Here is a 115,343-nt window from a genome sequence, read left to right on the forward strand (position 1 = left end):
ATCAACGTGCTGTTCGCAATGCTCCGCGACGGCACCTTCTACGAACCCAGAACCCCACGCCTCACTTGACGAAAGACATAGAGGCACCCCCCCGCAGAACAGCCAGCGGATGAACTCGTACGTCGGCGCCACGCCCTCGATGGGCCCCAGGACATCGGGGTGGTGCGGGGAGCGCCCGTGACCTGGACGGTCGACCACGTACACGGCGTAACCGGCCTGGAGGAACCGGGTGGCCCAGCCAGGGCGCCCGTCCGGCGTCGACAGGTAGTCCGTGCCCTGGCCGCCGCCCCCGTGGACCATCACCACGGGCAGCGGATACCGGAGATCGGCCGGGATCTGGTACTGGACATACATCGCGGCCTCGGCGGCGGTCCCGGCCTCGGTCGGCTTGCACCCGACACCGACCCAGAACGCGTTGCAGAACAAGCAGTTGGTGCCGCCGGGCAAGGATCTCGATGTCTTTGTCCCGGTCGCTCATCGGCGGTAGGCGCAGGGGCGACACCAGGGTGTTGGTCGCAGCGAGGGAGGCCAGGCACAGCAGCACGGTAGATCATGATGCCGTCCGCGTCTGTCCACGTGAAGACATCGGAGCTGTTGGCGAGCGCGGCCTGAGTGGCCAGCCGATCAAGGCACCCACCTGGGAAGATGATGTATCGGCCCCCGCATGGTCACCGAGAATCGCGATCTTCACAGCGGCCCTGCGAGCGCGCCCGCGGGCGCGTCCCCATGAGAGTGTGGACAGGAATCAGCGGGCGGGGATCCGCTGTCGCGTCGGATCGAGGAGAAGCACCATGTCGAAGCCCCCGCTCACCCCCGAAGCTGTCGCCATGATGAAGAAGGCGAACCCGGCGGTCATCGCCACGCTCCGATCGGACGGTCAGCCGGTTTCCACCGCCACCTGGTATCTGTGGGAGGACGACGGCCGCATCCTGGTCAACATGGACGAGGGTCGCCGGCGCCTGGGGCACCTGCGCAACGATCCGCGGGTCACCCTCACGGTGCTGGACGAGGCCGACTGGTACAACCACATCAGCATCATCGGCCGAGTCGCCGAGATCCGAGAGGACAAGGATCTCACCGGCATCGACCGGCTCAGCAGGCAGTACACCGGTAAGCCCTACCCGCAACGGGACCGGGCGAGGTTCAGCGCCTGGATCGAGATCGAGCGCTGGCACGGCTGGGGCGCCCACAAGGACAGCAACCAGGCGGGGTGACGGAGGCGTCGCTCGCGCTGCGGTAGCGGCGGCTCCGGGCGGTCTCACGGCTCAGCCGACACGATGCACGGCGACATCCCCGCACCGGACTGAGCATTCAACTCCCGCTCCGGACACAGCAACCAGGGTCGATCCAGACCCGAGGGCGGGCACTTCAGCCAGCCGCCGCTGACGGTGTCGGGGGCCAGCGGCGGCGCCACGCCCGGCGCTGAGGACGCGATCAGCACGAACGGACGACCCCGGCAGCGGCTCCCTCACGCCGGACGACGCTGGACTGCCGTTCGCACGGTGAGGCCGCAGACGTTCCTCCACAGCACCCGGACGTCCCCCGGAGCGAACCGTCCCGGGCCGAGGGCGAGCGGGGCGACGACGCCCAGCCCCCGTGGACCCCCGTGGACCCCCGTGGACGACACCGTCGCCGGGGGCCGGGGGAGGGTGCACTTTTCCGGCGCTGTCACTTGTTCGCGGCCCGCCTGCCGTCCAGCATTCCGTGCAGGTGCGCGACGGCGTTCTCGATGTCCGGGTATTTCTGCTGTCCGGCGCGTACCTCGGCGGAGAGCACACCGCAGCGGTGGACGCGCTCGAAGTCGCCGTAGGGGAACTTGTACCGGCCCTTGGTCTCCTCTCCCATCTCGTCGTCGATGCCCAGGTACCACCTGGCGTACTCGTCGAACCCGTGCTCCTCGAGGTAGGCGTTCTCGTCCGCTGCCGAAGGCCGGTGCTCGCTCCACTCGTCCCGGTCGTCCAGGACGATGCGGTCCTCTTCGGTCAGTTTCTTTGCGTGGTCGAACGCCCTCGCGTTCAGTTTCACCGTCATGCCGTTCACCGCCTCATCGACAGTCGTGTTCAGATGTCGGCTGCCGCCGCCCGGACATCCTGTCGAGCCTGCTCCATCAGCTCGTTCAATTCGCCGACCTCGGGGCTGAGTTCCCGCGCGCGCGGCGCGATCTGCTGCAGCCATGCCGCAGTGGCCAGGGCCAGCTCGACCGCCTCCCGGGTCCGCTCCTCACCGAGCAGCTTCTCGACCTTGAAAGCAATGCTCGCGAGCGTGTCGTCATCGGTGGCAGGCACCAAGTAGGGTTCCAGGCCCGGCGGATACGGTGTCCGCTCCCGGTACTCACGCATCGCGGTCACGACCGCGGGCACCGCGCTGTACCTGTCGAGGAGGCCCATGAAGACGTACAGGCGGGCCACCAGCCGTGGCAGGCCGGGGTGCCGGTCCAGCCAGGACATCAGCTCACGCTGACCACCGACGTGGTCCATGATCTGCGACATCTCCTCCGCGACCCGGCTGGGCCAGGTCCAGTGGAAGGGCAGCAGCCGCGCCACCTGACGGGCGAGCGCCGCCTCGCCCTCCGCGCCCAGCGTGCCGGCGACGAATCCGGCGACCTGCCTGTGGTCCAGTCCGTAGTCGGCCGGTGCCGTCCAGTCCTGTGAGGTCTGTGACGAGTCGTGGCGCAGACGCAACAGCTCTTTTCCGGTCTTGCTCAGTGTCCGGTTCCGCATTGTTCCTCCCAGCTCGCGATGTGTTCTTCGGCGGCGCAGCGGGAAGCCGTAGCCGACACTGGACAGCGCGGCGTCCGGGACGCGCACGGCGCCTGAGCGCGATGTACCCGTCCCCGGGCGGTCCGGCCCGGGGACGGATGAGGATGGCGGCACTGGTCAGGAGGCCGGTGCGGTTCCGCCGCCGGCCTCGCTGGTCTTGACGCGGACCACCACGTCTGCCGCCTCTTCCAGGCTGTGGTCGAGGTTGTTGAGGAACCGCTCGTCGTCGGTGCGGATGCCCCGGAGTATGTCGGTGTCGAGGCTGTCGCCGATCTCATCGGCGAAACGCTCTGCCGCGCGGGCGGCCGCCGCCGCCTTGGCCGCGACGGCGAACTCCTCCTCGATGTCCTTCAGGAGGCGTTGCGGAGTGTGACCATCGTGCCCGCTTCGCACGGCTGACGGCAGCTCCGACACCTGCCGCCACAGCACGCGGCCGGTGCTCACGGCCTGACCACCCAGGGTGATGAAGGCTTTGGACAACGGTCCTCGGGTGCTCAGCTGCTCCAGTCGGCGATTGAGCTCGTGGATGTGGTCATCGACCTCCTGGATGTGGTCCTCCAGGGTCTGCCGGTGGTCCCTCGCGGGTTCGGCGGCCAGATCCGCCCGCAACTGGCCGATGACCGCCTCCTCGGCATCGCGGACGTCGCGCAGCAGCGGGATGACGGCCTCAACGGTGACTGCCATCAGAACTCCTCACGTGGCGGTGGACAAAGGTGGTCGGAGGGCCTGCCTGGGTGCCGCGGGGGCAGCGGGCCGGCGCCCGGCCTGGGGACCGGAGGCCAGTCCCCCTTCTTGATCTCCACATGCCGGGCCTTCGCCGGCTGGGCCTTGGGCCCGGATACCGAGACCACGCCGTCGGACAGTGCGGCGTTCCCTCGGCCCGCACGTCACCGGGCAGCACCACCCGGAACTCGAAGCGTCCGGTGCGCCGGGTCCGGTGCCGTATGAGGCCTTTGCGCTCGCGATCCTTGATGTCTCCGGAGATCGCCGGTTCCCGGTCGTTGATCTCCATGTCGATGTCCTCGCTCCTGACGCCGGGAAGTCGGGCGGCGACGAATGTGTTCGACTCGCTGTCCATGGGGCGTTCCGACGTCCGCATGCCGTGCGAGGCGGATCGCTTGGCCCTACTCAGTGTCTTGTGGCAAAAGGAGTCCCTGTTCTTGTGGAGGGAGCTGTACCCTCCCTCCTGCTTCGCCGCATCGGCGGAGGCGATGGCAGACTGGGAAAGCGACCTGGAATTCCAGTATCCGAGCCATGAGGCGACGATGCACTTCCAGCACCCGCCGGCCAAGCGCGGCGGGCTTCGGATGGGACGCGAGGTGTCCCGGCCGTCCGCCCTTTCCATGCTGCGGCAAGCCGCCACGACACCTGTGCGGCGGGTAGCGCGCGATGAGGCCGTCCAGGTAGGCGGGGCCGAACGCGCCAGGTCTTCACCGCAACAGTCGGTCGCGGTGGGGCACCGCGACCTGCTTCGCCGCCGCAACGCGAGGCCTCGCGCCCCGAACGTCCCGGGCGACCGCGCGCCATACGTTCCGTCAGTGGGTTCGGCATCCTTGGCATCACGGTCGCCGCATCCCCTGTGTGGAACATCCTCGAGGAGCACGGCATCGGCACCGCACCCGAGCACACCGGCACAACCGGCGCTGCATTCCTGCGCTGTCGAGCACAGGCCATCCGCGCCGTCGATTTCTTCGCGACCAAGACCCTGACCGGGGCGACCCCGTACGTCCTCGCGACGATCGAGCACGCCACCCGGCGTGTGCGGATCCCCGGTGCGACCGCGCACCCGACCGCGGCATGGGCCACCCGGCTCGCCCGAAACATGCTCACGGACCCTCAGGACACGGACGCCGGCGTGGCACCCTCGGTGAGCAGGGCAGGTCCCGTGCCGGCCTGCTGGTTGCCGGTCGTGCGACGCAGGACGCCCTCGTCGTCGAACTCCGGCCTCGCCAGCCGTAGCGTCACGTCGGCGCGGTCGGCCAGAGCCACGTCGACCTTCTTGCGCATCTCGTCGAGCGGTGTCCCGACTCACACGCCGGGACGGGCACATGGAAGCGAAGACAAGGACAACGGTTCGATCTCTGTGCCTGTCAGAGGCTGGACACCGGAGTCCTGGTGCGCGGTAACGTGCCCGCTCGGCCTGATCTTCGCACTGTCCAGGGACTGTTATGCCCGATCCTTTCACGCCGCCGGACGACCGGCCTGCGGTGCCCGTGACCGCCCGTGTGACGGCCGAGTCGCGAGCCGGGTCCTTGAGGCGGCGTCGGTTGCGGTGGTCCGTGCTGCCACCGGGCGTGGTCGCCGTGGTCGGTGCGGTGGCCACCGCGCTGGTGAGTGATGGCCACCTGGACCGGGCCGACCAGGTGGCGATGTCCGGCGGTGTGGTCCTCATCGGCGCCATGGCGGCAGGAATCGCGGGTGTAAGGGCTTCGGCGGAGGCACGAGCAGTCACCAAGCACTGGACGGAACTGTCCCGTGCGGCCGACCGGGACCGTGCCGAGGTGGCCGAGCTGATCCGTATCACAGCCGAGGGCAGAGCCGAACTGGAGTCGCTGTTCCATCGGCTGAGGGCCGGGGAGCCCCCTGTGCGGCGTCGGCCGGAACTGCCCCCGCAGACCGGTCCGGACGAACTCTCCCGCCTCGGATTCGAGATCGCTGCGGCCCGGCACGAGGCGGAGGCAGCCCTGCTGGAGACCGCCGCTGGCGCGCTCGGCGCGGAACACACTGCCCGGCTTGAGCAGTTCGAGGTGTTCGCCAACCTGGCGCGTCGACTCGAGTCACTGGTGCACCGCGAGATCGGACTGCTGGACAGCCTGGAGAACGAGGTCGAGGACCCCGACCTGCTCAAGGGGCTGTTCCGGGTGGACCATCTGTCCACCCGGATCCGCCGCTACGCCGAGAACCTTGCCGTGCTCGGCGGCGCGAACACCCACCGCCAGTGGACCCGTCCCGTCGGCCTGACCGACGTGCTGCGTTCCGCCGTCGCCGAGATCGACCAGTACGCCCGGGTCAAGCTGGTCCCGCCCATCGACGGAACGGTCAGCGGCCACGCCGTGGTCGACGTCGTCCATCTGCTGGCCGAGCTGCTGGAGAACGCGACGGTCTTCTCACCGCCCCAGACCACCGTGCACGTGCGGGTCGAGCCCGTCGCTGCCGGGGTGGCGATCGAGGTCGAGGACCGAGGCCTGGGCGTGTCGGCAGCCGAGCGCAACCAGATGAACACGGTGCTGGGCGCACCCGACAAGGTCGCCCTCGGCGAACTGCTGCAGGACGGCCGGATCGGCCTGTACGTGGTCTCGGTCCTGGCCCAGCGGCATGACATCGCCGTGCAGTTGCAGAGCAACGTCTACGGCGGCACTCAGGCCGTCATGGTGTTGCCCACGGCGCTGCTCGGCCCGCAGCCGGCAGCTCCCGCGCCCGAGCACCCCGTTGTCGCGACCCCTGACGCGGTGCCGCAAGACCCAGGGGAACCCGAGGCGACGGACCCCCCGGCGACAACGCTGACCGTCGTCGCGGATCCGCGCGTGTCCGATTCCGAACCCCAGCCCGCCCCGATGCCCTCCGACGGCAAGGACGACCGTCCGCGGCTGCCTCAGCGCCGCCGCCAGGACCACGCCGCCGAACAGCCGCACCCGGTCCCCGGCACCGGTGCCGCCGAGGACATCGCACACGACCCGGGCCTGATGGCCGCGTTCCAGACCGGACTGCGCAGAGCCGAGGAAGCGGAGACGCACTGACAGCCGAGCCGCCCTGAAGGCCCCGGGGCCCCGTCCAGCAAGCCGTTTCCTTCCGTCGAAGAGGAGTACACGATCGTGGCGAGCGAAGACCTTTCCTGGCTGTTGACGGGTCTGGTGAACCGGGTGCCACACACCCGCAGTGCCTTGTTGCTGTCCTCGGACGGACTGGTGAAGGCAGCGGAGGGACTCGACGGGGACGCCGCAGACCAGTTGGCCGCCCTTGCCAGTGGGCTGTACTCGTTGGCGCGCAGCGCGGGCCGGCACTTCGACGACGGCGGTGACGTGCGACAGATCGTGACGGAACTCAGCTCCTCGCTGCTGTTCGTCTCGGCCGCCGGGCACGGCGCGGTGCTGGCGGTGCTGGCCGGACGCGAGGCGGACGCAGCGGTGCTGGGCTACGAGATGGGGATGATGGTGAAGAGCGTGCGCCCGCACCTGGCCACACCACCCCGGCACCCGGTGGGATGACCGATGACGCCGGTCCTCCCAGACGGACCGCTGATCGACGAAGCGGTCGGGCGGCTGGTTCGTCCCTACACCGTGAGCGACGGCCGGACCAGGGCCACGTCCCACTTCACGCTCGTGACCGTGGTGCGGGCCACTGGCGCCCAGACGCAGGGCGCCTTCGGACTGGACCATGCGCAGGTGCTGGCGCTGTGCGAGCGGCCGGTGAGCGTCGCCGAGGTCGCGGCCCGGATGCAGGTGCCCGCCGCCGTGGTCAAGGTGCTGCTGTCAGATCTGGCCGAGGGCGGCGCGGTGGTCGCAGGTGATGCGCCCCCGTCCGCCCCGGGGCACTCCGCACGACCTGATCGAGACCTCCTGGAAGCGGTACGCGATGGCCTCCTCAAACGACTGTGATCCGCTGCCCGCCCATGTCCTGCCGGTGGGAATCAAGGTGCTCGTCGCCGGCGGGTTCGGCGTGGGAAAGACGACCTTCGTCAACGCGCTCAGCGAGATCGAGCCGCTGAGCACCGAGGAGATACTGACCGCCGTCAGTGCGGCCACGGACCGGCTGGACGGAGTGGAGAACAAGGCCACCACCACGGTGGCCCTGGACTTCGGCCGGATCACGCTCAGCCCGTCCCATGTCCTGTACTTGTTCGGCACGCCAGGACAGGAACGCTTCTGGTTCATGTGGGACGAGCTTTCGGAGGGAGCGCTCGGGGCGGTGGTCCTCGCCGACACCCGCAGGCTGGAGCACTCCTTCGCAGCGGTGGACTTCTTCGAGCGGCGCGGCATCCCCTTCGTCGTCGCCGTCAACGAGTTCGACGGCGCCCACCGCTACCGCGCGGAGGAGGTGCGGACCGCTCTCGACCTCAGACAGGAGGTGCCGGTGGTGCTGTGCGACGCCCGCGTCCAGAGCGCGGGCATCCGCGTGCTGCTCGAACTGATTCAGTATCTGCTCACGACAAGGAGTTCCCATGGCAGCGACACCGACCAACTCCTCCGGGCCTGAGTCCGGGATCGCCCTGCGACACCTGCTCCTCCCCCCGGAGGACCCACAGGTGCGTACCCGAACCGAGCGGCTGCGCGAGCTGGGCATCGAAGCCCGCCCGGATACGGAACTCGACGCCTTCGCGCGGAAGCTGGCACACCGTACCGGTGGCTGCTACGCCGGGGTCAACTTCTTCCTCGACGCCGACCGCCAGTACTTCGCAGGGTTGTACAGCGTCGCACAGGACACCACGGTCCATGTGGGACCGCCGCTGCTGGAGGACCCGGTGCCCGGCCGCGTCATGCCCCGCGACATCGACATGGGCATCTGCCCGCACGTGGTCAAGCGCCGCCGGGCGCTGGTGCTGGAAGACATCCGGGACTTCCCGCGGTTCGCCGGTAACCCCGTGGTCGACGCGATCGGCGTCCACTCCTACCTGGGCGCACCGCTGATAGACAGCACCGGCGTGGTGCTCGGCACGATCTGCGTGGTCGACCAGGACCCGCACCCATGGGGGCGTACGGGGCTGGAAACCATCAAGGCCATGGCAGCGGAACTGGTCGAACGGCTCGAGGAGTCGGCGCGCCGTCGCAGCTGACCAGCGCTGCCGGACTCGCACAACCCATCCATGGTCTGTGCGCTGCAGGTTCTGGGGAACGGCCGTCGACAAGCGGGCGTGCTGGTCGGACACCCTGTGCCGTTCGATGCCGAAGCGTCCCACGGCCCAGCCGTCGGCCAGTGAGCGGCTCCGACCGTCGGGAGGGCGCCGGGCGCGTGGACGGGCGAGCCGCCCCGGCGGAGCCGGCGGACAGCCAATTCCCTTTGGACACGCAGCGTTTACATGCGTTCGACCCGTCGACCGGCGGGACTTGTTATGGTGTTACTCATTGGTAGCAAGTTGCGTGGGGGGCGCGGGGAGACCTGCGGCCATTTCGCCGCCGGGCTGGTGGCGAGACGGATGACCTGGCAAGGGGGCCAGGTCAACGGCTTCTGCGCGTGCGCGTCACGCGCCCGTCGAGCTCCAGTTCCCTCACCCGCTGACCCGGACAGGTGGGACTCGACACATGGCTCGTTCCCTGGTCGAATTACTGACCGTACACACCCAGCAACAGCCCGACCGTACCGCCTACCGGTACCTCCTCACCGGCGACTGCGACGGGGAGACCCAGGAGATCTCCTACGGACAGCTGGCCCGCCGCTCCCGGGCCGTCGCCGCCTGGCTCCAGGACCGTGGCCTGGCCGGCGCGCGCGCCCTCCTGCTCCATCCGCCCGGCCTGGAGTTCGTCTCCGCCTTTCTGGGCTGCCTCGCCGCCGGCGTGGTCGCCGTGCCGGGGGTGCCCCCGCAGGGGCGGTCGCAGAACCACCGCGCTCTCGTCCGGATGAAGCGTCTGATGGCCGACTCCGACGCCAAGGTGATCCTCGGAAGCCGTGAAGTCGTCCGCGCCTTGCGCACCTGGACCGAGGACCTGCCCGACCTGGACGCGGTCACCTGCGTCGCCACCGAGGACATCCCCGACGCCGCCGCCGGTTCCTGGCACGCCCCCGACCTCACCGCCGACTCGGTGGCCTTCCTGCAGTACACCTCCGGCTCCACGTCCGCTCCGCGCGGTGTGGCGGTCACCCACGGCAACCTGCTGGACAATGAGCGGATCATCACCGAGCGGATGGGGCACACCCCGGACGCCCTCGCGGAGCACGGCGGGGAATTGATCCTCAGCTGGCTCCCCGTGTACCACGACATGGGTCTCATGGGCCCGGTGCTGAACACGCTGTACCTGGGCGCCACGGCCACGCTCTTCTCGCCTTTGCACTTCCTGCAGAGCCCCGATCGCTGGCTGACCGCGATCAGCCGCTACCGGCCGCACACCAGCGGCGGCCCGAACTTCGCCTACGAGCTGTGCCTGAAGCACGCCACCGCCGACCTGGTCGACAGCCTCGACCTGAGCGCGTGGAAGGTCGCCTTCAACGGTGCCGAACCGGTGCGCGCGGCCACACTGCGACGGTTCAGCGAGGCCTTCCGCGCGGCCGGCTTCCGCCATCAGGCGTTCTACCCCTGCTACGGCCTGGCCGAGGCCACCTTGATGGTCACCGGGGGTGCGGTGGACGCCCCGCCCACCCTGCTGGAGGCCGCCGAGACCGGCCCGCACGCCGGCGAGGCGGACGCGGCCGCCGTGGGCTGCGGCCGGCCCGGGGCCGGGATCACCGTGGTGATCGCCGACCCCGACCGGCAGGAGGAACTGCCCGAGGGCGAGGTCGGCGAGATCTGGGTCGCCGGCGCGAGTGTGGCCAAGGGTTACTGGCGCAACACCCTTGCCACCCGCGAGACCTTCCGCGCCACCCTGTCCGGCCGCGAGGGCCGCTTCCTGCGCACGGGCGACCTCGGCTTCCTGCGGGACGGCGAACTGTTCGTCACCGGCCGCCTGAAGGACCTCGTCGTCATCGACGGGCGTAACCACTACCCGCAGGACCTGGAGCTGTCCGCGGAGTTGTCCCACCCGGCACTGCGGCCCGGCTGCACCGCAGCGTTCTCCGTGGACGCCGGCGGCGTGGAGGGCGAACAGGTCGTCGTGGTGGCCGAGGTGGCGCCCGACGCGGCCGGCGAGGCCGAGAAGATCACCGACCTGGTGCGCAGCGCGATCGGTCAGGCCCATGGCCTGTCGGTGAGGGACGTGGTGCTGGTCCGCCCCGGCACCATCCCGAAGACGTCCAGCGGGAAGATCCAGCGCCACGCCTCCCGGGCGGCCTACCTCGACGGCACCCTCGCCCCGGTGGACGTGCCCGTCACGGGATGACCCCACCAGCCGCGGCGCGCCCGCCCGCGCCGGCCGCACGTCCGTCGACTTCGGCCGTACATCACCCGATCTCAGCCGTACGCCGCTGCCGCATGCGGTCGTGCGGAATCCGCCCGCGTCACCGCTGCCTGAGGACACCTGCCCAGATGCCTGCGAACGAGCCCCGGAAGCAGTCCACCAGCATGCCGCTCACCACTGCCGAGGACGTACGGGCCTGGCTGGGGTCGGCCGTCGCCGAGGTCGCCGGGCTCGACCCGCGAGCCGTCGACCCGGACCGGCCGATCGCGGAATTCGGGCTGGGGTCACGCCGGTTGGTGACGCTGGCCGCGGAACTCTCCGCACGGACCGGCCGACCACTGGAGCCATCGCTCGTCTTCGACCACCCCACGATCGCCGCGCTGGCCGACGCGGTCCTCGGCGGGCCGCCCGCTCCGACGGCCGGCCCGGTCTCCGCCGAGGCTCCGCCGCGGGCGGCGGACGGCGACATCGCCATCGTCTCCATGGCCTGCCGCTTCCCCGGTGGCGCCGACGATCCCGAGGGGCTGTGGCGGCTGCTCGCCGCCGCCGAGGACGCCATCTGTGAGGTACCGGCGAGCCGTTGGGACACCCAGAACCTCTACGACCCCGACCCCGAGGCCACCGGCAAGGCGTACACCCTGCGTGGCGGCTTCCTCGACGGCATCGACCGCTTCGACGCCGCCTTCTTCGGGATCTCGCCACGAGAGGCCGACGCCATGGACCCGCAGCAGCGGCTGCTGCTGCAGACCAGCTGGGAGGCGATCGAGCGGGCCGGGATCGTCCCCGAGACGCTGCACGGCAGCCTCACGGGCGTCTACATCGGCCTGTACGACAGCGGATACCTCGCCTCCGCCTCGCTGGCCCAGCTCGACGGGCACGTCGGCACGGGCTCGGCACCCAGCGTGGCCTCCGGGCGCATCGCCTACACCCTCGGTCTGCAGGGTCCGGCGGTCACCGTCGACACCGCCTGCTCCTCCTCCCTCGTCGCCCTGCACCTGGCGGCCCGCGCGCTGGCGGCAGGTGAGTGCGACCTCGCCCTGGCTGGCGGCGCGAGCCTGCTGGTGACCCCGCGGGGACACGTGGAGTTCAGCAGGCTGCGTGGGCTGTCGCCGTCCGGGCGGTGCAGCCCCTTCTCGGCCGACGCGGACGGCGTGGTGTGGGCGGAGGGCTGCGGTGTGGTGCTGCTCAAGCGGCTGGCCGACGCTCGCCGCGACGGCGACCGGGTGCTCGCCGTGGTCAAGGGCTCGGCCGTCAACCAGGACGGCCGCAGCCAGGGGCTGAGCGCCCCCAACGGCCCGGCGCAGGAACGGGTGCTGCGCGCCGCCCTCGACGCCGCCGGACTCGCACCGGACGACGTGGACCACGTCGAGGCGCACGGCACCGGCACCCGGCTCGGCGACCCCATCGAGGGTCGCGCACTGGCCGCCGTGTTCGGACCGGGCCGCCCCGCCGACCGGCCTCTCGGCCTCGGCTCGCTGAAGTCCAACATCGGTCACACCCAGGCCGCCGCGGGCATCGGCGGCGTGATCAAGACGGTGCTCGCGCTCGGGCACGAGCTCGTACCACCGTCCCTGCACGCCGAGACCCTCACGGAGCACGTCGACTGGGCCGGCAGCGGCCTGGCCGTGCACGGCAGCGCCCGGGCGTGGCCGCGCGACGGCGCCCGCGTGCGGCGGGCCGGGGTGAGCGCGTTCGGCATCAGCGGCACCAACGCGCACGTCGTGCTGGAGGAGGCACCACAGGACGTCGTCGCACCGGCCGGGGCGGAGGCGGAGTCGCGCGGCCCGACACTCTTCCCGCTCTCCGCCCGCACGCTCCCCGCGCTCCAGAGCCAGGCCGGTCGACTTCACGCACGTCTCGTCGCGCGGCCGGAGTTGCCGCTGCCCGCCGTGGCCGCGACGCTGGCCCACCACCGCACCCACTTCGAGTACCGTGCCGTCGTCCAGGCGGCCGGCCGGGACGAACTGCTGAGCGCGCTGCGGGCCCTCGCGGAGGGCCGGCCCGATCCCGACCTGACCGCCGGCCCCCGGCGGACGCTGCCCGCGGGCAAGGTGGCCTTCGTCTTCCCCGGTCAGGGCGCCCAGTGGGTTGGCATGGCACGTGACCTGCTCGAACGCGATCCCGTGTTCGCCGACGAACTCGACCGCTGCGACGCCGCCCTGCGACCGTTCACCGTCTGGTCCGCGGCTGCGGCTCTGCGCGGTGAAGCGGGAGCCCCGTCCCTGGACCGTGTGGATGTCGTCCAGCCGGTGCTCTTCGCGGTGATGGTGTCCCTGGCCGCGGTGTGGCGGGCCCGTGGCGTCCGGCCGGACGCCGTGATCGGGCACAGCCAGGGCGAAGTGGCCGCGGCCTGCGTCGCCGGCGCGCTCAGCCTCAACGACGCGGCCGTGGTGGTCGCCCTGCGCAGCCGGGCTCTGACCGAGCTGTCCGGCACCGGCGCCATGGCCGTCGTCAGCCTGCCGCACACCGAGGTGGTCACCCGCATCGCGGGTCTCGGTGACCGGGTCTCGGTCGCCGCCGTGAACAGCGGCCGGGCGACCGTGATCGCCGGTGACGTGGAGCCGCTGGAGGGCCTGCTCGCCGGCCTCGACGGGGAACAGGTCTTCGTCCGTCGCCTCGACGTCGACTACGCCTCCCACAGCGCCCGGGTCGAGCAGGTGCGCGCGACGATCCTCGACGAGCTCGACGGCGTGACCACGTACCCCACGTCGGTCGTCTGGTACTCCACCGTCACCGGTGAGCCGGTCACCGAGGAGCTGGAGGCCGACTACTGGTACACCAACCTGCGCGAACCCGTCCGCTTCGCGCACGCGGTGGAGCGCATGGCGGCGGACGGCTACCGCCACTTCGTCGAACTCAGCCCGCATCCGTCCCTGCTCACCGCGATGCACACGATCGGCGAGGACTCGGGCCACGAACTGGTCGTCGTCGGCTCCCTCCGCCGCGACGAGGACGGACCCGCCTGTCTGGACCGCGCCGCCGCCGAACTGCACGTCCACGGACGGCGGTCGGACTTGCGGCGCCTGGTCGCCGACACCGCGTGGGCGGACCTGCCGACCTACGCCTGGGACACCCGGCGCCACTGGATCGCACCCGAGTCCGCTTCGGGCGGTCCGGGCCTGTTCGACCGTGCCGCGCACCCGTTGCTCGGCGTCCAGTTGCAGTCGGCCGACGAGACCCGCTGGACCTTCCGCAACGAGTGGTCCCCGGCCACCGCCGACTGGCTGTCCGACCACACCGTGTTCGGCCGGACCGTGATGTCCGGCACGACCTTGCTGGAGTTGTGCCGGGCCGCCCTCGCCGTGGCCCGCCCGGACGAGCCGGCCGACGTGACCGACCTGCTGTTGCTCACACCCCTCGTGCTGCCCGCATCCGGCACGGTGGAGGTGTCCGTCGAGGTGGTCACCGCCGGCCCGGCACCCGAGCTCACCGTGCACAGCCGCCCGCGCGGCCAGGAGGCCACCTGGACCCGGCACGCCACCGCCTCGGCGGCCGGGACGACCCCGGTGGCGGGGCGGCCGCCGGTGTGGCCGCAGGCGGCGGAGCCCGCCTGGAGCCCGGACACGTACGAGCGGCTGACCGGGCTCGGCCTCGGCTACGGTCCGGCCTTCCAGGGCGTACGGGAGGCGGTGGTGACCGGCGCCGGCGAGCTGCTGGCCCGGCTGTCGCTGCCGTCCGTGGCCCACGACCTGGCCGACCCCTACCCGGTCCACCCCGCACTGCTGGATGCGGCGCTGCACGTGGCCGCGGCCCTCGAAGGAGGCGCCGCCCCCGACGGCCGGGTGCTCCTTCCGGTCGCGGTGGGCCGCGCAGCGCTGTCGCACCGCGGCGCCGACGACCTCACCGTGCTCGTGCGGCGCACCGGCGTCACCGAAACGGACCTCACGCTGGACGTGACGCTGTGGGACGCCGACGGCTTCCCCGTGGGCCGGCTGGAGGGGGTACGGCTGCGGGCCGCGAGCCCGGCGGATCTCGCCGGCGGCTCGGGCAACGGGCGGCACCTGTACGAGGTGGTCTGGACGGCCGCGCCCGAGCCGAGGGTCCCGCAACCGGCCGGTGACTGGACCGTCGTCGGCGATCCGTCCGACCCGGACGTCGTCGCGGCCCTGCGCGGCCTCCAGGCCGCGGGGATCCCATGTCGCGACACGGGTGGCGACGTGCTCGTACGGTTCTGGCCACCACCGGCCGAGGACGCCGAAACGGCCGCCGCCGCACGGCAGGTGACGGAAGCCGCGCTGGCCGAACTGCAGACACTCGCCGCACAGGAGAAGGCACCCACCCGGACCGTCTGGGTGACCCGCGGCGCGGTCGCGGCCGACGACCGGGACACCGTGCCGGGCCTCGCCCAGTCGGCACTGTGGGGCCTGGCCCGCAGCGCCCGTGCCGAGCATCCGGACCTCGGGCTGACGCTGCTCGACCTCCAGGACACCGATCCCGCGGCTGCCCTGCTCGCCGCCGTCGCGCACCGGGACGAGCCCGAACTCGCCGGGCGCGCGGGCACCTTGCTCGTGCCCCGGCTCGTGCGCGCCCGCGCCGCCGACACGGACCGTGCACGGACACCCGTCGACGGCACCGTACTGATCACCGGAGGCCTCGGCGCCGTCGGACGCCACATCGCCCGGCTCCTCGCCGAACGGGGCGTGCCCCGCCTGCTGCTGACGTCCCGGCGCGGAGCCGACGACCCGCGCGCCGCCGAGGTCGTCGCGGAACTGGCAGCGCTCGGCGCCGCGGTCGAGGTGGCGGCCTGCGACGTCGCCGATGCCGCGGCCTTGGCCGGCATCGTCGGTCCAGTCGCCGACGAACTCCGCGGCGTCGTGCACTGCGCCGGCGTCCTGGACGACGGGGTGGTCGCCGAGCTGACCCCCGAACGCCTCACGCGGGTGCTCAGCCCCAAGGTGGACGGCGCCACCCACCTGCACCGGCTCACCGCGGACGCGCAGCTCGACCTGTTCCTGCTGGTCTCCTCCGCAGCCGGTGTCGTCGGCAACGCGGGCCAGGCCAACTACGCCGCCGCCAACGCCTTCCTCGACCAACTCGCCCACCACCGGCGCGCCTCGGGGCTGCCCGCAGTGTCGGTCTCCTTCGGCGCCTGGACGGGCGAGGGTCTCGCCGCCGAACACGCCGACCTGGAGCGGATGGCCCGCCTCGGCTACCGCGCCCTGCCCCCGGAACAGGGCCGCGACCTCGTCGAACTCGCGCTGCGCCGGGGCGCCCCGCACCTGGTCGCCTGGGCGCTCGACCTGCCCCGCCTGCGTGAGACCACGGCCGGCGCGGGCGGCGGTGCGGCCGCGCTGTGGCGCTCCCTGCTGCCCGCGCCCCGCCCCGGGCAGGACGGCGCGGACGGCCTGACGGACCGGCTGGCCCGGCTGCCGGAGGCCGAGCGCGCCGACCGCGTCCTGGCCCTGGTCCGCGAGGAGGCCTCCCGCGCCCTCGGTCTGCGCTCGGCGGAGTCCGTCCGCGCCGACCAGCCGCTGCGCGATCTCGGCATGGACTCGGTGACGGCGGTGGAGCTCCGTAACCGCATCGGCGCCCGCCTCGGCTCCCGGCTCCCGGCCACCCTGCTGTTCGACCACCCCACCCCGGCCCGCCTCGCCGAACACCTGCTGGCCACCGTGATCGCGACGAGCGGCCCCACCGCCCGCCGCCCCGCCGCCGCGTCGCACCCCCGCACCGCGGCGCACGACGAGCCGGTCGCCCTGGTGGCCATGGCCTGCCGCCTGCCGGGCGGCGTGGGTGACCCGGAGGAGCTGTGGCAGCTGGTCGCCGAGGGCCGTGACGCGGTCGGCCCGTTCCCGGCCGGGCGCTGGGACGTCGAGTCGCTGTACGACCCCGACCCGGAGGCGCCGGGCAAGTCGTACGCCCGGGAGGGCGGCTTCCTGGACGACATCGAGTCCTTCGACGCGGGCTTCTTCGGCATCACCCCGAAGGAGGCGGCCGCCATGGACCCGCAGCAGCGGCTGTTGCTGGAGACCGCGTGGGAGGCGCTGGAGCGCGCCGGGATCGTGCCCGCCGAACTTGCGGGCAGCACCGCCGGCGTGTACGTCGGCATGTTCAGCAGCGACTATCTTTCGGGCTCGCGGCTCGACCAGCTGGACGGGTACGTCGGCACCGGGTCGGCGCTCAGCGTGGCGTCGGGCCGGCTGGCGTACGCGCTCGGGCTGCACGGCCCGGCGCTGACGGTGGACACGGCGTGCTCGTCGTCGCTCGTCGCGGTGCACCTGGCGGCGCAGGCGCTGCGGTCGGGCGACTGCGACCTGGCGCTGGCCGGCGGTGTGACGCTCATGGTGACCCCGCAGACCTTCGTGGAGTTCAGCCGGCTGCGGGGCCTGTCCCCGACCGGCCGCTGCCGCTCCTTCTCCGACGACGCCGACGGCGCCGTCTGGGCGGAGGGTGCCGGCATGCTCGTACTGAAGCGGCTGAGCGACGCGTGGCGGGACGGCGACGAGGTGCTTGCGGTGCTGCGCGGCACGGCCGTCAACCAGGACGGTCGCAGCCAGGGCCTGTCCGCGCCCAACGGCCCGGCGCAGGAACAGGTGATCCGGCGGGCCCTGGAGCTGTCCGGCCTCGAACCCGCCGACATCGACTACGTCGAGGCGCACGGCACGGGCACAACGCTGGGCGACCCGATCGAGGCGAACGCCTTGGCGCAGGTCTTCGGTGCCTCCCGCCCCCGGCACCGCCCGCTGTACCTGGGCTCGCTCAAGTCCAACCTCGGCCACACGCAGGCCGCCTCGGGCATCGCCGGACTGATCAAGGTGGTGCAGTCGCTGCGCCACGGGATGCTGCCGGCCACCCTGCACGCCGGCACACCGAGCCGGCACGTCGAGTGGGACGGCAGCGGCCTGCAGCTGCTGCAGGAAGCCGTGCCGTGGCCGGCGGCGAAGGCGCGCGTCCGGCGGGCCGGCGTCAGCGCCTTCGGGATCAGCGGGACCAACGGCCACGTGATCGTGGAGGAGGCCCCGTCGTCCGCGCCGGAGCCCGGTCTCGCGAGTGAACCACCGTCTGCCAAGCGGCTGTTCATCCTGTCCGGGCGGAGCGAGGCCGCGCTGCGCGGGCAGGCCGCACGGCTGGCCCGGCACCTGACCGGGGACACGCCGCTGCCGGACGTCGCCTACACCCTGGCCCGGCACCGCAGCCACTTCCCCTGGCGGGCGGCCGTCACGGCGGGCGACGTGGGCGAACTGAGCGCCGTGCTCGATGCGTTGGGCAGCGGACGGGCACAACCGGCCACGCCGCGGGAGGAGGCGACGGGCAGGGTGGCCTTCGTCTTCTCCGGGCACGGCGGCCAATGGCCGGGCATGGGAATGGAGTTGCTGGCCGGGTCGGCGGCGTTCCGCGAGGAGCTGACCCGGGTCGACGAGGCGGTGCAGCGGCACGTCGGCTGGTCGGTGCTCAACGCGCTGCGGGCACCTGAGGAGTTCTCCCCGCTGCATCGGACCGAGTGCCTGCAACCGGTGCTGTTCGCGGTCGACGCGGCGCTGGCCGCCGCGTGGCGGGCCCTCGGCGTGGTCCCGGACGCCGTGGTCGGGCACAGCCTGGGCGAGATCGCCGCCGCGTACAGCGCGGGCGCCCTCGGCCTGGACGACGCCGTGGCCGTGGTGACCGGTCGGGCCGAGGCCGTCGTCCCGCTGGTCGGGCAGGGTGGCATGGTCGCGGTGGAACTGCCGCGGGCGCGGGTCGAGGAACTGCTCGCCCCCTACGCGGGCCGGCTGTTCGTCGCCGCGGTTAACAGCGCGGGCTCCACGGCCGTCTCCGGCGCCGCCGACGCGCTGGCCGAGCTGCGCCGCGGGCTCGAGGAGCGTGGGATCGCCGTACGACGGCTGTCGACGCCGTTCGCCTCGCACACCCCGCTGATGGAACCCCTGTGCAAGGAGCTGCTCGACCGCTTCTCCGGCATCCGGGGCGCACGGGCGTCGACCCCGCTGTACTCGACGGTGCTGGCCGAACCCGTCTCCGGCGACCGGCTGGACGCCGAGTACTGGTACGCCAACCTCAGGCAGCCCGTCCGGTTCGCCGACACCGTCCGACGGATGCTGGACGACGGCTACCGCTACTTCGTCGAGCTCAGCCCGCACCCGTCGCTGCTGTCGTCCATCGAGGCGGTTGCGGCCGAAGCCGGCATCGACGTGGCCGGCGTGGGCTCGCTGCGCCGTCAGCAGGACGGACCCGGCATGCTGCTGCGCGGGGTCGGCGAGCTGTACGTCGCGGGCCACACGCCCGACTGGCCCGCGCTGTTCCCGCAAGGCCGTCGCGTCGATCTGCCGACGTACGCCTTCGCCCGCGAACGCCACTGGCTCACGCCCGCCCCGGCCACAACCACGGGCTCCTCACCGTTCCTCGGCACCCACCTCGAGTCCAGTGACGAGCCCGGCCGGCACCTGTTCCAGAGCGACATCGACCTGCGGGACAGCCGCTTCGCCTATCTGAGTGACCACCGGGTGGACGGCGAGGTCTGGCTGCCCGGCGCCGCCTTCCTCGACATGGTGCTGGAGGCGGCCTCCGCGGTGCAGGACGGGCGCCAAGTCCACCTGAGCGAGATCGAGTTCGTGCAGCCGTTGCGGATGGATCCCGAACGGCCCGTACGGGTGCAGCTGGTGCTGCGGCCCGCCCGGGACGGCTTCCGGTCCTTCACCGTCGCCTCCGCGGGGGCCGGCGAGCGGCGCCCGCGGTGGGTGCGGCACGTCGGCGGACGCGTCGCGGTGACCGGCGAACAGCCTCCGCCGGACGTACGGCTCGACGACTCGCGGCTCACCACTGTGCGTGAGCAGTGCACGCAGGACGCGGACCTGCCGGCGGTGTACGCCGGGCTGAGCGCCCTCGGCATCGACTACGGCCCCGCCTTCCGGGGTCTGGAGCAGGGCCGCCGCGGCCACTCGGCGGCCCTGGGCCGGCTGGCCGCCAGGCCCGCCGCGGGTCATCTGCTGCATCCCGCGGTCCTCGACTCCGCCCTCCACACGGCCGCCCTGCCTCAGGACGCGCCCGAGGGCCGGGCGTTCGTGCCCGCCGGGGCGGGGCGGCTGCGGTTCACCGGCCGGCGCACCACGCCTGCCTGGGCCGGCTGCGAACTGCGCTCCGTGTCCGGCGACACCGCCACCCTGGACATCAGGATCTGGGACGAGGACGAACAACTCGTCCTGGAGATCGAGGAGTTCCGGCTGGCCGCGCTCTCGCCGCCGGACAGCGCCCTCTTCGAGACCCGCTGGCACCCGCGCCCGGTGGCGCAGCAACCGCCGGTGAAGGGCAGTTGGCTGATCCTGGCCGACGGCACCGGGGTGGCGGATGCGCTCGGCGAGCGGTTCGGCTCCTCGGCGCCGCATGTCGTGGCCCGCCGGGGCAACGCCTTCGCCGTCGAGGGACCGGGACGCTACGTCCTCGATCCGGCCGACCCCGACCACCTGGCCCGGCTGCTGGAGGAGGCCTTCGCGGGCGGACAGCCCGAGCAGGTGGTGCAGCTGACCGCCCTCGACGCCCCGGCGATCGGCGACGCCGGATCGGCCGAGCAGGCGGCGCGACTGTGCTGCCTGAGCACCCTGCACCTGGTGCGCGCCCTCGTCGGCCGTCCGCAGGGCCGGCCTCCGCGCCTGTTCGTGGTCGTACGCGGCAGTCAGGCAGCCGGCGACAGCACCGGGGTGACCAACCCGCAGCAGGCGCTCGCCTGGGGCTTCGGGCTCACGGTGGCGCAGGAGTACCCGGAGCTGTCGGCCACGCTGATCGACCTGCCGCCCTCCGACGGCGTCGACGCCCTGTGGACCCAGCTCAGGCACGCCGACGACGAACGGCTCGTCGCGCTGCGCGGCACCGGCCGCCTGGTGCCGCGCCTGGCCCACACCCGCCCGGACGACGGCCATCACGGCGAGACCTCAGTGGACGGCGTGCACCTGATCACCGGCGGTCTGGGCGGCCTCGGCCGCGTCGTCGCCGAGCGGCTGGTCCGCCGCGGGGCCCGCCGACTGGCTCTCATGAGCCGGGGCAGGCCCGACGCGGAGGCCGGCAACTGGATCAAGGGTCTGGAAGAGCGAGGCGTCACCGTGCACCTGGCCCGCGCCGACGTCGCCGACCGGGAGAGTCTCACGGCCGCCCTGGACGCCGTACGGCACGCCTGCGGCCCGGTCGCCACGGTCGTGCACACCGCTGGTGTGCTCGACGACGCCACGGTGGCGAACCTGACCGACGAACGCGTCCTGCGCGTCCTCGCCCCGAAGGTTCTGGGCACCGCTCTCCTCACCGAGCTGATCCCGGAGGCCCGGAACCTGATCCTGTTCGCCTCCGCGGCAGGACTCCTCGGGTCGGCCGGGCAGAGCCCTTACTCGGCGGCGAACGCCTTCCTCGACGCCTGGGCACACCACCTTTCCCACGCCGACCGCCGGGCGCTGAGCCTGGACTGGGGCGCCTGGGCCGGTGTCGGCATGGTCGGCCAGTCCGGCACCCGGGCCGCCGAGACCAGCCGCTCGGGCCTGGTCGCCTTCTCGCCGCAGGAGGGCGGCGAGCTGTTCGAGCGGGTCCTGGCCACCGCCCGCCGCCAGCTCGCGCCGATCGCCCTGGACCGGGAGATGCTGACACTCGTGCCCGACGCCGTGCGCACCCGCCCGATCCTGGGCGACCTGGTCACCGTCCCGACGGGCACGGCCGCCTCGGACGACCTCGTCAAGAAGGTGTTCGCGGCGACGACCGACCAGGACCGCGCCACCTGGCTGGAGGCGTACGTCCGGGCCCGGGTCGGCGAGGTCTCCGGCGGAGCGGTCGACGCGTCGGCGACCACGGCCCTGAAGGAACTGGGCCTCGACTCCCTGATGCTGGTGCGGTTGCGCAACGCCTTCGTCCGCGAACTGGGCGTGGAGCCGTCGGCCGCGGACGTGTTCGCGGCGTCCGACATCCGCGGCCTCGCCCAGGCCCTGGCCGAGGGCCTCCCGGAGCGGGGCGCCGTGGCGCGGCAGGACTCCGGCGACCTCGCCCGGGAGGTCCCGGAGACCGAACTGCGGCCCGCGACGCGCGACGTCGTACGACTGCTGCGCAGCGCCCGGCCGGGCATGCCGGACGCGGCGCACGGCATCGGCCTCGCCGTACGGCTGATCGCGCCGACCGCACCGGAGACGCTCACCGGCATCCTCACCCGGCTCGTCGCGCGGCACGCGGCCCTGCGCACCGCGATCACCACCGGGGAGGAAGGCGTCCGGCAGCTGCGCGTGGACCGGGAGCCGGCGGAGCCGGTGCTGCGCTGTACGGCCGTCGAAGGCCCACTCGACGGCGCCGAGCGCCTGCGCGCCCTGATGGAGCCGCCGTTCGACCTGGCGACGACACCGCTGTGGCGGTTCGAGCTGGTGGACGGCGGCACACACGGCCAGATTCTGGTGTTCGGCGCCCACCACGCGGTCAGCGACCTGCAGTCGCTGCTGCTCGTGGCCGGGGAGATCGACGCGGAACTGTCCGGCACCCCCCTCGACGACGCCGTCACCAACCGCGACATCGCCCTGCTCATCGAGGCCCAGCAGGGCGGCGAGGGGGCGGGCGCCGAGTGGCGCGAGCACTTCCACGGCAGCGAGCGGCTCGACCTGGAGCTGGACCGGCCGACCCCGGCGAGCCGGTCGTACCGGGCCGGCAGCGTGACCGCGACGATTCCCGACGGGCTGATGGAACGGGTTGCGGCGGCCGCGAGCAGGCTGGCCGTCACTCCCGCCGCCTTCTGCCTCGGCACCCTGACGGTGCTGCTGGCCAGGAAGCGGGAACGGGAGCGGTTCGTGCTCGCCGTGCCCGTGGACACCCGCATCCACGCCGACGCGTACGACGCGGTGGGCTTCTTCGGCGTGCCGGTGCCGTTCCCGGCCGAGGCCCGCGCGGGCGAACAGGTGGCCGAGGTGCTGCGCCGCACCGACGCGCGCCTGCAGCGCCTCCTGGCCAAGGGCGCCATGTTCACCGACGTCCTGGCCACCCTGGCCCGGCAGGGCCTGCACCGGGAGAACGCGCCGCTCGTCGAGGTCTACTTCAACTACGTACAGTCCTCCCGCCACCTCACCCGGCTGGAGGTGTTGCCGGCCGGCACCGGCTACTCCGACCTCGACCTGATGATCACCATGACCCCGAACGCGGCCCGCATCCGGCTCGACCACAACGTGGACATCCTGGACGCCGCGACCACCGCCGAGCTGGGGGAGGAGTTCCTGCGGTTGCTGGGGGAGGCTGCTGAGGACCCGGCGGCACCGGCGCGCCCCGGCACCTCGGCTCCCGCGGGCACGGCGCCCGCACCTCGCCGGTCCCTGGCCCTCGCCGCCACCTTCGCCCTCGGCAACCTCCCGCTGATGTGCGAGGCAGCTGTCGAGAACGGGGCCGCCGGGGACGGCGGACCGGCGATCACCGAGGCGCCGTACCACCACGTGCTCGCGAGTCTCCAGGACCCCTCGGGTGTCTTCGCGGACCCCGCGACCGCGGTGGGTGCGGTGCTGCTGCGGGCGGTGGACCTGGAGCGCTTCGGCCCGGTCGACGACGCGCTGCTCGCCGAGCTGCGCACCGCCTACCCGACCGCGCTGAAGGCCCTGTCGGAACGCACCCGCAAGCCGCTGATCGTCGGCTTCCTGCCCGCCGCCCGTCAGGAGGACCGACTGACGCAGTGGGAGCGCGAGGTCGCCGCCGACCTGGCCGGGCTGCCCGGCATCGCGGTGCTCGGCCCCGACGACTGGACCCGGCACCACCCGGGCGGGGAGCGCTTCGACGAGCGGACCGAGCGGCTGGCCCACCTGCCCTTCACACCGCCCTTCCAGGCGGCCGTGGCGCTGCGGCTCGGCGAGGTCGTACGGGCGGTGCTGCGCCCCGCGCCCAAGGTGATCGCGGTGGACGGCGACGAGACCCTGTGGGGCGGGGTCGCCGGCGAGATCGGCCCCGAGGCCGTCGACCTGTCCGGCCCGCGTGCCCTGCTCGCCCGCAGGCTGCTGCAGTGGCGCGAGACGGGCGCGCTGCTGGCGCTCGTCAGCAACAACGACGAGGTCACGGTCCGCGCCGTCCTGGAGCGCCCGGACAGTTTGCTGAGGGCGGAGCACTTCAGCGTGCTGTCGGCCGGCTGGGGACCGAAGCCGGGCCGCCTGGCCGAGGCCGCACGCACGCTCGGTCTCGGCCTGGACAGCTTCCTGTTCCTGGACGACAACCCCGCCGAGATCGCCAAGGCGCGCTCCGCGCTGCCGCAGATGCTGTCGGTGACCTGCCCGTCCACGGACGAACTGGCGGAGTTCCTGGACCGGTTGTGGCCGCTGGTCCCGGCGGCGGCGACCGCCGAGGACGCGCTGCGGGCCCGGTTCTACGCGCAGGAGCGGGAGCGGGAGACCGTCCGCGAAGCGGCCGGGTTCGAGGAGTTCCTCGCGCAGCTGGAGCTGGAGGTCGACGTCCGGGCGCTGTCCGAGACCGACGTACAGCGGGCCGAGCAACTCGTCCGCCGCACCAACCAGTTCACGCTGCACTCCCGGTCGGCCGACGGCGGCGACGTCGCCCGGTGGCGGGAGCGGGGCGAGGTGTGGACGGCGGCGGCCCGGGACCGGTTCGGTGACTACGGGCAGATCGCCCTCCTCGCCCTGTGCGCGGAACGCGACCAACTCGAGGTCATGGGCTGGCTGATGAGCTGCCGAGCGCTCGGCCGAGGGGTCGAGGAACGCCTGTTGCAGTGGCTGGCCGACCGTGCCGGGGAACTGGGCTGCACGAAAGTCCGGCTGGCGGCGGAGCGCACGGAGCGCAACGTACCGGCACGGCGACTGCTGGCCGCTCTCGGCGGCGGTGACCAGGACGACGAGAGCCTGGAGGCCGTGGTCACACCGGACCACCTGAGGGCGTTCCGGTCCTGGGAGCAGCAGTGAGGACGTGCCGCAGCACGCAGGCGAGGACTTCCTCGGATGCCGGAAGCAAGGGACAAGGACGCGTACATCGTGAAGGGCTCTCATGCGTGACATGACCGAGGATTCCGGGCAGCGGGCCACCGCCGAGGCGATCGAGCGCGGTGGCGGCGGGCTCGGCGTGGACGACCTGCTGGCCAGGGTGATGCAGGCCGCCACCGGTGCGGACTCCGGTGCCGCCCCCACCTCGCTCCGGGACGTGGACGGCGTGGCCGCCGCCATCGCCGCCGCGGCGGGCCGCCATCTGCCCGCGGGACACCTGTCGCCCGACGCCGACTTCTTCGACGCGGGGGGCACGTCCGTGCACGCCGTGGAACTCGTCGCGGAGCTGGAGGGCGAGCTGGGCATCGAGTTCGACCTGGACGAGGTGTTCGCCGACGCCCGTCCGGTCAGTCTCGCCCGGCGCTGGCTGCGGGCGACCGGGGCCGCGGCGTCGAGCGAGGCCACCCCGCGGGCCGTGCACGCAGGCACCCCGGCACCCACCGCCGAGGGCACTCCGCCGGTTCCGGTCGCCGGTGCGCTGCCGGCTGCCGGCGCAGGTGCTGTCGCGGCTCCCGCACCTGGCACGCTGCCGCTCTCCGCAGCGGGCGCCCGTCCGGCTCTCGCCCCGCGCACCCTTCCGATGCCGACTCCGCGCACCTCACCGGCGCTTCGCCCCCGTGTCGGCAGTGGCGACGAGCGGTATACCAGGGCCCGTCGCGAGGACCTCGAGCAGATCCTCGCCGATCTGAGCCTCGCCGACCGCCTGCCGTTCGCCGACGTGCCCGAGCCGCTGCCGCCTCGCCGGATCCTGCTGACCGGCGCCACCGGCTTTCTCGGCAGTCACATGCTGCTCGACCTGCTCCGGCACAGTGACGCGCATGTCCATTGCCTGGTCCGTGCGGCCGACGAGGAGGCGGCCGTCGCCCGGCTCGGCGAGGCGCTGAAGAGTCACCGACTGCCCTGGTCGTCGGAGGTGCGGCGCCGGGTGACCGTGCTGCCCGGCGACATCCGGCGGCCGCGGCTCGGCCTGTCCGACGAACTGTGGCACACGCTCGCCCACGCACTGGACAGCGTCGTGGGCGTGGCCGCGGCCGTGGACTTCCTGCGCGGCTACCAGTCGCTGCGGGCGAGCAACGTCCTCGGCGCGCTCACCCTCGCCGAACTCGCGGCCACCGGGCGGCCCAAGCCGCTGCACCACATCTCCTCGATCGCCGTCTTCAACGAGGTCGGCATCACCTCCATGGGCGAGGACGACCCACTCGCCCACGTCGACCGGCTCGTCTCGGGCTACGACCAGTCGAAGTGGGCCGCCGAGGTCGCCCTGCGCCGTGCCCGCGACCACGGCCTGGTCGTCACCGCGCTGCGCCCCGGCGGCATCGGCGGCCACACGAAGACCGGCGCCTACAACCCGCAGGACCTCAGCAGCGGCCTGATCTCGGCCTTCGGCCGCTTCCGCACCGTACCCGCCTTCCGCTACCTGAACGCGGCCCCGGTGGACTGGGTGAGCCGGGTCGCCGTCGCCGCGATCTGCGAGCCCGACGCCTGGGGCTACGACTACAACCTCACCGGTGTGCCGAACACCCTCGACGACGTCGTCCGTGACATGGCGCTCGCAGGTATGCACGTGCGCGTCCAGGACTGGGACGAGTGGCGCACCGAAGCCCTGGCCCGCCTGGAGGCCGAACCGGTCCCCGAACTCGCCTTCCTCTCCAGGGTGTTGCACAGCCCCACCGCCCTCAAGCTGTGCGAGGCGACCCTGAAGGGCCCGGCGGCCCAAGGCGCACGCACCGCCGCGCTGGTCGCGGCGCTGGGGCTGCCGCCCGCGGCCCGCTACGACGCGCAGGCCCAGCTCAGCACCTTCGAGCGCCTCGCCCAGGACGGCCTCGCCAGGCTGCCGCACAAGGACGACCAGCCCTACCTGTGGTTCTCGGAGACGACGGAGGGCAGCGTGGGACCGGTCGGCGCCCCCGCCGACAACCCCTGCTCCATGGCGCTCACCCTCTCCATCGCCGGCATGTACCAGCTGGTGAAGGAGCGCCGGGTGGACGTGACCGGCGAGGTCGTCTGCACCGCCGTACACCCCGAGCCGCTGACCGTCGAAAGCGGCGACGTCTGGATCCGCCCCGAGGAGGGGATCCCGCAGCAGCACGGACTCAGGCACCAACTCCTGCGCTACCGGCTGCGGTTGCGCGACGCCGACGGCGGCCACTGGTGGCTGGAGGGTCACAAGTACGCCCGGGCCCGCCGCGACCTGTGGCGGCAGACCCGTGCGCTGACCGTGCGGATCGGCCGCGAGGGCGAGGCGGCGAGCCTGGCGGGCGACGTCGTCGTGCCCGCGGACTCCTACGTCCGCGACCAGATCGACGGAATCAAGGTCGACCCGCGTCTGACCAGCCAGGAGAAGCGGGCAGCCAAGCTGACCTGGCTCGCCTGGTTCGGCCTGGAGATGGGCCGCGGCCTGCTCGGCCCCTTCGCCCGCGCCGCCGCGGACCTGCTCGACCTGCGCCGCACCCCGACCCCCACGGAGCGCCACCGATGATCTTCAGGACGACCACCTCCCGCGCCGGCGGGTCGGCGCTGCCCCGGGTCAGGACCACCGCGGCCCTGCGCCCTCTCCACCACCGCCTCGACCCGGCCCGCGTCGAGGAGATCCCCTTCCGGGCGGACGACGGCGTCCGGCTCGGCCTGACCCGCATACACGCCGGCGCCGCGGACCGCCCCGCCGTGCTGCTCCTGCACGGACACACCGCGTCCGCCGACATGTTCCTGCTGCCCGAGACCCGCAATCTGGTCGACGTTCTCCTCGACGACGGCTACGAGCCCTGGCTGCTGGACTGGCGGGGCAGCTGCCGGTTGCCGTACAACGAGACCGGCCAGAGGTACACGTACGACGACGTGGCCCTGTACGACATCCCTGCGGCCGTCCATCACGTCCGCGAGCGCATGGGCGACCGCCCGGTGTTCGTGGTCGCCCACTGCATCGGCTCGCTCACGCTGTCCCTGAGCATGGCGGCGGGCCTGGTGCCGGGCCTCGCCGGCGTGGTGTCCCAGGGTGTGTTCCTGACGCCGAAGCTGGCCGGCCGGACATCGCTGCGGATGTCGCTGGCGGGGGAGCTGCTGAAGACGCGGATCGACCACATCCCGGTCGACTTCCGCAAGGTGGGCCTGTGGTCGAAGTACACCCCGTTGTTCGCTCTGGCTTCACGGAAGGCGAGCTGCCCGGACCCGACCTGCCAGATCCTGCACAATTCCGCCTGGGGCACGGGCGCCTCGCTCTTCGTGCACGAGAACCTGTCCGAGGCCACCCACGACCGCCTCGCCGACCTCCTCGGCCCCGCGCCGCTGTGGATCCTGCCCCACCTGCGCCGCATCGAGCTGGCCCGCAGCGTGGTCCGCTGGCACGAAACCGACCACCGCTACCGTCACCTGCCGCCCAATGCGCTGGACGCGGCCGGCCGGATCGACACCCCCGTGCTGCTGCTCGCCGGCAGCGACAACGGGCTGTGGCTGGACTCCCAGCGGCTTTGCCACGACGTACTCGCCGAGCGCCAGCCCCAGTTGGACGTGTCCTACACCGAGATCCCCGGTTACGGCCACCTGGACACATTCCTCGGCCGGGGCGCCGCCCTGGACGTCTTCGGTCACATCCTCGATTTTCTCGGCGGACGGCGGTGACGGCCGGCTGGCCGGCCGACCACCGAACCAGCTCGTGGCCGAACCACGTTCCAGGAGGCACCGCATGTCGCAACTCGCCGCCGACGGTGCGCAACGACATACGACGTGGCCCTCGACCCCATCCCGGTATCGCGGCGCGAGTCACATCGGCGGCGGACGGCGTGCGCTCGGTTCTCAATCAGGGGTTCGCTGAGACCCCGACGTCCCCAGGCATGCCCGCGGACACCAGGACGCCATGTTCATGGCTCTCACCTGCGGCGACGCCGAATAGCCGCACGACATCGACGGCTACGCCCCCCGCACCGCCGTCGACCGCACGTGACCGCTCACCGCGGATGCCCGCGCAACACCCTGATCCTGCAGAACCGCCGGGGCAGCCCCACCCCGTGGGAAAGCGGTCCCGGGCTGCACAAGGCCTCCGGTACGGCTGCGCCTTCGTCGGCGTCGACAACGGCGGGCACTACGTCTACAACGATGGCTTCGCCTGCATCGACGAGGCCACCCTCGGCTTCCTGGCCACCGGCCGCCTTCCGGACATAGAGGGTGAAAAGATGCGCAGCCCACTCCACTCCACCAGTGCGTTCACCAGGCCGGCGGTACAGTCGAAGTGCTGGTAGGGGTTGCCGAGATGCGCGCTCCGTCCGACACCTCACGTCACTGCCTGGGTGGACAGGGGCGGAGGCGCTCTAAGCTCTGCGGATCCTGACCGTTCTGGGGGAAATGGCTGACGCGGGCGCGGCGCGCATGTGAGATCAGGGCCGGCAGAAGTTGCGCCATCTCACTGATTGCCGGAGACGCGGTATGCCGCATAGGCGCCCCTGCGCGCGCTCGGCCGGTACTCGCCGCCATGACACGATGACGAGGACATGGTCTTTACCGGTGTTCTCCGGGCCCGGCCGACCGGCCGGTAGGCGTCAGGTAACCAGTCCACCTGCGGCAAGGCGGTCGCTCATGTCGCTCACCAGCCCCGTACCTGAACGCTCGGCTCTGGCGACGAGCGCCTCGAAGGCTCTGAGGCGACGAAACGTATCCGCGTACACCATCTGCTTCTCCAGGGGAAGCTGGAGCACCTGCAACCGCCGGATGTCGACTCGGGAGGAACTGGAAGCGTGGGTGCCTGCCTGGCGCCCGTTGGCCGGAGCGCGCAGACAGCCGGCGAGGAAGTGGGGATCGAGCCTCTCCGAGTCCACCCGCAGGGTGTAGAGCTGCGGGCCGAGAGCCATCGGTGCGCCCTCATGCACCCACGCCTTGAAGGCCCGGATCACTCCGGCGACCACTACATCGCCCTTTTCGGCAAGAGTGTGGGCCGATTGGGTGGCCAGCAGCCCGCTGGGCGCACCGTCGACCAGCAGGTCGGCGATGGTGAGGAACGGTACGGCGGTCCCGCTGACAGGTGCCGTCCTCTCCGGAGGCTGCTGACCGGCGCGCAGCGTCAGCGCACCGGCCTTGACCAGGTCTCCCACTGTCGTCGTGGTCTGCTGGGTGCCGGCCTCGACGTCGAGTGCGGACAGATGTTGTGCCTGATCGGCCAGTTCGGTCAGCAGCGTCCCGAACTCGCTCCACTTATTGGCAAGTTCTTTCGATGACGGTTCGGACGCCGACGCGGTGTAGCGTCCCGGGGTGACGTCCACCTCGTCGTCCAGAAGGTCGAGCAAGGGAACGCGCGCGGCGCTCTCCGGCGGCTCTTGATCGGAATGGTCGAGGTTCGCCAGCGCGGTGAGGACAAAGGAACCGAGAGCGTCCCAGTCGGGGCTCGGCTCGCGTGTTCCCGGTCGTGCGAAGCCTGTGGCGTCCACCAGGAGGGCGTCCTGGCTCGGAGGAGGGGCGGCAGGGCCGTCCAGGGCTGCGCGCAGGACCCACAACTGCAGTGACACGCTGTGGGGTTGTGCGCTGCCCGGAGGGAGGGACACCACCGCCCGAAGTGCTCCGGTGCGCAGCAGCGAGCCGCGAATACGCCGACCCGCCTTGCGTGATGCCACGGCGGGTGGGAGGACCACCACGGCGACTCCGCCGGGCTTCAGGTGGGTGAGGAGGTGCTGCACCCAGGCCAGTTCGGGCTCGGTCCGTGGGGGCAGCCCATGAGTCCAGCGCTGGTCGGTGGCGAGTTCCTCGTACCCCCACTCCCGTTCATTGAACGGCGGGTTGCACAGTGCGATGTCGGCCTTGGCCCCGGTGAAGGGGTCCTCCCGTAGCGCGTCGGCCGTAGAGACTTGTGTACGGACGTGACGGTCGTCCGCGACGAAGTCGAGCCGGGCGGACGCCAGCGCGGCCAGCGCCGGATCCCGCTCGCACGCGAGCAACTCGAGGCCCGGGCCGTCGTACTCCTGAGCGGCAGCTGCCGCCAGGTGGCCCGTGCCGCACGCCGGATCCAGGACGGTCAGTCCGCCGTCCTGCGGACCGAGACGGGTGGTGAGGGCGATCCGGGTCATCAGTGTGGCGAGTGGTGGCGGCGTGGTGCTGAGCTGTCGGACATGGGTTTCCAGCCACCGTTGCAGCAGGAACTCGAAGGTGTCGCGCGGCCCCTCCGCCCGCCCCAGCTTCGCCGCCGCGGCCACCAGCTCACGAGCCTGCGGAGAGAGCTCGGCATGGGAGATCCGTGCCCTGGACGACCGCATCCGGCGGGCGGCCTCGGCCACGGCCAGCCCCGACTCGTTCCGACTGCCGAGCAACTCGAAGCGTGGCCAGAGGAGTTCCTTGCCGCCGACGTCCCTCAGCTTCCCGTTGTCGCGCAGCCACTGCTCGACCTCGGCGAGCGAGAACTGCGGGCTGACGTCGGTGCCCCCGATCCGTGTGGGGAAGGAGTCGTGGCGTCGGCGCCAGTTGCTCACAGCGGCTCGCCCGACGCCGGCGATCCGGGCGATCTCGGCCAGGCTGACGGGTACGACGTCGGGGGTACTCATCGATCAGTCTCCGAGGTACTTGGTGGCTGGTGGGTGGTCGGCTCCCCAGCAACCGGTGACAAGAAGGCTACTACGCTCATTGACTCTGTTCACAGAGTTTACGTTCCGCCGTGATGTGCGGGAGATGTGGAGGTCGGGGAAGATGCCGGGTCTCGCGCCGGGAATGGTGCTTGGTGGCCGCTATCGGCTGGAGTCGGTGCTGGGCCGCGGTGTGATGGGACAGGTGTGGCGGGGGCGGGACCTGCCCCTCGACCGGCCGGTCGCGGTCAAGACCGTCGCCACGGAGCTGCTGGCCGTGGCGAGCAGCCGCGACGCGGCCCTGACCCGGTTCAGCCGGGAGACGCGGGCGGCCGCACGCCTGGACCATGCGAACGTCGCCACTGTCTTCGACGCATCGCTCACGGACGACACCTGCTGCCTGGTGATGGAACTGATCGAAGGCACCACCCTCGAGTACCTCTTCGACCAGCAGGAAGAGGGGCGGTTCGGCCTCGCCTCGGCTGTCGCCGTCGCGGCCCAGCTCTGCGCGGGACTGTCCGCGGTCCATGCGGCCGACCTCGTCCACCGGGACCTGAAGACGCAGAACATCATGATCCGGCGGGACGGTGTCGTGAAGATCCTGGACTTCGGGCTGGTAAAGCTGCTCAGTGACACGGATCCGCGGCTGACCACGACCGGCGAGGGAATCGGCAACCTCTTCTGCGCCTCACCCGAGCTGCTGGCGGGCCGGGACCAGCTCGACGGCCGCAGCGACCTGTACGCCGTGGGCTGCCTGCTGCACCACATGCTGACGGGCGAGACTCCCTTCCCCACTCATCAGCCCGCCCTCTTGTCCTCCCACCATCTCGCCTCGCCCCCGCCCGTCGTCGCCGACTCCGGGGTGGCCGTGCCCGGCGACCTGCAGAACCTGCTCACGGCCCTGCTCGCCAAACGGCCCGAGGACCGCCCGTCCTCCGCGGCTGAGGTCTACGCGGCTCTCGGGCCCCACCTGCCGCAGCCGCGACCCGAGTTGGCCGTCAGGCGCACCGTGCCCGAGGACCCCCGCCGGCCGTTCCTGGTTCCGCACGGCCCGATGCCGCTGTGAGGTGTGCCTTCCTGGCCGCTCCGGGTTGGTTGTAGAAATCATCTTTCTGGGTACCCATAGGCTGGAAGTGCCGTGAGCCGGTGTCACAATGATCGCGTCGGCCGGGTGCCGTGACGTCCCCGGCTGCCGAGAGGCGGCGGGCGCGGGGAGCGCCGGGACTGGGGACGGGGCGCGATGGGGCGAAGCCTTGGGCGGTACGAGCTCACGCACGAACTGGGCCGGGGCGGCATGGGCGTCGTCTGGGCGGCGCACGACCGGGACCATCACCGTGACGTGGCCGTCAAGCTCCTGGCCGACCGCGGCCGTGGTGCCGAACCCAGCACACTGGAACGCCGCTTCTTGCGCGAGATCCGCCTGACCAGCCGCATGCGCCACCCGGGTGTCCCCGCCGTCCACGACCACGGCAACCACGAAGGCGAGCTCTACCTGGTCATGGACCTCGTCCCCGGCCGAGCCCTGGACGCCGTCCTCAAGAACGACGGACCGTTCGGCATCGAGCGGGCGGCTGACGTCGCCCGTCGCGCCGCCGAAGTGCTCTCCTACGCCCACGGGCAGGGCGTCTTGCACCGCGACCTCAAACCATCGAACCTGATGGTCACCCCGGACGGAGACATCAAAGTCCTGGACTTCGGCGTGGCCGCGGCCCTGGAACCGCAGTCCGGCGAAACGCACTTCACCGCCTCCAACGCCACCCCAGGCACGGTCGTCTACATGGCGCCCGAACAGGCCGTGGGCCGCACGGTGCCCGCGAGCGACCTCTATTCGCTGGGCTGTGTCCTGTACGAGCTCCTGTCCGGCGCACCGCCGTTCACCGACGGCAGCCCCTTCATGCTGTACCACCGGCACGCCAACGAGCCCGTCCCGCCGCTCGCCGATCGCCGCCCCGACGTGCCCGACGGCCTGCGGACCCTGGTCGAGCGTCTGCTGGAGAAGAGGCCGGAGGACCGCCCCGGCTCGGCCGCCGAGGTGGCGGCCCTGCTCACCGCCTGGGCGCCCCGGCCGGCTTCCGTCGCCGAGCCGGCCCCTCATCCACGTCTGGCCGAGATCGAGGCCCTGCGCCGCGCCGGCCGTCCGGCTCATGCCCTCAAGGAGTACCGGGAACTGGTGGCCGTGCCCGGCCTCGACCGCGCGGGCACTCTCGCCGCGCGGTCTGGAGCCGCCCTGTGCGTGGGCGCGCTCGGCCGCACCCGGGAGGCCCTGGACGAGCTGAAGTCGGTCCTCGCCGAACAGCGCAGCCTGCTCGGACCGGGCCACTCCGCGGTGCTGGACACCCGCTACGAGATCGCCGTACTGCTGATCCGCACCGGAGAAAGACATGCCGCCGAGGAACTGCTGCGGCGCCTGACTGACGAGGAGGACGCGGTCCTGCCCGCTGCCGGCGCTGGGCAGGGGCGCAGCCGGGCGCTGCTGGAGCGGTTGCGGAGGATGGGTTGAAGCAGTGGCATTTCAGCCGCAACCCAACTGTGTGAGCTCTGTTCACAGTTGACGGACCATGTTACGCTCCGACGCGCCGTTCCGGTGGGGAGACAGGTCACGGTCTACGGACGGCGCAGGAGACACCGAGGGGAACAGCGCTCATGACGTCGGCAGTTCAGCGTGCGACCGGGCGGACGGGGGCCGAACGGCTCCCCGAGGAGGGAAATCTCGTTGAGGTCCGCGGACAGTCGTGGGTGGTGGCACGGGTCGAACCCTCCCCACGAGCCGGCGATGGCGACGAGGACCGCCGGGGCGCGACCCTCGTCCACCTCCAGTCCGTCGCCGACGGCCGCTTCGGCGACTCCCTCTCCGTCATCTGGGAGGTCGAGCCCGGCCGCCGGGTACTGCCCGCGGGCTCCCTCCCCGACGCCTCCACCGACACCTACGACTCCCCGAACCGCCTCGCCGCGTTCCTCGACGCCGTCCGCTGGTCCGCCGTCGCCTCCGCCGACGCCAAGACCCTCCAGGCGCCGTTCCGTTCCGGCGTCGCCGTGGAGCCGTACCAGCTTGAGCCGGTGTCCCGCGCGGTCGGCGAACCCCGCGTAAACCTCCTCCTAGCCGACGACGTCGGCCTCGGCAAGACCATCGAGGCCGGACTCGTCGTGCAGGAACTCCTGCTGCGCGGCCGGGCGCGCCGCGCCATGGTCGTCTGTCCGGCCGGCCTGACCCTCAAGTGGCGCGACGAGATGGCCGAGAAGTTCGGCCTGGAGTTCACTATCGTCGACTCCGAGCACTGCGCCCGCCTGCGCCGCACCCACGGCACGGCCGCGAACCCCTTCCGCGTCCACCCCCTCACCATCGTCTCCCTGCCCTGGCTGCGCGGCCAGAAGGCCCAGCGCCTCCTCGACGAGGTCATCGGCGCCCCCGAGGAAAGCGGCGACGGCGAGCACAAGCGGTTCTTCGACCTGCTCGTCCTCGACGAGGCCCACCACGTCGCGCCCGCCGCGCCCAAGCAGGTGTACGCCGTCGACTCCCAGCAGACCAAGCTGATCCGGCGCCTCGTCCCGCACTTCGAGCACCGACTCTTCCTCTCCGCCACCCCGCACAACGGCTACCCCGAGTCCTACACCGCCCTGCTCGAACTCATCGACGACCAGCGCTTCGCCCGCGGCGTCGACCCCGACAAGGAAGCCCTGAAGGACACCGTCGTACGACGCCTGAAGTCCACCGTCACCAACGCCGACGGCACACCCCGCTTCCGCACCCGCCGCACCCGCGAACTCCCCGTCGACTACACACCCCAAGAACGCGAGATCCACGGCCTGCTGGGTGAGTTCGCCGAGCAGCGCCGCAGGAAGCTCACGCCCAAGGCCCGGGGCGGGCGCCGCGCCGCCGACCTGGTGACCCTGCTGCTGAAGAAGCGCCTGTTCTCCTCTCCGGCCGCCTTCCTGCACACCGTCCAGGTCTACCTCTCCCACCTGGAGGACACCGGCCCCACGAAGGGACGCGCGGCCGCCGCCGAAGTCCCCGAGTGGCTGGAGGAGTTCGCCGACCTCGTCGCCGACCTGGACGACACCGGCCTCGTCGACGCCGAGGACGACGCCCTGACCCGGTCCACCTCGCTCACGCCCGCCGAGGACGGCCGGGAACTGGCCCTGCTGCAGGAGATGGAGCGCTGGGCCCTCACCCACGAGGCCGCCCCCGACTCCAAGGCGGAGGCGTTCATACGCGCGCTCAAGGCGATATGCCGGACGTCCGACGGCAAGCACTGGACGAACGAGCGGGTCGTCGTCTTCACCGAGTACCGCGACACCCAGGAATGGCTCCACGACCTCCTCCAGCAGGAGCAACTGACCGACGGCGGCCGTGTCGAACGCCTTCACGGCGGCCTGTCCGCCGAGGAGCGCGAGCGTATCCGCCTGGGCTTCCAGGCCGACCCCTCCCAGCCCGAGGGCAAGGTGCGCATCCTCCTGGCCACCGACGCCGCCGGCGAGGGCATCGACCTCCAGAACCACTGCCACCGCCTGATCAACTACGACATACCCTTCAACCCCAACAAGCTCGAACAGCGAATAGGCCGTATCGACCGCTGGGGACAGAAGCAGGACCCGGAGATCACCCACTTCATCGGCTCCGGCTGGCAGCAGGCCCAGGCCGGCTCCTACGAGGCCGACCTCGAGTTCCTCTCCCGCGTCGCCAAGAAGGTCGCGCGCATGGAGCACGACCTCGGCTCCGTCAACGCCGTGCTCGCCGACGCCGTACAGCGCCGCATGACCGGCGACACCGCCCCCGTCGACATCGAGAACGCCAGGCCGAAGCCGATCAAGGGCCGCCGCACCGGCGGCGAGGTCGCACCCGAGCAGAACGTCACCGCCCAGACCAAGCGGCTCGCCGACCAGTACGAGGGCACCGTCTCCGCCCTCGGCCTGACCCCGGCCAACGTCAAGCGCGTCGTGGACACGGCCCTCGCGCTCGACCACCAGCCGCCCCTCCTGCCCTCCACCTTCCGGGCGGAGCAGTTCGAGTCCGGCGACCTCTTCGAGGTGCAGCCCCTCTCCGGCAGCTGGGAGCGCGCCACCCGCGGCCTCGCCCACAAACTCCGCGAGGGCGAGCAGCGCCCGCTCACGTTCTCCCCGGTGGTGGCCGCGCAGGCCGGTGACGACGTGGTCCTCGCCCACCTCAAGCACCCCCTGGTCGCCCTGTCGACGCGTCTGCTCACCGCCGCCGTCTGGAACGCCGACTCGGTGGGCCTCAGCCGCGTCACCGCCGTCGTGACCGACGACCCGGCGGTGACGACCACCCTGGTCTCCGCCTACGCCCGCTACGTCCTCGTCGGCACCGACGGCACCCGCCTGCACGAGGAAGTCCTCTACGCGGGCGGCTGGTTCGGCGACACCGGCCGCTTCCGCCGCTGGGAGTCGGTGAACGAGCAGGGCCGGGTCCTCTCTCAGGCGCTCACCGAGGGCGCCGAGGCCGCCCCGCACCTGCGCAGGGAACTCACCGAGGCCTGGCCGGTGCTCCGCGACCCGCTCTACCGCTCCCTGGAGGCCCGCGCCGCCGAACTCGGCCGCCAGCTGGAGAGCCGGCTCGCCGACCGCCGGGCCGAGGAGGAGCGCCGCATCACTGCCACCCTCGACCGCTTCGAGGCCACCCTGCGCGCCAAGCTCAAGGAGGAGGGCGACGGCGACGGCGAACAGCTCGCCCTGCTCTCCACCCACGAGCTGACCGGGCACGAGCGCCGCCAGTTCGAGGACGACCGCCGCCGCTGGCGCGAACGCCTCGAAGGCCTCCCCGCCGAGCGCGAGCGCGAACTCGCCGCCATCGCCGCCCGCTACCGCGAGCCCCGCTCCCACCTCTTCCCCGCCGCCGTCGTCTTCGTCGTTCCCGCAAAGGAGGCCCGCCGATGAGCCCCCGCCGCCCCGCGAACTCCGGCATAGCCGCAGCCAAGGCCCAGGCCGCCGACGGCCGACGCCAGCACCAGGAGTGGCTGGACCTCACCGAGGTCTCCGGCCCCTTCCTCACCATGCCCGTCCTGCTGCGCGCCTGGCCCCAGCTCGACGCCCTGGAGAAGGACGAACGGGCCCGGCTGCGCGCCCGCCACGCCGACTGGCAGACGGACACGACCGCCGGCCGCGACGAATGGGTGGCGTACATCCTGAGCCGCCTCCTCGGCTGGAACGACGCGCTGACGCTCCGCGTCGGCGACTCGGAGCACCACGGACTGGCCCGCCTCACCCTGCGCGTCGCCGAGCACAACACCGAGGTCCGCCCCGACTTCGCCCTCGTCGACCCGGGCACCGACCTGGCGACCGAGCCCAGCACCGAGGCCGCCGCGAAGCGGGTACGGCTGCTCGGCATGACGGTCCCGGCGGGCACCGCGCCCACCGCGCGGGCGGGCGGAGGCGGCGACTGGGCGGCCGCCCCAGCCGACCGTCTGGCGCGGTTGTTGCGCCACCACGGCGTGCCGCTCGGCCTGGTGACGGACGGCCGCTGGTGGTGCCTGGTGTGGGCCCCGCTCGGCGGCGTCACGACCACGGCCGTCTTCGACGCCATCGGCTGGAACGAGGCGGCGGAACGCAACGTCGTCCGCGCCTTCGTCTCGCTGCTGCGTCGCCGCCGCTTCTTCGAGTACGACGAGCCCGAGACGCTGGTGGGCCTACTCAAGGAGAGCCTGGCGGCGGGCGAGGACGTCACCGAGGCGCTGGGCGTCCAGGTCCGCCAGGCGGTCGAACTGCTCGTGGACGCGATCGGCCGCGCGGACGTACGGGCGATGGAGGACGGCGCCCCCGGCCTGCACGCGTCGGGTGTCAGCGCCGGCGAGGTGTACCGCGCCTCGGTCGCCGTGATGATGCGCATAGTGTTCCTGCTCTTCGCCGAGGAGCGTGGCCTGCTCCCGGCGGACAACGAGGTGTACGCCCGGTCGTACTCCGCCCGCTTCCTCCGCGACGAGCTGAAGGCGCGCGCGGACGAGGAGGGCGAGGCGTCGCTGGAGCACACCAGGTCGGCCTGGCACCGCCTGATAGCCCTGTTCCACGCCGTGCACGGGGGAGTGGACCACCCGGGCTCCGGCCTCCACCTCCCGGCCTACGACGGCTCGATCTTCGACCCCGACGCTTACCCCTGGCTGGAGCGCACCACCCCGCTCCTCCCGATAGACGACCGCACGGTCCTGCACATGCTCCAGGCGGTGCAGGAGGTCCGCGTCGGCAAGGGCAAGGACCGCGAGGTCCGCACGCTCAGCTTCCGCGCGCTGGACGTCGAGCAGATCGGCTACGTCTACGAGGGCCTGCTGTCGTTCGACGGCCGCCGCGCCACGGAGCACATGGTGGGGCTGATCGGCCCGGAGGGCCTGGAGCACGAGGTGCCGCTGCGGGAGCTGGAATCCCTGGCGGCGAAGGCGGGCGGCTCGCTGAAGACGCTCGCAAAGTCCATCCACGAGAAGTGGAAGGACCCGAAGCCGCCCGCGACGGCGGGACAGCTGGAGAAGAAGCTCGCGCCGGTGGGGGCGGAGGCCGCGGCCGAGACGTGTCGCCGCCTGAACGCGGTGACGAAGGACCCGGCGCTGACGGAGCGGCTCCTGCCCTTTGCCGGCATCCTCCGCGACGACCTGCGGGGCCTGCCGACGGTCATCCCGAACGGCGCCCTGTACGTCACCGAGTCCTCCCTCCGGAAGAACACCGGCACGCACTACACGCCCCGCTTCCTCGCGGAGGAGGTCGTGCTGCATGCACTGGAGCCCCTGGTGTACGAGCCGGGCCCTCTCCAGACGGTGGACACGGGGGAGTGGCGGCTGAAGTCGTCCGAGCAGATCCTCGACCTGAAGGTCGCGGACATAGCGATGGGTTCGGCGGCGTTCCTGGTGGCGGCCTGCCGTTACATGGGCGACCGGCTGATTGAGGCCTGGGAGAACGAGGGCCGCGCGGACGCGATGGTCTACCGTGCGGGGCGCGCTGTCGAGGCGGTGACCGCTGCCGACGCGGAACAGGACCCGGTGGTCGTCGAGGCCCGCCGCCAGATCATCGAGCACTGCCTGTACGGGGTGGACATCAACCCGATGGCGGTGGAGATGGCCAAGCTGTCGCTGTGGCTGGTGTCGATGGACCCGGGGCGGCCCTTCACGTTCCTGGACGACCGGTTGGTGTGCGGGGACTCGCTGCTGGGCGTGCACAGCATGGAGCAGATCCAGGCTGTGCACATGAAGCCTGAGCAGCAGGCTGACATCTTGGCCGAGCAGGCGCGTGAGTTGGTGGATCAGCTGACGCGGGAGCGCCTGGCCATCACGGCGATCAAGGGCGTGGACCTGCCGGCGCTCCAGAGGAAGCGGGAGCGCCTGGAGGAGGTCAACCGTCACTCGCGGCGACTGCGGCTGGTGGGTGACCTGATCGCGGGGGCGGCGCTGGCCACTTGCGCCTCGGGACGGGTGCCGTGGTACGCGGAGGACGGTGGGGAGCGGGTCCGGGACCTGTTCCCGCAGGCGGCTTGGATCGTTCAGCGGATCATGGAGGACGGGGTCGGGGACGACTCCGAGGTGGTGCGTCAGGCGCGGGCCCGGGCGGAGGAGTGGCTGGGGGCTGAGCTGCCGGAGGGGGCGCTGGAGAGGCGGCCGGTGCATTGGCCGTTGGTGTTTCCGGAGGTGTTCACGCGGAGGGGTGGGTTCGATGCGATTGTTGGAAATCCGCCGTTCTTGGGCGGCAAGAAGATCACGAGCGCCCTCGGCGACTCATATCGCGAGTACCTGGTGGATAACCTGGCGGACGGGATGCGGGGCAGCGCCGACCTGGTCGCCTACTTCGAGCTCCGTATCCACGCATTGCTGAACGCCGGCGGTCAAAGCGGCGTGGTCGCTACCAACACCTTGGCGCAGGGAGACTCGCGAGAAGTCGGCCTAGACCGCATAGCCTCAGACGGTGTGACCACGCGTAGGGCCATCAAGAGTGCTCCATGGCCCTCCAAGTCGGCCGTGTTGGAATACTGCGCGGTGTGGACGACGCGGACGCCGCCCACTGCTGTGGCAACGTGCGTGCTGGACGGGCTCGCCGTGCCGCACGGAATCTCCACATCGCTTAACCCCATGACGCGGGAGAGCTCCTGGGCCGAACCGTTGGCTCGCAACACGGGCCAGTCGTACCAGGGCTCATTGGTGCTGGTGGTCGACGGCTTCAGCGTCACTCAGGCACAGGCCCAGAGCTGGATCAGGGAAGACGCTCGGTACAGCGATGTGCTGTCGCCCTTGCTGAACGGCCAGGATCTCAACAGCAGCCCGACGTTTCAGAGCGATCGATGGGTGATCAATTTCTACGAGTGGCCGGAGGAGAGGGCCAGACAATACCCCAAGGCGTTCGCAAAGATCCTGACGGACGTCCGCCCTGAGTGCGAGAAGAAGGACCCGAAGTCGTACGCGGGGCTCATGGATCGCTGGTGGCAGTACTGGCGCCCTCGCAGCGAGATGATGCGCGCCATTGGCAACCTTGAACGGTGCGTCGTCATCAGTCTGGTGAGCAAGGTCGTCATGCCAGTGATGGTCCCTACCGGCCAGGTCTTCAGCCATGCGCTCGGGGTCTTCGCTTCCGATGATGCTGCTCTGCTGGGTGTTCTCAGCAGCGCGCTGCATTACTGGTGGGCTCTTGATCGTTCCTCCACGATGAAGGGCGACCTTCGCTACACGCCAACCGATGTGTTCGAGACCCTGGTCCGTCCTCCGCTCACCGCTCGGCTCCGTGCGGTCGGAACCCGCCTTGACGCCTACCGCAGGGACTTGATGCGCGCCCGCGGCATGGGCCTGACCGATACGTACAACCTCGTCCATAGCCCCGACTGTCAGGACGAGGACATCGTCGAGCTCCGCCGCGTTCACGAGGAGATCGACAAGGCCACCGTCGAGGCGTACGGCTGGTACGACCTTCTTGACGACTCCGGCAAAAACCCGCCTACCGACCCGACCCACGAGTCGTTCCCGCTCGACCACGGCTTCCACGAGACCGACCAGGGCACCCGCTACACCATCGGTCACTTCGCCAGGACCGAGATCATCGACCGGCTGCGTCAGTTGAACCATCAGGCCTACGCCGATGAGGTTCACCTCGGCCTGCACAAGGGAGTGACGGAGAAGAAGGCGAGAGAGAAGCACCCCGACCTGCCGCCGCCCTCCCCGGAGGCCATCCGGAAGCGCAAGGAGCAGCTGGCCGCGCGAGGTGGTTCGGATTTCGGTGAGGGCGCCGAGGGCGCCCTGTTCTGAGCCGACGGCATGACAACGGGCTCGCTCGCTCACGTCACCCCAAGTGAATGAGCTAGCCCGTTGTTCCGTTCGGAAGGGCTGCTTGGCTCTACTTAGCAGCGAGCGCCAGGAAGGCAGCCCACTCGCCTTGGCCGACCCGCAGCACCGGTCCGCGCCCCGCGGCCTTCGAGTCCCGTACGTACACAGCGTCCAGGCTGGCGGCCACCTCCACACAGTCGCCGCCGCCCGACCCGCTGTAGCTGCTCTTAAACCAGCGCAGCTCGTTCACGTACTCGGATACCTGCTCCACGCTCACGTCTCCCCCACCAGCCATTCGATGAGCCGCCCAGACTCGACAGCGTTCAAAGCCTGCGATCGCAGCTTGCCATACCGCAACCCGAAGGCGCTGACCTCCGCCGGATCTTGCACGACGCACCCGACTTCCTGAGACTCGATGTAGCCGAGGTGCCGATGCTCCTTGGTCTCCAGCACCACGAACGGCCCGTTCAAGCCAGAGTGGAACCCGGGCCCGGCAGGCATGACCTGCACCTCGACGTTGCGCGACGCGCCAACCTCCAGCAGCCGTTGCCACTGCCCACGCATGACCTCCCTGTCGCCCGCCGGATTCCGTAGCGCCTCCTCACTGATGATGAAGGACAACTCCGCGAGCGGCACCCGCGTCAGCAGCTTCTGCCGACTCAGCCGCCCCTCCGTGTGCTGGTCGATGATCTCCTCGCTCAGCGGCGGGCAGTGCCCGGCGAACACCGCTCGCGCATACGCCTCCGTCTGCAGCAGCCCCGGCACCAGCAGCGGATCGTAGGAGAACCGGCTCACCACCTCCGCCTCGATCACCGCGAAGTTCCGGAAGAACCGAGGCAACTTCGCCCGGTCCACCTCATCCTGGAGCACCAGCAACACCCCACCGGCCCCCAGCACCCGCTCCGCCGCCGCGGTGAAGGCCGCCTTCGCCGGCCGCCGCCCCTGCTCGACCGAAGCCACTTGCTCCAGCGAGTACCCGATCGCGTCACCGAGCTGCTGCTGGCTCAACCCAGCACGCTTGCGCAGGTATCGCAACAACACCCCATAGGCCGCCCACACGCCCGGCAGATCGGGCTTTTCCTCCCTCGTCTTCACCGCCCGCCTGTTCCGCCCATCCCGTACCGTCGTCACGCTCCCACACCCTTCCGTCCCGCAGCAGACCCCGCCACCGTCCCCGGCCACGTGCGTCACCAGGCACGTCACTGGGGCCGTGCTCAACGGGGCCCGAAGAAACAGAGACACGGCCCCGGACCCGTACAACGGCCGTACAAGCCCCGTACAACCGACGCCACTCCACACCGCCCCCTCCGTACGACGCCCCCGACGTACGGCCGTCGTACCTGGTCACCGCCCCACCCGCCCTCCACGCTGACCACGTGACACAGCCCCACCTCGCCGACGAGGCACAGCCCCGCACGCCCACCCACCACCTCACCCTGCGCTTCAGCAGCACCAGACGCGGCGCCCGCCTGGCCCGCCAACTCGCCGTCCAGCAGCTGACCGAGTGGACCGGCCTGCCGTACGACTCCGACCCGGCGCAAACCGCCGCCCTCGTCACGGCCGAACTCGCGTCCAACGCGATCCGCCACGGCAGCCTCCCCGGCGGCGACTTCCGCCTCGTGCTGCTCCTCCTGCCGCACAGCCTCCGCATCGAGGTGACCGACACCCGCCCGGAACGCCGGCCGGCCCGCCCGTCGGCGCCGTCCTCCGACGAGACGTCGGGCCGGGGACTGCTCCTCGTCGAGGCCTACGCCGAACACTGGGGATGTGAGGTCCGCGACGCGTTCACGAAGACGGTCTGGGCGGAGGTGCGGATCCACCCCGCGGGCTGAAGAGGCGGGCTCAGCTCGCGGCGTAGTGCTCCGCGAGCTTCTCGATCTCCCGGGTCCACAGCACCACGTCGTCACCCTGCCGCCCGTAGGGCGCGCGACGGGCCAGCTTGAAGAAGCCCGTGGACGGCCAGCCGGTGTCCTTCAACACCACCAAGGCCGACAGCAGGGGCAGCGACCCGTCAGGGCTCTCCTGGACCGAGGCGTCCTCGAGGAGATAGGGCATGGAACCCTCGTGGGGCGGGACGTGATGCCCGCGGCGCGCCAGTTCCCTGCTCAGGTCGCCGTACGGAATCGGTCTCGCGCCCATGCGTGCCTGCTGGCGCAGGATCTCGATCACGGCCTCCAGGGCCTCCTCGTACTCCTGCGTGCTCTTCTGCATGCATCCTCCCCGGTCTCGGACACGGACGACCGCAGAACCTACGTCATGGGCGGCGCTCCTGGGGGTGAAGGTCCGAAGATGAGCTGAACCTCTTGTGAACTCAGTGCACGGACAACATACTGGTGGCCATCAAGCGCCACTCGCCCCTTCCGCGGCGGGACAGGCGTGCCTGGCCCGGGGTGGGGGACATTCGTGAGCGGTGCGGACGGCCGTCTGGTGCAGACGGCGGTGATCGGGGGCCCGAAGTCGGGACAGGCGATCATCTTGCCGACGGACGCGGACGAACTGGTCCTCTGGCGTCGGCGTCACCCCAATTACACGTACTGGTGCGGCACTCAGCTCGGCGGCTGCGGGAACGAGCTGTCGGACCGTCTGTACCGCGACAAGGTCTGCCACTTCGCGCACCGGCCCCACACCTCCTGCCACCGCGCGGCCACCGGTGCGGCCAGCGCGGACCACCTGTTCATCAGGGACGATCTCGCCGCGTGGGCCGACCGCCGGAAGCTGACGTGGCAGACCGTCGCCCGCAACCTCGGATCCGGTCCGGGCGACGCCGTCGACTTCAGTATCGGCACCGCCCGACGGCAGTATGTCCGTTTCCAGTTCAGCCGGCTCGAACACACCGACTGGCGGCGGGACAGACGGCGGCTGTCCCGCGAAGCGGCCACCCACGACTGGGTGTTCGGTCCGGGCGCGGCCCATCCGGAGACGACGCAGGAGCTGTACGACGAGTACGGCTATGTGCTCCGCTTCCGCTTCGAGACGCACGGCGCCGTACGGCACATCCGGCTCAGGGCGGAGGACCCTCGGCACAGCACCGAGTGGGTGCCTCTGGACGCCTGCACGGTGACGCCGGAAGGGTTGAGGCTGTCGGGTGTCGAGCCGCGCCGCCGAGAGAGCGCACGCCCGGCCGCCGGGGCAAGCGCCGGGCATGGGCCGGTACCGGGCGAGCGGTCTCGGGAGGAGCAGGCACGCGCGCTTGAAGAAGCACTGGTGAGCGCCGCCAGGCTCGGGACTCGGCCCACCTGGGAGGAGCTGGCCCGGACCGCTGGAAACGACCTGCTCGAGCTGCCCGTCCAGGATCGCGCCGACCTGCTGATCACCGTGGAGCGCGCCAGAGGCGGTGCGAGTCGTCCGTTGCTGTCGGCGCTAATCAGGACCGAGGAGGGCGATCCGCCGGAGTACGTGGCGGACGTGGTGGCCGCTGCCGGATGCGGTACTCCTGCGACGACGGCGGTTCTCAAGCGGTGGTGCAAGCGTGAGGCGTACCGGGCGTTCGCCGTGTACGGGGTGCCGTCCCGCGAGCCCCCGCACCGCCTGGTGCTCACCTCGGACGGCTGGCTCCCACCGCGGCAGGAGGAGGGCGATCAGCGCCTGACCTTCGTGCGTGCCCCAGATCGTCCCGTGCTGCCTCCGACGCCCCGACGAGCGCCGGGGTCATCGCTCTCCGGTGTGCTCCTCAAGGACGAGGACATCCATCGCGCCCTGCGCCGGGAGAGGCGGAGGAGCGAGCGCAGGCCCGAGCATGTCGCCGACCTCCTGCTGCTGGCAGCAGAGGCGCTGACCAGACTGCCGGAACGGCAACGCAGCCTGCTGATCGCCGAGATGGCTGTCACGCGACTCTGGCTGAAAGACCGACCTGACACGAAAACGGCCGAGGCGACTGCGGGGAAGCGGGGCAAGAAGCCGAAGAACTCCCTGCAGGGCGCACGTCCCCTGCCCGGATTCGGCGACACGGGAGCGAAGAAGAAGAGGACGACGTGAGTGCTCTTCCCCGGCGGAACCGCCGGCTCCGGGGCTCCGGAAACACACGCTGTCGCGCACAGACACTCTGACAACGGGGGGCGAGGACATGACTCTCTCTGACTACGAACTGCGCGAGTGGGACAAACTCCAGAAGCGCAAGGCGGCTTCCCTCGGCAAGGAGTCGAGGAAGCTCCTTCCGCAGCCGGCCCGCGACAAGCTCGCCTCGCTGGGCCAGAAGGTGAAGAAAGCGCCGGGTGCCGACAAAGTGGCGGCCGCCTACAGCGGAGCCGCACGAGGCCTCGGCAAGGCCGTGGGCGACACCGCGAACCGGACCGTGAGCATGAAGCGCGTCATCGAACAGTACCGGCGTGCGGGACACGACATCGCCGGGCTGGAGGACATCCGCAAGCTCGATCTCCAAGTCGTCGACGACGTCGTCCGGCACAACCTCCTCCGGTACGGTCACGCACTCTCAGGGGCGGCGACCGGCTTCGGCTCCGCCGCGGCGGTGACCGGCGGCGGTGTGCTCGCCGGGGCGGGAACCGTCGCCGGCGCGGGAGCGGGCGCCGCACCCGGGCTGGGAGCCGTGGCCGGGGCGATGGCCGCCGACACCGCGATGATGCTCGCCCTGTCCAGCCGTACGGCCGCCGCCACAGCCCTCTCCTACGGCTACGACCCGAGCGATCCCGAAGAGGAGATCTTCATCATGTCCGTGATCGCTCTCGGCATGTCCACCGGCACCTCCGCGAAGGGGGCCGCCTACGCCGAACTGTCCCACCTGACCCAGCTGCTGGTACGGAACGCGCCCTGGGCCAAACTCAACGAGAAGGTGTTGACCAGGATCGCCCAGTCCTTCGCGGCGAAGTTCGCGCAGCAGCTGACGAAGAAGAAGCTCGGTCAGGTGGTGCCCATCGCCGGCATGGCGGTCGGCGCGGGCATGAGCTATCTGCTCATCGACCGGATGGCCGTCGCGGCGCGGGACGCGTACCGCGAGCGTTTCCTGATCGAGAAGTCGGACGGCGACCTGACCGTGGACCTCGACCAGAGCGATCTCGACCTGACACCGGAGGACGAGGAGACGATCGACGTCATGGGACTGCTCCGGGAAGAGGGAGCGCTGAGCGCGTCCACGTCTTCCGAATCCGAAGAGCCCGAGGGCCGCGTGGACGGCTGAGGACAGCGCAGAGCAGGCGGCAGGGGGCGGCGAAACGGTCCAGGAACCGCGTACCGGCTTACCGGTGTCGGGGGCGCGCCGCGCGCCATACTGGGGTCATGCTCGTCCCCACCATCCAGCTGTCGCCGCTCCAGCACCACCTGTTGCGGGAAATGGATCTGTGCGACCTTCCGGCGCCCGACACGGCGCCGGAGTCCTACGCGGCCCGGGACCTCGACACGGACGAGGTCCGGGACGCCTTGCCGGGCCTGCTGTGGTCCGGGCTGGTCGAACAGCGCGGCGGCGACCACGGCACCCTCCGGCTCACGCCCCTCGGCGCGGCGACGCTGCGGGAGGCGGAGCGCGACGAACTGACGGCCCGCCTGAGCGCGGTGGCGTCCTTCGCCGACACCGTGTCCCGGGGCGCGCCGCCCCGACTGGCAGGTCACGCGCTGCGAAGGCTCGCGGAAGGAACCTGGACCTTGGAGCAGGCGGAGTCCTACGTCCGCACGGGATAGGCGGGCGGTGGGCACCGGCCCCCTCATGACTCGTCCGACTCGCCGAAGTCCAGGACGACGCGACGCCGAGCACGCCTCGCCGCGGGCTGGGGAGGAAGAACGCCCGCCGAGGCGAGGTCCGCGACAGTGACGACCGGCGAACTCACGATCTGCGCGGTGAGCGCCTGCTGCGCGGGCGCCAGGTCGACCAACCGCCGCAGGACGCTCAGCAGGTCGATCAGCTCCTCCGTCCACTGACTCGGCCAGGACGTGACGTGGATGTCGTCGAGCGGGCTGGTCCTCCGGCTGGTGGGGGACGCCTTCCGGTAGCCGAACCACTTCTTCACGACACGCATACCGCCGACCTCGTACGCCCACACAGCCGGCGGTACTCCAGTGAAGGCACCCGGGCCCACATGCAGAGTGCTCCGCTCCTCGTCGTACGACAGAGTGTCGGGTACATCGGTGCCTATCGCGGTCGTGTACCGCACCTGCCGTACATCTCCCCGGGCGAAACGGACGCCACTCTGGTCAGAGGGCCGCACCTCGCCCGGAATGGCATGCTCGCCGTACGTCGCCGCCCACAGGAACTCATGGCCGACGCGGACCGCCTCCCACCACAGATCCGGGTCACGGGTCAGAGGCAACCGCACTCCGGGGGTGAGCAGGTCCTCGGCGAAGTGCTCCGTGAAGGCGCTGTGCCCGGCGACGGCCACGGCGTAGGCCGCGAGGTCCTGCACGCGCACTACACCCACGTCGAGAACGCCTGCCAGGTACCGCAGCAGCCCGCTGGGCACGTTGGCGGTGCCGTCCGGATGGAGGACGGGGTGCACTCTGCCGCCACGGCCGTTGAAGTGGTGCGTGTCGGGCAGCAACGCGGTGGCGACCAGGGCGGGGCCGGCGCTGATCTCGTGGCTGCTCTGCTGGTTGAGGAACAACTGCCCGGGTTGCAGGGACTCCCACAGGTCGGGCCGTGGGAAGTCGAGCAGCCGGTTGTCGGCGATGAGCCAGTGGCGGTCGAAGCTGCGCTGGGCGATGCGGATCAACCGCGGCTGAGTGCCTGACTCTTCGAGCATGGCGCGGTCGGGGTGCGCGAACCCCGGTAAGCACGCCGCCCGGCCGGTGAGTCGGCGGTCTCGTGTCTCCTTGAACAGCGGCGCCTTCGCCTCGGGATCGGACTCACCGATGAGTCGCGCCCACCGGCGCCGCAGAACGGTGTCGGACGGTGAGGTCACCCACGACCTGTTGGTTGTCACTCCAAGGCTGCCCCACGGGAACAACTCGTCCAGCGCCGGATAGTCGTCCCACCCCGACAAGGTGGCCGGCGTAAAGGGCCGTACTCCCTGCGCGTGCGCGTCCCGCCAGCCCCCGTCGTCCAGGTGGACATCCCGAAGCTGGGCGAACTTCTCCGCGCGCCTGCCGTGCAGAGCCCGGTAGTGGATGCGTGCTGGGCGCTCGGTGTCGTGATCCGCGCGCCGTACGAAGACGCAGATTGACAGCGGCTGGGCGACGTGCGGGAACACCCGGGTGGCCACGTCCGGCCGCTGTCCCTCTGGAGACAGGTTGATGATCCACCCCTCGTCGCACGTCCTGCGCAGGTAGCCGCGCATGCCCCGTCCGGCGGGGCCGGTGGCGAACGCCGACGGGGTGATGAAGCAGACCACCCCGTGGCGGTCGTCCGCATGGGCGTCGAAGACCTTCCACGTGGCCCAGCGCCAGAAGTAGACGTACATGTTCTTCAGCGCGTGCTCGTAACGGCCGTTGCCCGGATGCCGGAAGTCGTCCAGGGGAGGGCGGCCTTGCCCCTTCACCCGCTTCTCGATCCAGCCGCCGCGGTTCTCGGCCTTGTCGTCGTATGGGGGATTGGAGATGACGACGGTGACGGGGACGTTGGCCTTCACGTGGTTGGCGCGGGCACGGGACACCGACAGGGCCGCGTACGTCGAGGCGAGCTGTTCCTCCTGGACGTACGGGTCGTCGAGCGTGTCCGTGACGTGGAGGTTGAGGCCGCCTGGCGGGAGCTGGGCCCCGTGCTTCTTCAGCAGGTCGGCCGCGCGCAGTTCCGCGACGGCGAACGGGCCCATCTGCAGCTCGAAGCCGTACAGGCGCTCGGCGAGGCGGCCGATCGCGTCGGGTGCCATGGCGTCGCCGTCCTGCTCGGCCGCCTGCCGGGCCACCCGCTCGATGATGGTGTGCAGGTAGGTGCCGGTGCCCATCGCCGGGTCGACGATGCGCACGCTCTCGTCGCCGTAGCCGCGTGCCTTGCCCAGGCGGGTGCGCAGCACTTCCTCGGTGAGCCGGACCATCTCCTCCACCACCTGGTGCGGGGTGTAGTAGGAGCCGCTTCGCTGGCGGAGGCCGTCGTCGTAGACGGAGAGGAACGACTCGTAGAGGTGGAGGTAGGCGTCGCGGTTGCCCTGGCGGATGATGTCCCACTCGACGGCCGCGACGGTGCGGGCGAGTAGATCCAGGGTCACCTCGAACCGTTCGTTGACGTTGTCGGTGAGGAGTTGGAGGGCCTTGCCCATCAGAGCGTGACCGGCGTTGAGGCGGCGGCCGATCTCGTGGAAGCTGGTGCCGGTCACCGGGATGTCCTCGGTATGAGCGAGGAGCAGCGCGAAGGTGATCGTCTGGGCGTAGCCGTCGGCGAAGGTCGCGTCGTCCGCGGTGGGGAATAGGTACCGGCGCCAGTCGCTCCGCAGGCCGGTGAAGGGACGTTCGGCGGAGTCGGCCGCGTCCAGCCCCGCCTCGGCCCGCAACTGCTCCCGTACCGCCTCGCGCAGCAGGCGGCACAACGGGGCGATGTGCTGGACGAATACCGAAACGCGGCGGATCTTCGGTGGTTCCCAGCAGAGTACGGCCTGGGCCAGCGCATCGAAGGCGGCCAGGTCGCCGGCGGTCAGCTTCCCTCCGGCGCTCTTCAACGTGCCCTGCAGTACGACTTCTTCACCGATCTGCACGCCATACTGGAAGAGACGCCAATGGGTGCCGTTGGTGTAGAGCAGGTTGGGGAGGTCCCGCAGGCGTTCCCACTGTCTTTTGTCGTGACCGGTAAAGGAGTCGGGGTCGATGCTCTTACCCGGCCGCTTCACCTCGATGTAGCCGGTGACGTTCGTGTTGACGCGCACGGCGTAATCGGGACGGACCCCGAGGTGGGGGATGCGGGTCTCCGGGTGCCAGCTGATCTCGGGCATGGCGTGGTGCGTGGCTATGCTGCGGAACAGCTGCTCCAAAGGGCTGCGGATGGCTGCCTCGCGGTCACCGGGGCCCGTCAGGTTCCGTTCGCATTCCGAGCCGAAGACGGAAATGACTTCCTGGAGCCAATGAAGACGTGCGTCAGCCATCGATCGCCCCCCAAACCCCCAGGCCCCGAACGTGGGGCCACCCCTCTCGCAGTATGGGGCAGGTACACGCAAAGAGGCAGAGGCGTGCAGGCATTCAGTTCCGATACACGCGCGCCCCGTAGCAGCAGCGTCGTGGTCAAATCAGTTGAGGTGCCCGGCCGATGATGCCTTGTGAACTCAGTGCACGGAGCGCATACTCCGACTGTCGCATCGAGACTGCATTCCTGGGCGCGAGGCCTTGAGGGGGGCGCACATGACCTACGCGGACAGCAGGCTGGTGCAGACCGCGGTGATCGGCAGCCGAGGGTCCGACCGCGCGATCATTCTGCCGACGGACGCTGATGAACTCGCCCGGTGGCGTCGTCATCACCCTGACTACAGCTACTGGTGCGGCACGCTCCTCGGCGGCTGCGGCAACGAACTCTCGGACCGTCTTTACCGGGACAAGGTCTGCCACTTCGCTCACCATCCCCACACCTCCTGCCACCGCACGGCCACCGGAGCGAGCAGTGCCGACCACCTCTTCGTCAAGGGAGACCTGACCGCTTGGGCCGGCCGGCGGCGGCTGAAGGCAAGCGCCTCGCTGCGCAATCTGGGCACCGGCCCGGGCGACGCCGTCGACTTCCGGGTTCGAGAGGCCCGCCAGCACGTGCGGTTCCAGTTCCGCAAACTCGCCCATGCGGAATGGACGGAGGCCAGCGGGCGCCTCATCCGGGAATCGGCCACTGTCGACTGGGTGTTCGGGCCGGGCGCCGCTCATCCGGCGACGATGGAGGAGCTGTACGACGTGCACGGCTACCTGCTCAGGTTCCGTTGCGAGACGCAGGGCGCCGCACGCCGTGTGCGCCTGCGCGCCGAGCATCCGCGGCGCAGCACCGACTGGGTGCCGCTGGACGCATGCCTGATGACGCCCGACGGCCTACGACTACCGGGCATGAGGGGACCTGGCCGCCACATCCGGCCTGCCGTCTCCGTGCCGGAGGCTCCCGCCCCCGCCCCTAAGCCCCAGTCTCGAGCGGAACGGGTGGCAGCCGTACGGCAGGCGCTCGTGAGCGCGGCGAGGCTGCGGACACGTCCTACTTGGGGATCTCTTTCCAGAGCCGCCGGCCTGGACCTGACGGCGATTACCGACGCGGAGCGGGTTCGGCTGCTCGTGGAGGTCGACGAGGGGGTGGGACGGGAAGGCAGGCCCCTGTTGTCGGCGTTGCTTCGAAGCGATGAGGGCGGCACACCGGTCTACCTCGGGCAGGTGAGCCGGGCTGTGGGCTGTGGATCACCGGCGACTGCCGCCGTCCTTAAACGCTGGTGCCAACGCGAGGTGGACCGTGCCTTCGCGGTGCACGGGATCCCGCCCCGGACGCCTCCTCCTCGGCTCGAGATCGACAGAGACGGTCACATCGCCGCTGACAGCGCCCCGCCGCACCAGCCCCGCGTCATCGTCCATAGTGCGGGCGGTGCACCCCAGGAATGGGACCGCTTGACCCGTGAACTGCACCGTGCGGAAGAGCTTCGCAGAGACCTCGTGATGGCCAGGAATGACAAGGCGGTCAGACTGGTGGCCGCTCTGCTGAAAGAAGGGGAGGAGGTACTTCCCCGTCTCGCTCGGGCACAAGGCTCCAAGCTGCGCTCCGAGATGGTCAGTGCCCGAAACTGGTTGCGGGGCCGGTTGGAGCGTGGGGAGACGAGGAGCACTGCGGGCAAGCGCGCTGCCGAGGCGCCGAAATCCGGCAAGAGGAAGCGCAGGAAAAGACGCAAAGGTTCGGCCAACGGCGCCCGTCCACTTCCCGGTAGCGGACAGTAGGAGAACCGAGCAGTCGTGGTGCCGGGGGTGCGCTCATATACTCCGTCAGCGTCCCTGACTGGCAGAGTTGAACCATCCCATGCTCCTTCTAGAGGCGTAAGCATGCCAACTTCGCGGCGCCGTCCTCATGGACGGACCGCGGCCCTCTGCAACGCCGAGCGCCGATCTCGGTTCGGCATCTTCGCTCAGTCAGGGCAGGCGGCCCGTGTGGTGGCGTTGCCCCAACGCATCATCAGGTAGTGGTTCCCGCCGATCTGCGCCACGGCGTAGCGCGAGTACGGCCACGCGCCACCCGCGCTCTCCCGCTGGGCCACGAGAGCCCGGCACGCCTCGCCGGCGGTCATGGCCGCCCAAGACTCGGCCTTGCCCTCGTTCCACGGTGCGTAGTCCGACCAGACGTACATCACCGAGTTGCCGGGGTCGAAGCCCACTTTGATCTCCGCGTTGCCGAGTACGCGGTCGGTGCCGAGGTCCTGGCGCATGGAGTTGCTCCGCTGGATGATCCTCCGGGTGAGGTGGTCGGCGACCCGGATCTCGTCGCCGTCGGTGCTGGGGATCATCGCCTGGCCTAGGCCGTCCTCGTCCGGTGTCCAGTCCTGCGCGTTGCCGTCCGGGTTCTGACCGGTGCCGTCGTCGGCCGCCACCTGGCAGTTGGAGTTGGTGACGAAGTCGTCCTGCCAGGTGACCTCGGGGTCCTGGCCCGGTTCCTCCTTCACCATCACGTAACGGCGGTACGGAAGATCCGGGTGCAGACGGAGTACGACATCCCGCGCCGTCAGACACATGTTCCTGGCGATCTCCGTCTCCGCGTACATCGCGCCCTGCTCGTCGGAGCTGAGCGTGTAGGAGAGGTAGACCTCCCGACGCGACTCGTGGAACCGGACGGCTTCCGGGGAGAAGCTGGCGCCGTCGCTCAGCTCCTGGGCGACGACACCCTCGTCGTGCAGGACCGCGCGCGCCACGTCGTGCTCGCCCGCGCCCTGAGCCCCCCGCGCCTGGCTCCAGCTCTCCGCGGTCGCCGAGTCGCCGCTCGCGGTCCGCTGATTCTCCGCCGCGCCGCCCTTCACCGTCTTCGCAGACGGTCGCGCGGATCCGGCCGAGGAGGACGACGAGGCCGAGGCCGACGACGATGCGTGCGTGTCGGTCCCCGTGTCCCGGGGCATCAGCGCAGCCACTCCTCCGGCCAGGCCGCCGATGACGCCCGCCGCGAGGACCAGGCCGCCGACCAGCCGCTTCTTCGGCTGCTTCCGGCCCGCGGTCAGGTGCCATGACGGATCATCCCCGGCCGGCACGTCCCACACCGCCGACACCATGTCCACGGCCGTCGCCGGTGCCGGGCCGATGCTCCCCACCTGGGTCGCCTCGGAGGCCAGCCGGACCGCGCACTCACGGGCGGCTTCGGCGGCCGACGGGCGGTCACCGGGTTCCTGGGACAGAGCCTTCTCCACGATCCCGCGCAGGGCGGTGGGGACGCCGTCCAGATCCGCCTCACCCGACATCACCCGAAAGGCCACCACGTCGGGTGCGCCCGCCCCGAACGGCAGCCGCCCGGTGGCCGCGTAGGCCACGAGCGCTCCCCAGGCGAACACGTCGCCGGCCGGACCAGCGGTGCCCTGACGGTACTGCTCGGGGCTGATCCAACCAGGGGTGCCGGTCATCACCCCGGTCCGGGTGACACTGGTTCCGTCGGCGGCGTGGGCGATGCCGAAGTCCAGCACACGGGTCCCGGAGGGCGTGAGGAGGACGTTCTGCGGCTTCACGTCGCGGTGCACCACTCCCGCGGCGTGAATGGCGGCCAGCGCCTGTGCCGTGGCGGCGGCGAAAGCGTACAGGCTTCCTTCGTAGAGGGGCCCGTGCGCGCTCACGTGCTGGTTCAGCGTCGGCCCGGGCACGTAGGCGGTGGCCAGCCACGGCGTCGGCGCGTCCGGATCTGCGGCGAGCAGCGGGACGAGGTGCGGCCCGGTGACCCGGGAGGACAGTTGCACCTCACGCCTGAACCGGGCCCGGAACTCGGGGTCCTGGGCGTGCTCGGGGTGGACCACCTTTACCGCCACCCGCATTCCGTCGGAGGTGACTCCGGCGTGGACGGTGCCCATGCCTCCGGCGCCGAGCCGGCCGACGATGCGGTACGGGCCTATGCGGGTGGGATCACCGGGGCGGGCGGGCTGGACTCTTCCGCCGGAGCCGTTCTCGCTCACGCATGCTTCCTTGAATTGTTCATCTGCCCCAGCAGGCACGCGTACTGATGGCAAGTCAGGGGAATTGGGAGGTCCGAAGACGCGGCGAGCACAGCGGGAGCAGTCTCACCGGCGCAACAGGTCGGCCACGGTGAGCAGGCAGGGCTGTAATGCTTCTGTGTGCTGACGCGGTGAGGCATCAACGGCGGGCGTGGTGCGCCGCGAGGGCCCTCAGCTCGTCGACCCAGAGCTCCACGTCGTCGCCAGTGCGTCGGTACGGAGCACGGCGGGCCAGTTTGAAGAAGCCGCCGGACGGCATGCGCGTCTCCTGCCGCACCACCAGCGCCGACAACATGGGCAACGAACCATCCGCATTCTCGCGAGCGCAGGCGTCTTCCAACAGGTGAGGCATCGGCTCCTCGTGGGCCGCCACCTGATGACCGAGCCGCTGGAGTTCGTTGCTCACTTGCCCGTACTGCAAGGGTTCCGCCCCCTGACGCGCTCGCTCCCGCAGAATCCCGACCGGAGCGTCCAGCGCCTGCTCGTATGCGTGGCTGCCCTTCCGCATGGGCGGTCCCCTCCCCGTCGGCCATGTGCTGCTGGGCGAGCCTATGCCTCCCGCGCGCCGACGGACAGCCTGAGTGTCGATTCAGGTGGAAAATCGTTGTGAACTCAGCGCACGACAGCCCATACTGATGGCCTTTGACAACGGTTGCCTCATGGGGGTGGCGGGCTACCCGATCATCGGGCGACCGATCAGGTCGTCCGCATCGGCAGAGTGGGAGGGCTTGGGCATGGGTGGGAACGACGCCGCCAGAGTGAGATTCCTCGAGTTGGGGTGCAGTCTTGAAGACGCAGACACCCTGGTTCGTGCGGGCATCGACCCGGACATCGTCGGAACCCGTGCCCGTGACGCCGTCCCCTTTGCCTCCGCTGCCGTCCATCACGGGCTGGCTGACCCCAACGGCTGGCTGGAGGCCGCGGGTGGCGATCCGGATGAGGCGTGGAAGGCCTGGGCGATGGACTCCGTGGAGGGTCCCATGGGCGCAGGGGATGACGATGGTGACGGAGAAGAGTACGACGAGAGCGACGGCGGCTGTCGCGTCTATGGCTGGGTGAGTGCCTACATCGGCAGCGTCGGCCCAGGTGAGTACACCATCGAGTTGTACGACGATCTGGGGCTGCCGGGCAACGCCACCTACGTGGACACTCTGACCTTCTCCCTGCCCGTACCGGCTGTGGCCGGTTCTCCGGCGGACCGGGACGCCTGCGTCATCAAGGCGGCGACCGAAGAACTCGCCGCCTACGGATGCATTCCGGGATCCGACTTCCTCGGCAGCGACGGCAGCTTCAGCGTCCAGGTGCAGGCCAGCGATCGCGCCCTGGAATGGCTCGAGGACCAGCGGTCGGTGGCGGAGAAACTTGACCTGCTGCTCGCCGGGCTGCACGCTCTGCTGGACGACCCGGCGGCTGTCCGCGCAGGCCGCGACCGGCCCGGCATCGAGGTCATCGCGGAGCTCCGCCCCGGCGGACCGGGCCGGGCTCCGGAAGGCGCTCGCACATCGATCGTCGACTGGAACGACCGCGAATTGTTCTTGCTGGAGGTCGCTGACCAGCGGCCTGACCAAGTCCTGATCGAGCGGTATCACGGCGGCTGGGCCAGGCGCCTTGACGGAGCACGCGACCTGAAGCATCCCGGTCTGCGCGGTCTGAAGCATGTGCGGGCGGAGGCGGCACGGCGCGATGACGAACTGAGCGGCTTCACCGCACTGTTCCGCTCTTGCCACCAGGTGCATCGTCACCAGATCCAGGCCGACTGGGCGGAGGAACTCGGTCGCCGGCTGAAGGCGTGGGAGCGGGACATCAGGGCCGTACGGGAAGAACAGGCCTGCTTTCCCCACCTCAAGCGGTGGGGGAAGGAGCTGCGCAAGGCCCTGCTGAACGACGAGCAGTACCTGGCGGCTCGGACGCCCGCGGCTCAGGATCGTCGGGGCAGGGACCTCGCCCGCAGCATGTTCGGCTCCGACTGCCCCGTGCAGTCCGTCTACATCCGGCGCGCCCTCACCAAGGCGCGGGCCAGGCGGGCCGAACTCGCTCTCGAGCAGCAACGGGTGCAATGGAGGGCCGCCGTTCCGGCCTGGGCGGAGCGGCTGGCCGGCTCGGCGGACTTTCTGCAAGGCACGACCGCGGAACGGGCCATGCTCGCCAGCAACCTCCTGTACGCGCACGACCCCGCGGCCGACACATCTGAACTCGTCCGCCTGCTGCGCACCGCGGCTGCCGCTCTCGTGCCCTCGGACGACCGGAGCGCCCTCGATAGGGCCGCTGGTCACCACCCGGGGTAGCGGTCCCACCAGTGCGGGTCCCAGCCGGCGGTGTACTCGCCGCCGCTGGGGGAGTCGGTGATCTGGGCGACAAGGTCGTGGGCCAGGGTGTCGAGGACCCAGGCCAGTTCATGGCGGCTGACCAGATCGACGGGCAGCGCCTCCGCGCCGTGCAGCGCTCCGAGCAGCGCCCCGGCCACGCAGGCGACCGAGTCGCCGTCCGGAGCTCCGGCGGCGAAGCGCAGCGCGGCGTTCAGCTCGCCTCGGTCGGGGAAGGAAGCGGCGGCATACAGACCGCCGAGCAGTGCCGAGGGTGCCGTGGCGTCCGGTGCGAGCCGCGCGAGCCGTCCCGGGTCCGCGGGGTGGTCATCCGCCTGCCTGAGTGCCGCTTCAAGCTGCTCGAGTTCAGCGGTGGTCGGAGCCTCGTCGGCGCGGGTGAGGGCGAGGAGGCCGTCCGTCAGTGCCTGCCGCACCTGTGGCCGCTCGCCGGCCGCGGTCAGGCAGTGGGCGGCCAGCACGGCCGCGTGGGCCGCCGCGGAGTGCGCGGCGGGGTCGCCATGGGTGAGGGCGGCGAACAGGCGGCCCTGTCCTGCCCAGTACGCTCGGTCGGTTCCCGCGATGGCCACGGCGACGGGCAGGGTACGGGTGAGGGCGTGGCAGCCGCGGCTGGCCGTGGGCCTCTCCACCATGCCGTGCTCCGTCTTGGCCAGGGCGGCCACCGTCGCCGGTGCCGAACCGCGCCGCTCGGCCAGCACAGGGACCTGGGCGAGCCAGCCGTCGGGCCTGTCGTCGCGCCAGGACCACCGCTTCGCCTTCAGCCCCTGCAAGGCCGCCCATCGGCAGTAGGCGTGCCACACCACCCCGACCGGAGCGCAGATGCCCTTGTGCTCGCCGCGCACGAAGGCACGGATCAAGCCCTCGGTGGTAAAGCAGGCCAACTGGGAGCTGACCCCGGACCGCAAGGGGCCATCGGCCGGCAGCTTGCCCTGAGCGGCGCCCAGCGTGTCCCCCAGCGCCAGACCGAGCAGCAACCCGCGCACCCTGGACAGCGCGCCCCTCTCCTTCAGGAACTCCCCGGGCCGGTCACCCTCGCCGACCGCGCCCTCCACTTCCTCGCGGCCGATGGTCCGGTCCTTCTCCCGGAACCGCGCAGGGCTGCCGCCCGAGCGGCTGCCTGCGGCCAGGTCGAGCACCGCGTCGTACAGCTCGGGGTGCGCCGACAGCTGCCAGCCGTGGACCAGCACTTCGCGCAGGTCCGACAGCGCGGTCTTGGGGTCGATGCCGGCGGCCAGGTGGCTGTAGAGCGCGGCGACGGCCGGGGTGCGGCTCTGCCCGGCGAGGCAGTGAAGCAGGACCCGCTTGCCCTCCTGACGCAACCGCAGCAGCTGACGGGCGGCCTGGTCCAGCACGTAGTGGAGGTTGGCGTTCTCTCCCTGGCTGTCCACCAGCCAGACCCGCAGGTGCTCGACGTCGGCGCCGGCCAGGATCGGGTCGGAACCGACGCGGCACAGGGAGACCACGGCGTCGACCGGCACCACCTCCGTACCTTGGGCCAGGGCCAGATTGCCCAGTACCACCCCTTCGTCGTGCGGATGTGGGACGGCGAAGCCGCGCGGGGTGGAGGGCGAGACAGGCATGCGCGCGGCGGAGGGCCAGCCTGTGGCGTCGCCGCTCCCGCCACCGGCGGTGAGCACCGCCAACCGGACCAGTTCGGCCCCGGTGAGGCCGGGCCAGCCGTGCACGTCCCGCTGCCACTCCAGCGGGACGGCGGAGCAGCCCCAGCGTGCGCCGAGCAGGGCACCGGCGATCGCCGCGACGGTGTCGGTGTCGTTCCCGGCCCGGACCGCAGCCTCCAGGGCGAGCCGCAGGTGTTGGGCGGGGAAGCCGCCCTTGGCGGGGTTCAGCTCGGGGACCGGGGTGCGAATGATCGCCGACCAGGCGGCCTGAAGCGCGTGGACGACCCAGCCGTTGGAGGAGAAGTGGTGCGGAGCGTGGGCCTCCGCCTCGTCCAGCCGCTCCGCCCACAGGCCCCGGCGCTCCGCGGGGAGCAGGTCCAGGCCGGCGCGTACGCCGTCCAACGTTCCCTCCAGCACGGCGGTACGGATGCCGGAGCACCACAGCACGCAGGCATCGGCGCAGTCGGGGTCCGGGTGGGTGAGCGAGCTGACCGCGATGACCGCCTCGGCCATCGCCTCCGCGTCTCCGAGATGGGCGAGGGCAACGATCCCGGTCCGCATCAACGAGCCGTTGCCGGCGCTTTGAGGGTGGCGGGCGGCGTAGTCGCGGGCCGCTCCCCGCATGACCGCGCCCGCAGCACCGGTCGCCCGCCCGGCGGCCGACAGGATGGCTCGGGTCTGATTGCCGACGTCGCTGGCACCCCCGGCCAGCCAGCGCCGGAAGTTCGCCGCGATCGCGTCGAGGGCCTCGGTACCGCGCAGATCGGCTCCGGTCGCCGCCACCTCGGCGATGCACACCTGCATCTGGGTGTCGTCGGAGTATTCGCCGGGCTCGTAGGGCCCCAGGCCGCCGCCGATCATCTGCGGCTGCTGGTCGGCGCGCAGCGTCGCCTGGAACTCGTACGGTACGCCCAGCGCGTCGCCCACGGCCGCGCCGAGCAGCACCCCGGCGGCACGATCGGTGCCCCGAGCGTCCAGGCTGGGGTTCGGTATGTGTGTGCTGGACATGGGACTCCATACGGTCGGAGGCACACGGCAGGCGCCCAGAAGGCAACCGGCCAGTGGAGTTGATGGGGCGTCAGCTTGGCACGACGACCCCCTTATCGTCAACCAGACGATAGCGGGAGGTCTCGGCCGGTCAGAGGTCGGCGAAGTCTGGTGCCCAGGCGAGCCGCAGACCGACACTTCCGGCCAGTGCGACCCAGCGGACCACGGACGGGGGTCTCTCGAGGACCAGGACCGGACGTAGGACGGCATGGGGGTGCCGGCTCCGCAATTGGTGGGCGTAGTCGAGGACTTGTCCGATGCCCAAGCGGATCTGCTGTTCCTCACGTGCCCCGGTCAGGCTCTTGACCTCGGCGACGAACACCTCTTCACCGCGAGACCATCCGGCGTCGAACTGGGGGGCGCCGGGAGCGTGGGCACGTGCCTCGACGCCCTGGCGCGACAGGTGTGCGATGAGGGCACCGACTGTCGCTTCGTGTGCGGTCGTCGCCTTGTCGAGACTGCTGAGGTCCAGCGTCAGATCACCGGACAGGCGTCGGCCCGTGTGCCGTACGCGCAGAGGGCCGCCGAGAATGCCGCCGCCCTCGGTCGTACCGGCTGCGACGGGGCGTATGTGTCCGGCACCCGCCTTTCTCAGCTCCAGACACGGCGCGGCACGTCCCTTGAGTAACTTTGAGAAGCCGTCCGCGTCCACGACACAGACGTGCCGGCCTCCGTTGCGCTCGGCTTCGGCGTCGACGAGCGTGCTGCTGTAGGCGCGACGGTCGTCCGTCACGACCTTGCTGGCCAGATCGCCGTAGACGACGAGGGTGACCTTCCGCGAGAAGTCGGTCTTGGGGACCGCGCCTCGCTGCCCGGCTCTCTCGGCGCAGGTGGCTCTGACCGTCCACACGTCGTCGACGAGAACCCGGCCCGTGAAGCAGACGGTGTGGCCCTTGAGTCCGTGCACCGTTCCCCTGCATGCCTCGTCCGGCACAGGTATCCCTCCCTCAGCCGTCGTCCGGCGACAGCCAGTCGATGTGCCGCAGTACGGGCACGATCTTGAAGTAGGTGAAGGCCACCACAGGTGTCTCGTCATCCGCTGCGGGAAAGAACAAGGCGTGCTGCAGTGGCTTCTCGTGCTGCGCATCGTCGAGGTCCACCAGAGGCAGATTCGGGCGGTCGAAGGCGGGCCCGAGGCTGACGCCCTTCCGGGCGGTCAGCTCGCGAAGCCGGGTCAGCCCCACCTGGTCGGCGAGATCCGCTGTCGTGAGGGATTTCTTGACTCGTGGTCTGTCCTGCCTGTCCACGTAGGTGGGGAACACCATGATGCGTAGCTCCCCCTGCCTCTCGGTGGTGCAGATCCCCGAGCGCAGTCTGTTGTGCAGGTTGGATAGGGCTGCGGGCATCTCCGGGACGACCGTGGGCTTGTAGAGCACGATGTCTCGCTCGCCATTCGCCCAATGGTTGTCATGCACGGTCAGCACCGGCTGTCCGGGGAGCCGCAGCTCCCATTCGATGGCGCTTGCCCGGGAGAGCACGCCCGAACAGGTTGTGCCTGTCTTGTCCTTGCCTGCCCCGTCATTACGGGCCAGCGCGAGGTCGTTCATCAACCGCACGAGCGATTACCCCCTACCGGTGTGCCCGACCACACTCAGTCCCGCCGCGCCAGATCCAGCGCCGCCACCCCCACGAACCAGTCCAGCACCTCGCAGATCTCGTCACCGTGCTCGGCGAAGACCGTCACCGGGAAGGACGGGCGCAGCTCCAGCTTCGCCTCGGGCAGGTCGACACCCGCGATCTTGTTCAGGCGGTGCAGAAGCTCCCGGCGCTGTTCGGTGTCGTCGAAGGGTGTGCGGGACTTCAGGTGCTGGAAGACCACCTCGACCGTGCCGCTCACCGGGTAGATAGCGACCGGCCAGAGCAGGTGGGGGCTGCGGCTCGTCCCTGCGTCCAGCATCGGGAAACAACTGGTCTCGTCATGACGGCCGTAGTTGACGTAACCACCCTGCCGGCGCCAGAAGTCGAGCGCCCCCATGACACCGGGGTGCGCGTCCGGCCAGTGCTCCTGCAACTGGGTGCGGAAGCGCTCGGCCGCCGCCGCGTCCTCCCCCTCGGGGAGCGCATCGTGCGCGGCGGGCTGAGTCACGTCCTTGCCCAGCAGCGTCGCCAGCTCCGCCGCGGTCAGGCGTTGCGAGCGGTTCGCCCGGCCCCAGGTGTCGAAGCGCACACCCTCGCTCGTCAGCAGCTCCTGCGGCGCCTGCCGGTCGTCACCGTCCGCCCAGCGGAAGGAAGGGGAGATCTTGCCTTCCGAGGTGAGCACTCGGTAGGCGCCGATCACCGTCGAGTTGCCGCCCAGGTACGCTCCGACGGCCACCGGGTGGCTGCCGATCAGCTCGGCGACGTCGCCGTACGTGGTCCACGTGCCGCTCGGCATCGCCACCAGCGCGGCCCGCAGCTCGGCCCAGCCCGGGGACTCCTCACCGACCGGCTTGACCCCGCCGATCGGCCCGGGCCACAGGTCCACCGCGCGCTCGGACAGGCCGTCGGCACGCGCCAGGATCTCCGCCTTGCCCCAGCGCTGCGCCGAGGCGATCTCGAGGTTCATGCGCAGGGCGCTGGAGTCGAGGATCTGCTGCTTGCGCTCGAAGGGGTGGTTGGACAGCTTGCCGTTGTCGCCGGTCAGCGTGAGGTTGCCGAGGGTGTGCACCAGCAGGTCGTGCAGTTCCTGCGGAGTCTGGTTCGGTTCCGTCTCCTTGGAGAGGAGGTCGAACCACGCCGGAGCGGGTCGCTGCGGCAGGACGTGCTCCACGCTGAGGGACGCCTTGGCGAAGTCCACCGGCTCGGACGGACGGTAGCTCTCCTCCAGACGGCGAAGGATGTAACTGCGCTGCGGAGGACGGCCGCTCCAGTAGAACGGCTTGGTGCGGATCGCCTCGCGCAGTTCCTCGTCGCTCGGCCAGCGACGGCGACGGCCGGAGAGGAACCGCCGTACCGCCTCGGCGGCGGGCCGGTCGGTCTCCAGCTCCTTCGGCGCCTCCATGAAGATCCGGTTGAGGCCGGTCGTCGGCGTTTGGCAGATCAGGCGTCGCACCAGGTAGGACTCGACGTAGCCGAGCGCCTGCGCCGCGTCGTCCGGAGTCGTCCGGCCGGCCGCGAGCAGGTCCAGCAGGTGCAGTGCGAGCGGGTAGTGCGTCTGGCCACCCCAGGAGGCCAGGCGCTCCAGGACCGCGCGCAGGGCGGGGGACTGCTCACGGGCGGGCTCGACGATGCGCAGGAACCTCCCGGCGCGCTCGGCCAGCTGCTCGATCTCGCGCTGCAGCGCGTCCTCGTCGCCGGCCAGCGGCTGGAGTCGTTTCTGCTGTTCCCGGTAGATCTCGCTCTGCTTGGTCTTGTAGTGGCCGCGCACCACCAGGTCGAGCCAGACGAGCAGTTCGAGGTTCTTCGGTCCCAGGCTCTGCTGCATGGGCAGCCACAGCTCCTGGTAGATCCGTTCGCCTCGCTTGGGCAGCAGCATGAAGACGTAGTTGCGCAGCAGGTCGCTCTGGCTGAGCCCGACACCCGTGTTGTTGATCGACTCGAAGATCCGGTAGACGTTGTCACCGGACTCGGCGGTGATCTCCACGATGGACAGCAGATCCTTGAGAGCCGTCTCGACCGTGGCGGTCCACCGCTCGTCGCCCGCCTCATGACCCTCGGCGAGCGCACCGCGGAAGAACCGGTAGGCGGCCCCGACGTTGTCGCTGCCGCCGGCCTCGGCCCGGGACTGGACGCAGGCGGTGTACGCCTCGCGGTCCGCCTGCGTGGGCAGCAGGCGGTAGTGGTCCGCACCCTCGTGGAACTCGTTGACCAGTATCTGGCGGTGCACCCGGTCCACGCCGCGCGCGTCCCCCGTCTCCTTCAGATGGTCACGCAGCGCTGTGAAGGCCAGCATCAGAGTGGTCAGCCGCTGCTGCCCGTCCACCACCAGCCATCTCTGCACCCCGCCCGCCTGGATCTGGCCCGGTGCGAGCACCACGGAACCCAGGAAGTGCGGCGCCGCCGCCTCACCGGCCAGGTGCTGTTCGACGAGTTCCCCCACGTCCTCCCACAGCCGCTGGAGCTGTTCCCTGCCCCAGCTGTACGTGCGCTGGTAGAGCGGGACCTGAAACTGCTTGTCACCTTGGACGAGCTTGAGGAAGGTGATCTCCTGGGCGCGCATGCGCCTCCTTTCCCATGTGTCCCTGTCGCGTGCCACAGGCCCGGCCCATCCATGTCCCGGTGTTTCTCGCGCCAGGGGCGGCTGTCCGCTGAATCTATGCCCCTTCAGGCGCTGTTGTCCGCCGATGTCAGGGCCGAGCGACTGGAGACGCGGGGCATGGTCTCGTTGGGGGAGCGGCGCAGCAGCTTGATGCTGCGGCCCTCCACCCACGCGTTCCACGCCTTGAGGTAGTAGAGCAGGTGCTCACGTGAGTCGTCGCGACGCCGGTGTGCGTTGCCCAGGGCCAGGTTGAGCATGGTGTTGCGCAGCGTGAGACGCGGGTCGCCCGGCTCCAGACGGGCGCCGGTGACGACCCCCTCCTCCCAGGCGGACTGGTCGATGTCGGGCCGGGCCTCGGTGGTGACGTACCAGCCGATCGTCGCGGCCGTGACGGTGATGCGGCATCCGCGGTTCATGGCGATGCCGTGCTGCAGGGCGTCACGGACACCGGGGTGCTTGCCGAGCACATCCAGGAGCTGGTCGTTGCTCGTGACCGACGATCCGCCGCTCCACGCGGAGTTTGGTGCGGTCCGGTAGAGGTGCAGTCCTCGCAGGGCGGCCGCCAGATGGGTCGCGTTGGCCTCACCCGCGAGGGCGAGCGCGTCGCGGCCGGTGCGCTTGCGGCCTGTGTCCATCACGGTGAACGCCGTGCGCGGCACGCCGCGCGCGACGGTCAGTTGCACGGTGACTCCCGCCTTGGCGATGGCCGCCAGACGGTGTTGCCCGTCGATCAGGACACCGTCCTCGTCGAAGGCGATGCCCTGGTGAGTCAACTGCCACTCACCACGCTGGATCTGGCCGGCCAGTTGCTGCACCGTGCCCTTGCTGAGCGGTCGGTTGTTGGTGTTGCGGGTCAACCACTGTGCCGCCAACTGGGGCGAGACGTCGACCACTTGCATGTCCATGGTGCGAATTGCCCTTCTCCGGGAGCGACGTCACGCACTATGCACGGGTGACGCTTTCGAGATCGTGCCTTGAGAGTGTGAACTTAGTCAATGCTCTTTTCGTCGTCGATTTCGACCTCTATCGTGACGCCGGGGCGCGCTGAAGTCGCTGCTTGATCGCTCGCCGACGAGCTTGCGGCCCGGCTTGGTCTAAGGGCGGCAATGCCGGCAGGAGTTGCTGATACGCTCCCTGCGTGTGCTCAGTTCACACTCAAGTTCGCGCGCCGGGGGGCGTTGTAGGTGGCTTGAGGAGCTGGGCGAGATGTCACTGAAGGGGTCATGAGCTGGCCCTCAGCACACAGTGGGGTGGGGCGTGTGAGTCAAGATGAGAGCGTGCCGGGTGACGGCCTGTGGCCGGTCGGTTCCGTCTACCAGTACGACGACGGGCTGTACGTACGGGTGGACGACGTCATGCCCTACGAACTGGCCGACGCCGACGACGGTCACGGGTATCGGCCGGGTGACGACTTGGTGCGCTGCACCCTGCACCTGAGCAACGGCACCGGGCGGCCCGTCGAAGTGGACGGGATCACCCTGCTGGTGCGCGGCGGCCCGTACGGCAAGACGGCCCGTCAGGTGCAGGACTACAGCGGTGAACTGCTCGACGACGAGCTGGAGGGCACCCTGCGCTCGGGACGCAGGCTCTCCGCCACGTGGGCCTACAGCATCCCCGTCGGAACCGCCGACGACCTGGACATCGAGGTCCGTTTCCGGGGGTCGCACGACCGGGAGAGTGTCACCTTCACCACGGCCGCGACCGCCGTGCCGGCCACCCTGGGCACCGGCGCCGCGTCCTTGTCCCGTGGCAGCGGCACACAGGCAGAGCCCGGCGACCCCGGCATCCGCACCGGCGGATTCGGGCAGCAGCACAGCGCCCGTGACACGCTCGACGCCATCCCCGCGCAGCCGGCCGGCCCGGGGCGCCAGATCACGCCGTCACCCGTGCCTCAACTCTCCGGCGACGAGCTCGACGCCGCACGCGTGCGGCAGATCTTCCGCTTCCTCGCCGAGGCGGAGGAGTCGAAGACGCGCCCCGTGCGCACGCTGGACGGCGCGGCCGGCACCGTGTGGTTCGACGAACTGCCCGACGACGACGGTGTCGCGGTGATGATCGACGGCATGCTCGGCACCGACGAGCCGGCCTGGCTGACCGTCACCCGCCCCGAGCGCGAGGACGCGCCGCACCCCAAGGCTCTGCTCGCCCCCTGGGTGGACGAGAACCGCATCCGCGACTTCAAGCAGACCCGCGCCCCACACCTGCGCCGGCGCATCGAACCGGAGTTTCCCGACTGGTCGCAGGGCATCCCGCTCGACAAGACCTACCACGAGCTGGACGAGCACCCCCAGCGGGAGAAGATCGAAAAGCTGTACGCCGCCTGGGCACAGGAATGGCTCGCGTGGGCGGAGCGGCGCCGCGCGATCGACCCCGTCGTCAGGCTGTACGACCGGCTGCACAAGATGCACGAGGACGCCGCCAACCTCGGCGAGGCCTACGAACTCGTGCTTGGGCTCGGCCGCCTGACCTGGCAGACGGCCGCGGGGCAGCGGGTGGAACGGCACCTCGTCACCCACCGGGCCACTCTCCGGCTCGATCCGTCCACCGGCACGCTCACTGCCGCCCCCGATCCGACCGGCGCCGGACTGGAACTCGAAGAGGGCATGCTCGAAGGGGCCCAGCACGTGCCGGGTCCCGTGCGGGAGAAGATCGTCGAGGTACTGGAAGGCGCCTCGGACGTAACGGACCCCGAACACCTCGACTCCGTGCACACCGCTCTGCGTAGCTGGGTCAATGCCGCGCACAGCGCCGGCAGCTACGCACCTACCGTGGAGCGCGCCAAGCCGCGCAGCCTCGACGTTCCGCAGGTGGGACTCACCCCCGCGCTCGTCCTGCGGGAACGCAGCCGCCGCTCGACCATGGACGCGCTCAAGGCCATCGCCCGGCAGATCGACGCGGGCACCCCGCCCACCGAACTGCTCAGCTACATCGCGGGCCGCGACGGCGCGCTCACCGCGGCGGACCTCGCGGCGGCGGAGGGCGAGACCGCGACCGACGGCGACGAGATGTACTTCGCCCTGCCCGCCAACGAGGAGCAGCGCACGATCGCCGAACGCCTGCGCGCCAACCGGCTCGTCGTCGTCCAGGGTCCGCCCGGCACCGGCAAGACGCACACCATCGCGAACCTGGTCACGGACCTGCTGGCCCAGGGCAAGCGAGTCCTCATCACCAGCCACACCCCGCGTGCCCTGCGCGTGCTGCGGGACAAGCTTCCGGAGTCCGTCCGCGACCTGTGCGTGAGCCGTACCGAGGACGGCGCGGCCGCCCAGCGTGAGCTGGAGGCGTCCGTGCACAAGATTCTCAGCGAGTACGCCGGCTACGACGAGAAGGCCTCCTGGAAGGCGGTCAAGGCGCTCCAGTCCCGACTCGCCAAGGCCCGCGCCGCTCAGCGGGCCATGCTGCGCGACCTCGCGGTGCTGCGCGAGCAGGAAACCCACCGCTTCAAGGCGGAGATCGGCGACTACAGCGGCAGCCTCCAGGAGATAGCCGAGCGGCTCACCGCGGAGACGGGACGATACGACTGGCTCGGCCCCGTCCCGCAGGAGCAGCCCGCCCTGACCGCCGACGAGGCCCTGCACCTGCTGCACGCCACCCGCGCGTACACCCCGGACCACCAGGCCCTGGCCGCCGAGGTGCCCGGACCCTCCGAGCTGCCGAGTCCCGGTGACTTCGAGGAGGCCGTGCGGGTCGTGCGGTCGGCTGAGGACACGCATGCCGCCGCGCGTCGGGATCCCCTGTGCGCGGAACACGACGCCGCGGTGCGGAGCCTGCGCGAGGTCGAACAGCAGCGGCTGTCCTCGGCGCTCGACGCCTTCTCCGCCGCCCGCGCTCGTGCCGCGTCGCTCGCCGCTCCGGCCGGCGACTGGGCCGCGGTGCTGCTGAAAGAGGTGACTGAGGGCCAGGACTGGCAGGCGCGCAGCCGGCGGGCCGCCGTCTCCGATGCCCTCTCAGCCGTCGACGCCTCGCTCGCCACGCTCGGCACGGCCATGGTCAGCGGCCTTGACCAGTACGACCCGGCCACGGCGCTCGCCCAGGCCACCGCTCTGCACGACGGGCTCGGTCAGGGCCAGAAGCTGCGTGGGCCCCTCGGCATGCGCTCCAAGCTGGGGAAGACGGTCGGCGCGTTCGTGGACGCCGTACGGGTAGACGGACGGATGCCGGAGGACGTCCCGACGGCGACTGTCGTCCTCGCCCGCATCCGGCTCGAACTGCGCCTGGCCCAGATGGAGTCAGAGTGGGGCACTCCCGCCACCGCCTGGCACGGACACGGGCCCCGTCTCGCACGGCTGCGTCAGGAGGCGGAGGTGCTCGACGCGCTGCTCGCTGTCGCCGCTGCGCGTACCGACGTCCTGACCGCCGCGGCCACCTCGCCGGCGCTCGCCGTCGCCACCTGGCACCACGCCTCCGTCGAGCACGCCGTGCGCACCTTGCTGCGCGCGGCGACCACGCTGCGCGCGGCCGAAGGGTCACGCAAGGTCATCGCGGACACCGAGGAACTGCTGCATGCCTGGAGCGACCGGCCCAGTGCCGCACCCGCGGTCGTGCGCGCCCTTGAAGCCGTACGCGACCGGGATCCCGACGGCTACCGCTCGTTCAGCGAAGAGATGGCCGAGGTGCGGGAAGCCGCGCGGCTCCGGGCCGAACAGGACACGGCCCTCACCTGTGTCCGCGAGGCGTTTCCGGCTCTGGCCGAGCGCATCACGGCCACCCACGAGGACACCGCCTGGGACACCCGGCTGCCCGCGCTTGCCAAGGCCTGGGCCTGGTCGGCTTGGCGTGAGCGGCTGGAGCGGCTGACCGACCCCGAGGCCGAACGTGCCCTGCGCAAGCGGCTGACGGAGGCGGACGACGAGGCCCGCATCATGCTCGCCCGGCTCGCCGCCGCCCGCGCCTGGCACCGCTGCCTCGGCCTGCTCACCGGCGACCAGTCCCGGGCGCTCAGCGCCTACCAGCAGGCCGCCCGGCGCATCAAGGGCAAGTACCAGCACCGCTACCGGCGCGACGCCCAGGCCGCCCTGCGCAAGGCACAGACGGCGGTGCCGGCCTGGATCATGCCCTTGCACCAGGTCGCCGAGACAGTGCCCATGGACCGGCCCGGCATGTTCGACGTCGTGATCGTCGACGAGGCCAGCCAGTCCGGCCTGGAGGCCATGCTGCTGAGCTGGCTCGCCGACCGGATGGTCGTCGTCGGCGACAGCAAGCAGGTCAGCCCGTCCAACGTCGGCCTCAAGCAGGACGAGTACTTCCATCTCAGGGACCGCTTGCTTACCGCGCTGGAACCGGACGTCCGCAGCCTGTTCGGCCCCGACTCCAGCTTCTTCGACCTCACCGAAGCCCTTTCGGCGGGCCGCGGCACGCTCATGCTCAAGGAGCACTTCCGGTGCATGCCGGAGATCATCTCCTTCTCCAACGACCTCTGTTACAACCACGATCTGCTGCCCCTACGGCAGTACGGTGCCGACCGGCTGCCCCCGGTCCGCACCGTGCACGTCGAACACGGTGAAGCCCTCGGCGCCAACTCCCGGCTGTGCAACCCCGCCGAGGCCGAGGCGCTCGTCGACGCCATCGTGCGGTCCTGCGCCGACCCGGCCTACGACGGGAAGACGATGGGGGTCATCAGTCTCCGCGCCAGCAAGGGCCACCTGGCGGAACTGGAAAACCTGCTGGCCGACCGCCTCGACTACGAGCAGCGAGAAGAGCGGCGCATCCGGGTCGGCGACGCCGAGGACTTCCAGGGCGACGAGCGGCATGTCATGTTCGTCTCCTGCGTCAACTCACCGTCCACGGACGCCGGATCCGTGCCGGGCGGCTTCAACGGCAAGACCTACGAGCAGCGGATCAATGTGGCCGCCTCGCGCGCTCAGGACCAGGTGTGGGTGTTCCACAGCGCGCGCGCCGAACAGTTCCACGAGAACGACCTGCGCCGACGGTGGCTCGACCACCTCACCCGGCCCGCGGAGGAGGACACCGCTGCCGTCCAGGGCGAGGTCCTGCCCGACGTCCGGCACGAAGCGTTCGACAGTCTGTTCCAGCAGAAGGTCTACCTGGAACTGGCCGCACGGGGCTATCGCGTCCGTCCGGGGTACAAGGTAGGGCGCCACACCCTCGATCTGGTGGTGGAGGGCGGGACGCGCCGGCTCGCGGTCGCCTGCGACGGTGACGCCTTCGCCGAAGGCGAGGACGCCTCCACGGCAGCGGCCAGGCAGCGAGACCTGGAACGCGTCGACTGGACGTTCGTCCGGATCCGGGGCAGCCGGTTCCACCTCGACCGCGAGCAGGCGCTGGCGCCCCTGTGGGCGGAGCTAGGACGGCTGGGCATCGAGCCGGTGCGGGGGGAGACGGAGCCATCGGGCACCGCAGCCGACTCCGTGCGCGCCGGGACGGAGCCGGACGACGAAAGCGCGACGACCGAGCGCGGGAGCGGACCGAGCGAGCGCTCGGGCGGTACAGGAACGGCGATCGCAGCCGCCGCCGTGGAGGCGGTACCGGCGCCCGTGGATCCGCGCGAGTCGATGCGCGGTCCGGCCCTGGAGGCAATGTCCGCTCCGGCGATGCCGTCCGTGCTGTCGTCGAAGAACCGCGCCGACACCGGCTCCTCCGCGGGCCCCGCCCGGCCGACAGAGCCCGGCGTTGCGCTGCCCGGCCCGGGCCCGGTGACGCGGAGCACGGTGCCGGTCCGGCAGATCCCCGCCGCGGCCTTCCAGCGGCTGGTACGCGAGGCGCAGCAGTTGCAGGCGGCCCTCGACGCTTCCGACGAGACACCCGAGGGGGCCGACGCGTCGCAGCTCGTCTTCCTCAGGAAGACGCGGGCCGACCAGCGTGACCGGCGCACGAAGCGCCTCGCATTCCTGCGGACGTTCCTCGACACCGTCGGCGTCGGACGGGAATTGACCGTCCCGGACGTGGTGATCCCGGGCGCGCTGCTGGTCCTGGAGTTCGACGGCGAACTCGAAGGGGACATCCTGTACACCGTCGCCGAACTACCCACCGAGGAGGCGGACATCGTCTCTCCGTCGTCCCCCCTCGGCCACGCGCTGATGTGGCAGCCCGTCGGACATGAGATCTCGTACGACGCGTCCCAGGGCAAGAGGCGCACGGTCGTCGTCCGGGAGATTAGGGCCTGAGCTCTTCGACCGTCGGCCCTGCCACACGTATCGCGCAAGTGACAGGGCCGCGCGTGTCTCAGCCGGCGACCGGGTCCAGCAGGCGGCTGCGCTGACCGCTCCAGGAGATGGCCAGTGCGTCACGCGCCCGCGTGCAGGCGACGAAGAGCAGGCAGTGCTCGGCCACCAGATCGGAACGGTGCTGAACGGCGTCCTCGTCGGCGGGCGTCACCTGCGGAGCGAAGGGGAGCACGCTCGACGTCACGCCCACGACGGCCACGCAGCGGAACTCCAGTCCCTTCATCGCGTGCATCGTCGCCACGCGCACACCCGACACGTCCGGGCCCGGGTCGTCCTTGACCGCGACCGCCGGAAGGCCCTCCCGGCGCAGACGCGTGATGACGGCGTCGACCAGCGTGTTGAACCGGGCGCACACCGCCACTTCGGACAACTTGACGCCGTCCTGGTCCACCCAGATCCGGATCTGCTCCACCAGCGCCCGCAGCTCGTCGTCCTGGCCGGCGTGACCGCGGGCCACCGGAACGCGGCCGTGCAGCTCGGACCGGTAGCCCCGCAGCGAGTCGGGGCCGCCCTCATCGTCGTCGTCCTCACCGAGCCGCCCCACCGGCTGACCGTCCAGGAGCGACGCCGACCAGCGCAGGATCTCCTCTGTGCTGCGGTAGTTGATGCGCAGCCGTGACGTGCGCCCCCGCACATGAATGCCCAGCGAGCGAAGCGAGACCCGGGAGTCGTAGATGCGCTGGTGGGGGTCGCCGACGAGGAACAGGTCGTCGTCCTGTTCGGCTACGCAGGCGCGCAGTACCCGCCACTGGGCCGGGTGCAGGTCCTGCGCCTCGTCCACCACTACGTGCCGGTAGCGCGGTCCCTTCTCGGCCAGGATCCGGGCGGCCTGGTCGCAGAGCATGGTGTATGTCGCAGAGTCGCGCGCGGTCAGGTCCGTCGTGAACCGTTCCATCACCCGCCACAGCCGCGCCCGCTGCACCCGTCCGACCTGCGTCCCGCGTCCCCTGCGCACGCAGCGCAGGTACTCCTCGGGCGTCCGCAGGCCCTGAGCCAGGACGACGCTCCGGAACTCCTGGGAAAGGAAGCGCTCGGACCAGGGTAGGTCCTCGCGGGCGGTGGCACGGGTCCAAGCGCTCTTCTCGGCTGCCGCCGACAACGGCTTCGGCGAACTGCCCCTCGCCTCACGTATGACCCGGGCGGCCAGCGAGTCCACCGTCGTGACGTCGACCCGGTCGAGCAGGTGGGCGTCGGCCTCGCCGAGCAGCAGGGCGAGGCTGTCCCGCAGGGCGGCCGCCATGGCGTTGGTGAAGGTGGTGAGGAGGATCCGGTCGTCCTTGTGCCCGGCGCGCAGTAGATGCCGGACTCGGTGCAGCGCGACGACGGTCTTGCCGGTGCCTGGGCCGCCCGTCACCTGAGCGGGTCCGTTGAATCCGGGATGGTAGGCGTACCGGCGCTGGGCGGGGTGCAGAAAGACGCGCCAGCGGGTGAAATCCTCGGTGAGGATGCGCTCCAGCTCACCGGGGCCGGTGACTTCCACGATGCGGTTGGGCGTGTTGAGGATCGCCTCGCTGAGCGTGACGGCCGGCCGGTCCTCGGCCGTGCGAACCGTCTGCCCGCGCGGAGCGATCAGCTGCTCCCAGACGTCCTCGGGCGAGTAACCTGCCGCCAGGTACTCCAGCACCTCGTACTGGTCGGAGGGCATCATGGGCGGCGCCATGACGGTCAGGTCGTCCGCCGTGACGCACACCCGCGCCAGCCGCAGCACCTGATCGTCGACGCCCAGATCGCGCAGCACGGTGTCGGAGTGCCTGGCGAACAGACGTGCCGGCGTCTCGACCGCCTTCGTCTCGAAGTAGGTCTCCATCTGTTCGAGCGCCTCGACATTGCGGACCTCCAGTCCGCCGGTGGCCCCGTTGACCGAGTAGGCGCGCTTGCAGGCCCAGTTGATCGCCTCGTCGTGCGGTGCGACCCGCAGCAGCGTGTACAGCCCGCTCCCGTCGTCCGGGGCGAGGAGCACCCCCCGGTAGAACCGGGTGATCCGGATCGTGCGGATCCGGGGGTCGCGCGCTCCTTCGAGCTTCTCCAGGTGCATTCCCTTGCTGGCGTGCAGTTGAGGCACGGTCAGGCCCCGGAACATCTGAATCGCGTCGTTGACGTCCTTCTGAACCGGTCGCTGCAACGAGATCAGATCGGCGACGAAGTCGTCGGAGAGGGCGAGTCGGGGCATGGGCGTCCTCGGGTCACGGGCGGGCGGCGGGCGGGCACCAGACTAGAGACTGATCGGGATGCCGGGCGACGGAGCGTCCGGGAGTCATTGTGTGAACTCAGTCAACAATCTATATTTCTGATGCCGTCACACCATCGGCGCACGCCCGAATCCCAACGGACCTGTCCGAAAGGACCCACCGTATGCCGGCCCAGCCTGCCCAGGCCGCTGTCCCACATCCGCTCGACGAAGTTCCCCAGACGTTCCGGGCGGGGGACTCCTACGCGGTCCGGGACGTACTCGTGACCTACATCCGCCGGGACCTGCTGGGCCCCTGGGACGGCGCGACGGAGACCCTTCCGAGTGCCTCATCCGGGCCGCGTGACCGTTACCTGGTCGGCATGCTCGGTCCCCGCCCCCAGGCCGTCACCACGGAACGGATCGCCCGGGCGGCGGCACAGAGCGCGGACGGCGAGTCGGGCGACGAGCAGGAAGGTGACGACAGCGACCTGCAGGACCGGCTGAGCCCGCAGGCCGCCGGGCACATCTGGGCGTCATCCATGGGGCTGTCCTTCACCGTCCCAGCCTCCGTCGGCACGCTCAGTGCCGTCGTCCGCTGGGGACGGTACACGCAGTCGGAGGAGGCCACCGAGCGGGGGACGACCCGCAGGGTCTGGTCGCGTGAGCCGGTGGAGCACCTGGTGGACATCGACCTGACGGGATGGAGCGACCGGGTCGTCGAACTCGACGGCGAAGCCGTCGTCCTCGACGTGCAGGTACGCCGGCACACTGGCCGCACGGACGCCGAAAACCTGCGCATAGTCGAGCTGGCCCTGGTGAACAGGCAGCCGGACAGCCGGGACGCACGCGACGCCCACTGGCTCTTTCAGACGGAGATCGACGTCACCGCCTTCCCTGACGACCAGGCCGCGGTCTTCCTGCCGGTTGACGATCCACTCGACACGACCGGCCACGGCAAGGCGCCCCAGGACCCCGAGGAACGGCGGCTGCGTCTCCTCTACCGTGACAGTCTCAGCCACGCAAAGGGCCGCAACGTGGCCGTGCACGCGCACGTCCGTGACGGCGAACGCAACGCCCATCGCCTGACCACCGTCTGGCTTCCCGAGTACGACGTGAGGGCCACGACCGCCCCGGCGCTCGAGGAGCAGGACCTGCTTCGCGGGCTGGAGTTGGGCATGGACGAACTGGCCGCGCTCGCCGTCCCAGACCGCCGGACCGAACTCGGCGCGGCCCTGGCACCGCTGGCCGACGGGTACGGCGCCTGGCTGGAACAGCAGCGCCGGGCAGCCCACTCACTCCCCGGCGACCTGCGCGCATCGGCGGAGGTCGCGATCGAGCAGGCACTCGAGGTCTGTGACCGCATCACCCTCGGCATCGACCGGCTCCTGGCCGACGAAACGGCCCTGGCGGCCTTCCGGTTCGCCAACCAGGCCATGGCCCTGCAGCGGCGCAACACCGCCGTCGCGGCCGCCCGCGCCGGCCGCGAGAACGACCCCCTCTCCTATCGGGAGGCCCAGGAGGAGGTCCACGCCAAGGGCAAGGCGGCAGCCACCTGGCGCCCGTTCCAGCTCGCCTTCGTGCTGTTGAACATCGCCTCCCTCACCCAGCCCGGACATCCGCACCGAGGCACCGGCCGCGCAGCCCTCGTCGATCTGCTCTTCTTCCCGACCGGCGGCGGCAAGACCGAGGCGTATCTGGGCCTGGCCGCCTACACCTTCGCGCTCAGACGCCTGCAGGGGACGGTCGGCTCGGGAACCGAAGCCCGCAGCGGCGAGGCAGGAGTGGGCGTGCTCATGCGCTACACCCTGCGGCTGCTGACCGCCCAGCAGTTCCAGCGCGCCGCCGCCCTGGTGAGCGCCTGTGAGGTGCTGCGCCGCGCGGAGTTCGCACGGGACCGGCGCTGGGGCTCCACACCCTTCCGCATCGGGCTCTGGGTGGGCACTTCCGTCTCGCCGAACTGGTTCGACGAGGCGAAGGAACAGATCGCGGAGGCCAAGGAGAGCGCCAGCGACAAGCACGCCCGCGTCCTTCAGGTCCTCACCTGCCCCTGGTGCGGCAGCGGACTGACGGCCCGCTCGAACATGGAGTACGACGAAGGCCGCCGTCGCATCCTGCTGTACTGTCCGCGCGGGGAGGGAGAGGACTGCTGCCCCTTCTCCCGTCGCGAATCGGTCGGGGAGGGTATTCCGGTCCTCACCGTCGACGAGGAGATCTACCGGCTGGCGCCCTCGCTGCTGATCGCCACGGTCGACAAGTTCGCCCAGCTCCCGTGGAACGGCTACGCGGGCCTGCTGTTCGGCAGGGTCACCGAGCTCTGCCCCCGCCACGGGTACCGGCACGACGACCTGGACGCCAAGACCGGCTGCGGCGGCCGGCACAACACCCGGGGCGCCCTGCCCGGCGTCACCGCCCAGCCCGTCACCCGCCTGCGACCCCCGGACCTGATCATCCAGGACGAGCTGCACCTGATATCCGGGGCACTCGGCACCACCGTGGGCCTCTTCGAAGGCGCCGTCGACCAGTTGTGCACGTGGAGCTTCACCGACGCCCACGGACGACGTCAGGAGACCGGTCCCAAGATCGTCGCGTCCACCGCGACCACCAAGCGGGCCGCCGACCAGGTGCGCGGTGTCTTCGGCCGCGAGGTCGCCGTCTTCCCGCCCCAGGTGCTGGACGTCGGCGACACCTTCTTCTCCCGGCAGGTGGAACTGAGCCGGGAGAACCCGGGCCGTCGCTACCTCGGAGTGTGCGCGCACGGCACGCGACTGAAAGCCGCCGAGATCCGCGTCGCGGAGATCCTGCTGCTCGCCGGACAGCAGCTCTTCGACGACTACGGCAGCCCGGCGGACCCGTACCTGACGCTCGTCGGGTACTTCAACGCGACCCGCGAACTCGCCGGCATGCGAAGGTACATGGACGACGACATCACCACCCGGGTGCGTGCCAACGGCAGCCGGAAGGGTCAGGACACGCTCTCGGACCGCATCGTGAGCAAAGCGGGGATGCTCAGCATCCAGGAGCTGACCTCCCGTATCTCGTCGGCGGACATCGGAGCCGCTCTGAAGCGGCTGGAGATCGAATTCGACCCCGAGCGGGACACCTCGGTGCGGCGGCGCGCCCTCATCCGCGAGTACGCGGTCGCCATGAAAGAAAAGCGAGAGCCCCGCGCGTCCATGACACCGACCGTCCGGCAGGCCGTCGACGTGGTCCTCGCCACCTCGATGCTGCAGGTCGGTGTCGACGTCTCCCGCTTCGGCCTCATGCTGGTCGTCGGCCAGCCCAAGAACACCGCCGAGTACATCCAGGCGTCCTCCCGCGTCGGCCGTGACGCCAGACGCCCAGGACTGGTGGTGACCCTCTACAATTGGTCGCGGCCCCGCGACCTCGCGCACTACGAGGACTTCGAGCACTACCACGCGACGTTCTACCGTCAGGTAGAGGCCCTCTCCGTCACCCCGTACACCCGCCGCGCACTCGACCGGGGCGTCGCCGCCACCTACGTCGCCGCCCTACGGCACGCGGCCTACGACACCTCCCGCAACCTCGACGCCCACCAGGTCGACCTGGACGGGCCGCTCGCGCAGGACGTCGAACGGCGGCTTCTGGAACGCGCGGAACGGGTGGGCGGCGATCGGCCGCGCCAGTACCTGAGCGAACGGCTGGACCGGCTGAAGGACGAATGGCGCCGCAAGCGTGACGAAAGCAGCTCAGCGCTCGGCTACCGCAAGGAGAAGCACAAGACGACCGTCGTGAACGGACTGCTCAGGCGGGCCGACGGATCCCGGTGGACCGAGCTGACCGTCGGCATGTCGATGCGTGAGACGGAGAACGAGATCAACCTGCTCCTGCCCGGCGGCGGAGCGTTCCTGGAAGAAGCCTCGGGCGGCGGACCCGACTGGACGTTCGGCACGCCCGCGACCGACTCCGACGGCGACCCCGACACGGTGACCACCGTGGACAGTGACGAGTACGGGCCGCTCACGGCTGACACGGCCAGGAAGGCGCAGCGATGAGCACCCATGCCGGAAACCGCAGGGTCGGTGCCGTACGGCCCAGCCACCTCATGTTCACCGCCGGTGTCGGCTCCCTCGTCGACCTGCCGAACTTCTCGGTCCTCATCCGGGGTCTCGATTCCTGGAGCCATTCCGGGATCACCGACTACGACATCGACGAGCCCCGCCTCCGCGCCGCGGTCAACCGATCCCTCCAGCGCTACGGCCGCGGACAGGTCGAGCAGTTGCGGGCCGCTCCCTGGCTCGAAGGCGCCGACACGGATCCGAAGGGCTGGGCGGCCCAGGGAGTCGGCGTGCCCGTCACGCCCTTCCCGCAGTGGCTGCGCTGCACCGCGTGCAACGTGCTGGCTGCCGTCGACTCCGCAGAGTTCGCGTTCTTCAACCCCAACCCACGGACACCGCACGAGGCTAAGTTCGTCCACGACTGCAAGCGGGGCAAGCCACTCGCTGTGGCCGCCCGCTTCACCCTGGTTTGCACCGCTGGGCATCTCGACGAGTTCCCGTACACTGCGTACGTCCACCACGGCCAGGCCTGCGGCAAGACACCGCGACCGAAGCTGCGCATGAAGGACCACGGCGGCAACCAGGCCGCCAACGTCACCATCGAATGCGTCGCCTGCGGAGTCAAGCGCAACATCCGGGAGGCCATGGGGGAGCGAGGCCGCCGCAACCTGCCTTCATGCCGCGGGCGGCACCCGCACCTGGGTACCTTCGAGTCGAACGGCTGCACGCAGGAGCCCGTCCTGATGGTGGCAGGCGCCTCCAACCAGTGGTTCCCGCTGACTCTCAGCGCGCTGGCCCTGCCCAAGGTCCAGGGCGGAGACATCGACAAGCTTCTCGACGACCACTGGCCTGACCTCGAACTCATCGACGACCGGGACCAGTTCGACTTCATGGCCCGCATGCCGAAGTTCGCCTTCCTGAAGGACTTCGACGCCGACGCAGCGGTCGCGGCCATCGCAGCGCGCAAACAGGGGACGGCCGGACCGGCTCCCTCCGCGCCCGACGTTCAGGCCGACCTCTTCGGGCCGGAATGGGACGCGCTCTCCGGACCCGTCCCTGCTCCCAGTGACGACTTCGCACTGCGGCAGGTCCCGGTGCCGGCCCCTCTGAGCGAGTTGTTCGCCGACATCAGGCAGGTCGAGCGGCTGCGCGAGGCACGGGCGCTGATCGGTTTCACCCGGCTCGACGCGCCTGACCCGGAATCCCCGGAGATCGCCACGCGAGTCGAACTGTCCCGCGGAGTCCGCAACTGGGTGCCGGCGAGCGAGGTCCGCGGCGAGGGTATCTTCCTGCGCGTACGGGACGGTCTGATGGCGGAGTGGATCGTCCGCATGGAGAAGTCCGCGCAGATGGAAGCACACAAAGAGGCCTACGCACGATTCCGGGCCAACCGGAAGTCGGACCGCAAGACGAGTGACTTCGACCCCTACTACGGCTGGCCCGGAGCGCGGTACATCGCCCTGCACACCCTGTCCCACCTGCTGATCCGCACTATCGCCCTGGAATGCGGGTACAACTCCGCCTCGCTCGCCGAGCGGATATACGCGGGAGACGAGCAGAACCCGAGGACGGGCATCCTCATATACACCGCGGTTCCCGACTCCGAGGGCACCTTGGGTGGTTTGGTCTCCCTCGCCGAGGAGCGCGAGTTCGACCGGATCGTGCGCCGAGCCCTGACCGACGCCGGTCACTGCTCGGCCGATCCGCTTTGCGCCGAGCGCCTGCCACACGATCCGGCCGACTTCCTCCACGGAGCCGCGTGCCACGTCTGCCTCTTCGTCTCGGAGACGACGTGCGAACGCGGCAACCGGTTCCTGGACCGTCGTTTCCTCGTCCCGTTGTCCGGGGACAAGGAACCGGTGCTGACGCCCGTCGGTCTCCTGCCGTGAGCCGACCTGGGTTCGAGGCCGCTGCCGAGGCCGCCGTGGCGGCCCTCGGGCTCTCCCGCACCAAGGATCTGGTCGGGCTGCTCGCTCAGGCACGCTCCCGGGAACGGATCCTGACCGCACTGGCCACGCCGGCGGCCGGCGAGGCCGTGGCGCGACTGTACGACGCCATCGAGTCGGAGTCGGTGCCGCCGGCCGAGGCGGCTGCCTATCTGCGCGGATACGTCGCCGCCCGGCAGAAGGCCCGGGACACCGTCCGGGTCCGCACGGTGTGGAGTGGTCCCTCCACACCTGCCGTACCCGTCCGTGCCACCGCCCAGGTGCTCATCGAGGTCATCAACGCGGCCGAGCAAGAACTGCTGGCCATGACGTACGCGGCTCGTCCCTACCCCGCCCTGGTACGTGCCCTGACAGGGGCCGTGGACAGGGGCGTGCAGACGCACGTCGTGGTCGAGACCCTGGCCGGCGCCGGCGGACTTCTCTCGGGGAAGGAGCCTGCCGACGCGTTCGCATCGGCGCCCGGGGTGAAGCTATGGACCTGGGCCCGGAACCCGGCCCAGCAGACCCGCTCCCGTCAGCACGCCAAGCTCGCCGTCGCCGATCGTCACACACTCTTCTTGGGCAGCGCCAACCTGACCGAGTCCGCCGCAAGGCGCAACATCGAAGCCGGTGTGCTGGTCACCGGTGGGGAAGCGCCCCGACGTGCAGCCGAACACATTGTGGAGTTGCAACGCCTGGGCGTATTGGAGCCTCTTCAACACTGAACAGCCGAGAACGTCTGGCTCAGTTCTTTGGGCATTCAGAAGAAGCCAAGATTCTTCGGCGAGTACGAGACGAGGAGGTTCCTCCCCTGCTGGCGGTACGTCTGCCCGCCCTGGTGACACGACGTTGGCCGCGGCGACGAAGCATCACACCTCGTCAGAGGTGGACACTCCCTTGCGCCACGACCGTATCGTCAGCCGTCAACTCCCCCCTCGGACACAGAGTGACTCGCTATGGCGACAAGCGGATGAGGGCCTCGACCAAACGGTCGTGGCCCTATCTGCGTGCTCGCAGGCCCGGGTCATCTTGACGGGCCGGTCTCGTGGCATGCCGCGTGCGGCGCTCGCACGGACGCAGGTGGCGCACGCGGCCGAACGTCAGGCGTCAAGCGGAGGGCGCCGAGGCCGGTGCGTACTCGAACCAGTCGAAGGCGACCGTGCCCTCGGTTGCGTACATGCCGATGACGCGGCCGGTGAAGCCGCAGGCGACCTCGGTGGACAGGTACCGCCCGTCCAGTTCGACGAGTGGCTGGGCGCCCGGGGCGTCGGGATCGCCGAGCCAGAAGGCGACGGTGTCAGGGCCGGTGGTCCCGCCATCGGTGAGTTCGGGCGACGCAGGTACAAGGTCGGACGTCCGGATCGCGACGGTGAGGGTCAGCGGCCCGGACTGGACCGGCCGACTGACCACGGTCTGGCGCAGCGGCCCGATCCGGGCGACGACGCCGGCCTCTCCGTTCCCGACCTCCAGTTCGTAGTGGTGGGCTTCGTCCAGACGCACGCAGAGGCCGCCGCGTCCCGTACCCGGGTCGATCGCCGCGGTGACGCGGCAGTCGTGGTGTTGCTGGCGGCGGCCGACGAAGGTGTACACGGGGCGGTCGAGGGTGGCGCCGGTGGCGTGGAGGGTCAGCCGGCCAGGGCGCTCGGTGAGCGACCAGGAGCCCTCCGGACGGGTGAACGGCGAGACCCAGTGCGGAGCGAGAGCGGACTCGTCGAAGTCGTCGCGGGCGGGCAGGGCCGGAACGGGGTGCCAGGCACCGCCCGGGGCCGCGTGGCTCTCGGGAACGGGCGCGACGACGGGCCAGCCCTCCTCGTCCCACTCCACGGGGGCCAGGAACGTCTCCCGGCCGAGCACGTGCACGTCGGGCGTGAAGCCGCGGGGGCGGACGCCGAGCAGCACCATCCACCAACTGCCGTCGGGAGCCTCCACCAGGTCGGCGTGGCCGGTGTTCTGGATGGAGCGGGCGGTACCGCTGTGGGACAGCAGGGGGTTGGCGGGTGCGCCTTCCCAGGGGCCGCGCGGCGAGCGGCCGCGGGCGATGGACACGCTGTGGCCGCGTTCGGTGCCGCCTTCCGCGATCAGCAGGTACCACCAGTCGCCGATGCGGTAGAGGTGCGGCGCCTCGGGATACTTGAGGCCGCTGCCCGACCACGTGGCAAAGGGGCCCTCCAGAACCTCCCCCGTGACCGGGTCGATCCTCGCCATGTTGATGCCGCCTTCGGGCCCGGAGAACGCGCACCAGCAGGTGCCGTCCTCCTCCCACGCCAGATCGGGATCGATCCCGTGCAGGTCGATCCAGACCGGGTCGCTCCAGGGCCCCTCGGGCCGCTCGGCCGAGACGACGAAGTTGCCGCCGCCGTCGATAGTGGTGTTGATGACCCAGAAACGGCCGTCGTGGTGGCGGATCGTGGGGGCGTAGAGGCCGCCGGACGCCTTGGCGCCGGGGAGAGGCAGCGGCAGTTGTCCGGGCCGGTCGAGCACGTTGCCGATCTGCTCCCAGTGCACGAGGTCCTTGCTGTGGAACATCGGCAGCCCGGGGAAGTATTCGAAGCTGGAACACACCAGGTAGTAGTCGTCACCGACCCGGCACACGCTCGGATCGGGGTGGAACCCGCTGATCACAGGGTTGTCGTAGGTATGCACAGAAGGTGTTCCTTTCGGGCGGCCGGGTGCCGCCGTCCGCGTCGGTCAGGAAAGCTGATCACCGGGTGCGGCAGGACAGGAGGGGGCGGATCCGGTACGCAGCGACTCAGTCGTCGCCCGTCCGGCGGTTCGGCGCAGGAGTCGTGGCGCCAGGCACCAGGCACCGGACCAGGGCGGCGACGGCGCGTGCGGTGCCGCCGCCCTGTCTCTGTGGTGCGCCGCTGCGTCAGCGGCGCTCGACGCTGACGACGGGGTGCAGCCTGCGCGTGTGGTCGACCTCCCGGACCTGGCCGGTCAGGCGCAGCGGGACCGTGATGCGGTGGTCGGTGCTGCTGGCGGAGATCCGCAGTTCCAGCTCGCCGGGTTCGACGATGCGACGGCCCGTGCGGCCGGTGAAGGAGGCCAGGTCCGCGGGGAGTTCCAGGAGGACCCGGCAGACTTCCCCCGGTTCGAGCGGGAGGCGCCGGTAGCCGACGAGGCGCTGCATCGGCTGGACCACGGAGGCCACCGGGTCTTGCAGGTAGAACTGCACCACCTCGCAGCCGGAGCGTTCACCGGTGTTGCGGACCTCGAAGGCGATCCGGAAGCTGCCGTCGGTGCCGGTCTCCGCGACGCTGACGTCAAGCGCGGACCACTCGAATTCCGTGTAGCCGAGCCCGTGCCCGAACCCGTAGGCCGCGCTGGTACTGGTGCTGGATACGTCGCTGTCCTGGGCCAGCCGGGCGGCCAGGTAGGTGGAGGGCTGAACACCCTTGTGCCGCGGCACACTCACGGGCAACCGTCCGGAGGGGTTCACGCGCCCGCTCAGCACGCCGGCGATCGCCTCGGTGCCCGCCTCCCCAGGAAAGAAGGACTGCACGATCGCCGCCGCCTCCGTGTCGGCGCGGCCCAGTGCGTAAGGGCGGCCCGCCAGCATGACGAGCACCACGGGCGTGCCGGCATCCAGGAGGGTGTCGAGCAGCTGCTGCTGTCTGCCGGGCAGGTGGACCGATTCGGCGTCGCATCCCTCGCCGCTGGTGCCGCGGCCGAACAGGCCGGCGCGGTCCCCGAGAGCGAGCACCACGACGTCGGCGACACGGGCCGCCGCGACCGCCTCGACGAAGCCGGCCGTGCTGTCGCCGTCGACCGTCGCACCGGGCGCGGAGAAGATCTCGGCGTCGGGGAACTCGGCCGCCAAGGTCTCGCGCAGCGTGGGCAGCGCGATGCCGGTCGGGACCCCGGGGTGTTGCGAGCCGACGTGCACGGGGAAGGAGTAGCAGCCCAGCACGGCCGTCGGGGTGTCTGCGTTGGGGCCGATCAGTGCGATCCGGCGGGGGCGGCCGAGCGGCAGCGTGCCGTCATTGCGCAGCAGCACGACGGCCTGCTCCGCCAGCTCGCGTGCCAGCTCCCGGTTGGCCGGGGGGTCCAGGTCGACGCTGCCGCGCAGCGCCTCGGGAACGGTCAGTTCCGCTCCGGAGAGCGCCTGCGGAACCGGGTTCCAGTCGGGGTCGAGCAGGCCGAGCTGTGCCTTCTGGATGAGGATCCGGCGCAGGGCGCGATCGATCAGCTCCTCAGGGACGGTGCCGGCCTCGACCGCGTTGAGCAGCGGCTGCCCGAATGTCTTGACGGTCGGCAGCTCGACGTCGACGCCGCTGGCGAGGGCAAGCCCGGCGGCCTCGTCCCAGCTTCCGGCGACGCCGTGCAGGAGCTTGAGGAAGGCGATGCCGAAGTAGTCCGCCACCACCGTCCCGTCGAAGCCCCAGGTGTCCCTGAGCAGTCCGGTGAGCAGTTCCTGGTCGGCGGCCGAGGGGATGCCGTCGGTGTCGGTGTAGGCGTGCATGACCGAGCGCGGTCGGCCCTCGCGCAGCGCCATCTCGAACGGGGGAAGGACGACGTCGGCGCGCTCGCGGACGCCCATGGAGACCGGTGCGAGGTTGCGGCCGGCCCGCGAGGCGGAGTAGCCGGCGAAGTGCTTGAGTGTGGCGACGATCCCGGCGGACTCCAGGCCCTGCACGTAGGCAGTGGCGATGGTCCCGACCAGGTACGGGTCCTCGCCGATGGTCTCCTCGACGCGGCCCCAGCGGGCGTCGCGCACAACGTCGAGCACGGGGGCGAGGCCCTGGTGGACGCCGACGGCGCGCATGTCGGTCCCGATGGCGGTGGCCATGGTGCGCACCAGCTCGGGGTTGAAGGTCGCTCCCCAGGACAGCGGGACTGGGTAGGCAGTCGCCCCCCAGGCCGCGAACCCGGCCAGGCACTCCTCGTGGGCGATCGCGGGTATGCCGAAGCGGTTGGCGGCGACGATGCGCTGCTGGGAGCGGGCGAGCGAGAGCGCACCGACGGCGGCGTCCACGGGAACGGTGCCGAAGGGCCGGGTCAGCTGGCCCAGACCGTGCGGCAGCAGCTCGTCCAGATCCGGCGGCTCCTCCATCTCGTGCTGATGCGGGGCGACCTCGCCGCCCTCGTCGGAGGCGCCCACCCAGACGCCGACCAGCTGCGCTGTCTTCTCCCGCAGGGTCATCGCCGCGATGAGGGCGTCGGCCCTGGTCGCGGGGTCGAGCGAGACGTCCCGCCACGCAGGGGTGGCGAGCTCGACGCTGGGGTTCACGTTGCCGGTCACTTTCCTCCGACCCCCATGAGCCCCTGGACCAGGGCGCGGCGGGCGAACAGGTAGACGATGAAGATGGGGAGCATGGACAGCACCACGGCGCTGAGCAGTCCGGGGACGTCGACGCCGTGTTCGGTCTGGAAGTTGTACAGGCCGAGGGTGATCACCTTGGTCGACTCCGACTGGGTGAGGATCAGCGGGAAGAGGAAGCCGTTCCAGGCCTGCAGGGCCGAGAAGACGACGATGGAGGAGAGCCCGCTCTTCGAGAGCGGCAGGACCAGTTGCATGAAGACCCGCCGCGGCGAGGCTCCGTCCATCGCCATGGCTTCGTACAGCTCGGGGGTGATGTCCCGCATCGTCCCGGTCAGGACCAGGGTGCACACCGGCAGCGAGAACGCGGCGGTGGGCAGGATGACGCCGATCAGGTGGTCATAGAGCCCGGCCTGGCTGATCACGTAGAACATCGGCACGATCACCGCCTGCGCGGGGATCGCGAGTCCCAGCAGGAAGACCCGGAACACGACGGTGATGGTCCGGCCCTGGGCGCGCACGATGGCGTAGGCGAGGGGCGGCACCACCACCAGCACGATGCCGACGACGCTGACGGTGACGATCAGGGTGTTGAGGAAGTCCTGGCCGAAGCCGTTGGAGAACGCGTTGAGGTAGTTGCTCAGGGTCAGCTGCGACGGAAAGCTGAGCGGGCCCTGGGTGGAGTAGTCGGAGGTGGTGCGCAGGGTCGCGGTCAGCAGCACGTAGAGCGGCAGACCGACCAGAGCGAGCCATATCAGGGAGCCGAGTCCGGCCAGGTAGTTGGGGCGCTGTCGCATCAGATCCCCTCCGCCGTGCTGCGCATCCTGTCGTAGCCGGAGAGCCGGACCACGGCCAGGGAGATGAGCGTGGCCACCACGACCAGGACCAGCGCGATGGCCGAGCCGGCGCCGAAGTCGAAGTTCTTGAAGCTCTGCTGGTACATGTAATAGGCGCTGACCGTGGTGTCCGTGCCGGGGCCGCCCTGGGTGAGGATCAGCACCGTGTCGAACGTGGTCAGCCCGCCGACGACCATGAGGATCATCGAGGTGATCGCGGTGTTGCGCAGTTGCGGCAGGGTGATGTGGAAGAACTGCCGCACGGTGCCGGCCCCGTCGATCGCCGCGGCCTGGTAGAGCACCTGCGGAATCGCGCGGGCGCCGCCCTGGTAGAGGAGCGTGTGCAGGGGGGTGAACTGCCACATTCCGACGAAGGTCAGCACCCCGATCGAACCGGCCTGGCTGCCGAGCAGGTTGCCGTTGCCGAACAGCCAGGGAAGCTGGCCCGGCAAGCCGAAGTTGGGGTCGAGCAGGGCGCGCCACACCACCGAGACCGCGGTCGCCGAGAGCAGCAGGGGGACGAAGAAGATTGCGGACAGCACGGCCCGGTTGCGCTGGTGGCCGGCCGCCCAGACGCCCAGCAGGATGCTGATGGGCGTCTGCGTCACGACCCCGAGCAGGGTGAGTACGAGGGTGAGCCAGATGCTCTGGGTCATCACCGGGTCGTGGATCAGCTTGGTCCAGTTCGCCAGGCCGTTGAAGTGCGGCGAGGTGATGCCGTCCCAGCTGGTGAAGGACAGCACCGCGACCAGCACCAGCGGGAGGATCGCGAACAGGAGGAAGAAGACGGTCGCGGGTACCGCCCAGACGAAGCCCGGGCGGGTCACCCCGACGCCGGCCCGGCGCGCCTTGAGGCGGCGGCCGGACACGGCTGCGAGAGGAAGTGAGCTCATCGGTCCTACTCAGGAGTTGGACAGCGACTGCATCGCCTGGATGAAGCCGTTGGCGTCGGTCTTGCCGTCGAAGAACTTCTGAATGGCCGTGTGGAGCGGTGTGGCCGCCGCCGGCGGGTACGCCTGGTCCCAGGACAGCTGGAACGACGGGGCCGCCTTGACCAGGTCGAACTGGAACTTCGAGTAGTCCGGGCTGGCCGAGGTGGACAGGAACTTCTCGGTGTTGGTGGTGGTCGGCAGGTTGCCGATGCCGAGCTGGGCCTTCACGAACTCGTCGGAGTACATGAGCTTGAGGAAGGCCGCCACGGCGTCGGGGTGCTTGGTCTTCTTCAGGACGGAGTAGAAGTTGTTGGTGTTGCCGACGAGGTCCTTCGGGTCGCCCTTGCCGCCGCTGACGGTCGGGAAGGCGCTGTAGCCGAGGTCGTTCTTGGCGAAGTCGGGGTTGTTGGACTGCTGGGTGGAGTACTCCCAGGAGCCCATCAGCTCGAAGGCGGCCTTGCCCTTGGCCAGCAGTGCCGGGGAGCCGCCGTCGGTGAACTTCACCGAGTCGAAGTTGCTGCCGAACGCGCCGGCGTCGACCAGCTGCTTCAGCATGTCCAGAGCCTTGTGGCTCTCCGGCGTGGCCCACGCGCTCTTGTCACCGGCGAGCGCCTTCTGGAACAGGTCCGGTCCGGCGACCCGGTCGAAGACGTACTCGAACCACATGAGGGTGGGCCACTGGTCGCCGCCGCCGAGTGCGATCGGGGTCAAGCCCTTGCCCTTGAGCACCTTGACGTCGTTGATCAGGTCGTCCCAGGTCTGCGGGACGCTCAGGCCGGCGCTCGCCAGGACCTTCTTGTTGTTGAAGAGCAGCACGGGCTGCGTACCGCGCATCGGGACGCCGTAGGACTTGCCGTCGATCACCGCGGTGTTGAACACCGAGGGGAGGAAGTTGGACTTGAGCCCCGGGTCCTTGGCGATCATGTCGTCCAGGGGGAGCAGGAGGTTCTTCTTGGCGTAGGGCGCGATGCTGCCGCCGCCCCAGTTGAAGAAGATGTCCGGGGCCTGCGGGGTGTTGATGATCGTGTTGAGCTTGGCCTGGTAGTCGGCGCCGGGGATGGTGTCCAGCACCGCCTTGACCTTCGAGGTCTTGTTGAAGGTGTCGACGATCTGCTTTTCGACCTTGTTCGCGGAGTCCCCGTAGACGAGGACGTGGATCGTCCCGGAGCTGGAGCCGCCGCTGGACCCGCATGCGGTGGTCAGACCGAGCAGCAGCGCGGTCGTTGCCGCTACCGCGGCGAGTCTGTTCCGGGTCGCACCGTTGCGAACGGTCACGCGAAGAGAACCCATTGGATTGCCACTCCGTCGATAATTTCGAAGAGATTTCCGAATGCTGCGGGAAACCTAGGCGTAACGTCGATCTCCGTCAAGGGTTTGGCAGATCTCGATTCGGCCGTACCGGCTGGAGCCCTGACCAGCTAATATCCGTCTCGTACAGCCGGGATGACTAGGCACTTCGCACACCAGGGCAGCACAGGAGGGCTCGTGACCAGAGCGGCGACACTCGCCAAAATCGCGCGCGAGGCGGGGGTTTCCACACCGACTGTTTCGAAAGTCGTCAACGGCCGCGCGGACGTCGCCCCCGCCACCCGGGAGCGGGTGGAGGAGCTGCTGCATCAGTACGGCTACCAGCGGCGACGCAGCAACAGCGCCCCGTCGAGCCCCTTGCTGGAGCTGGTGTTCCACGAGCTCGAGAGCGCCTGGGCGATGGAGGTCATCCGCGGGGTCGAGAACGTCGTCCGCGACGAGGGGATGAGCGTCGTCCTGTCGGAATCCTCGGGCCGCCTCAGCCTCGGGCAGTCCTGGATGGACGGGGTGCTCGCCCGCCGTCCCACCGGCGTGGTCCTGGTGCTGTCGGGGCTCGACGAGGCCCAGCAGGCGCAGCTGACCGGTCGTGACATCCCGTTCGTGGTGATGGACCCGGCCGGGGACCCCGGTCAGGACGTGCCGGCGGTCGGCACGACCAACTGGAACGGCGGCCTCGCCGCCACCCGCCACCTGCTCGACCTGGGCCACCGGCGTATCGGCATGATCGCCGGACCACGACGGATGATGTGCAGCCGCGCCCGGATCGACGGCTATCGGGCCGCGCTGGAGACGGGCGGCGTCGCCTTCGATCCCGCACTCGTCCGCGAGGGCAACTTCTACCACGAAACCGGCTATTCGGCGGGCCTGGAGCTGCTGCGCCTCAAGGACCGGCCCACCGCGATCTTCACGGGCAACGACCTGCAGGCGCTCGGCGTCTACGAGGCCGCACGGGAGTTGGGCCTGCGCATCCCGGAGGATCTCAGCGTCGTCGGCTTCGACGACCTGCCCCTCGCCCGCTGGGTCGGCCCACCCCTGACCACCGTCCGCCAGCCGCTGACCGAGATGGCCGAGGTCGCCGCGCGCATGGTGATCGACCTCGCCCGCGGCAACCCACCGTCCGCGCTCCGCGTTGACCTGGCCACCAGCTTGGTCGAGCGCAGCAGCACAGCCCCGCCCCCGACCGCCGGCCGCCCCTGAACCGCCGGTACCTTCGAAATTTCGATATCAGGTGACGCACCGCTCTCGCCTGCTCCGGCGCGCCGGCACGAGCGTTTCGTCAGCGATCGAGCACGACCGGGAGCTCCGCGAGGCCGCGGAAGGCCGGGAAGGGGACCTCCAGCCACCGTGCTTGGGCGCGAGGGTCGGCCAAGGCCATCCGCGGGAACCGGTCGAACAGGGCGGTGAGCGCCAGTTGCGTCACCAGCCGGGCCAGCGGGGCTCCCAGGCAGTAGTGACTGCCGTGCCCGAACCCCAGGTGCGCGTCCTGCGCGTTGCCCGGACGCGTCACGTTCAACTCGTCCGGCGCGTCGAACTTCAGCGGATCGCGGTTGGCCGAACTGAGTGCGATCTGGACCAGGGCGCCCTTGGGAATCCGGGTCACGCCGTACTCCACGTCCTCGGTCGCGTAACGGAACGTCCCGCTCTCCACGGAGCCGTCGTAGCGCACCAGTTCCTCGACCGCGGCACGCATCAGCTCCCCGTTCTCCCGCACCGCGCGCAGTTGTCCGGGATGGGACAGGAGGTGGTGCACCGCGTTGCCGATCAGGTACGCCGTGGTCTTGTGACCCGCGAACATCAGCAGGAACGCCGTGGAGACCAGCTCGTTCCCGGTCAGGCCGCCGTCGTCGTCCCGGACCGCGGTGAGCGCGCTCAGGAGATCGTCACCCGGACGCTTCCGCTTGGCGGCGATGAGCTCGGAGAAGTACGCGTGCAGGTCCTCCTCCGCCTTCTGCTGGGCCCGCTTGGCCTCCTCGTCGAAGCCGCTCCGGGCCACCGTGGAGGACAGGTTCTGCATCCGCGCCCGCTCCTGGGGCGGTACACCGAGCAGATCGCAGATCACGATGATCGGCAGCGGGAACGCGAAGGCCGGCAACAGGTCGAAGGGCTCCCGGGCCGGGAACTCGTCGAGCAGGCCCCGGACGACGTCCTGGATCTTCGGCCGCAGAGCCTCCACCCGCCGTACGGTGAACGCGGAGCTGACCAGCCTGCGCAGCCGCGTGTGCTTGGGCGCGTCGGAGTTGAGCATGTTGTCGTCCAGCGCGACGGACGAGTCACCGAAGATCCTCCGGTACGCGTCCATGGCCCCGTACATGTCCTTGCTCAGCCGCGGATCCGCCAGGGCGGCCCGCGCGTCCTCGTACCGGGTGATCAGGTACGTCTCGTTGCCGTGTGGCGGTCTCATGGGGCAGACCGGGGCCGCGTCGCGGAGCTGGGCGTAGACCGCGTGGGGGTCCCGCCGGAACTCCGGGGTGCAGCGTTCGGCCGCGGTGACGGCCTCTTGCGTGGTGGTCACGGACGACTCCCGAGGTCGAAGAGGGCCTCGGCGTTGCCACCGAGGATCAGCTGCTGCGACGCCCTGTCGACCGGCAGCTTCTCGATCATGCGGATCTGCTCCTCCAGCGGCACGGCCAGCGGTGGTGAGTCGGTACCGAACAGCATCCGCCCGGGACCCAGCACCTCCGCGTTCAGGCTCAGATGCGCCGAACTGAACGGGCTCGTGTCGACGTACATGCGCCGCAGTGCCGCGGCCGGGTCGGCCGCCGGTTCCCGGGCCGTCACCGGGACCGAGGCCGCCTCGGGCCGGCCGGAGGGCGGCGCGCCCCCGGCCCAGTGCCGGGGGCGCGCCGCCGTCTGCAGACGCTCCGGCAGCAGCGCCATCGCGCCGCCGCCGGTCGCGCCGATCAGCCGCAGCTCCGGGTACTTGTCCAGCCACCCCGCGAAGGCGATCATGGCCATGCCCATGGTGACGTCGCCGAACCGGCCGATCTGCTCGACGAAGCCGATCTCGTCGACCCGTTCCGTGCCGACCGGTTCGGCCGGGGCGTGCACCAGGACGGGTACGCCCGCCTCCGCGGCCAGCGCGAAGAAGGAGTCGGCGCGAGGGGAGCCGAGCAGCTCCCCGTGGACGCTGGACGTGGTGATCAGGCCGACGAAGGCCGGGTCCGCCAGGGTCTCCCGCACCCCTTCGAGGTGATCGTCGTCGCCGAACGGGTTGGCGTACACATAGCCGCGCAACCGGTCGGGGAACCTGGCGATCAGCCCCGACATCCAGGCGTGGAAACTGCGCAGCCGGTCTCGTGGTTGCGCGTAGTTGTCCACGCCCGGTACCCGTGCCATCGCTCCGGCGCCGACGGGGCTGCCGATGATGGTGAGGTCGATGCCGGCCTCGGCGCGAGCGGCCAGCATGCCGTCGACGTCGGTCAGGCTCGGGGGCATGGGGAAGCGTTCGGCCGCCTCCGGCGGGGAGAGATGCCCGTGGATGTCGATGATCACGTGTCGCTGCCCGGTTTCTCTGTGAGTGCGCGGGTGACCGCGGCACAGTCCTGGTCGCCCAGTCCCTGCTCGGTGGCACGGACGTGGGTCTCGGCGGCGGCGGTCGCCAGCGGCAGACTCAGACCGGCTGCCGCCGCCTGCTTGGTAGCGAGCATGAGGTCTTTCGCCATCAGCCGCAGCCGGAAGTCCGGCTCCTCGAAGCGGCCGGAACCCAGGCGCCTCGACTTGAACGCCATGACCGGAGAGGCGAAACCGCTGCCCGCGACGGTCTTGAGGACCGCCTGCCGGTCGAGGCCGCAGGCGGTCGCCAGTTCGGTGACCTCGGCCAGGGCCTGCACCTCGATGCCCATCAGGAGGTTGAGGCACAGTTTCATCCGCATGCCGGAACCGAGTGCGCCCAGATGGACGACCTCCTTGCCCAGCGCCTCCAGCAGCGGGCGGCAGGCGGCGAACGCCTGCTCCTCGCCGCCGACGAAGAGCCGAAGCTCGCCGTCACGGGCGTGGTCGCGGTTGCCGAGCATGCCCACGTCCACGACCGAGGGGATGTCTCCGGCGATCTGGACGACCTCTTCGGGGGAGACGGTGCTGGCGCAGACGAGGACACCGGGGTAGGAGCCCTTGGACAGGACGCCGTGGGGTCCGCGCAGCACGGAGCCGAGGGCCTCGCCGTCGGCGACGACGCAGACGGCGGCGCTCGTGCCCGCGACGGCGTCGGCGGGGTGCGCAGCGACGAAGGCGCCTGCCGCGGCAAGCGGTTCGGCCCGCTCCGGGGTACGGTTCCAGACCCGGACCTGCATTCCCCGGTCGAGCAGGCGGGCGGCCAGGCCGGAGCCCATCGTGCCGAGCCCGAGTACGGCGACGGTGCCGGTGGTGGTGCGCGTCATGACGTCACCCCCGTCGTCTCCTTCACGACTCGGAACCGCAGCGACTGCGTCGAGTCGACCCACTGGCGCAGCGGAGCCACCAGCGCGCGGTGCTCCTCGCTCTGCTGCCAGGCGAAGAAGTGCTCGGCCGTCTGCCACTCGCTGGTGATGACCCACTGCCGGGAGTCGTCCACGGGTGCTCCCAGCCTCTCGACGATGTGGCCGGGGGTCCGGGCGACGGACTTGCGCAGCTGGTCGTACACGTCCAGGAATCCCTGCTCGCCGCCCTCGATCACTCGGACGGTGAAGACGACGCTCAGCCTGTCGGCCTGCCGGCCGTTGTTCCTCGTGCCCATGTCTCCTCCTGAAGGTGAGATGCGGCAGGACACGACTCCCACGGCCTCATGTCCCCCGTGCGGACGCAACTCCGAACGGGGGACAGCCCAATGGGGACAAGGGGATGACGGAACGTGATTACGCTGTCCGGGTGAGTGACGAGGCACTCCGCGGCGGCGGCCACCGGGCGCGGACGGCCGCGCCCGAACGGGGGAGCGTTTCGCCTCGCGGCTTCACCGCGAGCGCGATCGACGAAGGGCACCTGAGCTGGGAGTGTTCCCAGCTCAGGTGCCCTTTTCCAGACCTCTGCAAGAACCGGAGCCCCCGGCTCCCTGCACGCGGAGGGACGGCGTCAGCCGGTCGAGCTGCCCGAGACCCACTCGGTCCACGGCATGTTCCAGTCGCTGAGGCCGTTGTCCGGGGCCGGCGTGCTCTTGTCCGCGGAGTTCTTGACGATCACGACGTCGCCGATCATCGAGTTGTCGAAGAACCATGCGGCGGGCTGCCTGCCGTCGCTGCCGCCCTTGACGTCGTTCAGACCCACGCAGCCGTGGCTGGTGTTGGCCTTCCCGAAGACCGAGTCGGCAGCCCAGTAGTTGCCGTGGATGAACGTGCCCGAGGCGGTCAGGCGCATGGCGTGCGGTACGTCGTCGATGTCGTACGCCGGCTTGCCGTCCTTCATGAGGCCGACGGTCGCGCCGTTCATGTGGGTCTGCGAGAACTTCTCGGAGATGACCATCGGGCCGTTGTACGTCGGGTGCTCGGCGCTGCCGGACGAGATCGGGATGGTCTTGATCGTCTTGCCGTCCCGTACGACGGTCATCTGCTTGGTGCCGGCGTCCACGGTGCTGATCTGGCTCCGGCCGATGTGGAACGTGACCGTCTTCTGGACGCCGTTGCGGGTGAGCTTGACGGTGACGGTGGAGCCGGGCTTCCAGTAGTTCTCCGGGCGGAAGTCCAGGCGGGCGTCGTTGAGCCAGTGGCCGACGATCCGCTGCCCGCTGCTGGAGCTGACCTGGATCTCCGATTCCACGGCGGCCTTGTCACCGATCGCCTTGCCGAAGGTGAACGTCACCGGCATGCCCACGCCGACGGTCGAGCCGTCCTCGGGGGAGAGGTGCCCGACGAAGTCGTTGGCCGGGGAGACCGTGGTGATCGTGGCGTTCGCGGTGGCGGAGCGGCCGTTGGCGTCCGCGGCCTCTGCGGCGACCTGGTACCTCGTGGCACGCTCCAGGGGGCCGTCCGGCGTCCAGGACGTGCCGTCCGCGGACACGGTGCCCGGAATCTCGGTACCGGTCGCGACGGCCGTCATGGTCACCTTGGTGAGCTGCCCGTTGCTGACGGTGACCTTGACGGGGTCGTTGATTCCGACGCCGTAGGCGCCCTGCCCGGGCGTGATCTTTATTCGGGCGTCGGACGCGTCCTGGGCGGCCGTCTGATTCGCCTGCGCCTGCGCCTGTGTCTGCGTTTGCGTTTGCGTCTGCGCCTGTGGTGTCGGGTGAGCTCCGGGGCCGTTGACGCTGGTGGCAGCGTTGCTGGTGCCGCCGAGGGCGGTGAGCGCGAGGACGCCGCCCAGTACGCCGGCGGTGGCCATCAGTCCGGTGGTTCGCTTACGTGCCGTGATCAAACGCTTCTCCCGTGACGCAGGTCGTCGAATTCCTGGAGCTGGTTACCGGCGGAGTGCAGCCAGCCGTAAAGGACTACTTTTATCGGCTGATCTGCCCGAAAGATAGGAATTGTGGCCAATTCCACGCGCTGTGATCGCGCTGCGGAGGGTGCGGGTGCGGAGGCGGGAGATCACCTGTCGGTGATCTCGGAGAGCCATGCCGTGTCCTCCGGCCCCGGCGCTTCGAGGCCGGGCGCGGGCAGCCAGCGGATCTCTCCCGTGCGCAAAGCGACCGTGGCCCGTGGGTGCATCGGCCCATGGCCCCTGCGGGAGAGCAGGACGAGTTCCCAGACCGTCGCCGTCATGGCGCCGAGCCGGGTGGCGCAGTCGGTGCTGACCCGCCGCAGGTCCCGGGTCCGGCCCAAGGACAGATGCGGGTGAAGTTCCCGGCGGCCCCGCGACAGCGCGGGAACCGCTCCTGCAGTACCCGGTGCAGGTTCGTCCAGGGCGCCTCGCCGGCCGCCGTCGGGTCGAGCCACACGGTGCAGTACGCCCTGTGCCGGAAGGGGCGCACCCCCTCCAGCCGTGCCGTGAAGACCGGCGTCCCGGCCGTTGCCGCGGCGAGCAGCGGGGCGGCCCGCTCGAAGTCGGACTCCGGCACGAAGCCGAAGAGCACGTTGACGTGCGGCGGCCAGCGGTGGATCTGCGGATCGTAATCCTGGCGGACGTCCTGGATCGGCGGCCACAGCTCCGCAGGCGGGATCCAGGCCACTGCCGTGCGGGGTGTCGGGGACACGTCGAGGCCACCGGTGGGCCCGCCCCTGTCGGAGTCCGTGTCGAAGCTCAGGTCCGCCTGCGGGTCCCGCAGGCGACCGGCGCCGGACGCGTCGACCCGGTCCACCCCCGTGGCCCGGTCCCAGACCAGCTCGCCGTCCGCCTCGATGAACACCACCCGGTGCCACGGGATGTCCCCTCCCGGCACGAAGTAGGGCAGGGGGATGCGTTTGCAGGCATCCCCGCGCTGACTGATCCCCAGCACGAACCGGGCCGGGTCGAACCGCGGGTCCCAGCGGATCCAGTCGTAGATCTCGTCGCTGGTTCGCATCACGCCTCCTCGGCCGCCGTGACACCCCCTCCTCCAGGGTGCCGCTCACTCTGTCCCCGGCCACCTGTCCTCACGCATCGCGATCCGGTAAGTGCGATGCGCGACGTTGGCCAGTCGCCGAGTTCCTGCCGCTGTTGCGTGGGGCCACGCCTGCGACGGTGCAGCCGCGTGGTGTCCATCTCGCTGCGTAAACTGCCGGCTCGTCCGCCTGTCTGGGATGTCAACGTGCACACTGGGGATTCCGTTCGACCGAAGGGCTGAGCCGTGCCCGGCCGACCTGAGATTGTCTGCATCTGCGGCTCCACCCGGTTCGTGGACGAGATGCGTGCGGTGAACCGTGATCTGACCTTGGCGGGTGTCATCGTCGTCGCGCCAGGCGAAGCGGACGAGTTGATCACCGACGAGCAGAAGACCGCGCTGGACGCTCTCCACCTGCGCAAGATCGACCTGGCCGACCGGGTTCTGGTCGTCAACCCAGGCGGGTACATCGGCGAGTCCACGAGCAGGGAGATCGCGTACGCCCACGCCACCGGCAAGCCGGTCTCGTTCACCGATCCCGTCTGACCGGTAGATGCTTCGGCCGGGTCGCCCACCGTCGCAGGCGACCTGGCCGCAGTTGGGTGACGTCGTCGCGGTTGCCACTGGGCGGCAGAAACGCGAGTGGGGTGCCGTTCCCTCGGTGATCAGGTGGTGTGGAGCTCTCGCCAAGCGCCCCCGACGTGCCGGCGGTGGCAGATCGCCGGCACCTTCTCCAGGACCCTGCGACAGCCCGCCGCCACCGACTTCGGCCGGCAGTCAACTGCCCCCCAACGGCTCGACAGTCTGCACGGCGTGATCAGCTCACTTGCGGGTTCCGACGATGCCGCAGTCGCGACAGCCGGAGCGCGGGCCGGTGCGATCGCAACAAGGCGACTTGCGCCGGCCGTCGGGGCCGGCCAGCGGTCGCGCTCAAGCTCCTCCAGAGAGCGGTCACGGTCCACGAGTCGAGTCACCGCCCGACGGTCCCACGCGACACCCGGGCAGCATGACCGCCCCACGGTCCAAGGTTCTTGCCCCGTGGTGCCGCAGGACGCCGCGTGAGACGGCAGACGGCGCCCCGCCTGTTCGGGAGGCTGGCCCATACGGATGATTCACCGGCGCCGCAGGGTGAACGACGGCACGCTGTGCCCCGACTGGGCGGTCAGCGACCGATCGCGGCCCTAGGTTGACCCGTGTGCCGCTGAGTTATGCCTTTGTGAACCTGAAGCCCGGGGTGGGTAAGACGACCAGCGCGGTCTGGCTGGCCCACGCGCTGCACGAGTCGGGCATCCCACCGCTGCTGGTCGACAGCGACCCCGCGTCCTCCGCGCTGCGGTGGAGCGAACTGGCGGGAGGCTTCCCGTTTCCCGTGGTCGCCCTGCCGGTGGGCGACGTGCACCGGCGCGTGAACGACTTCCTGGGCGAGCGGCAGGCCGTCGTCTTCGACGCTCCGCAGATGGAGGACCACGCGCACATCGCCCGCAGCATCATGAGATACGCGAGCGAATGGATCGTGCCGGTCACTCCGGCCCCCATCGAACTGGACCGCATGGCGCCCATCGGCGGCGAGATGGGCGACGTACAGTCCCTGCGCGCCCAGCCGGCCCACGCCGCCGTGCTGCTCAACCGGACCAACCGCGCCGACGCCACGCGTACGGGGCCCGACGCCGACGCCCGCGAAGCTCTCACCGAGCGGGGCTTCGACGTGCTGTCCACCCACATTCCGCGGCTCGACCTGTACGCGCAGTCCTTCGGAGGCCCGGTGGAGGCCAAGGGCTCGGCGTACATGGACCTCGCGGACGAACTCGTCAGACGACAGGACAGGGCATGAACCAGCGCAAGGACACCTACCGGGCCGCACTGCAGCGCGGGCCCGAGGCGGCCGTACCGCGTCCCGTAAAGGTCAACCGGCTGCACACCCGCTACGTGCGGGTGACCATCGAGCTCGACACCGGACTGCCGCGCGACCTCGTGCAATGGGCGAGGTCACCGGTGTCCGCGATGATGCGGGCAGGCGCCGCCGCCCTGCGGCCCCCGGACAGCACCGGGTGACCCCGTGGCGCCCATGGTGAAAGCCATTGCGCGTGCCGCCGGGCGGATGATGGGGTGGCAGGGTGCCCCATCACGACGAGCCAGACGAGCCAGACGAGGCAGTGGCCGTCCGGCCGTCGGCACTGGCCTGGGTGAGCCGGCATCTGACGGCCGGTGAACGGGTCGTCGCGACCGAGGCACTGCACGGGGGCATCACCGCCGAGATGCGGCGGCTGACCATCGGCACGCCGGACGGGGCCACCCGGCACCTGGTGCTGCGGACCTTCGCCGACCCGTTCTTCGCGGAGCAGGCCGCGGACCTGCTGAACCGCGAGGCCCGCGCCCTCGCCCTGCTCGCGGGGACGGGTGTGCCGGCTCCCGGACCGGTCGCGCTCGATCCGGCCGCCGCGCACTGCGAGTACCCGTCACTCCTGATGACGCATCTGCCGGGCCGTACGGTCCTCGAAGACCGGGGACTCGAGGCGCGCGTCCCACTGCTGGCCCGTCAGCTCGTGGCGATCCACGCGTTGCGCCCCGCCGAGCGACCCAGGGAGTACATGGCGTGGACGACCGCCGACGCCGTCGTCCCGCCGGACGGCGCCGACGCGGTGGCGTGGGCCGCGGCGGCAGACGTGATCCGCAAGCCGGCGCCAGCCTACGAAGGCCGCTTCCTGCACCGGGACTTCCACCCCGGCAACGTGCTGTTCGACGCGGCGCCGCCCGGCCCGGCCGGCCCCCGGATCACCGGGGTCGTCGACTGGGTGGAGACCTCCTGGGGACCGGCCGACCTCGATGTGGCGCACTGCTCCACCAATCTCGCGATGCTGCACGGCCCGGCGTGGGGACTGCGGTTCGCCGAGGCGTACGAGGAGGCCGGCGGGGTGCTGGCCACGGCCGCGAGCGACCGGCTGTACTGGCGGCTGCTGGACGCCCTGGCGTTCTCGACCGCGGTGCGGCCGGTGGCACGGCCGTGGCGGGAGGCGGGCCGGACGGAACTGACGACGCGGACGGTGGCGGGGCGGCTGGACGCCTATGTCACCGCCCTGCTGGACGCCCTGGGCTGAGCCACGGCACCTTCCCGGAAAACCCGTTGGCGGCCCACGGCGACCGCTGCTACCTTCCGGGTGGCCGTGCCGGAGACGAGGAGGTGGTACCCGTGAACACAGTATCGACATGGGTGCTCCCCTCCGGGGTCGCGGTCGGACGGCAGGTCGTCCGGGAGCGCCGTTTCCAGCGCACTCCCGAAAGGCACGACCATGCATTTCACTTCCGAACAACGCCTCGACGACGGCGTCCTCGAACGCGAGTTCACTCTCGGTGAGATCCCCGGCATCCTGTGGACGTCCGGATCCGCACCTGCCCCGCTGATCCTGTCCGGCCACAACGGCGGCCTGCACAAGCGGGAACCGCGCCTGGTGGCCCGGGCCCGGCACGCCGCCGCTGAGTACGGCTACGCGGTGGCCGCCATCGACCACCCCGGCCACGGCGACCGGCCCCGTTCCGCCATCGACGAGCGGGCGCGCGCCGACCTCCGCCGGGCGATGGCGGCCGGCGAGCCGCTGGACGAGATCTTCGAGTCCTTCGTCGTCCCGCTGGTCGAGAAGGCGGTCCCGGAGTGGCGGACCACCCTGGACGCCCTGCTGACGCTGCCCGAGATCGGCGGCCCGGTCGGGTACGCGGGGATGACCGCCGTCGGCATCCAGCTGGCGGTCCTCGAACCCCGTGTCGCGGCCGCCGGTTTCTTCGCCGGGGGTTACGTGCCCCGCGCCCAGCGCGAGGAGGCCCGGCAGGTCACCGTTCCGCTGCTGTTCCTGCTGCAGTGGGACGACGCAGGCAACCCCCGGCAGCGCGCCCTGGACCTGTTCGACGCCTTCGGCAGCAAGGAGAAGACGCTGCACGCCAATCTCGGCGGGCACGCCGGTACCCCGTGGTTCGAGGCGGACGACGGGAACCGGTTCTTCGCCCGCCACCTGAAGTGAGCCGCGTACCGGCCTAGGCGAGGCCGGGTACCACCCCGCCATGCCTGCCGCGTCGGCCTCGGTCTCAGGCCGCCCCGCGCCTGCGCCGGATGGGTTCGCCCACCCGGTGCAGGTGGGTGAGGGCCTCACGGTAGGACCGCAGCAGCCCGGTCTCGTGGTACGGCACACCGATCTCCGCGCAGTACTCGCGCACGATCACCTGGGCGCGGCGCAGATGAGGCGTGGGCATGCTCGGGAACAGGTGATGCTCGATCTGGTAGTTGAGGCCGCCGAGCAGCACGTCCGTGCACCGGCCGCCCCGCACGTTGCGGGAGGTGAGCACCTGGCGCCGCAGGAAGTCGGGCCGCTCGTCGCCGGTGAAGGTGGGCATCCCCTTGTGGTTCGGGGCGAAGGTGCAGCCGAGGTAGACGCCGAAGAGGCACTGGTGCACGGCGAGGAACGCCACGGCCTTGCCGGGGGAGAGGACCAGGAACAGCGCGGACAGGTAGGCGGCGAAGTGCAGGAGGAGCAGCGTGCCCTCCGCCACCCGGTTCTTCATGGCCGGCGAGCGCAGTGCCCGCACGCTCGACACGTGCAGGTTAAAGCCCTCCAGCGTCAGCAGCGGGAAGAACAGGAACGCCTGGTGGCCGCCGACGAGCCGGGCCAGGCCGCTGCTGCCGCGTGCCTGCTCGGTGGACCACACCAGGATGTCCGGTGCGACGTCGGGGTCGAGTTCCTCGTGGTTGGGGTTGGCGTGGTGACGGGTGTGCTTGTTCATCCACCACCCGTAGCTCATGCCGATGGCGAGGTTGCCGAAGAGACGGCCCCAGGTCTCGCTCGGGCGGCGCCGACGGAAGACCTGACGGTGTGCCAGGTCGTGTGCCACGAGCGCCACTTGACCGAAGACGAAGGCCATGGCAGCGGCGGTGGCCAGCTGCCACCACGTGTCGCCGAGCGCGAGGAAGGCCGCCGTGCCGCCCAGCAGGGCCGCGATCACCAGGCCGAGCCGCACGGTGTAGTGGCCCGGGCGCCGGTCCAGCAGGCCCGCGTCGGCGATGCGCCGGGAGAGCCTGGCGAAATCGCTGCCGGGACCGGAGGTCCGCGCCGGGTCGGCGGCCGTCGCGGCGGCGGTGGGAGCGTCGATGGAGAACGTCATGCCGCCGAGTCTGGGCGGGGCCGGGCGGCGCCGACAGCGGGCCAGCCACCGGATCCGCAGGGGGAGTTCCGCCGGAACTCCGGGGGGTTATCACCACTTCCACTCCTCTGACCTGCGCTTTTGGTGCGGTTCCGGCCGTACCGTCGGCCGGGCGTCGCCCCGGGCGGACAGACCCGGCCGCGGCGTGCGGACCGTCCGCCCGGAGCGTCGGCCAGGTCAGCGCAGTCCGGCGAAGAGGTCGTTCTCGGGTACGGCCGCGCCGGTGGAGTCCTGGACACGGACGAAGGTCTCCATGCCCATCAGCTCGGTGAACCGCTCCCGGCCCATCCTGAGGAAGAAGATGTTCTCGCCCTGGCTGGCGTGCGCGGCCAGCGCGTCGAACTTCTGGCCGCCGAACGCGGTGGTGTCCACCCAGGTGGTGATCTCCTCGTCGGGGAGCCCGATCTCCGCGATCGCGGCGGCCTCCGCGGGGTCCGGCTCCGGCAGGTCTTCCCCGAACTCGCGCATCACCTCGCCGAACCGCTGCATCATCGCGCGCGGCGCCGTCGTCCAGTACACCTTCGGGGCCGGTTCGGTCATCTCCAGCGCCGCCATCGTGATGCGGTTGGCCTGGATGTGGTCGGGATGGCCGTAGAAGCCGTTCTCGTCGTAGGTGACGACCACGTCGGGCCGGTAGCGCCGCATGAGTTCCGCGAGCCGGGCGGCGCCCTCGGCCACGGGTGTCCGCCAGAAGGAGCCGGGGGCGTCGTTGGCCGCCCAGCCCATCATTCCGGAGTCGGCGTAGTCCAGCGTCTCCAGGTGGCTGATCTTCAGGATGTCGCAGCTCGCCTGCAGCTCCTGGCGCCGCATCGCGGCGACGGCCGCCGGATCGTGCCCGGGCTCACCGGGCTTGACACCCCCCGGTCCGTCACCGCAGCCGCCGTCGGTACACGTCACGAGGACCGTGCGCACGCCCTCCGCCGCGTACCGCGCGAGGACGCCTCCGGTTCCGGTGGCCTCGTCGTCGGGGTGGGCGTGTACCGCCATGAGCGTCAAGGGCCGGTCGTTCATCAAAACAGTCCTCCTGTGTGGCAAGGCCTCGGTCCGAGTCCGCGGAGGGTACCTGAGCAGACGTTCGTGAACAGCAGATCACCAGGTGTACCGCGGACCGGAGGGCGCCGGGTCACGCGGGGGCGGAGCACCTTTGGTCCGTGCCCTCCCCACCCGCGCGGTGCCGGTCCCTCGGCCGGTGCAACAGCGTCGGCCGGACAGGCTGTTCCCGCCGCATGAGGCGGCCTTCGCCGCATCCGTGCCCGTGGCGAGGCCGGGAGCCCTGGAATCTGAGATTTGCGTAAAGCAGCGAAAAACTTGCAAAAGCTTGCGCGTTTCATTCTTTACTTCGTCGGAATCTAGCGGAGTGCATGGTGGCTCTGTACGGTCGGGGCGCCGGATTCCCCCCAGCCCCGAAGGAGCATCACATGCTGACGATCCCCAGACCCCGGCGCCTGGCGGTGGCCGCCGTCGCTGCGGTCGGCGCGCTGTGCGTGTCCGTCTTACCGGCCGCCGCGGCGCAGGAGGCGCCGCACTCCGGGCCGCTCCGCGCCGAGGTGACGGCCCCCGCTCCCCGGCAGGCGCAGGCCGCGGCCGGTGCCACGACGCCGTTCTCGGTCTACGAGGCCGAGGCGGGAACGCCGGGCGGCGGCGCGGCCGTCCGGTCGCTGACCGCGGCGCCGACGACCGAGTATTCGAGCGCCGCCCTGGAGGCGTCCGGCCACTCCTACGTCCACCTGGACGCCACGGGCCAGTCCGTGCAGTGGACGAACACCACCGGGCAGCCGATCTCGTTCCTCAACGTCCGCGCCAGCATTCCGGACTCGGCGTCCGGCGGCGGTGTCACCGGGACCCTGAACCTGTACGTCAACGGCGTGTTCCGGCAGTCGCTCAACCTCAACTCACGGCAGAGCTGGGTGTACGAGGGCAACGGCAACTACAACACGAGCGACAACCAGAACCCGGCCGACGGCGACCCCAGGGTCTTCTGGGACGAGTCGCACACCTTCGTCACCGGGGCCCCGATCCCCGCGGGTGCCACGTTCTCACTGCGCAAGGACTCCGGGAACAGCGCGTCCTTCTACGACGTGGACTCCGTGGACGTGGAGAACCCGCCGGCGCCCCTGACCCAGCCGGCGAACTCGATATCCATCACGAGCTGCGGCGCGGTGCCGGACGACACCCCCACCAACGGCGCGGCCGACAGCCAGGCGACGGACAGCCGGGCCGCCATCCAGAACTGCATCGACCAGGCCCAGGCGCAGGGCAGGATCCTGTGGATACCGCAGGGCACCTTCTACGTGAAGGGCACCACGGGGCTGCACGCACAGGGCATCACCATCGCGGGCGCCGGCCTGTGGTACAGCACGGTCTACCGTGACGTCCCGGTCCCCAACAGCACGCCGCTGGCAGCCCTGTTCGACCTGACCTCCTGCACTGTGCGTGACTTCCACATCGACGCCAACGCCGTCAGCCGGAGCACCGTCGGCGGCGACGGCGGCGCGATGGACACCACCGGCACCGGCTGGCTGGCCGACGGCATCTGGACCCAGCACACCATGTCGGGCTTCTGGGCCTCCGGCACCGGCGGCACGGTGCGGAACAGCAGGCTGACGTCGGTCTGGGCGGACGGGATCAACGTCAACAACGTGTCGCTGGGCTCGGACACCGGGAACGACCTGACGGTCACGAACAACTTCGTCCGCGGCACCGGGGACGACGCCATCGCCATCAACTCGGTGAACTACAACACCAACAGCGACGGTTCGAAGACGTACTACAAGCCGATGACCAATGTCACTGTCAGTGACAACACCTCGATCGCGCCGTGGGGCGGCAAGGGCGTCGGGATCTACGGGGGCAGCGGCCACCGGGTCGAGGACAACTACATCAGCGACACGGCCCGCTACATCGGTCTGGGCGCCGGGCGCTTCGGGGTCAACGGCAGCGACCTGCTGTCCGCGACCGTGACGGGCAACACCGTGGTCCGCTCCGGCGGCAACGCCTACAGCCAGGGCCAGCCCGCCCTGCACGTCGGCAACGGCGGCGACGGACAGAACACCGGGACCGTCGACAAGGTCACGGTGACCGGCAACACCGTCAGCGACTCCCTGTACGACGGGATCGGCTTCTCCACCTCGACCAACACCCTGCTCCAGGACAACACGGTCAGCGACCCCGGCCGCAACGGCATCGCGATCTCGCCGCCGTTCTACCCCGCGCCCACCGGTTCCGCGGCCATCACCGGCAACACGGTCACCGGGCTGCCCTCCGGCGCCTCGGCCTTCGTCAACAACTCCACCGGGTTCGTCGCCACGCTGAGCGACAACCACTGGCCGCCGCCCGCCCCCGAGGGCCCCTACGGCGGCACCCCGGCCGCCGTGCCCGGCACGGTGCAGGCGGAGGACTACGACACCGGCGGCCAGGGCGTCGCCTGCAACGTCACCTCCGTCAACGGCAACGCCAACTCCTACCGCGCCGACGGGGTGGACCTGGACAACACCTCGGACACCGGCGGCGGTTACAACCTGGGCTGGACCGGCGCCGGACAGTGGTTCCGGTACACCGTGGACGTCGCCACCGCCGGCACCTACACCCTCGGCCTGCGGGTCGCGGCCCCGTCCGCGGTGGCGGGCGCGCTGCACCTGTCGGACGCCGCCGGCGCGAACCTCACCGGCGCCGTCGACCTGCCCGCCACCGGCGACTGGCAGACCTGGGCCACCGTGACCACGCACGTGACCCTGCCCGCCGGCCGGCAGGTCCTGACCCTGGACCAGGACACCGGCGGCTGGAACATCAACCGCCTCGACTTCACCGCGGGCACCGACACCCCCGGCACCAACCTGGCCGCGGGCAGACCCACCAGCGAGTCAAGCCACACCGACGTCTACCCGTCGCCGAACGTGACGGACGGCAACCAGGGCACCTACTGGGAGAGCGCGAACAACGCCTTCCCGCAGTGGGTGCAGGTCGACCTGGGCTCGGCCCGCAGCGCCTCGCGTGTGGTGCTGCAACTGCCCGCCGGCTGGGGCGCCCGCACCCAGACCCTGGCCCTCGGCGGCAGCACCGACGGCACCGCCTTCACCACCCTGAAGCCCGCGGCGGCCTACACCTTCGACCCGGGCACGAAGAACACCGTCACGCTCACCTTCCCCGCCGTCACCCAGCGCTACTTCCGCGTCACCGTCACCGCCAACAACGGCTGGCCCGCGGGCCAGGTGTCCGAGTTCCAGATCTGGACCACCTGACCGCCCCCCCGTCCCACGGTGCCGCCGGACAGCACGTCCGGCGGCACCGCCGTGCGTGCGGCCTCGTACCGGAGACGGCCCACGACCTCGCATTAGATCTTGCATGTCAAATTTTTATTGTTGCAATGTTCTGTCTAGTTATTGCGCGCCGATGTCGACGACATTACGGTCCCCCGTGCGTCATCACCATCCTCCGTCTCCCCTTCCGCCCCGGGCGGTGTCAGCGGAACAGTCCGGGCATTTCGTGATGAAAGGAGTGGTAAGTGAGCCATTCCATCCGAGATCTGAGACGAGCGCTCGTCTGGGCGGTCAGCACCGCGATGCTGACGGTCGCCGGCGTCTTCGCGCTGGCCGTCCAGCCGGCCGCGGCCGCGGCCGCCGCCACCGGCGGCAGCGGCGCGAGTCTGCCGTACGTCGAGGTGCAGGCGGAGAACTCCGCCACCAACGGCACCACCATCGGCCCGAGTTACACCCAGGGGCAGCTGGCCGACGAGGCGTCGTACCGCAAGGCGACGACCCTCCAGGGAACCGGCCAGTACGTCACCTTCACCACCCCGGTGGCGACCAACTCGATCAACTTCCGGTACAGCATCCCCGACACCTCGGGCGGCTCGGTCTACACCGCCGCGCTGTCCCTGTACATCAACGGCGTCAAGCAGCCCGACTTCACCCTGACCAACGCCTACAGCTGGTACTACGGCAGCTACCCCTTCACCAACACCCCGGGCAGCAACCCGCACCACTTCTACGACGAGGCCCACCGCCTGTTCTCCACCACCTATCCGGCGGGCACGACCTTCAAGCTGCAGGTCGACTCCGGCGACACCGCCTCCTCGTACACGATCGACTTCGCCGACTTCGAGCAGGTCGGCGCCGCCCTGACCGCACCCTCGGGGTCGGTGTCGGTGACCAGCAAGGGCGCCGACTCGACCGGCGCGACCGACGCGACCAGCGCGTTCAACGCCGCGATCAGTGCGGCGGGCCCCGGCGGCACCGTGTGGATCCCGCCGGGCACCTACAACATCCCCGGCCACATCAGCGTCAACAACGTCACGATCGCCGGCGCCGGCATGTGGTACTCGACCGTCACCGGCACGGCACCCGGCTTCTACGGCAACTCCGCGCCCTCGCCCAGCACCGGCGTGCACCTGCAGAACTTCGCGATCTTCGGCAACGTGCAGGAGCGCAACGACAGCGCCCAGGTCAACGGCATCGGCGGCGCGATGAGCAACTCGACCGTGTCCAACCTGTGGATCGACCACATGAAGGTCGGCGCCTGGATGGACGGGCCGATGGACGGACTGACGTTCAGCGGCATGCGCATCCGCGACACCACCGCCGACGGCATCAACTTCCACGGCGGCGTCACCAACTCGAAGGTCACCAACAGCGACATCCGCAACACCGGCGACGACGGCATCGCCACCTGGGCGGACTCCGGCATCGGTGCCGACGCCAACGACACCATCTCCAACAACACCGTCTCCCTGCAGATCCTCGCCAACGGCATCGCGATCTACGGCGGTCACGACAACACCGTCAGCGGCAACCGGGTGGTGGACTCCGGCATCACCCAGGGTGGCGGTATCCACGTGGGGCAGCGCTTCTCGTCCACGCCGGTCGGCACCACCACCATCTCCGACAACACCATGGTCCGGGACGGCAGCCTCGACCCGAACTGGCAGTTCGGCGTGGGCGCGTTGTGGTTCGACGGCAGCCAGGGCGCGATCACCGGCCCGATCAACGTGACCAACGCGCTGATCCAGCAGAGCCCGTACGAGGCGATCCAGTGGGTCGAGGGCACGATCAGCGGGGTCAACCTCGACAACGTGACCATCGCGGGCACCGGAACCTTCGCCCTGCAGGAACAGACCGGCGGCGCGGCCAAGTTCACCAACGTCACGGCCACCGGCGTCGGCTACTCCTCGCCGGTGTACAGCTGCTCGGGCGGCAACTTCGTCGTCACCGACGGCGGTGGCAACTCCGGCATCAGCGGTACACCGTACTGCGGCGGATGGCCGGCCCCGGTCTACCCGCCCTATCCGTCCGAGGGCGTGACGGCCACCCCGGGGGCTCTCAACTTCGGGTCGATTCCGACCGGTTCGACGAGTGACGCCCAGACCGTGACCGTGTCCAACCCGACCAGCACCGCCGCGTCCGTCTCGTCCGTCTCCACCAGCGGCGACTACTCCCAGACCAACACCTGCGGCTCGTCGATCGCCGCGAACGGCTCGTGCACCGTCAGCGTGAAGTTCGCGCCGACGGCCACCGGCAGCCGCAGCGGCACGCTGACCGTCAACGCCGGCGGGGTCACCAACACCGTCACCCTCTCCGGCACCGGCACCGCGCCCGGCCCGGTGCTGAACACCGACCCGGCGAGCCTCGCCTTCGCCGCCACGGTGGTCGGCTCCTCGGCCGACACACAGACCGTGAAGGTGACCAACTCGGGTACCACCTCGGCGACCGTCTCGGGCGTCTCGGCGACCGGTGACTTCAGCCAGACCAACAACTGCTCCACCCTCGCGGTCGGCGCCTCCTGCACGGTGACCGTCGGCTTCAAGCCCACCACCGGCGGCTCGCGCACCGGCAACCTGACCATCACCAGCAACGCCAACAACAGCCCCACCGTCGTCGCCCTGACCGGCAGCGGCATCGACAGCACCACCAACATCGCCGCCGGGCGCCCGGCGACGGCGAGTTCGAGCAACAGCCCCTACGTCGCCTCGAACCTCACCGACGCGGACGCGTCGACGTACTGGGAGGGCACGAACGGCTCGTTCCCGCAGTGGGCGCAGGTCGACCTCGGCCAGAACTACAGCGTCGGCAAGGTCGTGCTCAAGCTCCCGCCGGCGACCGCATGGTCGGCCCGCACCCAGACCCTGTCGGTGCAGGGGTCCACGGACGGCTCCAGCTTCTCCACGATCAAGGCATCGGCCGGGTACACCTTCGACCCGAACTCCAACAACAACACGGCGACCATCACGTTCAGCGCCGCCACGGCGCGCTACGTGCGGGTGAACATCACCGCCAACACGGGCTGGAACGCGGCCCAGTTGTCGGACTTCGAGGTGTTCCCGAGCAGTGGCGGCTCCTCGCCGGCCACCCTGTCGGCCAGCCCGGCGTCGCTGACGTATCCCACCCAGGCGCTCAACACCGCCAGCAGCGCGCAGACGGTCACGGTCACCAACTCCGGTACCGCGGCGGCGACCGTCTCCGGTGTCACGGTCACCGGTGACTTCTCGCAGACCAACACCTGCGGGACGTCGATCGCGGCAGGGGCCTCCTGCACGGTGGCCGTCACCTTCACGCCCACCGCGTCCGGCACCCGCACCGGCGATCTCAGCATCGCCAGCAACGCGTCGAACGGCACCACCACGGTCGCGCTGACCGGCACCGGAGCCGGCACGGTCAGCAAGAACCTGGCGGCCGGCGCGGCCACCACCGAGTCCAGCCACACCGACGTCTACCCGTCGTCGAACGTGACGGACGGCAACCAGGGCACCTACTGGGAGAGCGCCAACAACGCCTTCCCGCAGTGGGTGCAGGTCGACCTCGGTTCCGCGCAGAGCGCGAGCCGCGTCGTCCTCCAGCTCCCCGCGACCTGGGGCGCCCGCAACCAGACGCTGTCCCTGTCGGGCAGCACCGACGGCTCCTCCTTCTCCACGATCAAGTCGTCGGCCACGTACACCTTCGACCCCGCCACCAACAACACGGTCACCATCACGTTCACCGCGACCACCCAGCGCTACTTCCGGGTGAACATCACGGCGAACAACGGCTGGCCGGCCGGTCAGATCTCCGAGTTCCAGGTCTGGAACACCTGATCCGCCCCGACGGTGCCGCCGGGCGCGCCCGGCGGCACCGTCCACCGAAGGCCACTCGACCACTCGACCACTCGACCAGAGGAATCCAGATGGGTGTCACACGCAGAGTCTTCTTGAGGGCCGCGGTCGCGGCCGGTGCGGTGGGAACCGTGGGTGCCACCGGGACCGTGCTCGCCCCGGCCGCGGCGGCGGCCAGTGCGCCGGGCGACGTGGTCGGCAAGATCACCGTCGGCTACCAGGGCTGGTTCGCCTGCGCCGGCGACGGCGCGCCCATCAACGGCTGGTGGCACTGGAGCCAGGACTGGGGCCAGGCGCCGTCCCCGACCAACACCAACATCAAGTGCTGGCCCGACGTGCGTGACTACACCAGCACCTACCAGACGTCGTACGCCGCCCTCGGCAACGGCCAGCCCGCCAGGCTGTTCTCCTCGTACGACCAGCAGACGGTCAACACCCACTTCCTGTGGATGCAGCAGAACGGCATCGACACCGCCGCCCTGCAGCGCTTCAACCCCACCGGCGGCGAGGGCCCCACCCGCGACGCCATGGCGACCAAGGTGCGCAGCGCCGCCGAGGCGTACGGGCGGAAGTTCTACATCATGTACGACGTCTCCAACTGGACGAACATGCAGTCCGAGATCAAGACGGACTGGACGAACAAGATGGCCGCCCACACCGCGAGTTCTGCCTACGCGAAGCAGAACGGCAAGCCGGTCGTGTGCATCTGGGGCTTCGGCTTCAACGACCCCAACCACCCCTTCACCGCCGACGCCTGCCTCGACGTCGTCAACTGGTTCAAGGGCCAGGGCTGTTACGTCATCGGCGGGGTCCCGCGCGAGTGGCGGACGGGCACCGGCGGCTCACGGGCCGGATTCCTGGGCGTCTACCACGCCTTCAACATGATCTCGCCGTGGATGGTCGGCGCCATCGGGACCATCACCGATGCCGACAACGCGTACACCACGTACACGGTCCCCGACCAGGCCGACTGCAACGCCAACGGCATCGACTTCCAGCCCTGCGTGCTCCCCGGTGACGTCTCCGCCCGGCAGCGCGTGCACGGCGACTTCATGTGGCGGCAGTTCTACAACATGGTGCGGGCCGGGGTGCAGGGCATCTACATCTCGATGTTCGACGAGTACAACGAGGGCAACCAGATCGCCAAGACCGCCGAGACCCAGGCGTGGGTGCCCACCAACTCCGGATTCCTCGCCCTCGACGAGGACGGCACCGCCTGCTCCGCCGACTACTACCTGCGCCTGACCGGCGACGGCGGCCGCATGCTCAAGGGTCAGATCGCGCTGACCGCCACCCGCCCCACCCAGCCGGTCCTCACCACCGGCGACACCACTGCGCCGGCCGCGCCGGGCGGCCTGACCGTCACCGGGCACACCGGCAACTCCGTCTCGCTGTCCTGGAACGCGTCGACCGACAACGTCGGCGTGACCGGCTACCGCATCCTCCGGGTGTCCGGCTCGACCAGCACCCAGGTCGGCACCACCGGCGCCACCTCGTTCACCGTCACCGGACTCACCGCGTCCACCGCCTACACCTTCGACGTCGTCGCCCTAGACGCGGCGGGAAACGTGTCGCAGCCCTCCAACCAGGTCACCGTCACCACCGACCCCCCGTCCGGCACCACCAACCTCGCCCTGCACCGCCCCACCTCGGAGAGCAGCCACACCCAGGTCTACGGCTCGTCCAACGCGACCGACGGCGACACCAGCACCTACTGGGAGTCCGCCAACAACGCCTTCCCGCAGTGGGTCCAGGTCGATCTGGGCGCCGGCACCGGGGTCAAGCGGATCGTCCTCGCCCTTCCCCCGTCGGCCGCCTGGGCCACCCGCACCCAGACCGTCTCCGTCCAGGGCAGCACGGACGGCGGCACCTTCACCCAGCTGCTCGCCTCGGCGGGCTACACCTTCGACCCGGCGACCGGGAACACCGCGACCCTCACCCTCCCCGCCACGGCCACCACCCGCTACCTGCGGCTCACCTTCACCGCCAACACCGGCTGGCCGGCCGGGCAGGTCTCGGAGTTCCAGGTCTTCGGCGCCTGATGCCCGGCTGCCTCGGCCTATAGTTCCTCGCATGAGTCGCTGGGACGAACTGACCGGGGGCAGGTCCGGGCAGGACTACGCCGCACGGTTCGCCGCCCTGGCCCGCAGCGGCGAGGACGTGCACGGTGAGGCGCGGTTCTGCACGGCGCTGGTGCCGGCCGGAGCGCGCGTGCTGGACGCGGGGTGCGGCACCGGACGGGTCATGATCCGGCTCGCGGAGCTCGGGTACGACTGCGTCGGCGTGGATCTCGACGCGTCGATGCTGGCGGTGGCACGGGAACAGGCGCCTCACCTGCCCTGGTTCCAGGCCGACCTGGCCGGGTTCGAGCCCAGCGGGCTCGGCATCGCGGCGGACTTCGACCTCGTGGTCGCCGCGGGCAACATCTTCCCGTTGCTCGCCGCCGGCACCGAGGCCGCCGTGACCGGACGCCTGGCCGCGGCCCTGCGCCCCGGCGGCCTGCTGGTCGCCGGGTTCGGCCTCGACGCTGCCCATCTGCCCGTGCCGCCCGGCATCACCCTGCCCGAGTACGACGGCCACTGCGCCGCGGCCGGCCTCACCCTCGTCGGCCGCTTCGCCACCTGGGACGCCGACCCCTATGACGGTGGCGGGTACGCCGTCAGCGTCCACCGCCGCTGAACCCCCGGCACGGCGGCGCCCCCGGATCCGGTGGGGGAAGGGCCGGATCCGGGGACCTGGTGCGGTGGTGGTCAGGCGATCTGCAGCAACCGCGGGACGATCACGTCGCGGACGTGGTCCTGAACGGTCTGCATGGGGACGCGCTGTGCTTCGAGGACCACGGTGCCGTGCGGAGCGGCGTGCCGGCGCACGGGAGGACGGGACTCCCACTCGACGCCGCTGCCGACCAGGACGGCGATGAACCGGCCCGTGTCCAGCAGGGAGAGGGCCTCCGCGTCACGGGTCACGCCGACCGCGGTGAAGCCGTTGGCCTCGATGATGTCGGTGGAGGCGTCGACCAGGTGCCGCTCGCGGCCGAGGACCAGGACGTTCTTCTCGTTGCTCATGCCGTCACCTCGGTGGGTTCGGTGCTCACGGCGGTCGCGTCGGCGGGCCGCGAGTGCTTGGGCAGGGTCAGGAAGCCGGCGGCGGCGAGCACCAGGATGCCGGCGTCCAGCAGCAGGACGGTCCGGAAGCCCGACGAGTAGCTGACCGAGTCGGCACGGGCGACGGCCCGGCCGAACGCGGCGGCGGTCTTCGGGTCGCTTTCGGTGCAGCTGGCCGGCACCTTGCTCGGATCGACCGAGTCGGCGCGCTGCCGCACACAGGTGCGGAAGTCGTCGAGGAGCCGGCCCTGGGAGGAGACGCCGGCGCCGCCGAGGGCGGACTTCAGCACGGGGGTGGCCTCGTCGGTGGCGTGGCCGGCCGCGTTGCCGACCTGGGCGAAGAAGACGACGCCCGTCAGGGCGACACCGAGGGCCATGCCGAGCTGCTGGACGGTGTTCAGCAGGCCGGAGGCGTTGCCCGCCTGCTCGCCGGGGACCTGGCCGAGCAGCAGGTCCAGGGTCGGCGCGACGATCAGGCCGAAGCCGATGCCGGAGACGATGTGCACCGGGATGATCTGCCAGGACGCCAGGCTGTGGCCGTAGTGGGCGACCAGGACGGCGAAGGCGATGAAGCCGACCGCGTTGACGATGCCGCCGGCCACCAGCACGTTGCGGCCGAACTTGGGGACCAGTTTGTCGGGGGCGTTGCCGGCGCCGATGCCGACACCGATGGCGAAGGTGGCGGCGGTCAGGCCGGCGTGCATCGGCGTCCAGCCGAGGCCCTGCTGCAGGAAGAGCGTCCAGACGAAGAAGAATCCGCCCACCGCGATCCAGAACAGGAACCACACCGCCATGCCGACCGAGAACGACCGGGAGCGGAACACGCCGAACTCGACCAGCGCGGAGCCGACCGTGGCGAAGCGGCGCCGCTCGTAGGCGAGGAAGACCGCGAGCAGCACCAGGGCACCGGCGAGCATGCCGTAGGTCCAGGCGGGCCAGCCCAGGCGGCGGCCCTCGGTGAGCGGGTAGACCAGCAGCACCACGGCGGCCAGCGCCAGTGGCATGCCGAGCAGGTCGAGTTTGGGGCGCTGCGGGGCGCGGGACTCGCGGATCACGAGGGCGCCGGCGATGAGCGCGGCGATCCCGACCGGGACGTTGACCAGGAAGATCGGGCGCCACTCCCAGCCGAAGAGGTCCCACTGCACGAGCAGGCCGCCGAGGGCGAGGCCGAAGACCGCGGAGGAGCCGGTGACCGCGCCGAAGACGGCGACCGCCTTGCCGCGCTCGGCCGGTGGGAAGACCACGTGCAGGATCGCCAGGATCTGGGTGACCATCAGGCCGGCCGCGGCGCCCTGGAGGAACCGGGAGACGATCAGCATCTCGGGGTTGACCGCGACGCCGCACAGCAGTGAGGCGACGGTGAAGCCGGCCATGCCGATCAGGAAGACGCGCTTGCGTCCGAAGATGTCGCCGAGCCGCCCGCTGAGGATCAGCAGCGCGGCGAAGGAGAGCACGTACGCCGCGATCACCCACTCGATCTGGGCGTAGTCGGCGTGCAGGTCGCGCTGGATGCTCGGGACGGTGACGTTGACGACCGTGGTGTCGACCAGGTCCATGAATCCTGCGATCAGGACGACCGCGAAGGCCAGCCGGCGCTTCGGGTCGGGTGCGGCGCCACCCGGGGATTCCTGCGGCGGGGCGCCGGGCGTGGTTGCGGAGATGTCTTGGGTCACGGAGCCAGTATGCACTTCTGGTGACTATCCCTCAAGGTGATAATTCATTGGGGGTATCATGACGCCGTGAGTACTCAATTGCTGTTCGACCACCCCGCCTGCGTGATGACCCACCTCAGCGCCCACGTGCAGGAGCAGCTCGTCGACGTGCTCGCACCGCTGGGCATCCACCCCCGCCAGTTCGGCCTGCTCAACCTGCTGACCGAGGAGGACGGCCGCAGCCAGCACCAGCTCGCCGGACCGCTGAACGTGCACCGCAACGTGATGGTCGGCCTGGTCGACGAGCTGGAGCGGCGCGGACTGGTGGAGCGCCGCCGCCATCCGACCGACCGCCGCGCCCACGCCGTCCACCTGCTCCCGGCCGGCCGCAGCCTGCACGCCGAGGCCGAGGCTTTGGTGAGCGGCTTCGAGGACCGGCTGCTCGGCGGGCTGGAGCCGGACGAGGCGCAGACCTTCGTCACCCTGCTCAAGCGGGTCTTCGTGCACGCCGGACTCGACCACGACCTGCACCCCGGACTGCTCGCGTCCGGTGCGGCCCTCACCGAGCACCGCTGACGTCGGCGGATCCCGGGCCCGGTGGTGCCCGGCGGGACGCGAAGGGCCTGCCCGGCCGGTCGCCGGGCAGGCCCGTTTCCCCCGTCAGGCGCGGCCGGCCAGCCGGTCCGTGACCAGGTCGGCGGTGCGCAGGGTGTAGGAGTTGATCAGGTTGAGGCTGGTGTGCGCCTCCCTGGGATGTACCTCGAGCGTGTGCCGGCCCGACCACGCCCGGTCGAGGTCGTACAGCCCCTCGACCGGGAAGATGTCGTCCAGCGCGCCGGACACGCTCAGCACCTCGGTGGCCGGCGCCGGGCCGGGCTCGACCGCCAGTTCGTCGAAGCGCGGCTGCAGGTCCTCGCCCGGCCCGGCGTCGAAGGCGAACCGGAAGTTGTCCTTCAGCCGTCGCGGCAGGCCGTCGAACTTGGCGATCGCGGGGCCGCCGCCGAAATTGACGACGCACCGGAAGTGCTCGCCGAGTTCCCGGGCCACCCGCAGCGCCAGGTAGCCGCCGAAGCTGATACCGGCGAAGGCCAGCCGGTCGGCGGCGATCCCCGGTTCGGTGCGCAGCCTCTCCAGCAGTTCGGCGACCACCCGCTCCATCTCGACCAGCACCGGGGTACGGCCCAGCCGTGACCCCTGCCCCGGTCCCTCGAAGAGCACGGCGGCGATGCCGCGCTCCAGGTAGGCCTCGGCCAACGCCACCACCTCGACCTCGGTGGCCGAGTCCAGGCCGTTGGAGAGCACCACCGCGGGCAGCGGCTCGCCCGACGCACGCATCGCCCCGGTGCGCAGCACCCAGTAGCCCCCGCCGGTGCCGGGCAGCGACCCCTCGGTGACCTCGAGGTCGGTGCCCGCCAGACTGCCCAGGAAGCAGTCCCGGATGCGCTGCCGCAACCGCTGCTTGACGGCCCGGTCGTCGAAGTACTGGAACTCCGCCCAGTGGTAGGCCGCGGCGGCGCCACGCAGTGCGCGGCCGCGCCCGGCCGTCGTGCCGGACCCCTCGGCGAGGGCGGTGTACTCCTCGGCGAGGGCGGTCCAGCGCTCGCGCCAGAGGTTCCAGAACCCGGCGGAGGCCAGGTCCAGGTCGTCGGCCGGGAAGCCGTCCAGGGCCGCCGCGATGTCGCCCCAGTGCACCTGCGGGGCGTAGCGCGCGTTCAGGAACATCAGCCGCGGGAAGAGGTAGCCGAGCGCCCGGTACACGTGCTCGGGCACCCGCAGCCGCTCCGTGGTCTCAGTCATCGGAGCCGCCCTTCAGCAGCACCACCCGGGCCGGGTCGACGCGGGCGGCCACCTCGCCGCGCATGATCTTTCCGTTGGCGCTGCGGGCGAACGGCTCGGGGGTGGCCCAGATCCGGTCCGGCCACTTCTCCGGGGCCAGCGAGCCGCGCAGTTCGGCGGCGACGAGTTCGCGCAGCTCCTCGGCGCCGTGCAGGCCGATCGGACCGCACAGGCAGGCGACCGGCAGCTCGTGCGGGCCGTTCGGGTTCGGCAGGCCCGCCAGCACCACCTCGTCCGCTCCCGGGGTGCCGGCCAGCACCGCCTCGACCTCCTCGGGATAGATGCGGTGGCCGTTCTCGCTGAGCAGCACCCCGGCCAGCCGGCCCTTGAGCACCAGGTCGCCGTCGGGGCTCCACTCGGCGAGGTCACCGGTGCGCAGCCACTCGCCGACCGGCTCGACCACACCGCTGGCGACGTCCACGTAGCCCTCCATCACCGAGTCACCGCGGACCAGGATCTCGCCGACGCCGTCCGGGTGGCCGGCCGCCGGCTCCAGCCGCACCTCCAGGGAGTCGTCGGGCCGGCCGATGCAGTAGACGTGCTTGAGATGGCGCGCCTCGGTGTGGCCCTGCTCGCCGAGGAAGCAGAACGGACCGTAGGTCTCGGTCAGTCCGTAGCCCTGGATCCAGTCGCAGCGCGCCAGCTCGCGGCCCTCTTCGAGCACCGCCCGGGGGACGGCGGCCCCGCCGTAGGAGACCACCCGCAGGCTGGACAGATCGTCCCCGCCCGTGCCCGCCGCGGACACGAACTGCTTGAGCGCCACCGGGCGCAGCGCCAGGTGCGTGGCCCGGTGCCGGGCCACCTGGGCCGGCCACCGGCCGGGGTCCGGGCTCTCCGGGAAGACCACGGTGCCGTCGTGCAGCA

At 70.7% G+C, this 115,343-nt stretch carries 69 protein-coding genes and 2 pseudogenes (1 of these 71 running past the window's edge); 36 read left to right on the forward strand and 35 right to left on the reverse strand.

What is annotated here, in order from left to right; genetic code table 11:
* Positions 1 to 141: 141 nt before the first annotated feature.
* Positions 142 to 354 (reverse strand): annotated as a pseudogene (locus ACFY0K_RS22820) (alpha/beta fold hydrolase); the annotation flags it as partial.
* Between the two features lie 437 nt (positions 355 to 791).
* Here ACFY0K_RS22820 and ACFY0K_RS22825 point away from each other — a divergent pair.
* Positions 792 to 1,214: a PPOX class F420-dependent oxidoreductase gene (locus ACFY0K_RS22825; protein ID WP_382720053.1), complete on the forward strand. Its 423-nt coding sequence runs from the start codon at positions 792 to 794 to the stop codon at positions 1,212 to 1,214.
* A 454-nt stretch (positions 1,215 to 1,668) separates the two neighbouring features.
* Here ACFY0K_RS22825 and ACFY0K_RS22830 read toward each other — a convergent pair whose 3' ends face one another.
* The 4 genes from ACFY0K_RS22830 to ACFY0K_RS22845 all read right to left on the reverse strand — a co-directional run bounded on the left by ACFY0K_RS22830 (position 1,669) and on the right by ACFY0K_RS22845 (position 4,766).
* The gene (locus ACFY0K_RS22830; RefSeq protein WP_390641394.1) at positions 1,669 to 2,031 is read right to left on the reverse strand and encodes a hypothetical protein; all 363 of its coding nucleotides are present in this window, start codon (positions 2,029 to 2,031) and stop codon (positions 1,669 to 1,671) included.
* A 29-nt stretch (positions 2,032 to 2,060) separates the two neighbouring features.
* Positions 2,061 to 2,807: a hypothetical protein gene (locus ACFY0K_RS22835; RefSeq protein ID WP_390641395.1), complete on the reverse strand. Its 747-nt coding sequence runs from the start codon at positions 2,805 to 2,807 to the stop codon at positions 2,061 to 2,063.
* A gap of 69 nt (positions 2,808 to 2,876) precedes the next feature.
* Complete coding sequence (locus tag ACFY0K_RS22840; RefSeq protein WP_390641396.1) at positions 2,877 to 3,443, reverse strand: hypothetical protein; 567 nt, start codon at positions 3,441 to 3,443, stop codon at positions 2,877 to 2,879.
* Positions 3,444 to 4,595: 1,152 nt separating this feature from the next.
* The gene (locus tag ACFY0K_RS22845) at positions 4,596 to 4,766 is read right to left on the reverse strand and encodes a hypothetical protein (RefSeq protein ID WP_390641397.1); all 171 of its coding nucleotides are present in this window, start codon (positions 4,764 to 4,766) and stop codon (positions 4,596 to 4,598) included.
* Positions 4,767 to 5,038: 272 nt separating this feature from the next.
* On the opposite strand from ACFY0K_RS22845, the gene ACFY0K_RS22850 reads away from it, so the two are divergent.
* The 10 genes from ACFY0K_RS22850 (at position 5,039) to ACFY0K_RS22895 (ending at position 28,883) form a co-directional block, all read left to right on the forward strand.
* Complete coding sequence (locus ACFY0K_RS22850; RefSeq protein WP_390641398.1) at positions 5,039 to 6,496, forward strand: ATP-binding protein; 1,458 nt, start codon at positions 5,039 to 5,041, stop codon at positions 6,494 to 6,496.
* 75 nt (positions 6,497 to 6,571) lie between these two features.
* The gene (locus ACFY0K_RS22855; RefSeq protein WP_351959241.1) at positions 6,572 to 6,964 is read left to right on the forward strand and encodes a roadblock/LC7 domain-containing protein; all 393 of its coding nucleotides are present in this window, start codon (positions 6,572 to 6,574) and stop codon (positions 6,962 to 6,964) included.
* Positions 6,965 to 6,967: 3 nt separating this feature from the next.
* Positions 6,968 to 7,354, forward strand: coding sequence for a DUF742 domain-containing protein (locus ACFY0K_RS22860; protein ID WP_390641399.1), 387 nt, complete (start codon positions 6,968 to 6,970; stop codon positions 7,352 to 7,354).
* Complete coding sequence (locus tag ACFY0K_RS22865) at positions 7,332 to 7,952, forward strand: ATP/GTP-binding protein (protein ID WP_351959242.1); 621 nt, start codon at positions 7,332 to 7,334, stop codon at positions 7,950 to 7,952. The genes ACFY0K_RS22860 and ACFY0K_RS22865 overlap by 23 nt, the downstream gene beginning before the upstream one ends.
* Positions 7,918 to 8,529, forward strand: a complete 612-nt coding sequence (locus tag ACFY0K_RS22870; RefSeq protein ID WP_390641400.1) for a GAF domain-containing protein — start codon at positions 7,918 to 7,920, stop codon at positions 8,527 to 8,529. Before ACFY0K_RS22865 ends, ACFY0K_RS22870 begins: the two co-directional genes overlap by 35 nt.
* A 466-nt stretch (positions 8,530 to 8,995) precedes the next feature.
* Complete coding sequence (locus tag ACFY0K_RS22875; protein ID WP_390641401.1) at positions 8,996 to 10,723, forward strand: fatty acyl-AMP ligase; 1,728 nt, start codon at positions 8,996 to 8,998, stop codon at positions 10,721 to 10,723.
* Positions 10,724 to 10,869: 146 nt separating this feature from the next.
* Positions 10,870 to 24,573, forward strand: a complete 13,704-nt coding sequence (locus tag ACFY0K_RS22880) for an SDR family NAD(P)-dependent oxidoreductase (RefSeq protein WP_390641402.1) — start codon at positions 10,870 to 10,872, stop codon at positions 24,571 to 24,573.
* Between the two features lie 91 nt (positions 24,574 to 24,664).
* Positions 24,665 to 27,130 carry a thioester reductase domain-containing protein gene (locus tag ACFY0K_RS22885; RefSeq protein WP_390641403.1) on the forward strand — a complete coding sequence of 822 codons (2,466 nt, stop codon included), beginning with the start codon at positions 24,665 to 24,667 and terminating at the stop codon, positions 27,128 to 27,130.
* Positions 27,127 to 28,266 carry an alpha/beta hydrolase gene (locus tag ACFY0K_RS22890; protein ID WP_390641404.1) on the forward strand — a complete coding sequence of 380 codons (1,140 nt, stop codon included), beginning with the start codon at positions 27,127 to 27,129 and terminating at the stop codon, positions 28,264 to 28,266. Before ACFY0K_RS22885 ends, ACFY0K_RS22890 begins: the two co-directional genes overlap by 4 nt.
* A gap of 386 nt (positions 28,267 to 28,652) precedes the next feature.
* A complete protein-coding gene (locus tag ACFY0K_RS22895) occupies positions 28,653 to 28,883 on the forward strand; it encodes an alpha/beta hydrolase (RefSeq protein ID WP_390641405.1) in 231 nt (76 codons plus the stop codon).
* 297 nt (positions 28,884 to 29,180) lie between these two features.
* On the opposite strand, the gene ACFY0K_RS22900 is transcribed toward ACFY0K_RS22895, so the two are convergent.
* Positions 29,181 to 31,166, reverse strand: a complete 1,986-nt coding sequence (locus ACFY0K_RS22900) for an N-6 DNA methylase (RefSeq protein ID WP_390641406.1) — start codon at positions 31,164 to 31,166, stop codon at positions 29,181 to 29,183.
* Positions 31,167 to 31,308: 142 nt separating this feature from the next.
* On the opposite strand from ACFY0K_RS22900, the gene ACFY0K_RS22905 reads away from it, so the two are divergent.
* From ACFY0K_RS22905 to ACFY0K_RS22920, 4 genes are all read left to right on the forward strand, one after another.
* Entirely contained in the window at positions 31,309 to 32,250 is a 942-nt protein-coding gene (locus ACFY0K_RS22905; RefSeq protein WP_390641407.1) for a serine/threonine-protein kinase, read from the forward strand.
* Positions 32,251 to 32,424: 174 nt separating this feature from the next.
* Positions 32,425 to 33,684 (forward strand): protein kinase, encoded by a 1,260-nt coding sequence (locus tag ACFY0K_RS22910; RefSeq protein WP_390641408.1) that lies wholly within the window; start codon positions 32,425 to 32,427, stop codon positions 33,682 to 33,684.
* 143 nt (positions 33,685 to 33,827) lie between these two features.
* Positions 33,828 to 37,073, forward strand: a complete 3,246-nt coding sequence (gene drmD, locus ACFY0K_RS22915) for a DISARM system SNF2-like helicase DrmD (RefSeq protein ID WP_390641409.1) — start codon at positions 33,828 to 33,830, stop codon at positions 37,071 to 37,073.
* On the forward strand, positions 37,070 to 41,401 hold the full coding sequence (locus tag ACFY0K_RS22920; protein ID WP_390641410.1) for an Eco57I restriction-modification methylase domain-containing protein: 4,332 nt from the start codon (positions 37,070 to 37,072) through the stop codon (positions 41,399 to 41,401). The genes drmD and ACFY0K_RS22920 overlap by 4 nt, the downstream gene beginning before the upstream one ends.
* An 88-nt stretch (positions 41,402 to 41,489) precedes the next feature.
* Here the strand turns inward: ACFY0K_RS22920 and ACFY0K_RS22925 are convergent, their stop codons facing one another.
* Together ACFY0K_RS22925 and ACFY0K_RS22930 are read right to left on the reverse strand one after the other, a co-directional pair.
* Positions 41,490 to 41,714: a DUF397 domain-containing protein gene (locus ACFY0K_RS22925; RefSeq protein ID WP_390641411.1), complete on the reverse strand. Its 225-nt coding sequence runs from the start codon at positions 41,712 to 41,714 to the stop codon at positions 41,490 to 41,492.
* Positions 41,693 to 42,514, reverse strand: coding sequence for a Scr1 family TA system antitoxin-like transcriptional regulator (locus ACFY0K_RS22930; RefSeq protein ID WP_390641738.1), 822 nt, complete (start codon positions 42,512 to 42,514; stop codon positions 41,693 to 41,695). Before ACFY0K_RS22930 ends, ACFY0K_RS22925 begins: the two co-directional genes overlap by 22 nt.
* 281 nt (positions 42,515 to 42,795) lie before the next feature.
* Between ACFY0K_RS22930 and ACFY0K_RS22935 the strand changes: the two genes are divergently transcribed.
* Complete coding sequence (locus tag ACFY0K_RS22935; protein ID WP_390641412.1) at positions 42,796 to 43,251, forward strand: ATP-binding protein; 456 nt, start codon at positions 42,796 to 42,798, stop codon at positions 43,249 to 43,251.
* Between the two features lie 10 nt (positions 43,252 to 43,261).
* Here the strand turns inward: ACFY0K_RS22935 and ACFY0K_RS22940 are convergent, their stop codons facing one another.
* Positions 43,262 to 43,630, reverse strand: a complete 369-nt coding sequence (locus ACFY0K_RS22940) for a hypothetical protein (RefSeq protein ID WP_390641413.1) — start codon at positions 43,628 to 43,630, stop codon at positions 43,262 to 43,264.
* Positions 43,631 to 43,822: 192 nt separating this feature from the next.
* Here ACFY0K_RS22940 and ACFY0K_RS22945 point away from each other — a divergent pair, with 192 nt between their 5' ends.
* The 3 genes from ACFY0K_RS22945 to ACFY0K_RS22955 all read left to right on the forward strand — a co-directional run bounded on the left by ACFY0K_RS22945 (position 43,823) and on the right by ACFY0K_RS22955 (position 47,047).
* Positions 43,823 to 45,394, forward strand: coding sequence for a hypothetical protein (locus ACFY0K_RS22945; protein WP_390641414.1), 1,572 nt, complete (start codon positions 43,823 to 43,825; stop codon positions 45,392 to 45,394).
* Positions 45,395 to 45,482: 88 nt separating this feature from the next.
* On the forward strand, positions 45,483 to 46,550 hold the full coding sequence (locus ACFY0K_RS22950; protein WP_390641415.1) for an EcsC family protein: 1,068 nt from the start codon (positions 45,483 to 45,485) through the stop codon (positions 46,548 to 46,550).
* Positions 46,551 to 46,648: 98 nt separating this feature from the next.
* The gene (locus ACFY0K_RS22955) at positions 46,649 to 47,047 is read left to right on the forward strand and encodes a hypothetical protein (RefSeq protein ID WP_351959258.1); all 399 of its coding nucleotides are present in this window, start codon (positions 46,649 to 46,651) and stop codon (positions 47,045 to 47,047) included.
* 23 nt (positions 47,048 to 47,070) lie between these two features.
* On the opposite strand, the gene ACFY0K_RS22960 is transcribed toward ACFY0K_RS22955, so the two are convergent.
* Positions 47,071 to 50,220 (reverse strand): type ISP restriction/modification enzyme, encoded by a 3,150-nt coding sequence (locus tag ACFY0K_RS22960; RefSeq protein ID WP_390641416.1) that lies wholly within the window; start codon positions 50,218 to 50,220, stop codon positions 47,071 to 47,073.
* A gap of 403 nt (positions 50,221 to 50,623) precedes the next feature.
* Between ACFY0K_RS22960 and ACFY0K_RS22965 the strand changes: the two genes are divergently transcribed.
* Positions 50,624 to 52,171: a competence protein CoiA family protein gene (locus ACFY0K_RS22965; protein ID WP_351959260.1), complete on the forward strand. Its 1,548-nt coding sequence runs from the start codon at positions 50,624 to 50,626 to the stop codon at positions 52,169 to 52,171.
* A 185-nt stretch (positions 52,172 to 52,356) separates the two neighbouring features.
* Here ACFY0K_RS22965 and ACFY0K_RS22970 read toward each other — a convergent pair whose 3' ends face one another.
* Both ACFY0K_RS22970 and ACFY0K_RS22975 read right to left on the reverse strand, forming a co-directional pair.
* Entirely contained in the window at positions 52,357 to 54,369 is a 2,013-nt protein-coding gene (locus ACFY0K_RS22970; protein WP_351959261.1) for a serine/threonine-protein kinase, read from the reverse strand.
* Positions 54,370 to 54,547: 178 nt separating this feature from the next.
* Positions 54,548 to 54,916: a hypothetical protein gene (locus ACFY0K_RS22975; RefSeq protein WP_390641417.1), complete on the reverse strand. Its 369-nt coding sequence runs from the start codon at positions 54,914 to 54,916 to the stop codon at positions 54,548 to 54,550.
* 73 nt (positions 54,917 to 54,989) lie between these two features.
* On the opposite strand from ACFY0K_RS22975, the gene ACFY0K_RS22980 reads away from it, so the two are divergent.
* Entirely contained in the window at positions 54,990 to 56,693 is a 1,704-nt protein-coding gene (locus ACFY0K_RS22980; protein WP_390641418.1) for a hypothetical protein, read from the forward strand.
* On the opposite strand, the gene ACFY0K_RS22985 is transcribed toward ACFY0K_RS22980, so the two are convergent.
* From ACFY0K_RS22985 to ACFY0K_RS23005, 5 genes are all read right to left on the reverse strand, one after another.
* On the reverse strand, positions 56,678 to 59,356 hold the full coding sequence (locus ACFY0K_RS22985; protein ID WP_351959264.1) for an ADP-ribosylglycohydrolase family protein: 2,679 nt from the start codon (positions 59,354 to 59,356) through the stop codon (positions 56,678 to 56,680). The genes ACFY0K_RS22980 and ACFY0K_RS22985 overlap by 16 nt on opposite strands.
* Positions 59,357 to 59,486: 130 nt before the next feature.
* Entirely contained in the window at positions 59,487 to 60,302 is an 816-nt protein-coding gene (locus ACFY0K_RS22990; RefSeq protein ID WP_390641419.1) for a hypothetical protein, read from the reverse strand.
* 40 nt (positions 60,303 to 60,342) lie between these two features.
* Positions 60,343 to 60,942, reverse strand: coding sequence for a hypothetical protein (locus tag ACFY0K_RS22995; RefSeq protein ID WP_390641420.1), 600 nt, complete (start codon positions 60,940 to 60,942; stop codon positions 60,343 to 60,345).
* Between the two features lie 44 nt (positions 60,943 to 60,986).
* Positions 60,987 to 63,533, reverse strand: a complete 2,547-nt coding sequence (locus tag ACFY0K_RS23000; RefSeq protein ID WP_390641421.1) for a DUF262 domain-containing protein — start codon at positions 63,531 to 63,533, stop codon at positions 60,987 to 60,989.
* Positions 63,534 to 63,637: 104 nt separating this feature from the next.
* Complete coding sequence (locus ACFY0K_RS23005; RefSeq protein WP_351959268.1) at positions 63,638 to 64,477, reverse strand: hypothetical protein; 840 nt, start codon at positions 64,475 to 64,477, stop codon at positions 63,638 to 63,640.
* Positions 64,478 to 64,831: 354 nt separating this feature from the next.
* On the opposite strand from ACFY0K_RS23005, the gene ACFY0K_RS23010 reads away from it, so the two are divergent.
* Positions 64,832 to 70,696 (forward strand): AAA domain-containing protein, encoded by a 5,865-nt coding sequence (locus tag ACFY0K_RS23010; protein WP_390641422.1) that lies wholly within the window; start codon positions 64,832 to 64,834, stop codon positions 70,694 to 70,696.
* Positions 70,697 to 70,754: 58 nt separating this feature from the next.
* Here the strand turns inward: ACFY0K_RS23010 and ACFY0K_RS23015 are convergent, their stop codons facing one another.
* Positions 70,755 to 72,926, reverse strand: a complete 2,172-nt coding sequence (locus tag ACFY0K_RS23015; protein WP_390641423.1) for a UvrD-helicase domain-containing protein — start codon at positions 72,924 to 72,926, stop codon at positions 70,755 to 70,757.
* A 182-nt stretch (positions 72,927 to 73,108) separates the two neighbouring features.
* Between ACFY0K_RS23015 and drmA the strand changes: the two genes are divergently transcribed.
* The 3 genes from drmA to drmC are packed head-to-tail and all read left to right on the forward strand — an operon-like array spanning position 73,109 to position 79,592.
* Positions 73,109 to 76,939 carry a DISARM system helicase DrmA gene (gene drmA / locus ACFY0K_RS23020; RefSeq protein ID WP_351959271.1) on the forward strand — a complete coding sequence of 1,277 codons (3,831 nt, stop codon included), beginning with the start codon at positions 73,109 to 73,111 and terminating at the stop codon, positions 76,937 to 76,939.
* Positions 76,936 to 78,831, forward strand: a complete 1,896-nt coding sequence (gene drmB, locus ACFY0K_RS23025; RefSeq protein ID WP_390641424.1) for a DrmB family protein — start codon at positions 76,936 to 76,938, stop codon at positions 78,829 to 78,831. Before drmA ends, drmB begins: the two co-directional genes overlap by 4 nt.
* Complete coding sequence (gene drmC, locus ACFY0K_RS23030) at positions 78,828 to 79,592, forward strand: DISARM system phospholipase D-like protein DrmC (protein WP_390641425.1); 765 nt, start codon at positions 78,828 to 78,830, stop codon at positions 79,590 to 79,592. Before drmB ends, drmC begins: the two co-directional genes overlap by 4 nt.
* Positions 79,593 to 79,974: 382 nt before the next feature.
* Here drmC and ACFY0K_RS23035 read toward each other — a convergent pair whose 3' ends face one another.
* The 5 genes from ACFY0K_RS23035 to ACFY0K_RS23055 form a co-directional block, all read right to left on the reverse strand.
* Complete coding sequence (locus ACFY0K_RS23035) at positions 79,975 to 81,510, reverse strand: glycoside hydrolase family 43 protein (protein ID WP_390641426.1); 1,536 nt, start codon at positions 81,508 to 81,510, stop codon at positions 79,975 to 79,977.
* A gap of 226 nt (positions 81,511 to 81,736) precedes the next feature.
* The gene (locus tag ACFY0K_RS23040; protein ID WP_390641739.1) at positions 81,737 to 84,010 is read right to left on the reverse strand and encodes a beta-glucosidase; all 2,274 of its coding nucleotides are present in this window, start codon (positions 84,008 to 84,010) and stop codon (positions 81,737 to 81,739) included.
* A gap of 95 nt (positions 84,011 to 84,105) precedes the next feature.
* Positions 84,106 to 84,924 carry a carbohydrate ABC transporter permease gene (locus tag ACFY0K_RS23045; RefSeq protein ID WP_351959275.1) on the reverse strand — a complete coding sequence of 273 codons (819 nt, stop codon included), beginning with the start codon at positions 84,922 to 84,924 and terminating at the stop codon, positions 84,106 to 84,108.
* Positions 84,924 to 85,856, reverse strand: a complete 933-nt coding sequence (locus tag ACFY0K_RS23050; protein WP_351959276.1) for a sugar ABC transporter permease — start codon at positions 85,854 to 85,856, stop codon at positions 84,924 to 84,926. Before ACFY0K_RS23050 ends, ACFY0K_RS23045 begins: the two co-directional genes overlap by 1 nt.
* 9 nt (positions 85,857 to 85,865) lie before the next feature.
* Complete coding sequence (locus ACFY0K_RS23055) at positions 85,866 to 87,170, reverse strand: extracellular solute-binding protein (protein WP_351959277.1); 1,305 nt, start codon at positions 87,168 to 87,170, stop codon at positions 85,866 to 85,868.
* 168 nt (positions 87,171 to 87,338) lie between these two features.
* On the opposite strand from ACFY0K_RS23055, the gene ACFY0K_RS23060 reads away from it, so the two are divergent.
* On the forward strand, positions 87,339 to 88,400 hold the full coding sequence (locus ACFY0K_RS23060) for a LacI family DNA-binding transcriptional regulator (RefSeq protein WP_390641427.1): 1,062 nt from the start codon (positions 87,339 to 87,341) through the stop codon (positions 88,398 to 88,400).
* 79 nt (positions 88,401 to 88,479) lie between these two features.
* On the opposite strand, the gene ACFY0K_RS23065 is transcribed toward ACFY0K_RS23060, so the two are convergent.
* From ACFY0K_RS23065 to ACFY0K_RS23090, 6 genes and pseudogenes are all read right to left on the reverse strand, one after another.
* The gene (locus ACFY0K_RS23065; protein ID WP_390641428.1) at positions 88,480 to 89,715 is read right to left on the reverse strand and encodes a cytochrome P450; all 1,236 of its coding nucleotides are present in this window, start codon (positions 89,713 to 89,715) and stop codon (positions 88,480 to 88,482) included.
* Positions 89,712 to 90,695, reverse strand: a complete 984-nt coding sequence (locus ACFY0K_RS23070; RefSeq protein WP_390641429.1) for an amidohydrolase family protein — start codon at positions 90,693 to 90,695, stop codon at positions 89,712 to 89,714. The genes ACFY0K_RS23065 and ACFY0K_RS23070 overlap by 4 nt, the downstream gene beginning before the upstream one ends.
* Positions 90,692 to 91,579 (reverse strand): NAD(P)-dependent oxidoreductase, encoded by an 888-nt coding sequence (locus ACFY0K_RS23075; RefSeq protein ID WP_390641430.1) that lies wholly within the window; start codon positions 91,577 to 91,579, stop codon positions 90,692 to 90,694. Before ACFY0K_RS23075 ends, ACFY0K_RS23070 begins: the two co-directional genes overlap by 4 nt.
* A complete protein-coding gene (locus ACFY0K_RS23080) occupies positions 91,576 to 91,914 on the reverse strand; it encodes an antibiotic biosynthesis monooxygenase family protein (RefSeq protein WP_382720022.1) in 339 nt (112 codons plus the stop codon). The genes ACFY0K_RS23075 and ACFY0K_RS23080 overlap by 4 nt, the downstream gene beginning before the upstream one ends.
* Positions 91,915 to 92,246: 332 nt before the next feature.
* Positions 92,247 to 93,488, reverse strand: coding sequence for an Ig-like domain-containing protein (locus tag ACFY0K_RS23085; RefSeq protein WP_390641740.1), 1,242 nt, complete (start codon positions 93,486 to 93,488; stop codon positions 92,247 to 92,249).
* A gap of 230 nt (positions 93,489 to 93,718) precedes the next feature.
* Positions 93,719 to 94,605 (reverse strand): annotated as a pseudogene (locus ACFY0K_RS23090) (RNA repair domain-containing protein); the annotation flags it as partial.
* Between the two features lie 264 nt (positions 94,606 to 94,869).
* Between ACFY0K_RS23090 and ACFY0K_RS23095 the strand changes: the two are divergent.
* The 5 genes from ACFY0K_RS23095 to ACFY0K_RS23115 all read left to right on the forward strand — a co-directional run bounded on the left by ACFY0K_RS23095 (position 94,870) and on the right by ACFY0K_RS23115 (position 98,633).
* A complete protein-coding gene (locus tag ACFY0K_RS23095; protein WP_390641431.1) occupies positions 94,870 to 95,169 on the forward strand; it encodes a hypothetical protein in 300 nt (99 codons plus the stop codon).
* A 670-nt stretch (positions 95,170 to 95,839) separates the two neighbouring features.
* On the forward strand, positions 95,840 to 96,454 hold the full coding sequence (locus tag ACFY0K_RS23100; protein WP_390641741.1) for a hypothetical protein: 615 nt from the start codon (positions 95,840 to 95,842) through the stop codon (positions 96,452 to 96,454).
* Positions 96,451 to 96,675, forward strand: a complete 225-nt coding sequence (locus tag ACFY0K_RS23105) for a hypothetical protein (RefSeq protein WP_390641432.1) — start codon at positions 96,451 to 96,453, stop codon at positions 96,673 to 96,675. Before ACFY0K_RS23100 ends, ACFY0K_RS23105 begins: the two co-directional genes overlap by 4 nt.
* 131 nt (positions 96,676 to 96,806) lie before the next feature.
* On the forward strand, positions 96,807 to 97,718 hold the full coding sequence (locus ACFY0K_RS23110; protein WP_390641433.1) for a phosphotransferase family protein: 912 nt from the start codon (positions 96,807 to 96,809) through the stop codon (positions 97,716 to 97,718).
* 192 nt (positions 97,719 to 97,910) lie between these two features.
* Positions 97,911 to 98,633 (forward strand): dienelactone hydrolase family protein, encoded by a 723-nt coding sequence (locus tag ACFY0K_RS23115; protein ID WP_390641434.1) that lies wholly within the window; start codon positions 97,911 to 97,913, stop codon positions 98,631 to 98,633.
* 64 nt (positions 98,634 to 98,697) lie between these two features.
* On the opposite strand, the gene ACFY0K_RS23120 is transcribed toward ACFY0K_RS23115, so the two are convergent.
* Both ACFY0K_RS23120 and ACFY0K_RS23125 read right to left on the reverse strand, forming a co-directional pair.
* Positions 98,698 to 99,768 (reverse strand): fatty acid desaturase family protein, encoded by a 1,071-nt coding sequence (locus ACFY0K_RS23120; RefSeq protein WP_390641435.1) that lies wholly within the window; start codon positions 99,766 to 99,768, stop codon positions 98,698 to 98,700.
* 216 nt (positions 99,769 to 99,984) lie between these two features.
* A complete protein-coding gene (locus ACFY0K_RS23125) occupies positions 99,985 to 100,818 on the reverse strand; it encodes a PIG-L family deacetylase (protein ID WP_390641436.1) in 834 nt (277 codons plus the stop codon).
* A gap of 407 nt (positions 100,819 to 101,225) precedes the next feature.
* On the opposite strand from ACFY0K_RS23125, the gene ACFY0K_RS23130 reads away from it, so the two are divergent.
* The 4 genes from ACFY0K_RS23130 to ACFY0K_RS23145 all read left to right on the forward strand — a co-directional run bounded on the left by ACFY0K_RS23130 (position 101,226) and on the right by ACFY0K_RS23145 (position 110,566).
* Entirely contained in the window at positions 101,226 to 104,045 is a 2,820-nt protein-coding gene (locus ACFY0K_RS23130; protein ID WP_390641437.1) for a discoidin domain-containing protein, read from the forward strand.
* Positions 104,046 to 104,308: 263 nt separating this feature from the next.
* Entirely contained in the window at positions 104,309 to 107,869 is a 3,561-nt protein-coding gene (locus tag ACFY0K_RS23135; protein WP_390641438.1) for a choice-of-anchor D domain-containing protein, read from the forward strand.
* An 89-nt stretch (positions 107,870 to 107,958) separates the two neighbouring features.
* Positions 107,959 to 109,929: a discoidin domain-containing protein gene (locus tag ACFY0K_RS23140; protein WP_390641439.1), complete on the forward strand. Its 1,971-nt coding sequence runs from the start codon at positions 107,959 to 107,961 to the stop codon at positions 109,927 to 109,929.
* A 31-nt stretch (positions 109,930 to 109,960) separates the two neighbouring features.
* Positions 109,961 to 110,566, forward strand: coding sequence for a class I SAM-dependent methyltransferase (locus ACFY0K_RS23145; protein ID WP_388714570.1), 606 nt, complete (start codon positions 109,961 to 109,963; stop codon positions 110,564 to 110,566).
* 71 nt (positions 110,567 to 110,637) lie between these two features.
* On the opposite strand, the gene ACFY0K_RS23150 is transcribed toward ACFY0K_RS23145, so the two are convergent.
* Positions 110,638 to 110,952, reverse strand: coding sequence for a hypothetical protein (locus ACFY0K_RS23150; protein WP_366364691.1), 315 nt, complete (start codon positions 110,950 to 110,952; stop codon positions 110,638 to 110,640).
* The gene (locus ACFY0K_RS23155) at positions 110,949 to 112,664 is read right to left on the reverse strand and encodes an MFS transporter (protein WP_390641440.1); all 1,716 of its coding nucleotides are present in this window, start codon (positions 112,662 to 112,664) and stop codon (positions 110,949 to 110,951) included. Before ACFY0K_RS23155 ends, ACFY0K_RS23150 begins: the two co-directional genes overlap by 4 nt.
* Positions 112,665 to 112,730: 66 nt before the next feature.
* On the opposite strand from ACFY0K_RS23155, the gene ACFY0K_RS23160 reads away from it, so the two are divergent.
* Positions 112,731 to 113,219 (forward strand): MarR family transcriptional regulator, encoded by a 489-nt coding sequence (locus tag ACFY0K_RS23160; protein WP_351959298.1) that lies wholly within the window; start codon positions 112,731 to 112,733, stop codon positions 113,217 to 113,219.
* A gap of 84 nt (positions 113,220 to 113,303) precedes the next feature.
* On the opposite strand, the gene ACFY0K_RS23165 is transcribed toward ACFY0K_RS23160, so the two are convergent.
* Together ACFY0K_RS23165 and ACFY0K_RS23170 are read right to left on the reverse strand one after the other, a co-directional pair.
* Positions 113,304 to 114,440 (reverse strand): alpha/beta hydrolase family protein, encoded by a 1,137-nt coding sequence (locus ACFY0K_RS23165; RefSeq protein ID WP_390641441.1) that lies wholly within the window; start codon positions 114,438 to 114,440, stop codon positions 113,304 to 113,306.
* Positions 114,433 to 115,343, reverse strand: partial view of an AMP-binding protein gene (locus tag ACFY0K_RS23170; protein WP_390641442.1) — the 3' portion only. It continues 637 nt past the right edge of the window; 911 of the gene's 1,548 nt are visible here — the last part of the coding sequence; its start codon lies off the right edge, out of view — the gene reads right to left on this strand; it ends in the stop codon at positions 114,433 to 114,435. The genes ACFY0K_RS23165 and ACFY0K_RS23170 overlap by 8 nt, the downstream gene beginning before the upstream one ends.

Origin of the sequence: Streptomyces sp. NPDC001507, from assembly GCF_042894765.1 — a bacterium.
Classification (GTDB): domain Bacteria; phylum Actinomycetota; class Actinomycetes; order Streptomycetales; family Streptomycetaceae; genus Streptomyces.

Excerpts from the sequence above, each read along its gene's own strand:
- ACFY0K_RS22825 (WP_382720053.1), top strand. The coding sequence starts at position 792 with ATGTCGAAGCCCCCGCTCACCCCCGAAGCTGTCGCCATGATGAAGAAG.
- ACFY0K_RS22940 (WP_390641413.1), bottom strand. The coding sequence starts at position 43,630 with ATGCAGAAGAGCACGCAGGAGTACGAGGAGGCCCTGGAGGCCGTGATC.
- ACFY0K_RS23080 (WP_382720022.1), bottom strand. The coding sequence starts at position 91,914 with ATGGGCACGAGGAACAACGGCCGGCAGGCCGACAGGCTGAGCGTCGTC.
- drmA (WP_351959271.1), top strand. The coding sequence starts at position 73,109 with ATGCCGGCCCAGCCTGCCCAGGCCGCTGTCCCACATCCGCTCGACGAA.
- ACFY0K_RS22995 (WP_390641420.1), bottom strand. The coding sequence starts at position 60,942 with ATGAACGACCTCGCGCTGGCCCGTAATGACGGGGCAGGCAAGGACAAG.
- ACFY0K_RS22900 (WP_390641406.1), bottom strand. The coding sequence starts at position 31,166 with ATGAGTACCCCCGACGTCGTACCCGTCAGCCTGGCCGAGATCGCCCGG.
- ACFY0K_RS23125 (WP_390641436.1), bottom strand. The coding sequence starts at position 100,818 with ATGAACGACCGGCCCTTGACGCTCATGGCGGTACACGCCCACCCCGAC.
- ACFY0K_RS23045 (WP_351959275.1), bottom strand. The coding sequence starts at position 84,924 with ATGCGACAGCGCCCCAACTACCTGGCCGGACTCGGCTCCCTGATATGG.
- drmD (WP_390641409.1), top strand. The coding sequence starts at position 33,828 with ATGACGTCGGCAGTTCAGCGTGCGACCGGGCGGACGGGGGCCGAACGG.
- ACFY0K_RS23005 (WP_351959268.1), bottom strand. The coding sequence starts at position 64,477 with ATGGACATGCAAGTGGTCGACGTCTCGCCCCAGTTGGCGGCACAGTGG.
- ACFY0K_RS22985 (WP_351959264.1), bottom strand. The coding sequence starts at position 59,356 with ATGTCCAGCACACACATACCGAACCCCAGCCTGGACGCTCGGGGCACC.
- ACFY0K_RS22965 (WP_351959260.1), top strand. The coding sequence starts at position 50,624 with ATGACCTACGCGGACAGCAGGCTGGTGCAGACCGCGGTGATCGGCAGC.
- ACFY0K_RS22875 (WP_390641401.1), top strand. The coding sequence starts at position 8,996 with ATGGCTCGTTCCCTGGTCGAATTACTGACCGTACACACCCAGCAACAG.
- ACFY0K_RS22880 (WP_390641402.1), top strand. The coding sequence starts at position 10,870 with ATGCCTGCGAACGAGCCCCGGAAGCAGTCCACCAGCATGCCGCTCACC.
- ACFY0K_RS22845 (WP_390641397.1), bottom strand. The coding sequence starts at position 4,766 with ATGCGCAAGAAGGTCGACGTGGCTCTGGCCGACCGCGCCGACGTGACG.
- ACFY0K_RS23165 (WP_390641441.1), bottom strand. The coding sequence starts at position 114,440 with ATGACTGAGACCACGGAGCGGCTGCGGGTGCCCGAGCACGTGTACCGG.
- ACFY0K_RS23015 (WP_390641423.1), bottom strand. The coding sequence starts at position 72,926 with ATGCCCCGACTCGCCCTCTCCGACGACTTCGTCGCCGATCTGATCTCG.
- ACFY0K_RS23000 (WP_390641421.1), bottom strand. The coding sequence starts at position 63,533 with ATGCGCGCCCAGGAGATCACCTTCCTCAAGCTCGTCCAAGGTGACAAG.
- ACFY0K_RS22950 (WP_390641415.1), top strand. The coding sequence starts at position 45,483 with ATGACTCTCTCTGACTACGAACTGCGCGAGTGGGACAAACTCCAGAAG.
- ACFY0K_RS22975 (WP_390641417.1), bottom strand. The coding sequence starts at position 54,916 with ATGCGGAAGGGCAGCCACGCATACGAGCAGGCGCTGGACGCTCCGGTC.
- ACFY0K_RS23075 (WP_390641430.1), bottom strand. The coding sequence starts at position 91,579 with ATGACGCGCACCACCACCGGCACCGTCGCCGTACTCGGGCTCGGCACG.
- ACFY0K_RS22865 (WP_351959242.1), top strand. The coding sequence starts at position 7,332 with ATGGCCTCCTCAAACGACTGTGATCCGCTGCCCGCCCATGTCCTGCCG.
- ACFY0K_RS23130 (WP_390641437.1), top strand. The coding sequence starts at position 101,226 with ATGCTGACGATCCCCAGACCCCGGCGCCTGGCGGTGGCCGCCGTCGCT.
- ACFY0K_RS22830 (WP_390641394.1), bottom strand. The coding sequence starts at position 2,031 with ATGACGGTGAAACTGAACGCGAGGGCGTTCGACCACGCAAAGAAACTG.
- ACFY0K_RS23120 (WP_390641435.1), bottom strand. The coding sequence starts at position 99,768 with ATGACGTTCTCCATCGACGCTCCCACCGCCGCCGCGACGGCCGCCGAC.
- ACFY0K_RS22910 (WP_390641408.1), top strand. The coding sequence starts at position 32,425 with ATGGGGCGAAGCCTTGGGCGGTACGAGCTCACGCACGAACTGGGCCGG.
- ACFY0K_RS22905 (WP_390641407.1), top strand. The coding sequence starts at position 31,309 with ATGCCGGGTCTCGCGCCGGGAATGGTGCTTGGTGGCCGCTATCGGCTG.
- ACFY0K_RS23140 (WP_390641439.1), top strand. The coding sequence starts at position 107,959 with ATGGGTGTCACACGCAGAGTCTTCTTGAGGGCCGCGGTCGCGGCCGGT.
- ACFY0K_RS22925 (WP_390641411.1), bottom strand. The coding sequence starts at position 41,714 with ATGGCTGGTGGGGGAGACGTGAGCGTGGAGCAGGTATCCGAGTACGTG.
- ACFY0K_RS22960 (WP_390641416.1), bottom strand. The coding sequence starts at position 50,220 with ATGCCCGAGATCAGCTGGCACCCGGAGACCCGCATCCCCCACCTCGGG.
- ACFY0K_RS23105 (WP_390641432.1), top strand. The coding sequence starts at position 96,451 with ATGAACCAGCGCAAGGACACCTACCGGGCCGCACTGCAGCGCGGGCCC.
- ACFY0K_RS23150 (WP_366364691.1), bottom strand. The coding sequence starts at position 110,952 with ATGAGCAACGAGAAGAACGTCCTGGTCCTCGGCCGCGAGCGGCACCTG.
- ACFY0K_RS22920 (WP_390641410.1), top strand. The coding sequence starts at position 37,070 with ATGAGCCCCCGCCGCCCCGCGAACTCCGGCATAGCCGCAGCCAAGGCC.
- ACFY0K_RS22860 (WP_390641399.1), top strand. The coding sequence starts at position 6,968 with ATGACGCCGGTCCTCCCAGACGGACCGCTGATCGACGAAGCGGTCGGG.
- ACFY0K_RS23145 (WP_388714570.1), top strand. The coding sequence starts at position 109,961 with ATGAGTCGCTGGGACGAACTGACCGGGGGCAGGTCCGGGCAGGACTAC.
- ACFY0K_RS22890 (WP_390641404.1), top strand. The coding sequence starts at position 27,127 with ATGATCTTCAGGACGACCACCTCCCGCGCCGGCGGGTCGGCGCTGCCC.
- ACFY0K_RS23040 (WP_390641739.1), bottom strand. The coding sequence starts at position 84,010 with ATGACCCTGCGGGAGAAGACAGCGCAGCTGGTCGGCGTCTGGGTGGGC.
- ACFY0K_RS22885 (WP_390641403.1), top strand. The coding sequence starts at position 24,665 with ATGACCGAGGATTCCGGGCAGCGGGCCACCGCCGAGGCGATCGAGCGC.
- ACFY0K_RS22955 (WP_351959258.1), top strand. The coding sequence starts at position 46,649 with ATGCTCGTCCCCACCATCCAGCTGTCGCCGCTCCAGCACCACCTGTTG.
- ACFY0K_RS23085 (WP_390641740.1), bottom strand. The coding sequence starts at position 93,488 with ATGGCCACCGCCGGCGTACTGGGCGGCGTCCTCGCGCTCACCGCCCTC.
- ACFY0K_RS23115 (WP_390641434.1), top strand. The coding sequence starts at position 97,911 with ATGCATTTCACTTCCGAACAACGCCTCGACGACGGCGTCCTCGAACGC.
- ACFY0K_RS23060 (WP_390641427.1), top strand. The coding sequence starts at position 87,339 with ATGACTAGGCACTTCGCACACCAGGGCAGCACAGGAGGGCTCGTGACC.
- ACFY0K_RS23050 (WP_351959276.1), bottom strand. The coding sequence starts at position 85,856 with ATGAGCTCACTTCCTCTCGCAGCCGTGTCCGGCCGCCGCCTCAAGGCG.
- ACFY0K_RS22840 (WP_390641396.1), bottom strand. The coding sequence starts at position 3,443 with ATGGCAGTCACCGTTGAGGCCGTCATCCCGCTGCTGCGCGACGTCCGC.
- ACFY0K_RS22870 (WP_390641400.1), top strand. The coding sequence starts at position 7,918 with ATGGCAGCGACACCGACCAACTCCTCCGGGCCTGAGTCCGGGATCGCC.
- drmB (WP_390641424.1), top strand. The coding sequence starts at position 76,936 with ATGAGCACCCATGCCGGAAACCGCAGGGTCGGTGCCGTACGGCCCAGC.